Origin of the sequence: Sphingomonas sp. 4RDLI-65, from assembly GCF_049472435.1 — a bacterium.
In the GTDB taxonomy this organism is placed as follows: Bacteria; Pseudomonadota; Alphaproteobacteria; order Sphingomonadales; family Sphingomonadaceae; genus Sphingomonas.
The window spans coordinates 690,099-804,901 of record NZ_JBCEBT010000001.1; the positions used below are offsets into that span (position 1 = coordinate 690,099).

101 protein-coding genes, 2 tRNA genes and 1 pseudogene (1 of these 104 only partly in view) are annotated in these 114,803 nt (G+C 66.1%); 50 read left to right on the forward strand and 54 right to left on the reverse strand.

Annotation, left to right across the window (positions count from 1 at the left end; all coding sequences use genetic code 11):
• The 3 genes from VH567_RS02905 to VH567_RS02915 form a co-directional block, all read right to left on the reverse strand.
• Nucleotides 1-389, reverse strand: the 5' portion of a protein-coding gene (locus VH567_RS02905) for a ferritin-like domain-containing protein (RefSeq protein WP_423323015.1). It extends 127 nt beyond the left edge of the window; the window shows 389 of its 516 coding nt (coding positions 1-389); its start codon is at nt 387-389; its stop codon lies off the left edge, out of view.
• Nucleotides 390-479: 90 nt separating this feature from the next.
• Nucleotides 480-2,879, reverse strand: coding sequence for an ATP-binding protein (locus VH567_RS02910; RefSeq protein ID WP_423323017.1), 2,400 nt, complete (start codon nt 2,877-2,879; stop codon nt 480-482).
• Nucleotides 2,880-2,931: 52 nt separating this feature from the next.
• Nucleotides 2,932-4,443: an ATPase domain-containing protein gene (locus VH567_RS02915; protein WP_423323019.1), complete on the reverse strand. Its 1,512-nt coding sequence runs from the start codon at nt 4,441-4,443 to the stop codon at nt 2,932-2,934.
• Between the two features lie 265 nt (nt 4,444-4,708).
• Here VH567_RS02915 and VH567_RS02920 point away from each other — a divergent pair, with 265 nt between their 5' ends.
• Complete coding sequence (locus VH567_RS02920; protein WP_423323021.1) at nt 4,709-6,184, forward strand: sulfotransferase; 1,476 nt, start codon at nt 4,709-4,711, stop codon at nt 6,182-6,184.
• 3 nt (nt 6,185-6,187) lie between these two features.
• On the opposite strand, the gene VH567_RS02925 is transcribed toward VH567_RS02920, so the two are convergent.
• Nucleotides 6,188-7,396: an aspartyl/asparaginyl beta-hydroxylase domain-containing protein gene (locus VH567_RS02925; RefSeq protein WP_423323022.1), complete on the reverse strand. Its 1,209-nt coding sequence runs from the start codon at nt 7,394-7,396 to the stop codon at nt 6,188-6,190.
• Between the two features lie 493 nt (nt 7,397-7,889).
• A complete protein-coding gene (locus VH567_RS02930) occupies nt 7,890-10,880 on the reverse strand; it encodes a TonB-dependent receptor domain-containing protein (RefSeq protein WP_423323024.1) in 2,991 nt (996 codons plus the stop codon).
• 283 nt (nt 10,881-11,163) lie between these two features.
• On the opposite strand from VH567_RS02930, the gene VH567_RS02935 reads away from it, so the two are divergent.
• Nucleotides 11,164-11,694: a hypothetical protein gene (locus tag VH567_RS02935; RefSeq protein ID WP_423323026.1), complete on the forward strand. Its 531-nt coding sequence runs from the start codon at nt 11,164-11,166 to the stop codon at nt 11,692-11,694.
• A 67-nt stretch (nt 11,695-11,761) separates the two neighbouring features.
• Here the strand turns inward: VH567_RS02935 and VH567_RS02940 are convergent, their stop codons facing one another.
• Nucleotides 11,762-12,589 carry an alpha/beta fold hydrolase gene (locus VH567_RS02940; protein WP_423323700.1) on the reverse strand — a complete coding sequence of 276 codons (828 nt, stop codon included), beginning with the start codon at nt 12,587-12,589 and terminating at the stop codon, nt 11,762-11,764.
• Nucleotides 12,590-13,372: 783 nt separating this feature from the next.
• On the opposite strand from VH567_RS02940, the gene VH567_RS02945 reads away from it, so the two are divergent.
• Genes VH567_RS02945 through VH567_RS02955 form a run of 3 tightly spaced genes read left to right on the forward strand, consistent with a single transcriptional unit; the run spans nt 13,373 to nt 17,596 of the window.
• On the forward strand, nt 13,373-14,011 hold the full coding sequence (locus tag VH567_RS02945; protein ID WP_423323028.1) for an ABC transporter ATP-binding protein: 639 nt from the start codon (nt 13,373-13,375) through the stop codon (nt 14,009-14,011).
• On the forward strand, nt 14,001-16,529 hold the full coding sequence (locus VH567_RS02950; RefSeq protein ID WP_423323030.1) for an FtsX-like permease family protein: 2,529 nt from the start codon (nt 14,001-14,003) through the stop codon (nt 16,527-16,529). Before VH567_RS02945 ends, VH567_RS02950 begins: the two co-directional genes overlap by 11 nt.
• Nucleotides 16,529-17,596, forward strand: coding sequence for a lipocalin-like domain-containing protein (locus VH567_RS02955; RefSeq protein WP_423323032.1), 1,068 nt, complete (start codon nt 16,529-16,531; stop codon nt 17,594-17,596). Before VH567_RS02950 ends, VH567_RS02955 begins: the two co-directional genes overlap by 1 nt.
• A 15-nt stretch (nt 17,597-17,611) precedes the next feature.
• On the opposite strand, the gene VH567_RS02960 is transcribed toward VH567_RS02955, so the two are convergent.
• Nucleotides 17,612-18,928 (reverse strand): NAD(P)/FAD-dependent oxidoreductase, encoded by a 1,317-nt coding sequence (locus VH567_RS02960; RefSeq protein WP_423323034.1) that lies wholly within the window; start codon nt 18,926-18,928, stop codon nt 17,612-17,614.
• Nucleotides 18,929-19,060: 132 nt separating this feature from the next.
• Nucleotides 19,061-19,945 carry a 4-hydroxy-tetrahydrodipicolinate synthase gene (gene dapA, locus VH567_RS02965; RefSeq protein WP_423323702.1) on the reverse strand — a complete coding sequence of 295 codons (885 nt, stop codon included), beginning with the start codon at nt 19,943-19,945 and terminating at the stop codon, nt 19,061-19,063.
• Nucleotides 19,946-20,047: 102 nt separating this feature from the next.
• On the opposite strand from dapA, the gene VH567_RS02970 reads away from it, so the two are divergent.
• From VH567_RS02970 to VH567_RS02985, 4 genes are all read left to right on the forward strand, one after another.
• The gene (locus tag VH567_RS02970) at nt 20,048-22,045 is read left to right on the forward strand and encodes a lytic transglycosylase domain-containing protein (protein WP_423323036.1); all 1,998 of its coding nucleotides are present in this window, start codon (nt 20,048-20,050) and stop codon (nt 22,043-22,045) included.
• A 269-nt stretch (nt 22,046-22,314) separates the two neighbouring features.
• A complete protein-coding gene (greB, locus tag VH567_RS02975) occupies nt 22,315-22,791 on the forward strand; it encodes a transcription elongation factor GreB (protein ID WP_423323038.1) in 477 nt (158 codons plus the stop codon).
• Between the two features lie 233 nt (nt 22,792-23,024).
• The gene (locus VH567_RS02980; RefSeq protein ID WP_423323040.1) at nt 23,025-23,405 is read left to right on the forward strand and encodes a DoxX family protein; all 381 of its coding nucleotides are present in this window, start codon (nt 23,025-23,027) and stop codon (nt 23,403-23,405) included.
• A 10-nt stretch (nt 23,406-23,415) separates the two neighbouring features.
• Complete coding sequence (locus tag VH567_RS02985; RefSeq protein ID WP_423323042.1) at nt 23,416-24,180, forward strand: NYN domain-containing protein; 765 nt, start codon at nt 23,416-23,418, stop codon at nt 24,178-24,180.
• A 27-nt stretch (nt 24,181-24,207) separates the two neighbouring features.
• Here VH567_RS02985 and VH567_RS02990 read toward each other — a convergent pair whose 3' ends face one another.
• The 6 genes from VH567_RS02990 to VH567_RS03015 all read right to left on the reverse strand — a co-directional run bounded on the left by VH567_RS02990 (nt 24,208) and on the right by VH567_RS03015 (nt 33,462).
• Complete coding sequence (locus VH567_RS02990; RefSeq protein WP_423323044.1) at nt 24,208-25,722, reverse strand: MATE family efflux transporter; 1,515 nt, start codon at nt 25,720-25,722, stop codon at nt 24,208-24,210.
• 331 nt (nt 25,723-26,053) lie between these two features.
• On the reverse strand, nt 26,054-28,840 hold the full coding sequence (locus tag VH567_RS02995; protein ID WP_423323046.1) for a valine--tRNA ligase: 2,787 nt from the start codon (nt 28,838-28,840) through the stop codon (nt 26,054-26,056).
• 39 nt (nt 28,841-28,879) lie between these two features.
• The gene (locus VH567_RS03000) at nt 28,880-30,487 is read right to left on the reverse strand and encodes a histidine kinase famiy protein (protein ID WP_423323048.1); all 1,608 of its coding nucleotides are present in this window, start codon (nt 30,485-30,487) and stop codon (nt 28,880-28,882) included.
• Between the two features lie 159 nt (nt 30,488-30,646).
• Nucleotides 30,647-31,198: a DUF2497 domain-containing protein gene (locus tag VH567_RS03005; protein ID WP_423323705.1), complete on the reverse strand. Its 552-nt coding sequence runs from the start codon at nt 31,196-31,198 to the stop codon at nt 30,647-30,649.
• A 36-nt stretch (nt 31,199-31,234) separates the two neighbouring features.
• Nucleotides 31,235-32,764 (reverse strand): TolC family outer membrane protein, encoded by a 1,530-nt coding sequence (locus tag VH567_RS03010; RefSeq protein WP_423323050.1) that lies wholly within the window; start codon nt 32,762-32,764, stop codon nt 31,235-31,237.
• An 8-nt stretch (nt 32,765-32,772) separates the two neighbouring features.
• Complete coding sequence (locus VH567_RS03015) at nt 32,773-33,462, reverse strand: protein-L-isoaspartate O-methyltransferase family protein (protein ID WP_423323052.1); 690 nt, start codon at nt 33,460-33,462, stop codon at nt 32,773-32,775.
• A gap of 630 nt (nt 33,463-34,092) precedes the next feature.
• Here VH567_RS03015 and VH567_RS03020 point away from each other — a divergent pair.
• A tRNA-Cys gene (locus tag VH567_RS03020) sits at nt 34,093-34,166 on the forward strand.
• 243 nt (nt 34,167-34,409) lie between these two features.
• The gene (locus VH567_RS03025; protein ID WP_423323054.1) at nt 34,410-34,667 is read left to right on the forward strand and encodes a hypothetical protein; all 258 of its coding nucleotides are present in this window, start codon (nt 34,410-34,412) and stop codon (nt 34,665-34,667) included.
• 573 nt (nt 34,668-35,240) lie between these two features.
• Here the strand turns inward: VH567_RS03025 and VH567_RS03030 are convergent.
• Complete coding sequence (locus VH567_RS03030) at nt 35,241-35,669, reverse strand: (deoxy)nucleoside triphosphate pyrophosphohydrolase (RefSeq protein ID WP_423323055.1); 429 nt, start codon at nt 35,667-35,669, stop codon at nt 35,241-35,243.
• A gap of 30 nt (nt 35,670-35,699) precedes the next feature.
• On the opposite strand from VH567_RS03030, the gene VH567_RS03035 reads away from it, so the two are divergent.
• Together VH567_RS03035 and VH567_RS03040 are read left to right on the forward strand one after the other, a co-directional pair.
• The gene (locus VH567_RS03035) at nt 35,700-35,903 is read left to right on the forward strand and encodes a Flp family type IVb pilin (protein WP_423323057.1); all 204 of its coding nucleotides are present in this window, start codon (nt 35,700-35,702) and stop codon (nt 35,901-35,903) included.
• Between the two features lie 168 nt (nt 35,904-36,071).
• Entirely contained in the window at nt 36,072-36,236 is a 165-nt protein-coding gene (locus VH567_RS03040) for a Flp family type IVb pilin (RefSeq protein WP_423323059.1), read from the forward strand.
• A gap of 111 nt (nt 36,237-36,347) precedes the next feature.
• On the opposite strand, the gene VH567_RS03045 is transcribed toward VH567_RS03040, so the two are convergent.
• Genes VH567_RS03045 through VH567_RS03060 form a run of 4 tightly spaced genes read right to left on the reverse strand, consistent with a single transcriptional unit; the run spans nt 36,348 to nt 40,202 of the window.
• Entirely contained in the window at nt 36,348-37,295 is a 948-nt protein-coding gene (locus tag VH567_RS03045; protein WP_423323061.1) for an acetyl-CoA carboxylase carboxyltransferase subunit alpha, read from the reverse strand.
• 31 nt (nt 37,296-37,326) lie between these two features.
• The gene (locus tag VH567_RS03050) at nt 37,327-38,226 is read right to left on the reverse strand and encodes a tyrosine-type recombinase/integrase (protein ID WP_423323063.1); all 900 of its coding nucleotides are present in this window, start codon (nt 38,224-38,226) and stop codon (nt 37,327-37,329) included.
• 22 nt (nt 38,227-38,248) lie between these two features.
• The gene (locus tag VH567_RS03055; RefSeq protein ID WP_423323065.1) at nt 38,249-40,030 is read right to left on the reverse strand and encodes a hypothetical protein; all 1,782 of its coding nucleotides are present in this window, start codon (nt 40,028-40,030) and stop codon (nt 38,249-38,251) included.
• A 37-nt stretch (nt 40,031-40,067) separates the two neighbouring features.
• Nucleotides 40,068-40,202 carry a hypothetical protein gene (locus VH567_RS03060; protein WP_267904487.1) on the reverse strand — a complete coding sequence of 45 codons (135 nt, stop codon included), beginning with the start codon at nt 40,200-40,202 and terminating at the stop codon, nt 40,068-40,070.
• 93 nt (nt 40,203-40,295) lie between these two features.
• Here VH567_RS03060 and VH567_RS03065 point away from each other — a divergent pair, with 93 nt between their 5' ends.
• From VH567_RS03065 to VH567_RS03075, 3 genes are read left to right on the forward strand one after another with little or no spacing between them, the layout of a single operon-like run.
• Nucleotides 40,296-40,847 carry a shikimate kinase gene (locus tag VH567_RS03065; RefSeq protein ID WP_423323067.1) on the forward strand — a complete coding sequence of 184 codons (552 nt, stop codon included), beginning with the start codon at nt 40,296-40,298 and terminating at the stop codon, nt 40,845-40,847.
• Entirely contained in the window at nt 40,844-41,944 is a 1,101-nt protein-coding gene (aroB, locus tag VH567_RS03070; RefSeq protein WP_423323069.1) for a 3-dehydroquinate synthase, read from the forward strand. The genes VH567_RS03065 and aroB overlap by 4 nt, the downstream gene beginning before the upstream one ends.
• A complete protein-coding gene (locus tag VH567_RS03075; RefSeq protein WP_082444318.1) occupies nt 41,944-42,084 on the forward strand; it encodes a DUF2256 domain-containing protein in 141 nt (46 codons plus the stop codon). The genes aroB and VH567_RS03075 overlap by 1 nt, the downstream gene beginning before the upstream one ends.
• 84 nt (nt 42,085-42,168) lie before the next feature.
• On the opposite strand, the gene VH567_RS03080 is transcribed toward VH567_RS03075, so the two are convergent.
• The 7 genes from VH567_RS03080 to radA all read right to left on the reverse strand — a co-directional run bounded on the left by VH567_RS03080 (nt 42,169) and on the right by radA (nt 48,037).
• Nucleotides 42,169-42,498 (reverse strand): DUF423 domain-containing protein, encoded by a 330-nt coding sequence (locus VH567_RS03080; protein WP_423323071.1) that lies wholly within the window; start codon nt 42,496-42,498, stop codon nt 42,169-42,171.
• Nucleotides 42,495-44,258, reverse strand: a complete 1,764-nt coding sequence (locus VH567_RS03085; protein WP_423323073.1) for a cation:proton antiporter — start codon at nt 44,256-44,258, stop codon at nt 42,495-42,497. Before VH567_RS03085 ends, VH567_RS03080 begins: the two co-directional genes overlap by 4 nt.
• A complete protein-coding gene (locus VH567_RS03090; RefSeq protein ID WP_423323075.1) occupies nt 44,258-44,689 on the reverse strand; it encodes an iron-sulfur cluster assembly scaffold protein in 432 nt (143 codons plus the stop codon). Before VH567_RS03090 ends, VH567_RS03085 begins: the two co-directional genes overlap by 1 nt.
• Nucleotides 44,686-45,252, reverse strand: coding sequence for a CvpA family protein (locus tag VH567_RS03095; protein WP_423323077.1), 567 nt, complete (start codon nt 45,250-45,252; stop codon nt 44,686-44,688). The genes VH567_RS03090 and VH567_RS03095 overlap by 4 nt, the downstream gene beginning before the upstream one ends.
• A gap of 59 nt (nt 45,253-45,311) precedes the next feature.
• Entirely contained in the window at nt 45,312-45,869 is a 558-nt protein-coding gene (locus VH567_RS03100; protein ID WP_423323707.1) for a YkgJ family cysteine cluster protein, read from the reverse strand.
• Nucleotides 45,870-45,881: 12 nt separating this feature from the next.
• Nucleotides 45,882-46,214 (reverse strand): hypothetical protein, encoded by a 333-nt coding sequence (locus tag VH567_RS03105; RefSeq protein WP_423323079.1) that lies wholly within the window; start codon nt 46,212-46,214, stop codon nt 45,882-45,884.
• A 452-nt stretch (nt 46,215-46,666) separates the two neighbouring features.
• The gene (radA, locus tag VH567_RS03110) at nt 46,667-48,037 is read right to left on the reverse strand and encodes a DNA repair protein RadA (RefSeq protein ID WP_056420431.1); all 1,371 of its coding nucleotides are present in this window, start codon (nt 48,035-48,037) and stop codon (nt 46,667-46,669) included.
• A 103-nt stretch (nt 48,038-48,140) separates the two neighbouring features.
• Between radA and VH567_RS03115 the strand changes: the two genes are divergently transcribed.
• Nucleotides 48,141-49,292, forward strand: coding sequence for a glycosyltransferase family 4 protein (locus VH567_RS03115; protein ID WP_423323081.1), 1,152 nt, complete (start codon nt 48,141-48,143; stop codon nt 49,290-49,292).
• A gap of 133 nt (nt 49,293-49,425) precedes the next feature.
• Here the strand turns inward: VH567_RS03115 and VH567_RS03120 are convergent, their stop codons facing one another.
• Entirely contained in the window at nt 49,426-49,719 is a 294-nt protein-coding gene (locus VH567_RS03120) for a DUF2218 domain-containing protein (protein WP_277984333.1), read from the reverse strand.
• Nucleotides 49,716-50,306, reverse strand: coding sequence for a PadR family transcriptional regulator (locus VH567_RS03125; RefSeq protein ID WP_423323084.1), 591 nt, complete (start codon nt 50,304-50,306; stop codon nt 49,716-49,718). The genes VH567_RS03120 and VH567_RS03125 overlap by 4 nt, the downstream gene beginning before the upstream one ends.
• Before the next feature lie 273 nt (nt 50,307-50,579).
• Here VH567_RS03125 and VH567_RS03130 point away from each other — a divergent pair, with 273 nt between their 5' ends.
• From VH567_RS03130 to VH567_RS03140, 3 genes are all read left to right on the forward strand, one after another.
• Nucleotides 50,580-51,899, forward strand: coding sequence for a replication-associated recombination protein A (locus tag VH567_RS03130; protein WP_423323086.1), 1,320 nt, complete (start codon nt 50,580-50,582; stop codon nt 51,897-51,899).
• Entirely contained in the window at nt 51,892-52,764 is an 873-nt protein-coding gene (locus VH567_RS03135) for a hypothetical protein (protein ID WP_423323088.1), read from the forward strand. Before VH567_RS03130 ends, VH567_RS03135 begins: the two co-directional genes overlap by 8 nt.
• 30 nt (nt 52,765-52,794) lie before the next feature.
• Nucleotides 52,795-52,870 (forward strand) — tRNA-Thr (locus tag VH567_RS03140).
• Between the two features lie 35 nt (nt 52,871-52,905).
• Here VH567_RS03140 and VH567_RS03145 read toward each other — a convergent pair.
• Both VH567_RS03145 and VH567_RS03150 read right to left on the reverse strand, forming a co-directional pair.
• Nucleotides 52,906-53,532 (reverse strand): DUF4198 domain-containing protein, encoded by a 627-nt coding sequence (locus VH567_RS03145; RefSeq protein ID WP_423323090.1) that lies wholly within the window; start codon nt 53,530-53,532, stop codon nt 52,906-52,908.
• A 47-nt stretch (nt 53,533-53,579) separates the two neighbouring features.
• On the reverse strand, nt 53,580-55,877 hold the full coding sequence (locus VH567_RS03150; RefSeq protein ID WP_423323092.1) for a TonB-dependent siderophore receptor: 2,298 nt from the start codon (nt 55,875-55,877) through the stop codon (nt 53,580-53,582).
• 211 nt (nt 55,878-56,088) lie between these two features.
• Between VH567_RS03150 and VH567_RS03155 the strand changes: the two genes are divergently transcribed.
• From VH567_RS03155 to VH567_RS03205, 11 genes are all read left to right on the forward strand, one after another.
• Nucleotides 56,089-56,343 (forward strand): hypothetical protein, encoded by a 255-nt coding sequence (locus VH567_RS03155; RefSeq protein WP_423323094.1) that lies wholly within the window; start codon nt 56,089-56,091, stop codon nt 56,341-56,343.
• 99 nt (nt 56,344-56,442) lie between these two features.
• Nucleotides 56,443-57,138, forward strand: a complete 696-nt coding sequence (locus VH567_RS03160) for an endonuclease/exonuclease/phosphatase family protein (protein WP_423323096.1) — start codon at nt 56,443-56,445, stop codon at nt 57,136-57,138.
• 36 nt (nt 57,139-57,174) lie between these two features.
• Nucleotides 57,175-59,463 (forward strand): patatin-like protein, encoded by a 2,289-nt coding sequence (locus VH567_RS03165; RefSeq protein ID WP_423323097.1) that lies wholly within the window; start codon nt 57,175-57,177, stop codon nt 59,461-59,463.
• Nucleotides 59,464-59,543: 80 nt separating this feature from the next.
• Entirely contained in the window at nt 59,544-59,906 is a 363-nt protein-coding gene (locus VH567_RS03170) for a hypothetical protein (protein WP_423323099.1), read from the forward strand.
• Nucleotides 59,906-60,580 carry an orotidine-5'-phosphate decarboxylase gene (gene pyrF / locus VH567_RS03175; protein WP_423323101.1) on the forward strand — a complete coding sequence of 225 codons (675 nt, stop codon included), beginning with the start codon at nt 59,906-59,908 and terminating at the stop codon, nt 60,578-60,580. Before VH567_RS03170 ends, pyrF begins: the two co-directional genes overlap by 1 nt.
• A 57-nt stretch (nt 60,581-60,637) precedes the next feature.
• Nucleotides 60,638-61,270, forward strand: a complete 633-nt coding sequence (locus tag VH567_RS03180) for a phosphoribosylanthranilate isomerase (RefSeq protein ID WP_423323103.1) — start codon at nt 60,638-60,640, stop codon at nt 61,268-61,270.
• A 112-nt stretch (nt 61,271-61,382) separates the two neighbouring features.
• On the forward strand, nt 61,383-62,624 hold the full coding sequence (gene trpB / locus VH567_RS03185; protein ID WP_056486842.1) for a tryptophan synthase subunit beta: 1,242 nt from the start codon (nt 61,383-61,385) through the stop codon (nt 62,622-62,624).
• A gap of 160 nt (nt 62,625-62,784) precedes the next feature.
• Complete coding sequence (gene trpA / locus VH567_RS03190; protein ID WP_423323105.1) at nt 62,785-63,597, forward strand: tryptophan synthase subunit alpha; 813 nt, start codon at nt 62,785-62,787, stop codon at nt 63,595-63,597.
• A complete protein-coding gene (accD, locus tag VH567_RS03195) occupies nt 63,594-64,445 on the forward strand; it encodes an acetyl-CoA carboxylase, carboxyltransferase subunit beta (RefSeq protein ID WP_254686890.1) in 852 nt (283 codons plus the stop codon). The genes trpA and accD overlap by 4 nt, the downstream gene beginning before the upstream one ends.
• Nucleotides 64,446-64,564: 119 nt before the next feature.
• Complete coding sequence (locus tag VH567_RS03200) at nt 64,565-65,878, forward strand: bifunctional folylpolyglutamate synthase/dihydrofolate synthase (RefSeq protein WP_423323107.1); 1,314 nt, start codon at nt 64,565-64,567, stop codon at nt 65,876-65,878.
• A gap of 69 nt (nt 65,879-65,947) precedes the next feature.
• Nucleotides 65,948-66,376, forward strand: a complete 429-nt coding sequence (locus tag VH567_RS03205) for a DUF6628 family protein (protein WP_423323108.1) — start codon at nt 65,948-65,950, stop codon at nt 66,374-66,376.
• Nucleotides 66,377-66,472: 96 nt separating this feature from the next.
• Here the strand turns inward: VH567_RS03205 and VH567_RS03210 are convergent, their stop codons facing one another.
• Together VH567_RS03210 and VH567_RS03215 are read right to left on the reverse strand one after the other, a co-directional pair.
• On the reverse strand, nt 66,473-68,143 hold the full coding sequence (locus tag VH567_RS03210) for an inorganic phosphate transporter (protein ID WP_423323110.1): 1,671 nt from the start codon (nt 68,141-68,143) through the stop codon (nt 66,473-66,475).
• A gap of 260 nt (nt 68,144-68,403) precedes the next feature.
• Nucleotides 68,404-68,733, reverse strand: a complete 330-nt coding sequence (locus tag VH567_RS03215) for a UrcA family protein (protein WP_423323112.1) — start codon at nt 68,731-68,733, stop codon at nt 68,404-68,406.
• Between the two features lie 217 nt (nt 68,734-68,950).
• Between VH567_RS03215 and VH567_RS03220 the strand changes: the two genes are divergently transcribed.
• Nucleotides 68,951-71,230 carry an ATP-dependent helicase gene (locus VH567_RS03220; protein WP_423323709.1) on the forward strand — a complete coding sequence of 760 codons (2,280 nt, stop codon included), beginning with the start codon at nt 68,951-68,953 and terminating at the stop codon, nt 71,228-71,230.
• A 437-nt stretch (nt 71,231-71,667) separates the two neighbouring features.
• Here the strand turns inward: VH567_RS03220 and VH567_RS03225 are convergent, their stop codons facing one another.
• Together VH567_RS03225 and VH567_RS03230 are read right to left on the reverse strand one after the other, a co-directional pair.
• Nucleotides 71,668-71,964: a HigA family addiction module antitoxin gene (locus tag VH567_RS03225; RefSeq protein ID WP_423323114.1), complete on the reverse strand. Its 297-nt coding sequence runs from the start codon at nt 71,962-71,964 to the stop codon at nt 71,668-71,670.
• On the reverse strand, nt 71,964-72,251 hold the full coding sequence (locus VH567_RS03230) for a type II toxin-antitoxin system RelE/ParE family toxin (protein WP_423323116.1): 288 nt from the start codon (nt 72,249-72,251) through the stop codon (nt 71,964-71,966). The genes VH567_RS03225 and VH567_RS03230 overlap by 1 nt, the downstream gene beginning before the upstream one ends.
• A 173-nt stretch (nt 72,252-72,424) precedes the next feature.
• Between VH567_RS03230 and VH567_RS03235 the strand changes: the two genes are divergently transcribed.
• Both VH567_RS03235 and VH567_RS03240 read left to right on the forward strand, forming a co-directional pair.
• Nucleotides 72,425-72,718 (forward strand): hypothetical protein, encoded by a 294-nt coding sequence (locus tag VH567_RS03235; RefSeq protein ID WP_423323118.1) that lies wholly within the window; start codon nt 72,425-72,427, stop codon nt 72,716-72,718.
• 104 nt (nt 72,719-72,822) lie between these two features.
• Nucleotides 72,823-73,374 carry a glycine zipper 2TM domain-containing protein gene (locus tag VH567_RS03240; protein ID WP_132740412.1) on the forward strand — a complete coding sequence of 184 codons (552 nt, stop codon included), beginning with the start codon at nt 72,823-72,825 and terminating at the stop codon, nt 73,372-73,374.
• Nucleotides 73,375-73,519: 145 nt separating this feature from the next.
• On the opposite strand, the gene VH567_RS03245 is transcribed toward VH567_RS03240, so the two are convergent.
• Entirely contained in the window at nt 73,520-75,649 is a 2,130-nt protein-coding gene (locus tag VH567_RS03245; RefSeq protein WP_423323120.1) for a prolyl oligopeptidase family serine peptidase, read from the reverse strand.
• A 58-nt stretch (nt 75,650-75,707) separates the two neighbouring features.
• Here VH567_RS03245 and VH567_RS03250 point away from each other — a divergent pair, with 58 nt between their 5' ends.
• On the forward strand, nt 75,708-77,123 hold the full coding sequence (locus VH567_RS03250) for an MFS transporter (RefSeq protein WP_423323122.1): 1,416 nt from the start codon (nt 75,708-75,710) through the stop codon (nt 77,121-77,123).
• Here VH567_RS03250 and VH567_RS03255 read toward each other — a convergent pair.
• Together VH567_RS03255 and VH567_RS03260 are read right to left on the reverse strand one after the other, a co-directional pair.
• Entirely contained in the window at nt 77,120-77,617 is a 498-nt protein-coding gene (locus tag VH567_RS03255) for a DUF4760 domain-containing protein (protein WP_423323124.1), read from the reverse strand. The genes VH567_RS03250 and VH567_RS03255 overlap by 4 nt on opposite strands.
• Before the next feature lie 21 nt (nt 77,618-77,638).
• A complete protein-coding gene (locus VH567_RS03260; protein ID WP_423323126.1) occupies nt 77,639-79,378 on the reverse strand; it encodes a DUF885 domain-containing protein in 1,740 nt (579 codons plus the stop codon).
• 126 nt (nt 79,379-79,504) lie between these two features.
• Here VH567_RS03260 and VH567_RS03265 point away from each other — a divergent pair, with 126 nt between their 5' ends.
• Nucleotides 79,505-80,329: an alpha/beta fold hydrolase gene (locus VH567_RS03265; protein WP_423323128.1), complete on the forward strand. Its 825-nt coding sequence runs from the start codon at nt 79,505-79,507 to the stop codon at nt 80,327-80,329.
• A gap of 42 nt (nt 80,330-80,371) precedes the next feature.
• Here VH567_RS03265 and VH567_RS03270 read toward each other — a convergent pair whose 3' ends face one another.
• Nucleotides 80,372-80,698, reverse strand: a complete 327-nt coding sequence (locus VH567_RS03270) for an FtsB family cell division protein (protein WP_423323130.1) — start codon at nt 80,696-80,698, stop codon at nt 80,372-80,374.
• Nucleotides 80,699-80,723: 25 nt separating this feature from the next.
• Nucleotides 80,724-82,004 (reverse strand): phosphopyruvate hydratase, encoded by a 1,281-nt coding sequence (eno, locus tag VH567_RS03275; RefSeq protein WP_423323132.1) that lies wholly within the window; start codon nt 82,002-82,004, stop codon nt 80,724-80,726.
• A 175-nt stretch (nt 82,005-82,179) separates the two neighbouring features.
• Here eno and VH567_RS03280 point away from each other — a divergent pair, with 175 nt between their 5' ends.
• The 5 genes from VH567_RS03280 (at nt 82,180) to VH567_RS03300 (ending at nt 84,207) form a co-directional block, all read left to right on the forward strand.
• Nucleotides 82,180-82,689 carry a hypothetical protein gene (locus tag VH567_RS03280; protein WP_423323134.1) on the forward strand — a complete coding sequence of 170 codons (510 nt, stop codon included), beginning with the start codon at nt 82,180-82,182 and terminating at the stop codon, nt 82,687-82,689.
• A 4-nt stretch (nt 82,690-82,693) separates the two neighbouring features.
• Nucleotides 82,694-83,044 (forward strand): phage holin family protein, encoded by a 351-nt coding sequence (locus VH567_RS03285; RefSeq protein WP_248521721.1) that lies wholly within the window; start codon nt 82,694-82,696, stop codon nt 83,042-83,044.
• Nucleotides 83,041-83,313, forward strand: a complete 273-nt coding sequence (locus VH567_RS03290; protein ID WP_423323136.1) for a phosphatase — start codon at nt 83,041-83,043, stop codon at nt 83,311-83,313. Before VH567_RS03285 ends, VH567_RS03290 begins: the two co-directional genes overlap by 4 nt.
• A gap of 103 nt (nt 83,314-83,416) precedes the next feature.
• Nucleotides 83,417-83,896 carry a hypothetical protein gene (locus VH567_RS03295; protein WP_423323138.1) on the forward strand — a complete coding sequence of 160 codons (480 nt, stop codon included), beginning with the start codon at nt 83,417-83,419 and terminating at the stop codon, nt 83,894-83,896.
• A gap of 80 nt (nt 83,897-83,976) precedes the next feature.
• Nucleotides 83,977-84,207, forward strand: coding sequence for a DUF4170 domain-containing protein (locus VH567_RS03300; protein ID WP_423323140.1), 231 nt, complete (start codon nt 83,977-83,979; stop codon nt 84,205-84,207).
• 565 nt (nt 84,208-84,772) lie between these two features.
• Here VH567_RS03300 and VH567_RS03305 read toward each other — a convergent pair.
• From VH567_RS03305 to carA, 5 genes and pseudogenes are all read right to left on the reverse strand, one after another.
• On the reverse strand, nt 84,773-85,423 hold the full coding sequence (locus VH567_RS03305) for a rhomboid family intramembrane serine protease (protein WP_056486305.1): 651 nt from the start codon (nt 85,421-85,423) through the stop codon (nt 84,773-84,775).
• 4 nt (nt 85,424-85,427) lie between these two features.
• Complete coding sequence (greA, locus tag VH567_RS03310; protein ID WP_056052861.1) at nt 85,428-85,904, reverse strand: transcription elongation factor GreA; 477 nt, start codon at nt 85,902-85,904, stop codon at nt 85,428-85,430.
• Nucleotides 85,905-85,979: 75 nt separating this feature from the next.
• The gene (gene carB / locus VH567_RS03315; protein ID WP_423323143.1) at nt 85,980-89,312 is read right to left on the reverse strand and encodes a carbamoyl-phosphate synthase large subunit; all 3,333 of its coding nucleotides are present in this window, start codon (nt 89,310-89,312) and stop codon (nt 85,980-85,982) included.
• Nucleotides 89,312-89,920 carry a hypothetical protein gene (locus VH567_RS03320; protein ID WP_423323145.1) on the reverse strand — a complete coding sequence of 203 codons (609 nt, stop codon included), beginning with the start codon at nt 89,918-89,920 and terminating at the stop codon, nt 89,312-89,314. Before VH567_RS03320 ends, carB begins: the two co-directional genes overlap by 1 nt.
• Nucleotides 89,920-91,199: pseudogene (gene carA / locus VH567_RS03325) on the reverse strand (glutamine-hydrolyzing carbamoyl-phosphate synthase small subunit). The gene VH567_RS03320 and the pseudogene carA overlap by 1 nt, the downstream one beginning before the upstream one ends.
• Before the next feature lie 141 nt (nt 91,200-91,340).
• On the opposite strand from carA, the gene VH567_RS03330 reads away from it, so the two are divergent.
• The 6 genes from VH567_RS03330 (at nt 91,341) to VH567_RS03355 (ending at nt 98,279) form a co-directional block, all read left to right on the forward strand.
• Nucleotides 91,341-91,793: a GatB/YqeY domain-containing protein gene (locus VH567_RS03330; RefSeq protein ID WP_423323147.1), complete on the forward strand. Its 453-nt coding sequence runs from the start codon at nt 91,341-91,343 to the stop codon at nt 91,791-91,793.
• The gene (locus VH567_RS03335; RefSeq protein ID WP_423323149.1) at nt 91,794-92,276 is read left to right on the forward strand and encodes an endonuclease domain-containing protein; all 483 of its coding nucleotides are present in this window, start codon (nt 91,794-91,796) and stop codon (nt 92,274-92,276) included. It begins immediately after the preceding gene.
• Nucleotides 92,276-94,138, forward strand: coding sequence for a DNA primase (gene dnaG / locus VH567_RS03340; protein WP_423323151.1), 1,863 nt, complete (start codon nt 92,276-92,278; stop codon nt 94,136-94,138). Before VH567_RS03335 ends, dnaG begins: the two co-directional genes overlap by 1 nt.
• Nucleotides 94,138-96,165, forward strand: a complete 2,028-nt coding sequence (rpoD, locus tag VH567_RS03345) for an RNA polymerase sigma factor RpoD (protein ID WP_133030504.1) — start codon at nt 94,138-94,140, stop codon at nt 96,163-96,165. The genes dnaG and rpoD overlap by 1 nt, the downstream gene beginning before the upstream one ends.
• Nucleotides 96,166-96,513: 348 nt before the next feature.
• On the forward strand, nt 96,514-97,647 hold the full coding sequence (locus VH567_RS03350) for an FAD-dependent oxidoreductase (RefSeq protein WP_423323153.1): 1,134 nt from the start codon (nt 96,514-96,516) through the stop codon (nt 97,645-97,647).
• 92 nt (nt 97,648-97,739) lie between these two features.
• Nucleotides 97,740-98,279, forward strand: coding sequence for a pseudouridine synthase (locus VH567_RS03355; RefSeq protein ID WP_423323155.1), 540 nt, complete (start codon nt 97,740-97,742; stop codon nt 98,277-98,279).
• A 41-nt stretch (nt 98,280-98,320) separates the two neighbouring features.
• Here VH567_RS03355 and VH567_RS03360 read toward each other — a convergent pair whose 3' ends face one another.
• The 4 genes from VH567_RS03360 to VH567_RS03375 form a co-directional block, all read right to left on the reverse strand.
• The gene (locus tag VH567_RS03360) at nt 98,321-99,181 is read right to left on the reverse strand and encodes a response regulator (RefSeq protein ID WP_423323157.1); all 861 of its coding nucleotides are present in this window, start codon (nt 99,179-99,181) and stop codon (nt 98,321-98,323) included.
• Between the two features lie 387 nt (nt 99,182-99,568).
• A complete protein-coding gene (locus VH567_RS03365; protein ID WP_423323159.1) occupies nt 99,569-102,421 on the reverse strand; it encodes a TonB-dependent receptor in 2,853 nt (950 codons plus the stop codon).
• A gap of 201 nt (nt 102,422-102,622) precedes the next feature.
• Nucleotides 102,623-102,775 (reverse strand): hypothetical protein, encoded by a 153-nt coding sequence (locus tag VH567_RS03370; protein ID WP_423323161.1) that lies wholly within the window; start codon nt 102,773-102,775, stop codon nt 102,623-102,625.
• A complete protein-coding gene (locus tag VH567_RS03375) occupies nt 102,772-103,110 on the reverse strand; it encodes a hypothetical protein (protein ID WP_423323163.1) in 339 nt (112 codons plus the stop codon). The genes VH567_RS03370 and VH567_RS03375 overlap by 4 nt, the downstream gene beginning before the upstream one ends.
• A 259-nt stretch (nt 103,111-103,369) precedes the next feature.
• Here VH567_RS03375 and bamA point away from each other — a divergent pair, with 259 nt between their 5' ends.
• Nucleotides 103,370-105,973: an outer membrane protein assembly factor BamA gene (gene bamA / locus VH567_RS03380; RefSeq protein ID WP_423323165.1), complete on the forward strand. Its 2,604-nt coding sequence runs from the start codon at nt 103,370-103,372 to the stop codon at nt 105,971-105,973.
• Between the two features lie 84 nt (nt 105,974-106,057).
• Here bamA and VH567_RS03385 read toward each other — a convergent pair whose 3' ends face one another.
• Together VH567_RS03385 and VH567_RS03390 are read right to left on the reverse strand one after the other, a co-directional pair.
• On the reverse strand, nt 106,058-107,386 hold the full coding sequence (locus VH567_RS03385; protein ID WP_423323167.1) for an AmpG family muropeptide MFS transporter: 1,329 nt from the start codon (nt 107,384-107,386) through the stop codon (nt 106,058-106,060).
• Between the two features lie 85 nt (nt 107,387-107,471).
• The gene (locus tag VH567_RS03390) at nt 107,472-107,903 is read right to left on the reverse strand and encodes a response regulator (RefSeq protein WP_423323169.1); all 432 of its coding nucleotides are present in this window, start codon (nt 107,901-107,903) and stop codon (nt 107,472-107,474) included.
• 120 nt (nt 107,904-108,023) lie between these two features.
• On the opposite strand from VH567_RS03390, the gene VH567_RS03395 reads away from it, so the two are divergent.
• On the forward strand, nt 108,024-109,598 hold the full coding sequence (locus VH567_RS03395; protein ID WP_423323171.1) for a pseudouridine synthase: 1,575 nt from the start codon (nt 108,024-108,026) through the stop codon (nt 109,596-109,598).
• Nucleotides 109,598-110,134 carry a 16S rRNA (guanine(966)-N(2))-methyltransferase RsmD gene (gene rsmD, locus VH567_RS03400; RefSeq protein WP_423323173.1) on the forward strand — a complete coding sequence of 179 codons (537 nt, stop codon included), beginning with the start codon at nt 109,598-109,600 and terminating at the stop codon, nt 110,132-110,134. The genes VH567_RS03395 and rsmD overlap by 1 nt, the downstream gene beginning before the upstream one ends.
• 59 nt (nt 110,135-110,193) lie before the next feature.
• Here the strand turns inward: rsmD and VH567_RS03405 are convergent, their stop codons facing one another.
• From VH567_RS03405 to VH567_RS03420, 4 genes are all read right to left on the reverse strand, one after another.
• Nucleotides 110,194-111,453: an MFS transporter gene (locus VH567_RS03405; RefSeq protein WP_423323175.1), complete on the reverse strand. Its 1,260-nt coding sequence runs from the start codon at nt 111,451-111,453 to the stop codon at nt 110,194-110,196.
• Between the two features lie 78 nt (nt 111,454-111,531).
• Nucleotides 111,532-112,881, reverse strand: coding sequence for an ATP-binding protein (locus tag VH567_RS03410; protein ID WP_423323177.1), 1,350 nt, complete (start codon nt 112,879-112,881; stop codon nt 111,532-111,534).
• Nucleotides 112,882-112,887: 6 nt separating this feature from the next.
• Entirely contained in the window at nt 112,888-113,580 is a 693-nt protein-coding gene (locus VH567_RS03415) for a response regulator transcription factor (RefSeq protein WP_353468787.1), read from the reverse strand.
• A 574-nt stretch (nt 113,581-114,154) separates the two neighbouring features.
• Nucleotides 114,155-114,802, reverse strand: a complete 648-nt coding sequence (locus VH567_RS03420; RefSeq protein ID WP_423323179.1) for an adenylate kinase — start codon at nt 114,800-114,802, stop codon at nt 114,155-114,157.
• Between the last annotated feature and the right edge of the window lies 1 nt (nt 114,803).

Here is a 114,803-nt window from a genome sequence, read left to right on the forward strand (position 1 = left end):
TGGTTCGCCCATGCGATCAGCGTGCCGTAGCGCGTGATCTCGTAGTGCTCGACCGCCTGCGCCGACGCGATCAGCGCCGCATCGAGCACCGCCTTGTCCTCGATCTCGCCGGCGACCTCGTTGGCTTCCTTGATGATGCCGTCGATCGCCGGACAGGTGACCGCCTTCGCCTTTTCGCCGAGCAGGTCGAAGATCCGCTCGAGGCGGGCGATCTGGCGTTCGGTTTCCTCCAGATGCGTCTCGAAGCCCTGTTTCAGTGCCGGGGCGGTCGCCTTGCCGGCCATCTTCGGCAAGGCCTTGGTGATCTGGTTCTCGGCGTAATAGACGTCCTGCAACTGATGCAGGAACAGATCCTCGAAGGTTACGATATCCTTGGAAAACAGGCCCATGATAGTCTCCTTGCGCAGCCCAGGAGCGTTATGCTCCGACGAAGGGGCAACGCGCGGTCCCGGCGCAAGTTTCACCCGGCCGCAGCGCCATCATGCCAGTGCGTGCGGCGCCACGCCGCCAGTCAGATCGCGGATGCGCGTGGTGAGCGTGTCGAGCGAGAACGGCTTGGTGAGCACTTCCATGCCGGGTTCGAGTTGACCGTTGCCGACCGCCGCATTCTCGACATAGCCGGTGATGAACAGCACCTTCAGTCCAGGCCGCAGGACCCGCGCGGCATCCGCCACCTGGCGGCCGTTCATGCCGCCGGGCAGGCCGACATCGGTCACCAGCAGGTCGACATGCGTGCCCGCCTCGAGCACCTTCAACCCGGACGCGCCGTCGATCGCCGACAGGACGGTGTAGCCGAGCTCGTCGAGCACCTCGTCGATCAGTTCGCGGATCGCCGGCTCGTCGTCGACGACGAGGACGGTCCTGCCCGTCCCGTTGCCCTGCAGCCCCACGGCGTCGGTCGGCACGGCCTTCTCGGTCGCCGCACCATGATGGCGCGGCAGGTAGATCGAGATCGTGCTGCCCGTACCGACCTTCGAGCGGACCCGGACCTGTCCCCCCGACTGCCGGGCGAACCCGTAGATCATCGACAGGCCGAGCCCGGTGCCCTGCCCGAGCGGCTTGGTCGTGTAGAACGGGTCGAAGGCGCGGGCTATGACCTCCGGCGGCATGCCGGTGCCGGTGTCGGTGACGGCGAGCACGACATAGTCGCCGGGTGCCATGTCGTGCCGCCGTGCGCCGTCGCCGTCGATCCGGGCCGCGGCCGTCTCGATCGTCAGCACGCCGCCCTCCGGCATCGCATCGCGGCCGTTGATGCACAGGTTGAGCAACGCGTTCTCGAGCTGGCCGGAATCGATCAGCGACGTCGAGGCGTCGCGGGTCGGGGCGATCTCGATGCTCACCGCCGGCCCGACCGAACGCCGCAACAAATCCTCCATGCCGGCTACGAGCTGGTTGATATCGGTGGGCTTGGGATCCAGCGTCTGCCGCCGCGAAAATGCCAGCAGGCGCTGCGTCAACGCCGCGGCACGCTGTCCCGCCGCCTGCGCCGCGGTGACGAACCGGTCGACGCTGTCGAGTCGGCCCTGGCCGATCCGCAACTGGAGCAGTTCGAGATTGCCCATCATCCCGGCCAGCAGATTGTTGAAATCATGCGCGATCCCGCCCGTCAGCTGGCCGACGGCCTCCATCTTCTGCGCCTGGCGAAGCGATTCCTCGGCCTGGCGTCGCTGGGTCGTCTCGGCGCCCTCGGGGACGATGCCAATGACCTTGCCGGACGCATCGACGACCGGACGCATCGACAGGTCGAACGATCGCACCCCGGTCGGCAGATGCAGGACGACTTCCCGCTCGAACAGCGTCCCGGCGCGCGTCAGGTGCACGGCGTCCCTGATCCGGTCGGGCATGCCGGGCGTGCCGGTGAACCACGGCGTGTCCCAGAACGGGCGCCCGACGACATCGGCCAGCGGCAGTTCGATCGCGGCGAGCGAGGTCGCGTTCGAATCGAGCAGGATGCCGTCCGCGTCCATGAACCCCTGGAAGAGCATGGTCGTGTCGAACACCGCCTTGATCCGCAGCTCCGCCGCCAGCAGCGCCTCGGACACTTCGCGCTCCGCGGTCACGTCGCGGCCGCTGGCATAGACGTTGTCGCCGGCACTGTTGGCGACCCACGAGATCGTGCGATAACCGCCGCCCTTGATCGCCAGGCGATTGGTATAGCCGAACACCGGCTCCCGCCACGCGATCGCCAACGCGGCCTCGGTCGCCGCGCGGTCGTCGGGATGGTTGAAGTGGAGATGGCTCCGGCCGATCGCCTCGGACAATTCCCAGCCGAGCAGGCGCGTCCAGGCGGGATTGACCGCCTCGAAGCATCCGTCCCGGTCGATGACCACGAGCAGATCCTGCGCGTTGTTCCAGGTGCGATCGCGCTCCGCGGTGCGCTCGGCAAGATCGTGCGTCCGCTGTTCGACGCGCGCCTCCAGCGTGTCGGCCAGATCGCGCAGTTCGGCCTGCGCCCGCTCGCGATCGGCAAGATGCTGCGCGGCCAGCCGCTGGCGGAGGCGCGCACGCAATGCTGCCCGGGCCGCACTGATCAGCGACGCCGGATGCAGCGGCCGCTCCAGGATCGTGACGTTGAGCAGGTCGTCATACCCACGCGATCCCTGCCGGGTCTCGCCGCGACGGACCAGCAGGATGATCGGGAAATCCGACCAGGGCGGCTGCCGCTCCAGTGCATCGCGCAGCCGATCCGCGTTCAGGCTGGCAAGCACCTCGTCGGTGATGATCGCACCCGCGGCATCGCCCTCCGCGATCGCCGTGATCAGGCGATCGCCATCGATGTCGGCATCGTGCGCCAGCGATGCGGATCCGAGCAGCTGCGCGATGACGGTCGCATCGCGCCCCGCCGGTGCGACGATCAGGAACGGCGCGTCGGTCAGCATTGATGTGGCCGTCGCCGGCGAAACGGTCATCGCGCGCGGCGCGGCTGGCTCGTCAATCCGTTTCGGCAATACGACTTCGCAACAGATGATCCTCGCCGAGATAGGTGGGTGTACCGGTCAGAACGCCCCGGAAGCCGGCAAGTTTCGGACCGATCCGAATACCGCCGCTGTCGATCCGCAGTTCGCGGATCGTCGTTTCGTGCCCCCCGGTACGCCGCTTGACGACCGATATCGCCCGGCGGATTTCGCCATCGGCCTCGAAGAACCGCAGCATGATGACGCTGTCCGACAGATAGGTGAGATCGACCGGCGACTGCATCGCGCCGACCATGCCCGCCTGGGTCAGGATCAGGAACGTCAACACGCCCTGCTGGTTCAGGTAGGTGATGATCTCGTGCATCTGGAGCAGCATATACTGCTCCTCGGGCATCGCGTGCTGATAGCCGGTCAGCGAATCGAGCACGACCATCGTCGCACCCTGCTCGACATGATCGCGGATGATCCCGGTAAGCTCGCCCGGCGACAGTTCGGCAGGATCGACCTGGCGAAACGTGAACTGTTCCGACTTCTCGTATTGCCCGACGTCGAGGTTCAGTCCCGCGGCGCGGCGCAGGAAAACGCGCGATGTCTCGTCGAAGCTGACGAACAGCACCTGCTCGCCGCGTTCCAGCCCGGCATAGACATATTGCATCGTCAGCGTGGTCTTGCCCGCGCCCGACGGCCCGATCACCAGCGTCGATGTCCCGTAGTCGATCCCGCCGCCGACCAGCGCATCCAGTTCGGGTACGCCGCTGAGCGCCTGGTGATCGACGAAACCCTCGTCCGGGTGCGCCGCGGCCACCAGCCGCGGAAAGATCTGAAGGCCGCCGGTCCGGATCACGAAATCGTGGAACCCGCCGCGAAACGCGCGCGCGCGCATCTTGTAGACGCGCAGCCGGCGGCGTTCGGCGCCGTATGGCTTGGCCACCTGGTCGAGCCGGACGACACCATGCGCCAGGCTGTGCAGGCTCAGATCGTCGGTCGTCTGGGTAAGATCGTCGAGGAACAGGACGGTGCAGTTCCGCTGCGCGAAATAATGCTTCATCGCCATCACCTGGCGGCGGAAGCGGAGCGGCCCCTGGGCCAGCAGGCGGATCTCGGACAGGCTGTCGAACACCACCCGGTCGGGTGCGACGCGGTCGATCTCGGCCATCACCATCTGCACGGTCTCGCCGAGTTCGAGATCGGAGGTGTAGACGATCGACTGTTCGCGGTCGGGATCGAGGCTGAGCTCGGGCGGCACCAGTTCGAAGATCTCGATCGCGCTCACGTCCCAGCCATGCGTGTCGCAGACCTGGAGCAGCTCGTCGCGGCTCTCCGACAGCGTGATGTAGAGCGCGCGCTCGCCCTTCGCGACGCCGTCGAGCAGGAACTGGAGCCCCAGCGTGGTCTTGCCCGAGCCGGGTTCGCCTTCTAGCAGATGGACGCGGTTGAACGCGTAGCCGCCCTGGAGAATGTCATCGAGCGCCGGCGAGCCGGTCGATACAGCCCCTCCACCGCGGGTGCGGTCGTCAGACTGGCTCATAATTCTCTCCATGATTTCAACGCGCCCTGCCAAACATCCCGCGCGCCGGCAACCTGAATCGTGGCTCTGACGCACAGCGGTTCGCGGACCGGTAGTCGCGCACTGAACTTTGCCGTTACTCACCTGCGGCAAGGTCTGCGTCTTCACTTTTCGGTGTCCAGCGAGCAGAAGACCCTATGCCGATCCCGCCAGCATTTTCGTTTCCACCCCACGTCGCGGTCGCGGACCCAGCCGAATTGGCCGCTCCGTCCGGATGCGTCCTGCGATGAACGCGCCCTCCGCGCTCGCCCGACACGCGAGCCTGGCCCTCCGCGAAGGACGGATCGACGACGGCATCGCTGCGTATCGCGCGTTGCTCGCGGTCGAGCCGGACAGCGCGACGCACTGGTTCAACTTCGGCTATCTGCTGCGGTGTGCACGCCGGTTCGACGAGGCGGTGGCGGCGTATGCGACCGCGCTCGAACGGGGGATCGATCGCCCCGAAGAGGTCCATCTCAACCGTGCGGTGATCCTCTCCGACTTCCTGGACCGCGGTGACGAGGCCGAGCGCGACCTGCGCCGGGCGATCGCGATCGCGCCGGGCTTCCTTGCTGCGCACCTCAATCTCGGCAATCTGCTGGAGGATCGCGGCGATGCGGCGGCGGCGTACGCGGTGTATGCCGATGCATTGGCGATCGCGCCGAGGAACGGTCGTGCGCTCGCCCGGATGGCGGCGATCGATGTGTTCGCAGGCCGTTCCAAACCGGTTCCGGCGCGGTTGCGCACCGCGCTCGCGACCCCGAGGATGCCCGCGGATGCCATCGCCGAGATCGGTTTCGCACTCGGATCGGCACTCGATGCGGAGGGCGCGTACGCAGAGGCATTCGCCGCGTACGAGGCCGCCAATCGCGCCGCACAAGCCGCCGCTCATCCTGCGCTCCGCTACGACCGTGCCGCGCACGAGCGGCTGATCGACCGGTTGATCGCCCTCCCCCCCGCCCCGCTGCCATCCGCCCCGCTGCCGTCCAACCCGCACAACGACGCGCGCGCGCCGGTGTTCGTGTGCGGCATGTTCCGATCGGGATCGACGCTGGTCGAACAGATCCTGTCGCGCCACAGCCGGGTTACCGCGGGCGGCGAGCTCGAGACCATACCGGCGTTGGCCGGCGCGCTGCCATCCTATCCCGAGATACTCGCCGACGCGCCGCAAGCGCTGATCGACAGCCTGCGCGCGCAGTATCTCGCCGAAGCCAACGCACTGTATCCGGACGCAGACCTGCTGACCGACAAGCGGCCCGACAATTTCCTGCACATCGGGCTGATCAAGCGCCTGTTCCCGCATGCCCGCATCGTCCACACGACGCGCGCGCCGCTCGACAATATCCTGTCGATCTTCTTCCTCTATTTCGACGACAGCATCACCTATGGCCACCGGCTCGGCGATATCGCGCACTGGTACGGTCAGTATCGGCGACTGATGGCGCATTGGCGGGCGCTGTATCCGGACGACATCCACGACGTGGCCTATGACGCCGTCGTGCGAAATCCGGCGCCGACGATCGCCGCGCTGCTCGCATTCTGCGGGCTCGACTGGGAGGACGACGTGCTGGCGCATGGCAAGGGCCGCGGGCTGGTCCGCACCGCCAGCGTCTGGCAGGTCCGCCAGCCCTTGCACCAGCGATCATCGGGTCGCTGGCGCAATTATGCCGAACAGCTCGCGGCGGTCAGGGCCGAACTGGGCGCGTTCGGCGCGGACCTCTGAGCGTCAGGGGGCGACCGAACCCTGGCCGGTGATGCGGAACACCTCTTTCAGCATCGCCTGCTCGTCACCGGTAAGATGCGGATTCCACACGTCGAAGATCAGGACGATACGCGGCTGATCGCTGTCGTTCCACGCCTCGTGCTCGATCGTGTCGTCGAACCCGAACGCCTCGCCCTCCCGCCAGGCGCGCGTCTCGCCGCCGACGCGGAAGCGGCATTTGTCTGGCACGACCAGCGGCAGGTGGATGATCGTCCGCGTGTTGGTGACGCCGGTGTGCGCCGGAATATGTGCGTGCGGGCGCAGGATCGAGAAGAACGCGGTCGGTGCCTTGCCGGGGATATCGGTCTGCGGCACCGAGGCGAGCGCGGAGGCGGTCTCGGGGCAGCGCGCACAGACCTCGTCGTTGCGGACGCCATATTCCCAGAGGAAGCATGCGCTCCAGTCGAGATTGTCGTCGAGCGCCGACCAGCGGTTATGCGGCGTGCCGCTGTCGAGACGGACATAGGGGCGGATCGCGGGAATGCCCTCCGTGACGAGCGCGAGTGCCTCGGCGCGGATCGCCGGCACGCGCGCCTCGAGATCGGCGAACCACGGGAACAGCGCGGGGTCGAAGAACTCGTCGGCGGGCAGGAACGGGAAATGCAGCCCGGTGCACTGGTTCGTGTAGATCGCCCGCCGGCCCAGCATATGATCGACGCACGCCGCCATCCGCCGCGATGCGGTGCCCGACAGCGCGGTATCGATCTCGCGGCCCAGCGCCGCGGTGTGGTCGGCAAGGAACGCGCGGCCGCGGCGCAGCGCGTCCTCGATCGCGGGCGGGCGATCGGGCATCGCGGCGGCCATCTGGACGACCCCCGACCAGCCGGTCGCGGCGGCGATCGTATCGCCCCGCCGCTGGTGGAGCTCGGTCATGCGCAGGTGCGCGGTAAAATTGAGCCGGTCGATCGACAGCGCCCGCGCGAGGCTGTCATGCTCGGCGTCGTCGGCACCGCGCGCGCGGTGGACGGTCGCCTGGTTGATCCACAGCACGGGCTGGCCGGGATCGCCTGCCGCGGCGCCGGCGAAACAGCGCAAGGCGAGATCGAGATCCTCGTCCGCGAGCGCCCGCATGCCGCGGGCGTTGAGGACTTGCGGATGATCCGGCGCGGCCTGGAGCGCTTCGTCGAGCAGGCGGCGTTCGTCGGCGACCTGCCCCTGCTGCCGCGCGGTCATAGCCGCTCCGACCAGGGATTGTGCACGGGGGGATAAGGAAGCCATGGCCTGGGCTATCGCCAAGCTCGGGGCGGTGCAAGCGGGCGTCGTGCATGACGCGGCTGGTGCGGCGGGAAGCGGGCGATCCGCTCGCAGTCGAACGGAGGTCGGGCCGTTTTCGATGCGTCTGGCATGCTCACGGTGATCGGAATGATGGCGAGGTGAGGCCGCTCACTCGCGGTGCGCTATCCCCTTTGAACGCGCCCTTATGTTTCTCCCACGGAAGCGAGAGTCTTAGGTCATCGGCAACGGCGTACTTAACTCCTGGACCCCCGCATTCGCGGTGGAACGGGACAGGCGGCGTGCATCTAGAACTACGAGACCATGACGCCGTGAGATCGCGAGATCGCATGCCTCAGGTGGCCACGGCCAAGCGGCAGGGTCGGCGTGGCCGCAACGAAAAAGGGGGCGGCCGTCAGGCCACCCCCTTTCCGTCGTTCGGATCAAGCGGCGCTTAGAAGCGGAGCTTGCCCGAGACCGAGAACAGACGACCGATCGTGTCGTAGGTTGCCGGGTAGGTGTTGCCACCATTGTAGGCCGTCGAACCCGCCGACGAACCGACCAGCGGCGCTTCCTTGCCGGTGAGGTTGCGGACGCCCGTGGTCATCGTGAAGTTGTCGTTCACTTCGAACTGCACCGACAGATCGAGGTAGTTGTAGGCCTTGATCTTGTTGAAGTTGAACGACTGGCCTGCGAGCGGCGATGGTCCGGTGACCGTACCGTTGAACAGGTTGCGCGACGTTGCCGAGAAGCCACGTGCGGCGAAATCATTCGCCTGGCCCTCATACTGGACCCCACCGATGTGGCGCCAGAGCAACGACACCGTGCCAGGCCCGAACGACAGGCTGGTACGCTGGTTCCACTGATACTCGGGCTGGATCGACGCGCAGTTGGTGCTGAAATAACCGACGCAATCGCGGTTGTAGCCAGTCGACGACGCCTGGAACTTGCGATGCGCGGTCCAGGTACCCTGGAAGCCGATGTTGAAGCCGAAGTCGCCGAACTCATGCGCGTAGTTCGCGGTGAGATCGATGCCGTCCGTCGACAGGCGCCCACGGTTGGTGAGCGGCTGCGGCAGGCCGGGGATCGTTGCGCTGGAACCGCTGAGACGACCGTTGGCACCACGACGGATCGAGGTACATGCTGCCGACGCAGCCTGTGCCGCCGTGATCGCCGCCGCATTGGTCCCGAAGCACTCGCCCAGGATGTCGCTCGGCACCGCCGAGGTGATCGCGTTCTTCACCTTGATGTTGAAGTAGTCGACCCCGACGCTCAGGCCCGGAACCAGACCACGCGGCTGGATGACGACACCGAACGTGTAGGTGTCGGCCTTTTCCGGCAGGATGTTCGGGTTGCCACCACCGGTGACGTTGACCTGGCCCGACGAAGGCTCCTGGATCAGGCCGATCGAGCTGGCAGCCGCGCCCTGGCCGATGCACGCTGCTCGCAGGTTGGCGTTGCCGACCGGACGTGCGCCGACGCAAGGGTCGAGACCCGGCGCCAGGTTGTCGAGGCCGGTCGAGACGGGCGAGAACAGCTCCTCGATGTTCGGCGCACGCACCGCGCGCTGGTAGTTGCCGCGGAACTTGATCTCCTGGACCGGCTCGAAGCTGCCGCCGAACTTGTAGGTCGTGGCGTTGAAGCTCGGGTTGTTCGCAGCCTGGACCTTGTAGTCCGAGTAGCGGACGCCGGCTTCGAGCGTCAGCGAGTGGAAGAACGGACGATCGGCAACCAGCGGCGCGATGATTTCGCCGAACAGTTCGCGAACGTCATAGCTGCCCGAGAACGGCAGGACCGCACCACCGGCACCACCCAGTTCGCCCGGCGACAGCGCATAGGCATCGGGGATCCGGTTGTAGCTGTACTTGCGGTACTCGGCACCACCAGCGAACGCGATCGGCTCGTTGGCGAACGGCGAGGTCGTGCCGAAGTCGCCGTTCAGGACGGCCTTCGCCTGCGACAATGCCGTCTTGATCTGGATCGTGCTCTGACCGTTCAGGAACGCAGCCTGGGCGGACGTGATCGAACCGGCCTGACCGAACAGGTTCAACGGTACGCAGCCATTGGTGGTGACGTTGCAGGTCGTCGTGTTGGTCGCGTTCAGCGCCTGCTGGACGCGCGACCGCAGGACGTAGCCCGACTGGGTCTGGTTCAGATCGCTCTCGCCATACGCACCCGACACGTCGAGCTTGGCATGATCGGAGAAGCGAAGCCGCAGGCCAGCCTTATAATCGAAGATGGTCGTCGTGTATTCCGACACGCGCGGCCCGAGCTCGACCGAACGACGATAGACCGCAGGCAGCGGGATCGCGGCGTTGGTGTTGCACGCCGCGCCGAGCGCGATGCCGTTGTTGGTGCAGAGCTGATCGCGGATGCCCGCGGTCAGATACGGGTTGTTGCCCGGGATGGTCAGCGCTTCGCCGAAGATGCCCGACGGTGCGATGATCGTGCTGACCGAGTTCTTCGAGAACAGGCCGCGCGTGTACACCTCGAGGTTGTCGTTAACCTCGTAGTTCGCCTGCGCGAAGATGTTGTAGCGCTTAAACGGCGTCTGGAAGATGTTGTACGGGTTGAAGTTGAACCCCTGGTACTGCGGGACCAGCGCGGTGCCGCCCGGATTGATCTGCAGATCGGCAGTCGGGAACGAGATCGTCGTCGGCACCGAGGTGAACGACGAACCCGCGGCAACGCCGGTGGCCGAGTTGATGCCGAACACCGAGACGTCGCGTGCGCCCTGATACAAAGGATCGGCTTCCTGGTAGCCGAGGCTCAGCACGGCGTTACCGCGACCGTCGTCGAAGTTCGCACCGACGGTCAGATCCGCGCGGAAGTAGTTCGAGTCACCCTGCTCGCTGATCTGCTGGCTGGCCGAAGCCTCCATGCCCGCGAAGTTCTTCTTGGTGATGAAGTTGGCGACGCCCGAGACGGCATCGGCACCATAGGTGGTCGACGCGCCACCGGTCAGGATGTCGACGCGCTGGAGCAGCGCGACCGGGATGTTGTTGAGATCGACCGTGCCGCTCGCAGCAGCCGGCACGAGCCGGTCGCCATCGAGGAGGACCAGGTTACGCTGCGAACCGAGGTTGCGCAGGTTGATCGTGGCGAAACCGCCATTGCCGTTGTTGGTGGCGGCACCGATGCCGGCGACCGCACCCGGAAGCTCGCGGATGACCTGCTCGACATTGTTGATGTTGCGCAGCGTCAGCTCGTTCTCGGAGACCACGTTGACCGGGCTCGACGACACGAGGTTGGGATTGCTGATCAGCGTACCCGTGACGACGATGTCCTGGCCTTCTTCGGCCGGCGCGGGCGTATTGGCGTTGATCGCGGTCTGCTGGGTTTCCTGCGTGGCAGGCGTGACTTGCGCGAGCGCGGGCGTAGCGGCCATCGCGACACCGACGATCAACGTCGAGTTCAGCAGGTGGGAGCGGAAGCGTAGCGTCATGTATGGTGCCCTTTTTGTGCCGTCCCTATGGGATCGGCGACCCTGGCCGGGCTTGATGAAGCCCGGTCTCGCCGCAACGTTTAGATAGCGAATGGATGCGGCCGCAATGGACATTATTCACACTGCGACGGTTTACGATGCTTTGTTGCCAATTGGTCACACGGTGTGACGCGCGGCCGAACGCCGACGATCGGATCCGATCCGGCAGCGATTTCGCATCTTGCCTCGCCCGCCGAACCGGTCGATGCAGTCGTGATACATCGACACACTGGGATATAATTTGATGATCGGACCAATCCTGCTGCTGATCGCATCGACCGGCGCCGTCGGTGACGCCGTCGCAAATCGGGCCGATGCGGACGATCGGAGCGCGAAGTCGGGCACGCTGATCGGCCAGCTCGGCGATTGCCGCGCCATTCGCGCCGATGCCGAGCGGCTGGCCTGTTTCGACCGGACGGTCGGCGCGGTCGTCGATGCCCAGCGCAAGAGCGATATCGTGATCCTGGACCGCAGCGAGGTCCGCAAGGCGAAACGATCGCTGTTCGGCTTTTCCCTGCCCTCGATCGAACTGTTCGGCGGCGGCAAGGACGACGAGGCGATGAAGCAGCTGGTCGCCACGATGCGCAGCACGACGCCGCTGCCCGGCGGGCTGATCCGCTTCGAGCTGGACGACGGCGGATTATGGGAAACCACCGAGCAGGTCATGCTCGCGCCACGCCGCGGCGACGTGGTGACGATCAAGGCCGGCGCGCTCGGCAGCTACGTCGCGACCTCGCCCGGTCGTCGCTCGGCCCGCGTCCGCCGCCTGCGCTGACCGCTGCACCATTATCAATGCGCGAACGGCGGCGGACGGAGCGGATGCTCCGTCCGCCGCCAGACCGTCAGCTACGGATGAACGCCAGGATGTCGGGATTGATCACGTCGGCATGGATCGTCGCCATGCCGTGCGGATAGCCGGGATAGGTCTTGATCGAGCCGTGCTTCAGTAGCTTGACCGCCAGCCGCCCCGTCGTGTCGATCGGGCAGACCTGATCGTCCTCGCCGTGCAGGATCAGCACCGGCTGCTCGACCGACTTCAGATCGGCGGTGAAATCGGTGTCGGCAAACGCGCCGATACAATCATATTGCGCCTTGATGTCGCCGACCATCGCCTGCCGCATCCAATTGTCGGACACCGCGGGCAACACCTTGGCGCCGGTGCGATTGAAGCCGTAAAACGGTCCGGTCGCGAACCCGCTGTAGAAGTCGGCGCGGTTGGCGGCGGTGCCGGCGCGGATGCCGTCGATCGCCTCGGCCGGTACGCCATCGGGATTGGTCGGCGCGCGCGACAGGCGTGGCGGGATCGCACCGATCAGCACCGCCTTGGCGACGCGGCCGTTGGCGCCGTATTTCGCGACATAGCGGATCGCCTCGCCACCGCCGGTCGAATGGCCGATATGGATCGCATCGCGCAGCCCGAGATGCGAGGTGACCGCGAACACGTCGGCGGCATAGGTATCCATGTCGTTGCCGCTCGACGCCGGGCTCGATCGGCCGTGCCCGCGACGATCATGCGCGACGACGCGGTAGCCCTTCTGCGAGAAGAACATCATCTGCGCATCCCAGTCGTCGCCGCTCAGCGGCCAACCGTGATGGAAGACGATCGGCTGGCCCGTCCCCCATTCCTTGTAGAAGATCTGCGTGCCGTCCTTGACTGTGATCGTGCTCATCGTCTTGTCTCCGGAAATTGGTGGGCGGGTCTGTGCGACGGCCACGGCGGGATGCGCGAGCGCGGCGCCGGTCAGTGCCGCGGCACCGAGCAGGACGTCGCGGCGCGAACCGCCTGGTGGCTCGGCAGGCGCCGGATCCGGGGACGTCGAACGCGGCATGGGCTGTTCGTGCACGGTCATCGGCGATCCTTACGCAAAGGGTCTGGTCGAGAGCGGCACCCGGTCGGCTGATCGCGACCTAGGCGCCCGTCGAGGCGAACGGCCCCGCCCCCTTCGTTGCACCGAACGCGACTGCAGCAAATACCCTGGCGTGGTCACCCGCATCCGGCAGAAGACCCTGCACGCCGCATACCGCGGTGCGCACGAATCTCACGCCAACCAATTCCTCGCATCATCCCAAAGCCATAGTTAACCTACGTTTGTTTATTCGTGACGAAATCGACGCCTTACCGAGGAGCAGGACATCGCAAAATAAATATGCAGATAGCGCGAAACCGGACGCCGACTTCATCGATCACAGCGTCTGCATAGTCTTCGCGACACGTCCGGCGACCTCCCGAACGACTTACGCCTTCGCGAGTCGGAAGAATTTTGCGCCGAGGATAACTTCGAACGAACGAGCGCCGATGGCAGTCGCCCATGCTCATGTCGTGCGCCACCGAGCAGCCAACACGGATCGTATGGACGGCGCCGTAATGCCTTGCCCGGCGGCGTGTCCTCGGCCACCACCGGAGCATGCACCAGCGCGCTTCCCTCCTTTCCGTCCAAACACTTGGCAAGTCGGTGCCCGGTCCCCGGCGGCTGTTCCAGCACCTCGATCTCGCGGTCGGCAGCGGCGAGCTGGTCGCGATCATCGGCGAGTCCGGGGTCGGCAAATCGACGTTGCTGAACATCCTCGCGGGGCTCGACGAGGCGGATGAGGGCAGCGTCGCGATCGACGGCGTCGGACTCGGTCCGCTCGACGAGACTGCGCGTACGCGGTTGCGGCGCGAGCGGATCGGCTTCGTGTTCCAGGCCTTCCATATCCTGCCCTATCTGACGCTCCAGCAGAACGTCGCGCTGCCGCTCGCGCTGATCTCGCCCGACAAGGCGGCGGCGGGCGCGCGTGCCGCGGCGATGCTCGACGCCGTCGGCCTGGGCGGGCGCGGCGACGGCTATGCCCGCGACCTGTCGGGCGGCGAACTGCAGCGCGTCGCGATCGCCCGTGCGCTCGTCCACCGGCCCGCGCTGATCCTCGCGGACGAGCCGACCGGCAATCTCGACCCCGACACCGCCGCGCGCGTGCTCGCGCTGTTCGCCGACGCGGTCCGCGGCAATGGCGCCGCCGGGATCATGGTGACGCATTCCGCCGCCACCGCGGCGATCGCCGACCGCGTGCTGACGCTGGGTGCCGATGGACTGGTGGAGCATCATGGCGGCTGAGCCCGGCCTGCGCTCGGGCCGGCTCGCGCTCGGCTGGCTGATCGGCGGCGAATGGCGTTTCCACCCCGCGCGCTTCCTGACGACCGCGGTGGCGATCGCGGTCGGCGTCGCGCTTGGCTTCGCGGTCCACCTCGTCAACGGATCCGCGCTCGCGGCGTTCGACGGCGCGATGCGCGGCGTCAGCGGCGCGGCCGAACTGTCGGTCCGCGCGACCAGCCCGCTGGGGGTCGACGAACGGCTCTATCCCCGGGTCGCCCGCGTCGCCGGTGTCGCCGATTCCAGTCCCGTGGTCCGCCTCGATGCACGAATCGGCAAGACCAGGCTGACGCTGCTCGGCGTCGACGTTATCCGCGCCGCCGCGGTGACGCCGTCCTTGATCGGCGTCCGCCCGCGCGGCCCCGATAGCGGCGGCGATGCAGCCTTTGATGACGAAGCGCTGTTCGTGTCGCGCGCCGCGCTGGCGCAGACAGGGACGAAGGTCGGCGAGCGTGTGGTGGTGGTCGCCAACGGACGCTCCGTTCCACTTCGCATCGCCGGCACGCTGCCTGCGGCCGACGATGCGGCGGCGGTCGCGGTGATCGACATCGCCGCGGCGCAGTGGCGGTTCGGCCGGCTCGGACGGATCGACCGGCTCGACCTGGCGCTGTCGGATCGAGCGGTCGCGGAGGCGGCGTTGCGCGCGATCCTGCCCGCCGACGCGGTGCTGTCGACGGCAGAAACGCAGAACGCGCAGGGCGACGCGCTGTCGCGGGCCTATCGCGTCAACCTCGACATGCTCGCGCTGGTCGCGCTGCTGACCGGCGGCTTCCTCGTCTACTCCGCGCAATCGCTGTCCGTCGTGCGGCGCCAGCGCGCGTTCGCGTTGCTGCGCACGCTCGGCATGCCGCGCGGCGGGATCGTCGCGGCGGTGGTGGTCGAGGGGCTTGCGATCGGGCTGGTCGGCGCCTCGGTCGGGCTGCTCGCGGGCTATGGTCTCGCCTCGGCCGCGCTGCACTGGTTCGGCGGCGACCTCGGCGCAGGCTATTTCGGCGGCGGCGCGGCGCGCGTCGTATTCCAGCCGGCGGCGGCGTTCGGTTTCTTCGCGCTCGGCCTGCTGGCCGCCGTGCTCGGCAGTGCCCTGCCCGCCCGCGCCGCCGCCCGTGCAGCGCCCGCCGCGGCGCTCAAGAACGCCGGCGACGTGCTCGATCCGCGACGGCCGGTCGCCTGGTGGCCCGCCGCCGCGCTGTTGCTGGCGGGGATCGCGGTGTCGCTGTTGCCGGCGATCGACGGCCTGCCGCTGTTCGGCTTTGCCGGCATGGCGCTGATGCTGGCCGGCGGCGTCGCGGGCGTGCCGTGGTTCGCCCGCTTGCTGCTGACGCCACTGGCAAGACGCGGGCGTGGCGGCGTGCCAGGCCTGCTGGCGATCCGCCATCTCCACGGCGCGCCGGGCGAGGCCGCGACCGCACTCTGCGGGATCGTCGCGTCGACCGCGCTGATGATCGCGATGGCGACGATGGTGACCAGTTTCCGCGGCGCGGTCGACGAGTGGCTCGGGCAGGTGCTCGGCGCCGATCTCTATCTGCGCACGACCGCGGGCGCGAGCTTCGATCCTGCCACGCGCACCGCGCTGGCGACCACGCCGGGCATCGCCCGCCTCGCCTTCAGCCGCCAGATCCCGCTGACCATCGCCCCCGATCGCCCGCCCGTCAGCCTGATCGCGCGACCCGAGCGCGACGGCCGCGATCCGCTGCTGGTGCTGATCGCGCGCGGGCCGCCGGTGACCGCGGCGGCGTTGCCGGTATGGGTCTCCGAACCGGCGCAACGGCTGTACGGCTGGGATCCGGGCGAGACGATCGTGTTGCCGATCGCCGGGCGCACGCGGTTCGTGGTCGCGGGCGTCTGGCGCGATTACGGGCGGCAGGCGGGCGCGGTGCTGATCGACGAGGGCGACTATCAGCGACTGACCGGCGACGAGGGGCGCGACGAGATATCGGCGATGGTCGCGCCCGGCCGCGATCCGGACCGGGTGGCGCAGGCGATGACCGCGAAGCTGCCTGCGTCCTTGCGCGACCAGGTCGAGGTCGGCCGCCCCGCCACCTTGCGACAGCTCGCGCTGCGCCTGTTCGACCGGAGCTTCGCGGTGACCTATCTGCTGGAGGCGGTCGCGATCCTGGTCGGGCTGGCCGGTGTCGCCGCGACGATGTCGGCGCAGACGATCGCGCGCGAACGCGAGTTCGGCATGCTCCGGCATCTCGGGCTGACGCGCGGACAGCTTTCGCGGATGCTCGCGATCGAGGGCGCGATCGTCGGGCTGACCGGCGCGCTGGCGGGGATCGGGCTTGGGCTGATCCTGTCGCAAGTGCTGATCCACGTCATCAATCCGCAGTCGTTCAACTGGACGATGACCACGCGGGTGCCGCTCGGGACGCTGCTCGGCGTCGCGGCGGCGTTGACCGGTGCCGCCGCGCTGACCGCGGTGCTGGCAGGGCGGCGGGCGACCGCGAGAAGCGCGGTGCAATCGGTACGGGAGGATTGGTGATGCGCCGTTCGGGAGCCCTGATCGGGCTGATCGCCACCGTCGCAGTCGCCGCGCCCGCCGCCACGCCTTACCCGGTCGTGCGGCCGGGGATCGTCCTCAGCTTTCCGGCGGATCACGGCGCGCATCCGGCGTTCCGTACCGAATGGTGGTACGTCACTGGCTGGCTGAAGACCGATGCGGGCGAGGATCTCGGCTTCCAGGTGACGTTCTTCCGGACGCGCCCGCAGGTCGACGGGCGCAATCCGAGCCGCTTCACGCCGGGCCAGATCCTGTTCGCGCATGCCGCCTTGTCCGATCCCGCGACCGGAAAGCTGCTCCACGGCGAGCGCGCCGCGCGCCAAGGCTTCGGCCTGGCGCAGGCGCGGACGGGCGATGCCGACGTGGCGATCCGCGACTGGCGCATCCGGCGCGCGCGAGACGGCCGCTGGTCGACGCAGGTCACCGCGGACGGCTTCGCGCTGGCGCTCGACCTCCAGCCGACGCAGCCGCCGCTACCGCAGGGGTCAGGGGGTTACAGCCGCAAGGGTCCACGGCCCGAGGAGGCGAGCTATTATTACTCGATCCCGCACCTCCAGGTGAGCGGCCGGGTGACGCGCGGCGGCAGATCGGTTGCCGTGCGCGGCGAGGCATGGCTCGATCGCGAATGGTCGTCCAACTACCTCGCACCGACTGCGCAGGGCTGGGACTGGACCGGGCTCAATTTCGACGACGGTTCCGCGCTGATGGCGTTCCGCATTCGGCGCAAGGGTGGCGGGACCTTGTGGTCGGGCGGGTCGCTGCGCCGCGCGGATGGCACGACCGTGGTACTGGGGCCGCAGGACGTGACGTTCCGCCCGCTCGCGACCTGGCGCAGCCCTGCGACCGGCGCGACCTACCCCGTGTCGCAGGAGGTCGGCGTCCGCATCGCCGGCCGCGTGGTACGCTGGCGCCTGACACCGATGTTCGCCGCCCAGGAACTCGACGCGCGACGCAGCGGCCTGCCGGTCTATTGGGAGGGCGCCGTACGCACGCGCGGTGGCCGCGGCTATCTCGAACTCACCGGCTATGATCGCCCGCTCGCGATGTGACACCCCTGCGTAAACTCAATGCAGCTTCAGGCTCGGCCGGACGATCTTGTTGACGTGCCCCACGACGATCAGCGCGCTGCCCTTCAGCCAGCCATGGATCGCGATCAGGTGCATCCGGTACAGCGACAGATACACGAACCGCGCCAGCCGCCCCTCGATCGCGAGCTTGCCGCCGACCAGATTGCCCATCAGCGTGCCGACCGTCGAGAACCGGCTGAGCGACACCAGCGACCCGTGATCCTTGTAGACGAAAGCGCGCGCGGGCTTGCCCGCCATCAGCCGCTTGAGATTGTCGAACACCGTCGATGCCATCTGGTGCGCGGCCTGCGCGCGTGGCGGCACGGGACGATCGCGGCCGGGGAGCAGGCACGACGCGCAGTCGCCCATCGCAAAGACCCGGTCGTCGATCGCGGTCTGGAGCGTCGGCGTCACGACGATCTGGCCCCCGCGCGACAAGTCGAGACCGTCGAGCCCGCCCGGGATCGCCGCCGCCTTCACGCCCGCCGCCCAGACCTGGAGATCGGCGTCGATCCGGTCGCCCGAGCCGGTGGTCATGCCCTCGCGGTCGGACGCGGTGACCGGGGTGTTGACGAGCACGCGGACGCCGAGCGCCTCGAGCTCGCGCTGCGCCGCCGCCGCCAGCCGTTCGGGCAGCGCCGGCAGGATACGCGGCCCCGCCTCGATCAACGTCACGTCGAGCCGTCCGCCATCGAACACCTCCAGCCCGTAATAGCCGAGCGCCGCCGCCGCGTTGAACAGTTCGGCGGACAGCTCGACCCCGGTCGCGCCGCCGCCGACGATTGCCACCCGGACACGCGCGTCGCTCGCGGGATCGGTGGTCATGGTGCGCGACACGCGCAGGCACTGGTCGAGCAGGCGATCGCGGAACCGGTCGGCCTGCGCGCGGCTGTCGAGGAAGGTGCAGTTCTCGGCGACGCCGGGCGTACCGAAATCGTTGGTCACCGAGCCATAAGCGAGCACCAGGTAATCGTAGCGGATGCTATGCGCGGCGATTACCTCGCGACCATCCTCGTCGTTGACCGGCGCGAGGTGGACCTGCCGCGCGGTGCGATCGATCCCGGCCAGCGCGCCATAGAAGAACCGGTAGCCCCAGCGGTGGCAATGGCTGCGATAGCCGACCTCGTCCATGTTGGCGTCGAGCGAACCGGTCGCGACCTCGTGCAGCAGCGGCTTCCAGATATGCGTGCGGTTGCGGTCGACGACGATGATGTCGTGCCGCTTGCGTCCATAGCGCGCACCCAGCCGGGTCGCGAGCTCGAGCCCGGCGGCGCCGCCACCGACGATGACGATCTGGGTCTTGCTGGCGGTCATGGTGGTAGTCCTCGTCGAATGGGGGGGCACGATCATGTGCTTGGGGCCCTCTCCCTATGACGACGACGCGCCCTGCTTCCCGGTCTTTGCCGGGATGACATTGGGTCGGGAGCGTCAGCCCCCTCCCCGATCTCAGACGAGCCTGGCGTGCTCCAGCGCGGCGTCGACCGCCGTCCGCGATGCCGCGCCCGCAAGCGTCATCGGCAGGCGAAGCGTCTCGGGAAACCCGGCGCGTATCTGGGTCATAGCGTATTTTACCGGCCCCGGCGATGCGTCGGTGAACAGCGCCTCGTGCAGGGGGTAAAGCTGGTCCTGGTACGCCAGTGCCTTGACGAAGTCGCCCGCCTGGCAGGCCGCCTGGAACTCCGCGCAAAGCCGGGGCGCGACGTTGGCCGTGACCGAGATGCAGCCCGTGCCGCCCATCACGTTGAACGCCAGCGCCATGTCGTCGTTACCCGACAATTGGCAGAAGTCGGGCCCGCACGACGCGCGGTGCTGCGAGACGCGGGCGAGCACGCCGCTGGCATCCTTCACGCCGACGAACACGTCCGGGAACGCCGTCACGATCCGCGCGAGCGTTGCCGGCTGGATGTCCGTCACCGTGCGCGCGGGGACGTTGTAGAGGATGATCGGCAGCGGCGTCGTCGCGGCGAGCGCTTCGAAATGGCGGAAGATGCCCTCCTGCCCCGGTCGATTGTAATAGGGCGGCACCATCAGCGCGGCGTCGGCACCGGCCTCCTTGGCGGCGCGCAGGTTTGCCGAGGCGACGCGCGTGTCGTTCGAGCCGGCGCCGGCGATCACGGGCACGCGCCCCTTCGCCTGGTCGACGCAGACGCGGACGACGTGGAAATGCTCGTCGTACGACAAGGTCGCCGCTTCGCCGGTGGTGCCGCACGCGACCAGCCCGGACGAGCCCTCGACGATCTGCCACTCGATGAAGTCGCGATAGGCGGGTTCGTCGAAGCTGCCATCGGCGGCGAACGGCGTGACGAGCGCCGGAATCGATCCTGAAAACATGCGGTAGCCTGCGTCCCAATTGCGCCGGATGTCGGGGAAAATCCGGATTTCGTTCAGGACAGATACGGGTTCGAGGCGTATGCTGTCCACATGGTAGCATCGATGTTTAAAACGAGCCTTCTCCTCGCAGCCGTGGCGGGGACGGTCGCCGCGTCCGGCGCCGGTCAGCAGACGCTCGATCGCTACAGCACGCAACTCGCCAATATGGGACCGCAGGCGCAGCCGATGACGCCCCCCATGAACAGCGACGGCGCGATCGCCTCGACCATCGCGCAGTGGCGGGCGTTGCAACAGACCGACGCGCTGCCGTTCGACAGCTATGCAGGCTTCCTGATGGCACATCCGGGCTGGCCCAACGAGACCGCGAACCGGCGTGCGGCCGAGCGCAAGGCGGTGACCGGTTCGCCCAACAGCGTGATCGCCTTCTTCCGCCGGTATCCGCCGCAGTCCGCATCCGGCGGCGTCGCCTACGCTCGGGCTTTGCAGGCGACGGGCGCGCGGGATCAGGCCTATGCGGCGGTGCGGACGGCGTGGCGCAGCAGCGGGTTGACGCCGACCGACGAGGCGATGGTCGTATCGGGCTTTCCGGGTGCGCTGACGCCGGACGATCAGGATGCGCGGATGGATGCGCTGCTGTGGGCGGGCCAGACCGGCGCGGCGCAGCGGCAGATCGTCTGGACGAGTGCCGCGCGACGGCCGATATTCCAGGCGCGGCTGGCCTTCCGGACGAATGCGCCGAACGCCTCGGATATCTCGGCGTCGACGCAGACCTTGTATGCGAACGACGCGGGTTATGTCGCGGACCGGGCGCAGTGGTTGCGCAATTCGGGCGCCAGCCCTTCGGCGCGGGCGTGGCTGGCGCGACCGCGGTCGTTGGTCACGCGGCCGGGCAATGCGGCGGAATGGTACGAGGTGCTCGTCACCAATGCGAACGGCGCGGCGAACGACGGGCAATATCAGGTCGCCTACGACATCGCGCGGCAGATCGACGACGCGTATCCGTACGGGGCCGACGTCTCGACGAAATCCTATGCCGAGCGCGACGAATATACCAATCTCGCCTGGCTCGGCGGACGCGTCGCGATGAAACAGCTCGGTCGGCCGGCGGATGCGATGACGCTGTTCGACCGGTATGCGCGGGGCTCGCGCTCGCCCCAGGTCCGGTCGAAGGGCTATTACTGGGCAGGACGCGCGGCGGAAGCGGCCGGGTTGGCCCCTCAGGCGGCGGCGTTCTACGGCCAGGCGGCGGGCTACCGCGATCAATATTACGGGCAGCTGGCGAACGAGCGGACCGGCCGCGCGCTGGTCGCGCCGCCTTCGGTCGCGTCGGTGGCGGTCGATCCGGCAGCACGGGCCGCGTTCGACCGGCGCGAGACGGTGCGCGCGGTCAAGTTCCTGGGGCAGATTAACGACTGGCAGGACCAGACCGCGTTCGTCCGCCAGATCGCCGCGGACGCGACGACCGATACCGATCACCTGCTCGCCGCCGAACTGTCGAAAAGCATCAACCGCCCCGATCTCGGCGTGATGGTCGGGCGCAGCGCGCTTGCGAACGGCTTGAGCGACTATTCCGCGGTCGGCTTCCCGATGGTGTCGGTGCCGTCGGGGTATGAGGACAACTGGACGATCATCCACGCGATCTCGCGGCAGGAAAGCCAGTTCGATCGCGCTGCCGTGTCGCATGCAGGGGCTCGTGGCCTGATGCAGCTGATGCCGGCTACCGCGCGAGAGCAGTCGGGCAAGATTGGCCTCGCGTATAATCAGGCGGCGCTGACGACCGATCCGAACATGTCGATCATGCTCGGCTCGAGCTATTTCCAGCGGGTCTACGCCAATTACGGCAGCTATCCGCTGGCGGTGGCGGCATATAATGCGGGCGGCGGCAACGTGAACAAATGGCTCCGCGCGAACGGCGACCCGCGGACCGGGGCTGTCGATATCATCGATTGGGTCGAGGCGATCCCATACCAGGAGACACGCAACTACGTGCAGCGCGTGCTGGAGAATGCGGTGGTATACGACCTGATGAACCCCGCGCGGGCGAAGAGCCGGGGGGCAGCACGGCTGTCGTGGTATCTAGGAAAAAACCGACCGGGCTGAAGCCTGGCTACTTGAGAAGATTGTTCTCCCGCGAAGGCGGGAGCCCAGACTGGGCTCCCGCCTTCGCGGGAGAACAAGAGCGCGGTACCGGTCATCGTCATCCCCCCCCCCCTAAAGTCCGTCACCCCAGCGAAAGCTGGGGTATCCCGGTTGTCGGTCGGGCTGGAGCCGCGGGAGACCCCAGCTTTCGCTGGGATGACGCGGGAGGCTGCTAAGGTGACAGTTGTTCCGGCTAGGGTGACCGATCTCGAGGCGGTATAGCATCCCGCATGGACCGCCCGAACTACATCACCCCCTCCGGCTACACCGTACTCCGCACCGAATACGAGCAACTCCTGTCGACCGAGCGCCCCGCCTTGGTCGAAGTCATCTCATGGGCCGCCGGCAACGGCGACCGCTCCGAGAACGGCGACTATATCTACGGCCGCAAACGCCTGCGCGAAATCGATCGCCGGCTCGGCTGGCTGTCGAAGCGGATGAAGGCGGCCAAGGTCGTCGACCCCGCCGCCCAGGAAGATCGCACGCGCGTCTGGTTCGGCGCCTGCGTGACGGTCGCCGACGAAGACGACGTCGAGCGCGTGCTGACCCTGGTAGGCGACGACGAGACCGACGCGAGCAACGGACGGATCGGCTGGAACTCGCCCTTCGCGCGCGCCTTGCGCGGCGCCGCGATCGGCGACGTGCGCCGGGTGGACCTCCCCGCCGGCGAACGCGAATACGAGGTGATCGCGATCGCCTATCCCTAACGGTGCGATCCTCCCCCGCCAGGGGGAGGTGGCACCGCAGGTGACGGAGGGGGAGGATACGGAACAGCGGTTGGCGCTTACCTCCCCCTCCGTCTGGCAATCGCCAGCCACCTCCCCCTTACGGGGGATGATCGCTAAGCGGCCGCAAACGATCCGTTTCGATTTACGCGAATTGACCCACATCCCGCCCCGTGTGACGTTTCGCCAACGCAACGACACCCGAGGACTTCCCCATGCCGATACCCGCCAACTGGTCCGCCCGCCTGCTCAGCGTCATGCGCGTCGTCGTCGCGCTCGTCTTCTTCAGCCACGGCATCTCGAAGTTCTTCGGCCTGCCGCCCTTCGCGATGCCGATGAACCCGCTGCTGTACGCCGCGGGCGGCCTTGAGGTCGTCGGCGGAGGCTTGCTCATCATCGGCCTGTTCACGCGCCCGGTGGCATTCGTGCTCTCGGGCATGTCCGCAGTCGCGTATTTCCTCGCACATTTCCCGCAAGGGCCTTTCCCGATCGCCAATGGCGGCGAGCCGGCGGTGCTGTACTGCTTCGTCTTCCTGTACCTTGCCGCGGCCGGTGGCGGCGTCTGGAGCGTGGACGCGCAGCGTCGGCGCGTCTAACCTCGCGCGCATGATCGATACCACAACGCGCAACGTCGCCCTCCTGATCGACGCGGACAACGCGTCCGCCGCAACGCTCGACCCGGTGCTGACCGTCCTTGCCGAACTCGGCACGGTCAACGTCCGCCGGGTCTATGGCAACTGGTCGAAGCCCGCGCTCAAGGCGTGGAGCGACATGTCGATCAAGCACGGCATCGAGCCGCAGCAGCAGTTCGACCTGACCAAGGGCAAGAACGCGACCGACATGAAGATGACGATCGACGCGATGGACCTGCTGTTTCGCGGGCGCATCGACGGCTTCGGCATCATGTCGTCGGACAGCGATTTCATGCCGCTCGCGACGCGTATCCGCCAAGACGGCATACCGGTCTACGGCTTCGGCACCAGCCGCACGCCCGAGGGTTTCCGCCAGGCCTGCACGCGGTTCATCGACGTGGGCGCGCTGAACGAAACGTCGCAGCCTATGCCCGCGCCAACCCCCGCCCCGGTGGCGGGCGAGAAGCCCGCTACGCCGACACCGGTCGCTCGCCCCAAGACGGCGCAGCCGATCGACGAGCAGGTCATCAAGCTCCTGATCGACGCGTACAACGCCGTGAAGCGCGACGAGAAGGGCTACGCCAGCGTCGCCGAACTTGGCCAGCTTGCGGGCAACCGGTCGAGCTTCGATGCGCGCAACTACGGGTTCAACCGGCTGTCCGACCTGATCGAGACGATCCCCAATTTTCAGCATGAGCGCCGCGAGGGTGGCCGGTCGTTCGTGAAGCGTCTGCGGTAGAACTCTCGGACTTCGACAGCATCTGCACTACCCCGTAGGCTGCAGCCGCCCACCCGGTTCGCTCATCCCGTGCGCCTGTTCCTCGCTGTCGTCGGGCACCACCAGCGCGCCCTTCCGCCAATTCCCATAGCGATAATACCAGACCGCGATCGCCAGCGTCGCGAGCGACCCCAGCGGGAAGCTCCACCACAACGCATCCGCCCCGAGCCACGGCTTCGCCAGCAACGCAAAGCCGATCCGCACCGGGTACAGCGCGACGATCAACGCGATCAGCGGCGCGATCACCGCGCCGTTCGCGCGGACGGTCGAGAACAGCACCATCGTCATGCCGAACAGGATGAAGTTCCAGCTCGCGATCAGCTGGATATGCCGCGCGATCGGCAACGCCGGGCTGGTCGCGCCGATGAACAACGCCATCACCGGCCGATCGAACAGAATGACCACGCCAACCATCGCCCCGGTCAACGCGACGTTGAACAGCACACCATACCTAGAAATATCCCCCACCCGGTCCCAGCGGCCCGCGCCGATATTCTGCGCCGCCATCGAACTGACAGCCGCGCCGATCGCCAGCGCGGGCATCTGGATATACGTCCAGAGCTGCTGCGACACGGCATAGGCCGCCGCGGTATCGACGCCGAGCCGATTGACCAGCCCGACCATCGCGAGCCCGGCGGTCGACATGACGAGCATCTGCGCGCCCATCGGCAGGCCTTTCCGCACGATCGTGCCGGTCAGCGCGCGCTCGGGGATGAGATAGCGGAGTTCGTTGCCGCGGAGCCTCAGCGGCAGATCACGCCTGTAGATATAGGCAACCAGCCCGAGCAACGAGACGTGGCTGGCAACCAGCGTCGCGGTCGCCGAACCGGCGATTCCCATGCGCGGGAATGGCACGATGCCTGCGATCAACAGCGGGTTGAGCGCACTGTCGAGGATAGCGCTGAGCAGCATGAACCAAAGCGGCGTCATCGAATCGCCGGTCCCGCGCAGCCCCATCATCAGCAGCACCATCATCATCGACGCGGGCAACCCGAGGAAGATCACGCGCAGATACGCGAGCGCCAGCGGCATCGCATCGCCGGGCGTCGCGAGCAGGTGGAGGATCTCCGGCGCAAACACCCAGCCCAGCGCAGCGATCACCACCGCACCGCCAAGCACGAGACCAACCGCCGAACCAAACGCCCGACGCGCACCCTCCAGATCATGCCGACCAAAGCTCTGCCCGACCAGGATCGTCGCCGCCATGCCGAACCCGAACACTGCGCCGAACGTGAGGAACATGATGATGTTGGCGTTCGACGTCGCCGCCAATGCGCCCTCGCCAAGATAGCGCCCGACCCAGATCGCGTTGATCGAGCCGTTGAGCGACTGGAGGATGTTCGAGCCGAGCGTCGGGAGCGCAAACGCGAGCAGGGTTCTGCCGATATGCCCGGTGGTCAGGTCGCGCTGGCCGGGCTTGCCGCGGGGGCGGGTGTCGGGCTTGGCGTTAGCGAGTTCGCGAGGGCCTGCGCGATCGTCGACGTTGGATGGAAGGTCGCTCACACAGTCTCTCCGTCAGGCCGGTTTTTCCGGTATCTACCGGCGGACGGTCGGGCGCCCTCTCAGACTTTATGCCTAGCCGCGGAGCGGGCCCCGGAACAAGTCCAGGTTGACGGAGGGCCGACTGGCGAGAGATTGCAGCTTGGCCAGCCTTGCCGCGCACGAGCCCCCCCAAACCCGTCACCCCAGCGAAAGCTGGGGTATCTTAGTGGGTAAGAGAAACGGCCGCCCGATAACGGGGATACCCCAGCTTCCGCTGGGGTGACGGGTGGTTGGTTAGAGCGTGGAGATCTTCAGTCACGCATTCCCCTCCCGCTTGCGGGAGGGGAGCAGGTTAGCCCAGCCGGCCTAGCGCCGCCTGCAACCGCGCGGCCTCCTCGGCCTTGTCGGCGTGATCCGCCTTCGCCTTCTCCACCGCTTCCGGCTTGGCGCGCTCGACGAAGCTGGCATTGCCGAGACGGCCCGACAACGCGTCGCGCTCCTTCTCTGCCGCCGCGATCGCCTTGGTCAGGCGGGCGCGTTCGGAGTCGAGGTCGATCACGCCTTCGAGCGGCAGGACGAACGTCGCTTCGTCCACGACGACCTGCGCCGCGCCGCCGGTGGCTTCGCCCTGGGCATGCGTGACACGGGCGAGACGCGCGAGCGCCGGCGCCTGTCGCTCCAACCGCGCCAACGTCGCCGCATTCGCATCGCGAACGTGCAGCGGCAGGCGCGCGCCCGGCGGGACGTTCAGCTCATTCCGCGCGGTACGGATTTCCTGAACCAGGCGGATCAACCAGTCGACCTCCTTGCTCGCTTCGGGATCGAGCGACCGCGCATCCGCCATCGGCCACTGCGCCACGATCAGGTCGTGCTCGCGAGCACCCATCGCGTGCCACAGCTCTTCGGTGATGAACGGCATGAACGGGTGGAGCAGAACCAGAATCTGGTCGAGAACCCAACCGGCGACTGCCTTCGATTCGTCGTCGATGACGCCGCGCTCATCGCCCACCATCTGCGGCTTGATCAGTTCGAGATACCAGTCGCAGAAGCGGCTCCACGCGAACTGGTAGATCGCGTTGGCGGCGCCGTCGAAGCGGTAGTCGGCGAGCGCGATGTCGACCTGCTGGACGGTCGCGATCGTCTCGGCGATGATCCACTTGTTGACGGCCAGTTCCGCCCGCGGTGCCTCCAGCGTCGTGCTGGCGACGATGCCGTTGGCCTGCGCGAACCGCGCCGCGTTCCACAGCTTGGTGGCGAAGTTGCGATAGCCCTCGACGCGCTTCTCATCCATCTTGATGTCGCGGCCCTGGCTCTCCATCGCCGCCATGAAGAAGCGCAGCGCGTCGGCGCCGTACTGGTCGATCAGCCCCAGCGGATTGACGACGTTGCCCTTAGACTTCGACATCTTGGCGCCGTCCGCCGCGCGGACCAAGCCGTGCAGGTAGAGCGTGCGGAACGGCACCTCCTTCATGAAGTGCAGCCCCTGCATCATCATCCGCGCGTTCCAGAAGAACAGGATGTCGAAGCCGGAAATGAGGACGTCGTTCGGGTAGCGGCCATTAAGTTGGCCGTGGCGGTGTGCCCCCTCCCCGTTCGTGCTGAGCGAAGTCGAAGCACCGGTTGCGGAGGCAGCGCTTGTGGCTTGCCCTTCGACTTCGCTCAGGGCGAACGGGGGTTGGGTGCCGTCCCATCCGAGCGTCGCGAAAGGCCAGAGGGCGGACGAGAACCACGTGTCGAGCACGTCGGGATCGCGCGTGAGGCTCACGCCCTCGCCGGCCAAAGCCTGCGCTTCAGCCTCGGTCTCTGCCACGTATGGTGTACCGTCAGGTGCAAACCAGGCCGGGATCTGGTGGCCCCACCACAATTGCCGCGACACGCACCAAGGCTGGATGTTGTCCATCCAATTGAAGAACGTCTTCTCCCACGTCTTCGGGACGATATCGATCGCGCCGGTGCGCACCGCCTCGATCGCCGGCTGGGCTAGCGTCTTAGCATCCACATACCATTGGTCGGTCAGCCAAGGCTCGATCACCACGCCCGAGCGGTCGCCATACGGGGTCTGGATCGTGCGCGGCTCGGCGTCGTGCTCGACGCCCTCCTTGTCGACGTGCGGGATCAGGACACCGTCGGCTTTCAAGCGCTCGACCACCGCCTTGCGCGCCTCGGCGGTCGTCAGCCCGAGCAGTTCCTCCGGGATCAGACCGTCCGCGACCTGCACGACGCGAGCCTTCGCATCGAGCATGTTGAGCATTGCGCCCGCGGCCATGCCCGCCCGCTTGCCGACCTCGAAATCGTTGAAATCATGCCCCGGCGTGATCTTCACCGCGCCCGATCCGAGCTCGGGATCGGCATGGTCGTCGGCGATGATCGGGATCAGCCGACCGGTGATCGGCAGCTTCACCTGCTTGCCGATCAGATGCCTATAGCGTTCGTCCGACGCGTTCACCGCCACGGCCATGTCGGCGAGCATCGTCTCGGGCCGCGTCGTCGCCACCTCGATAAAGCCCGCCCCGTCCGCCAGCGGATAGCGCAGGTGCCAGAAGCTGCCTTTGATCTCGCGCGTCTCGACCTCGAGGTCGCTGATCGCGGTGCCGAGGCCCGGGTCCCAGTTCACCAGGCGCTTGTCGCGGTACAACAGCCCCTGCTTGTGGAGGTCGACGAACACCTTCAGGACGGCCTTCGAAAAGCCCTCGTCCATCGTGAAGCGCTCGTTCGCCCAGTCCATCGAGCAGCCCAGCCGGCGGAGCTGCTGCGTGATCTCGCCGCCGCTCTCTTCCTTCCACGCCCAGACCTTGGCCACGAACTCTTCGCGCGTCAGGTCGGTGCGCTTCTGGGGAGGGACGGCCGCGCCCATCTGGCGCTCGACCACCATCTGCGTCGCGATGCCGGCGTGATCGGTGCCGACCACCCACAACGCATCCTTGCCCTTCAGCCGCGCGTGGCGCGTCAGGATGTCCTGCAGCGTGTTGTCGAGCGCGTGGCCGATGTGCAGCGAGCCCGTGACGTTGGGCGGCGGGTTGACGATCGTCCACGGCTCGGCGTTCGGACGGTCGGGGCGGAACTGGCCGCTCGCCTCCCAATGCGCATACCAGCGCGATTCGATGGAGGCCGGGTCGAAGGTTTTGGGAAGCTCGCTCATGCGCCGAGCCTTAGCGAGCGTCTCCCGGCTAGGCCAGTGTCAGGTGCGCGCACCAGGTTTGTCTAGCACCTGCCGAATCCGCTCGTTCAGCTCGTTGCGCCGATACGGCTTGCGGATCAGCTCGAACGACCGACTGCCCTCGTCGATCGCCTCGTCGGCGAACCCGGTGGTCAGCAGCACCGCGGTATGCGGATAATCGCGCCGCACTGACTGCGCGAGCGCGACGCCGTTCATCCCGCCGGGCATGAGGATGTCGGTGAACAGCAGCTTGAAGTCCGAATCGCGCGCCAGCGTGTCGAGCGCACCGCGCGCGCTGTTGACCAGCACGACCTCGTAACCGAGATCCTCCAGGATCGTGCGCCCGAGTTCGCCAACTTCCGCCTGATCCTCGACCATCAACACCCGCTCGGCCCCACCGGAGCGCGGCGCGACCGGTGCCGAAGGCTTGCGTTCGACCGCGCCACTCGCGCGCGGAAAATACAGTGAAAATTCCGCGCCACCGGTTTCGCCGTTGCGGACGGTGGCGAGGCCACCCGATTGACGCATGAAGCCGTAGACCATTGCCAGCCCGAGCCCGGCGCCCTTGCCCATTTCCTTGGTGGTGTAAAACGGCTCGAACAGCTTGTCGGCGGTTGCGAGGTCGATGCCGGGACCGTCGTCGCAGATGCTGACGACGACATATTCGCCGGGTTCGAGCTTTGCGACGCTGGCATCCTCGGGCAGCACGGCGTTGCGCGTGGCGATCGTGACCTTGCCCGTGCCGCCGGTGGCATCGCGGGCGTTCGAAATGATGTTGAGCAACGCCATCTCGGCCTGGACCGGATCGACGCGGCAGTTCCACAGGTCGGCGGCGAGATTGCGCTTCAGCGTGATGCCGCTGCCGATGGTCCGCTCAAGGATTGCGCGGAAATCGCCGATCAGCTGGTTGAGATTCATCAACCGATCGCGCAGTTCCTGTTTCCGCGCGAAGGCGAGCAATTGCTGCGTCAGCGTCGCAGCGCGCGAGGCGGACGTCGAGATCGCGTCGACCGCGCGTCGGGCGGAGCGATCGTTCGCGTCGATCCGCGCGTCGAGGATATCGGCATAGCCCTGGATGACCTGCAGCAGGTTGTTGAAATCATGCGCGATGCCGCCGGTGAGCTTGCCGACCGCCTCCATCTTCTGGGCTTCGTGCAAGGCCTCCTCGGCCTCGCGACGGCGCGAGATATCGAGCTGGCTGGCGAAGAAATATTTGAGGACACCGTCGTCGCCGAACACGGGCGAGACGAACAGCGCGTTCCAGAAGGTCGAGCCGTTCTTGCGGTAATTAAGGATTTCGACCGCGACTTCCTCGCGCTTCTCGATCGCCGCGCGGACTTCGGCGACGGCGGTGCGATCCGTCTCGGGACCCTGGAGGAAGCGGCAGTTGCGACCGAGAATCTCGTCCTGCGAATAGCCACTCATGAACGAGAACGCCTCGTTGCAGAAGATAATCGGATTGTCTTCGCGGTGTGGGTCGGTGACGACCATCGGCATACGCGTGGTCTTCACCGCGGCAAAGAAGATATCGCTGCCGGTTTCTGCGGGCGAGATGTCGTTTCGGCCGTCGCGGCGCGGCGCGGGACGATCCGGTTTCTCGGCGGGCGTGATGGTCTCGGTATCGGACATGGGTAGCCAAACCCTGCATCGGGCGGCGTTGTTCCGTACCGGGTCGGTCGTCGGCGGATTCAAAACTTAACCAACCTCCCCCGTTAACGAAGGAGATCGTGGAATCGGTGGAATACCGGTCGGTTTGCGTCAACGAGGTCTATGGAGCGCCCGTCGCCGTTACGGCTGCTGGTTCATGATCTTGGCGATCTCGCGCGAGACCATGTCCTCGACCATGCCGGGCAGGTTCGCGTCGATCCATTCGCGCAGCATCGGCCGCAACATCTCACGGACCAGACCTTCGAGCGTTCCATCGCTGCTTGCATCGGGTTTTACCATCATACGCGTCAACGCTTCGAGTGGCGCGCGCGTTGCAGCGGCGGTCTCCCGCGACACAATCGGTGCCTCGGCCTGCTGTGTCGGCGCAGCAACGGGCGGCGCCTGCGGCTTCGGCGCTAGCTGGCGGGGCTCGGGTGCGGCATCAACGGAGGTCAGCACCGGCGATTTCGGCGTGCGGGGCGTACGGTCGGCCATCGGCATCGGGTCGCTCAGTTCGAGGATCTCGTCATCGTCCATGTCGTCATCGAGATACGGCGGGGCGAGATCGACGGGCGCCGACATCGTCCGCGACGGACGTCGAGCGCGACCGGGCGTATCCCCCTCTTCGGCGATGATGCGTTTGATCGACGAGAGGATTTCCTCCATCGACGGCTCGCCGTTCACGTCCCCCATCCGGACCATCCCAAACCCCGTAGCCGCGCAACGCCCCTATTGGCGGCTCGGCGCATCACTACCTGTGGTTAAGGCAGGGTTCCTGTCAACTGGCGTATCGAGCAAAGGATCGCGTTGCGGCTGAACGTGCGCGTCCTGAGCGGGGGATTGCGCGGTACGCGTAGCGATCGGTACCGGCTCGCCATCTCCACCGAAATCCCATATCTTGTGATGCACGCGCTGATAATTGGCGACTGGATCGTATAGCACGCCGCCGTCGAGCCCAAGATCGCGCGCCTCCGCCTGCCCCATCGCCGCCAGCAACGCGAAGCCTGCGACATACGCATCGCGGCGTGCAGTGACGAGCGTCACCTGGCTGTTGAGCAATTCCTGCTCGGCGTTGAGGATGTCGAGGATCGTTCGCGTACCGACGCTGTTTTCGGCACGGACGCCTTCCAGACTGAGCTTGTTCGCATTGACCGCGGTCTCGGACGACTGGATCACCTGCTCCGACGAGCGCCAGACGGCAAAGGCGGAGCGGGCCTGCGCGATCACGTTACGCTCGGTTGCGGTGACGTTTTCGATCGCGCGCGACTGGAACGCTTCGGCCTGGCGGACCTGCGCGGCAGGACGGCCACCCTGGAACAGTGGCAAGGTGAGCGACAAGCCTGCCTGCACCGCCTTGTTTACATTGGGAACCGTGCTGGCGCTGCCATCCGCAGTCGAGATCGATCCAAGATAATTGGTGTAGCTTGCACCACCTACCGCGCTGATCTGCGGCAAACGGCTCGCGCGCGCGACGCCGACATCGTAGCGGGTCGCGTCGCGTTCCTTGGCGGCGGCGATCAGCACCGGATTATTGTCGATCGCGACGGTCACCGCCGATGCCGGGCTGTCGGGCAGATGCGGCAGCGTCGGCGGGGTATCGAGCGTGCCGGCGGGCGTGCCGACGAACCGGATATAATTTTCCCGGCTCGAAATCAGCTGCGCCTCCGCCGACTGGAGCTGGGCGCGGGCAAGCGCAAGCCGCGCCTCGGACTGCGCGACGTCGGTGCGGGTGAGGTCGCCGACCTGGAAGCGATCGCGGCTGGCCTGCAGATTGACGTCGAGCACGCGGACGTTCTGCGTGTTGAGCCCGACGATCGCCTCGTCCCGGATCACGTCCATATACGCGGCGACGACATTGGTGAACAGGTCGGCCTCGGTGCCGCGCAGCGTCGCCCGCCCGGCCTCGACCCGAGTCTTGGCGGCGGCAACCGAATTGCGGACCTGCCCACCCTGGTAGAGCGGCACCGTCACATTGGCACGCGCGACGGCTTGGCGTGGCAGCGCGATGAAGCTGTTCGCCGCCGTAACGACGAACTCGGTATAGTCGCCGGTTGCACTGGCCGAGGGCAGTCCGGCAGCGCGCGCGATCGGGACATTTTCGTCGGTGGCGCGCAACGTCGCGCGCTGCCCCGTCAAGGTCGGGTTGGTGGTGTACGCCTTGACCAGTGCCTCACGCAGCGTCTCCGCACTTACTGGTGCAGTGATGCATACCAGCGCAACACCCAGGAGCAGGGGATGGAAACGAGCGGTGCGCGGCATGGCTCGGCTCAGAACTTGAAGGGTTTGGGCGCGTCGAAGCCTGGCAGCGCCACGCATTCAACGTCGACGAACGCCGCCAGCGCGAACCCGCCATCGGTTTTCCGTCCCGAGGCAAGCCGGGTCAGCCCGCGCTCGGCGATTCCGGCGACGACACGGCCTCCAGGGCTGATTTGCGCGACGAGCGCATCCGGTATCGATTCGATCGCGCCATCGACGATCAGTACGTCGTACGGCGCACTCGCCGCATGACCGTCCTGCATCGGCCCCTCGACCAGGGCGACATTGGCGACACCGGCCAGCGCGGTGCGCGCTGTCGCCAGCAGCGCCGGATCGCTTTCGACCGCGACCACCGAGCCGACGATCTCCGCGAGCACCGCCGCAGTGTATCCGGTCGCCGCGCCGATCAGCAGAACGCGGTCAGTGGCGGTCAGATAGGCCTCGGTGAGCAGCCGCCCAGTCGCCATCGGCAGATTTGCATAGCGGCCGCCACCCAGTGGTATCGCGGTATCGCGATAGGCGATCGAGCGGACCTCGACGGGAAGAAACTCTTCGCGGGGCACGCAAGCCATCGCCGCGACGACACGCTGGTCGTTGACCGCATTGGTGCGAAGCTGGCTGGCGACCATCGCGTGGCGCATGGTGGCGAATGCCGAGGCGGGGGTGCCGGTGGTGGCGGTATCGAGGGTGATCGTCGTCATGGCCCATCCTGTCGCACAGCTGTTTTACTTGTGCAATACACTAGTTGTCGTGTCGCCGTGATATCGTGCCGCCCGCCCGACGCCAAGCGCGCGTTTGATCCAAATCCGGCCAGCAGCGGAACGAACGCGAGGATGTCGAAGTGCGAGAGGGTGAAACAGGGGCGGGTCCCGAAGGGTGTCAGTAGCCTCCTATACCCCCGACGCGAAGAGGCGGCATGGAGGGTAACGAATGAGAAGGGCGTGTCGCGGTCGTCGTCGCCTGACCCACGATGTGACTGCCAGTGCTAGTCGGTCTCAGGAGGACGAGGCCCTCTGCCGGGATACCGCACGAAAGACTGTAGACGCCCCGCCCGCCCGTGTGACACCGAAGATGTCGCGGGCGGGACGTCGAGGGCGCATGCGGAAGTCCACGGCAACACCTCTGGGGCTTGTATAGCGAGCAAAGTGGCCGCCGTCCCGTAAAATGCCGTATCGCCTCGTATACCCCTGCTCCGGGGCGGCATTTCTCGGCATTGGTTGGGGTTAGGACCGGCTCAGAGGCATCGATCCAGAATATTTGCCCCGGCCGGGCAAACTCCCGGTTGACCCGACCGCGAAAACGAAGCATTTGCGCCGCCTTCACGCAATCGGGGCCCGATGGCGGAGTGGTGACGTAGAGGACTGCAAATCCTCGCACCCGGGTTCGATTCCCGGTCGGGCCTCCACCTTCGACGCTATGTCGAAGGATAGCAGATATTTGTGTGAAGCCACCCCGATCGACTAATACCGGCCGGCAAACGAGGCGGCTCCGGCGCTTGCGGACTTGCAGGCCGACCAGCGTGAGCTTGGAACGCAAATCTCGTCGGCGCACTATCCTAAGTTAAATTCCGCGCCTTCAGGAACACCCGTTTGCCGGACGCGTTTGCATTAGACGGCCGAACTGGCTGAATTTTTTGAAAGAGTGACCTATGATTAAGACCTGGATTCTTGGCGCGTCCGCGCTTGCGATGACCGCTCTGCCAGTTGCAGCAAGCGCAGCCCCCGCCACGCCGAACGCCGCGCAGTCGCTTTCGGTAGCGTCGTCGGTTCGCGCCGGTACGGCGACCAAGAAGTCGAGCAAGTTGGCCGGCGTGAGCATCGCCCCGCTTCTTATCGGTGTAGGTATCCTGGCAGGCGTGACGTATCTCATCGTCGATCACGAAGACGACAACTCCGACAGCAACTAATCGCGAAATGGGCCGGTAGATCCGGCCCATTTTTCGGCTGGCTGACGAATTGCCACGATATCGGTGTCACCGCTTCGATCGGGACTATCGATTTTCCATTCCGACAACCACCTGCGCGGACCGCTCCTTCCCTTCGACGATCGGGCAGGCGCCAGTTCCCGGGTAGCATCCCGTCTTTATGGCGGATGCCGCGCTGACTGAGCGCCATCGCTCAACGCACGGTGCCCGACGCGACAGGCCTCCTCCGGAGGATACGCCGCGGGCCAACTCGCTAAGATTCGGGGAAACGGCTCGCTCGAGAAAAGGGAATAACGCGCGCGAGCCGCAGTCCTGACACCTCCGCGCGGTCTTGGGGGCGCGCGGTAGGCCCGCAAACACTGCGCTAGCGCTCCAGCAGTATCAAGTGAAATTTTGAACATGAAGTATGCCGACCCGCCGTGGTGACGAGCCAGATTTGGTGGCGAGCCGACATACCGCGTATCAACCCGCCAGACGGCGAACGGATGCATGCCCAGATCTCTTGGATCATATTCCCGCGCTGGCGATAGCGGCCAGCGGCGTGCATTGGGGTCGTCAGATCAAGGCATCGAGCAGGCCGATCAGCGGTCGATCGGCGGGCGGCATGGGGAGCGCATGCATGTCGACAGGGCGGACCCAGCGCAGTGCGGTCGCCTCGATCGCGCGAGGCACACCGCTCCACTTGCGCGTCACGTACAGCAGCAGCAGCAGGTGACGGTCGCCCAGCGGCGCGCTCGCAAACGCGGCGGGCGCAAGGCAGGCATACGGCACCGCGATCGCCAGTTCCTCCTCCAGTTCGCGGATCAATGCCGTCTCGGGTGTCTCGCCCACCTCGACCTTGCCGCCGGGAAACTCCCACAAGCCGGCGAGCGACTTTCCCTCCGGCCGCTGTTGGAGCAGCACACGCCCCTCCACGTCGACCAGCGCGGCCGCCACGACCGGCAGCAACAGCGATGGGGCCGGAACGAGTCGATCGTTGGTCATTCTTTAATGCCCCGTAGGTAAGGTTGGCCCATGCGGCCTAAACTTCCCTTAAAGACCATCGTCCTGCGCACGCTAGCGAAAGCATGGCGGGAACCGCGCGGCGCGACGGCGATAGAATACGGCCTGATCCTCGCGCTCGTCGTTATCACGCTGGTCGTCGGGCTCGTCGCGCTTGCCGATTCGACGACTGCGATGTGGGGCCACGTCGAGACCAAGGTCGCCGAGGCTCGCTAAGGCTGCGTCTCCGAGTCCGCGCACGATCGCTGCCGGTCGGATTAGGGCCGAACAATCGACGCCCGCCTTAAGCCTTTCTCAACTCACCTCTCGTATCGCTCGGACTGCTGATCCGGTCCGTCCGGTCCAGCCGGGTGACACTGAAGCAATCGAACCATGGAGACCGGAATGAAGACGATTCGCAAGTTTCTCAAGAACAACAAGGGCGCGACCGCAATCGAGTACGGCCTGATCGCCGCGCTGATCGCCGTTGCCGCCATCGCTGCGATGCAGGGCCTGGGCAACAGCCTGAACAAGACGTTCAACAACGTTGCGACCCAGCTCAACAAGTAAGCGTACCGCGACTAACATCGCGGCAGATCAGGGCGGCTGGACTTCGGTTCAGCCGCCCTTTTTATTGGCCATCTTTTCCCATCGCCACTTTTTGTCGCACCGCCACAACGCTCAGAGGCGGCCCATCTTCAAGAACTTGGCCTGGCGATCCTTGCGCAGGTCGGCGGGTGCGAGCGACACGAGGTCGGCGAGCGCGGACGACAGCGCATTACCCAGCGACTCGATCGCGGTCGCGCGGTCGCGGTGCGCCCCGCCTAGCGGCTCGGTGACGATGTCGTCGATGACGCCGAACGCCTTCAGGTCCTGTGCGGTGATGCGCATCGCCTCGGCGGCCTCGGGCGCCTTGTCGGCGGTGCGCCACAGGATCGAGGCGCAGCCTTCGGGGCTGATCACCGAATAGACCGCGTGTTCGAACATCAGCACGCGGTTGCCGGCCGCAAGCGCGACCGCGCCGCCCGAACCGCCCTCACCTACGATCGCCGCGACGATCGGAACGCCGGCGTTGAGGCAGGCTTCGGTCGAGCGGGCGATCGCCTCGGCCTGGCCGCGCTCTTCGGCTTGGATGCCGGGGAATGCGCCGGATGTATCGACCAACGTGAGGATAGGCAGGCCGAATCGGTTGGCCAGTTCGACCAGGCGGATGGCCTTGCGATAGCCCTCGGGCTTGCCCATGCCGAAATTGTGGCGGAGACGGCTGGCGGTGTCGTCGCCCTTCTCGTGGCCGAGCACCATGATTTTCCGCCCACGGAAAGTCGCGAAGCCGCCGATGATCGCCTGATCGTCGCCGAATGCGCGGTCGCCCGCCAGCGGCACGAACTCGTCGAACAGCGCGGCGACGTAATCCTTGAAGTGCGGGCGCTCCGGATGGCGCGCGACCTGCGTCTTCTGCCACGGGGTCAGCCGGGCGAAGGTGTCCTTCAGCAGCTTGTCGGACTTCGCCTGCAGGCGGGCGATGTCGGCGGCGAGGTCGACGCCACCTTCGGCGGCGGTGTCGCGGAGTTCGTCGATCCGGCCCTGGAGTTCGGCGATCGGTTTCTCTAAGTCGAGGAAGCTTGGCATAGGCGGCGGTTACGGTGCGGGCGCGTCCGCGTCAACGAGGTGGCAGGTCTGCCAGCGGGTGACGCGTGTTGACCAGTTCGACCAGCCGGCTCGAATCGACGTGCGTGTAGATCTCCGTGGTGGCGATATCGGCGTGGCCGAGCATCGATTGCAGCGCGCGCAGATCGGCGCCCCCCGCCAACAGGTGCGTCGCAAAGGCATGACGCAGGACGTGGGGACTGACGCGATCGGGCGGGATGCCAGCCTCGGCGGCGAGCGTCTTGACGAGCTGGTACAGGCGGATGCGCGAGAGATGGCCCTTGCCCGAGGGGAACAGCCACAAGCGGTCGGTCGCGACATAAGTGCGCCAGAGCGCCACCGCGGCGCGCGCACGGTCAGAAATGGGCACGAGCCGCTCACGCCCGCCCTTGCCGCGCACGATCAGGAACGGGCGATCGGGATGGACGGCGCCCCGCGGCAGGCTGACGAGTTCGGTCGCGCGCAGGCCCGAGCCGTAGAGAAGCTCGAACAGCGCGGACAGGCGCAGGTCGTTGGGATCGAGCGGATCGCGCGCGGCGCGTTCGGCGATTGCGGCGAAGAGCCGATCGATGTCGGCATGGCTCAGTATTTTCGGCAACGGACGGGTCGTTCCGGGGCGGGGCAGCGCCTTGCCCGGATCGTCGGCACGGTGGCCTTCGTCGGCGAGAAACGCATAAAAACGCCGGAGCGACGCCGACTTTCGCCCGACCGTCGAGCGGGACAGCGTCGACCAGCCGCCCGCAAGGATCGCAAGCGCGTCCGCATTCGCGTCCACTAGGCGACCCTCGAGCGCCTGCGAGGCAAGCGTCAGGTCGCTGCGATAGGCGGCAACGGTGTTCGGCGCGGCCCCGGCCTCCGCCGTCATCATCTCGAGGAAACGGTCGATCAGCGCGCGGTCCTCGGCGTGGCTCACACCCGTGCCTTCCGCGGCGTGTTCACGCTCTCGCGATCGCCTCGGCCGCGATCATCCGCGCCTCGCCATCGAGCCCTACGGCGCGCAGCGCGCCGACGATCCGGTACAGCGCTTCGGGTGGAATGCCCTTCCAGCCGGGCGCTTGCATGCCGATCGCGGCGAGCACCACGACCGTGCCCGACTGCCCCGCCCGCGCCGCCCGATCGAGCGCGCGGGTCCAGGCGTTCTCCGCACCGATCCGCACGTTGAGCGTCTCCGCCGCGCGCTCGATATCGCCCTGGTTGAGGCGCCCCAGCCCGGCGAGCCCGGCGAACAGCATGCGCTGCTTCAACGCCGAATCGCCCTCGCCCCCCGAATAGGATGCGAGATCGGCGTAGGTCAGCCGGCGATAGGCATCGGGATCGCTCAGCACGATCATCGCCCACGCGTCGCTGCCGGCCGGCACGGCGCCCAGCCAGCGCGCCGCGGTCCGGTCCATGCCCGCGGACAGCATCGCGGCGACCAGCCGGTCGGCATCGTCCTTGCCCAGCGCAGGGTTCATCCGCGCCGCAGCCCGCGCGGTCAGCACCAGCCGTGCGTAGGCGGGCTGCCCCTCCGTGCCGCCCCATAGCTGGCGCAGCGCGGTGAGCCGGTTGCCGACATTGGGATCGGCATAGGCGGTCTGAAGATCGTTGGCGGTCGCGCTTGCCGCGCTCTGCGTGTCGTCGTCGTTCGCGGCGGCGGCGTACAGATCGACCAGCGCTGCGCTGGAGAGCACGCCCTGCCCCGCCGCGGATTCCGCAGGCGCCAGCCGGGCCCCGAGCGGGACCGACGGCGACAAGGCCTGCCAATAGCGGACCTGGGGGCCCGCGGTCGCATAGAGTTCGTCGGGGATTGCGACGCCGGTCGCCATCGCCAGCCCGAACCGCCACGCGGTCAACTGGTCGACGCCGTCCCATTCGATGGTCACGGCCTGACGCCCCTGCGCCCCTGCGCCGACCACCTTCTGCGCAAGCAGCATGTCGACGCCGCTGGCAAGATTGCGGCGCTTGGCGGTCGCGATCAGCGGGGTCGCCTGCGCCGGATTGCCCGACAGGCCGGCGCACATCGCCTGCGCCATCGTCCAGCCGCGCGCCGGCGCATAACGCATCGCGCCGGGAACGACCGGGCAGAACCCTGCCGGATCGCCCGTCGCCAGCGAGGCGTTCATCGCGACCTGATACAGCTTCGGCGTGTAATTATCGGTATCGACGCCCTGCGTCACCGCCCGCGCCGCGAACGATTCCCCCATTCGCAGCAACAGCCACGCACGCTCGGCCGCGAAGTCCGCGCCGTTGGTGCGGCTCGGCGTATCGACGCGCGATACCAGCGCCCGCCGCAACAGGATCGACATCCAGCGCGACGGCAGCGGCGCAGTCAGCCGCCGCATCAACGTCTCGACATATTGGCCATCGACATCGCCGAACGCATCCGTCTCCAGCCCGCCCTGGCTCGCCGTCACGGGACCGACCGTCGCGAGCGACCGACGCGCGGATTCGGGCATCTCGTAGCGGGCGAGCACCGTCGGATCGACCGGCGCGGGCGTCACGGCGGGCACCGGCAACGCGGTTTCGGGCGTGGTCGCCGGCAGCGGCTGGATCATCGCACTCGGCGGCAGCGGTTGTCCCGGCGTCGGCGGCTGCGGTTGCGACGTGCCTGGCGTTGCCGGACGCGCGGGTTGCGTGCCCGCCGGAGGAGCCGGACGTGGCGCGGGCGTCGGCTCGCCGAACCCCGGCGGCAGGATCGATTCGGGACGGTCCTGCCCGATCGCCGGGGCAAGCGCCACCAAGGCTCCGACGGCGACGGCCGCCGTCAACGTGGCCTTAAGAGAGGTTCGCAAGCGTCACGGCCTTTTCGACGCGGCTCTGCGGACGCTCGGTCGCGCGCCCTGCCAGCAGGAACAGGCCGCCGACCACCACGACAAGAACGACGACGACCGAGACGATGAAACGGGACATGGCGGCGTAACCTTGAAGTGGACGGGGAAGCGGACAAAACAGGCGGCAAGAGCTTTTGCCCTCGCGCGGTGCCGCTGTATAGCGCCCCTCACGATGTTGCAAAGCCACAACCCTTCAGGCGGCCCCGCCCCTGCCCCGATCGATCGGCCGATCGTGCTCGTCGGGCTGATGGGTGTCGGCAAGACCACGGTCGGCCGCCGGCTTGCGCTGCGCATGAACCTGCCGTTCGTCGATGCCGATCACGAGATCGAGGCGGCGTCGGGCATGACCGTCACCGAAATCTTCGCCAAATACGGCGAGGCGTATTTTCGTGATGGCGAACGCCGCGTGATCGCGCGGCTCATCGACGGCACGCCGAAAGTGATCGCGACCGGCGGCGGCGCGTTCATCAACGACGACACGCGGGCGCTGATCCTGCGCGATGCGGTGTCCGTGTGGCTCAGCGCGCATCCCGACATTCTGGTCGAGCGTGTAGGGCGCCGCGACAGCCGTCCGCTGCTGCGCAACCGCGATGCGGGCAAAGTGCTCGCCGAACTGGCGCGCGTGCGTAACCCGATCTACGCGCAGGCGCACATCCATATTGTCAGCAACAAGACGCCGCACGAAGCGACCGTCGCCGCAATCCTGAGGGCGCTTGGCCGATGAAGACCGTTACCGTCGAACTGGGTGCGCGGACCTATCCGATCCATATCGAGGCGGGGATTCTTGCGCGGGCGGGCGAGTATCTTGCACCGCTTGCCGGCAAACGCCGCGTGGCGATCGTCACCGATGACAATCTGGCGGTACACCTTGCGACGCTGCAGGCATCGCTGACCGCGGCGGGGATTGCGTCCGAGGCGATCGTCCTCGCGCCCGGCGAAGGCAGCAAGAGTTGGGCGACGCTGGAGATGCTCTGCGACCGGCTGCTCGAACTCGGCGTCGAGCGCGGCGATCATGTCGTGGCGCTGGGTGGCGGCGTGATCGGCGACTTGGTCGGGTTCGCCTGCTCGATCCTGAAGCGCGGGTGCAACTTCGTCCAGATCCCGACGAGTTTGCTCGCGCAGGTCGACAGTTCGGTCGGCGGGAAGACGGCGATCAACACCAAGGCCGGCAAGAATTTGATCGGTGCGTTTCATCAGCCGGCGATGGTGCTGATCGATCCGCAGGTGCTCGACACGCTGCCGATCCGCGAACTGCGCGCGGGCTATGCCGAGGTGGTGAAATACGGGCTGATCGACGACTTCGCGTTCTTCGAATGGTGCGAGGCGCAGGGTGCCGCGTTGCTCGCGGGCGATCTGGCATTGCGGGAGTATGCCATCGCGCACAGCGTTTCGGCGAAGGCCCGGATCGTCGCGGCGGACGAGCATGAGACCAATGGAACGCGCGCTCTGCTCAACCTTGGCCATACGTTCGGTCATGCGCTGGAGGCGGAAACCGGCTTTTCGCAGGCGTTGATTCACGGCGAAGGTGTCGCCGCGGGATGTTCGCTGGCGTTTGGGTTCTCGGCGTCGCAAGGAATATGTTCGGGTCAGGACGCGCAGCGGGTTGCGTCGCATTGGCGTGACGCGGGGCTACCAGACGGTCTGGCCGCTGCAGGTGTAAGCGCAAGCGGCGCGCGGCTCGTGGATCATATGCGGCACGACAAGAAGATGGCGGCGGGGACGCTGCCGTTCCTGCTCGCGCGTGGGATCGGGCAGACGTATCTCGACAAGACCGTCGATCTGGCGGACGTCGAGGCGTTCCTCGACGCGCAGCCCCGCTGATGCCCAACGGTGTCGCCAAGCAGAACCTGCCGACGAAGGTGTGTCCCGCGTGCGAGCGGCCGTTCACGTGGCGGAAGAAGTGGGCGCGGGATTGGGACAGCGTAATCTACTGCTCCGACGCGTGCCGGAAGAAGCGGTAGCGCTCTAGAACCAGCAGGAAGATTGTTCACCCGCGAAGGCGGGTGCCCAGACTGGGCACCCGCCTTCGCGGGTGAACAAGGAGGTCAGGCCCGCGCTGCACTCCAGGCCAGCCACAGCCACCCACCGATCAGCAAAGCGCCACCGATCGGCGTGATCGGGCCGAGCCATCGGCCTCCGCCGGCCGCCAGCCCGTACAGCGATCCGGCGAAGAGCAGGCCACCGATAACAAACAGCTTGGCCGGGCCCCGCGCCTCCATTTTAAGGGCGACCAACGCGGCGACCGCGTGGACCAGTTGATAATGGCTGCCGGTCTTCAACAACTCACGCGCGGTATCGCCCGCCCAATGCGAACCCATCGCCCCCGCCGCGACCGCGATCGCGCCCGACAAGGCTGCAAGAATGGCGATGATCATTGCGTATCATTCCCCCAGGGAAAGCGCTTGGCGGTCTCGGCCCGCGCCGCGCGCATGTCGCCCGAATCGATCTGGAGCTGCAACCGCTCCTTGTCGCGCGACCGGTACACCTCCTCCGCGCGGTCGATATCGGTCGGCGACACGTCGAGCCCGCGTAGCGCCAGCCGCGCCATCTTCACCGCCGATTCGAGCACTTCGCGCACCACCGCCGTCGCCGACGTATTCTTCAACTTCACCAGCGCACGGCGGTCGAACGCGCGGACGTAGATCGCCGCTTTCGGAAACGCCTCGTGGACACCCTCGATCGTGTCCGGATCGAGCTGGTCGCCGTCCATGCAGAAGCAGATGATCTCCGCCTCCGCCGCGCCCGCCTGCCGCAGCAGGTCGAGTCGCGTGCCGTCGCCGTAATAGACCTTCGCGCCAAACTCGCCGGCGATGTCGATCATCTCGATATCGGTGTCGATCAGCGTCACCGGGATGTCCTGCGCGAGGAGCATCTGGCCGACCGTCTGGCCGAACCGCCCGTAACCGACGATGATCGCATTGGCGCCGTCGACCTTGGGCCCGTCGCGCTCCTGGTCCTTGGCGATCGGCTCGGTGCGGAAGCGCTTGGTGATCCCCATCAGGAACGGCGTGGTCGCCATCGACAACGTGATGATCGCGCCGAACAGGCTGGCCGCCTGCGGTTCGATCAGCAGCCCCGCCTGCGCCTGCGCGAACAGGACGAAGCCGAACTCGCCGCCCTGGCTCAGCAGCAGGCCGAGCGCGAACGCCTGCCGCCAGGTCATCTTGAACGCCATGCCGATCAGCATGATAACGCTGGTCTTGGTCAGGATCAGCGCGGCCGCCATCGCCACGACGAACACGGGCCGCTCGGCGATGGCGTTCAGATCGAGCACCATGCCTACCGCGAGGAAGAAAAGCCCGAGCAGGATCGAGCGGAACGGCTCGACATCGGCCTCGAGCTCATGCCGATACGGGCTGTCCGCCAGCATCACGCCGGCGATGAACGCCCCGAGCGCGGTCGACAGCCCGAGCCATTCCATGATCGCCGCGCTGGCTATGACCGTGAAGAGCCCCGCGAAGACGAACATCTCACGCTCGCCGAGATTGCCGATCAGCCGGAAGAACGGGCGTAGGAGGAAGCGTCCGGCGATGACGAGGCCGACGACCGCGAGCACGGTGTAGACCGCGAGCAGCCAACCCGGAGGGGCGTTGGCATCGGCGGGGTTGCGGCTCATCGCGGCTACGATCGTGATCAAGGGCACGATCGAGAGGTCCTGGAACAGCAGGATCGAGAAGGCACGTTCCCCGAACGGCGTCCGCATCCGCCCCGACGAGCGCAGCATCGGCAGCACCTGCGCGGTCGACGACAGCGCGAGCGGGAGCCCGAGCGCGAGTGCGGCGGGGAGCGAGAACTTCGCCCCGACCCAGACGATCGCGGTAATCGCCAGCCCGCAGATCGCGACCTGCAAGAGGCCGAGCCCGAAGATTTCGTGCTTCATCCGCCACAACCGCGACGGATTGAGTTCGAGCCCGACGATGAACAGCAGCAGCGTGATCCCGAGTTCGGCGAACCCGAGCTTCGACTCCGCATCGCCGACGAGGCCCAGCACATGCGGCCCGACGACCGCGCCTGCGACCAGATAGCCCAGCGTCGCACCAAGCCCGAGTCGGCGGAACAGCAGCACGAACATGAGCCCGAACCCGAGCAATACGACGCCGTCGCGGAGCAGCGACGGGGCCGTCCCCTCCGCCATCAGACCTTCGCCTTTGCAGCGGTGTCGGCAGCCTCGGCCGCGGCTTCGAACGCGAGCCGGATCGAGGGGTGACGCGCGGTGTAGTCGAGCGCAGGGGTAAAGATGTCCATACCCGGCCAATCGGGCGCATCGCCCTCGCGCGCAAGCCATGCCGTCAGTGCATCGCGCGTCGCAGCGAGTTCGGCGGGCGTGCGGCCAAGGATATTGGCGGCGAGCAACGACGAGGACGCCTGCCCCAATGCGCAGGCACGGACCAGCAGCCCGACCTCGCTGACTTTGCCTTCACCGTCGACCGCGACGTCGATCGTCACCCGGCTGCCGCAGATCTGCGAACGTTTCTCCGCAGTGGCCATCGGCTCAGGAAGGCGTTCGTGGTGCGGGATCGTCGCCGCGAGGCGCAGGATCTCGGCATTGTAGAGGGGCGCGCTCATGGCTTCGGCTCGCTTGCGTTATCGGATCGGGGAGGCGGGGTGGTGGCACCGAAGACGGGTTTGCCGCGCCGGCGGCGGTCGACGAAATCGGCGATGCTGGCGCTGGTGGCGTTGAGCAGCGGGTAGGTGCGCGAGGTCGTCATCCAGCCGGGCCGGCGCGAGGGGCCGCCGCCCATCGTGTCGATGACGAGCGTCGCGAGCAGGAACACGAGGCTGGCGAGAATCAGGCCCTTCAGCGCGCCGAACCCGAACCCGAGCGCGCGGTCGACCGGGCCGAGGATCGACGTCCGCGTGCGTGCGCCGATCGCGTTGGCGACCAGCCGCCCGCCGATATAGGTGACGCCTGTGATGATCGCGAACGCGAGCACCGCCGCGCCGCCGACGGTGCCGACCACCGGTGACAGCGCGGCAGCGAGCGGGATGTGGAACAGCTTTAGCATCGCCACCATCGCGACCCAGGCGAACATCGACAGCACTTCGGTCACGAACCCGCGGACCAGCCCCAGCACCGCGGACCCGGCGACGGCGATCAGGACGACGATGTCTAGGGCAGTGAGGTTCATGCGCTCTGGAATAGGGACGCGGGCGGCGAACCGCTAGTGCACGCTGCGACCAACACGTCCTAGCGGCTCAGCCCGAAAACACCGTAGCGTTCGCGCCAGGCGGCGACTTCGTCCTGCAGATTGGCAGGCGCGGGGCTTCCTGTGAGAACGAAGCGAGCGACGTCGTTATCAGGATGCATCAGCATTTTCTTGGACCCGTCGCTGAACCAGACGGGGACCAATTGGTCGCACACGCTGTCCAAGACGGTCGCCGCCATGCCATTCGCGATCGCGTCGCCAGCGAGCACCCGGACATTGATCGAGACGCCTTCCAGGCAGTTCTGCGGTTCGGTGACGAAATTGAGCGAGACGAGCAGCCCGGACCGGTCGGGCCGCGCATCGTCGGGAAGGCTGGCGACCCTTCGCCATACGCAGAACCATGTCCGGCAGATGCGCGGGCGGACGGCATGGATACCGCATCCCTGTTCGCAAAGGTGGATGCACGGCGTGCCCGCGGGCTTGGCGAACTCGGGCGTATTGACCGTCAGTTCTGTGCAGCACGCGGTGCAATCACCGCACTCTCGACCGGGCAGGAGCGGTCCTAGCAGCGCGGTTTCCAGATCGGCCTGGGGCTGCACCTGATCCACGGCTTAGTTTCCTTCGGAATCCACCGTGAAGACCATCGGCTTGCCCCGCGACATCGGCTCCCATCCTGCCTGCAAGGCCGCCCGCACGCCGCGCGCGATCGTCGCGTCGTCGATCTGGAGCCGCCCGCGTGGCAAGCCCTTCAACAGACGCTTGGGCGCGGGGAATTCCAGCAAGGCCTCGCGTTGGGCGTCGTCCTGCAACAGGGAAATCGTCATGCCCTTCCAGCCATCGACATCCGTATGCTGCGGCTCGCGCTCGAGGTTCCAATCGTATCGGGTGCCATCGACCTCGACGGTGCCGGTATTGCTTCGCGTGTTCGCCATGCCGGCGGCCATAGCATAGCTGGCGTGAGAGGCCATGCGTTGGGGGCTATTGCGGATTTGCGAGCGGGGATGCCGTCACGCGCTATCGATCGGTGCCTGACGAACGCAGTCAGTGCACCACCCCGGCGGAGGCCGGGGCCCAATTGGAGAGGTCGTAGTAACCAAGCGCAGCGGTCGCCAGCAGCGTTTCCCAATTGGGCCCCGGCCTCCGCCGGGGTGGTGCTTCTCTTTTCTGTATCTGTGCCGAACACGTTCGCGATGACGCGGTACGCTGGTTTGGAAGGGCATCTATTCGGATCGGAAATGTACGCGCGGCCCCGTACAGTTACGACCCTCGCCCTTGTTCTCCCGCGAAGGCGGGAGCCCAGTCTGGATCCCCGCCTTCGCGGGGAAACACGCTTTGCCCATTGGAGAGGGTGCCCGCTCCAAGAATACCGATGCCGCGCCGCCGCATACGCCCGCGCCTAGCCCCGGCCCATCATGTGATCGACGAACGACGCCAGCGTCTTGAACCCCGAGAGTTTCATCCCGCTCTTCTCTCCCGTCATCGACGCGGGCACGAGCGCGCGTTCGAAGCCCAGCTTGCTCGCTTCCTTCAGCCGCAACGGCCCATGCGCGACCGGACGGATCTCCCCCGACAGCGCGACCTCGCCGAACGCCACCGCATCGACCGGCACCGGCCGCTCCGACATCGCCGAGATCAGCGCCGCCGCCACCGCCAGATCGGCCGCGGGATCCTGCACCCGGTAGCCGCCGGCAATGTTGAGATACACTTCGGCGTTGGAGAAGCTCAGCCCGCACCGCGCCTCCAGCACCGCGAGGATCATCGCGAGTCGGCCCGAATCCCAGCCGACAACCGCACGACGCGGAGTCGCGCCCGACGCCAGCCGGACCGTCAGCGCCTGGATCTCGACCAGCACCGGCCGCGTCCCCTCCAGCGCCGGGAACACCGTTGCCCCCGTCATCGCGTCATCACGGTGCGTCAGGAACAGCGACGACGGATTGCCGACCTCCGCTAACCCTTCGGTCTGCATCGAGAACACGCCGATCTCGTCGGTTCCGCCGAAGCGGTTCTTGATCGCGCGGAGGATGCGGTACTGGTGGCTGCGCTCGCCCTCGAACGACAGCACCGTGTCGACCATATGCTCCAGCACACGCGGGCCGGCGATCGAGCCGTCCTTCGTCACATGCCCGACCAGCACCACCGCGGTCCCGCGCTCCTTGGCGAACCGGATCAATTCCTGCGCCGAGGCACGGACCTGGCTGACCGTCCCCGGAGCGCCCTCGATCAGGTCGGAGTGCATCGTCTGGATCGAATCGATCACCAGCATCGCGGGTGGCCGCGTCTGCAACGTCGTCAGGATGTCGCGCGTCGAGGTCGCCGCCGCCAGCTGCACCGGCGCGTTGCCCAGGCCCAGCCGCCGCGCGCGCAGACGCACCTGATCCGCCGCTTCCTCGCCCGAAACGTAGGCGACCGACTGCCCCGCCAGCGCCATCTTCGCCGCCGCCTGCAACAGCAACGTCGACTTGCCGATCCCCGGATCGCCACCGATCAGCGTCGCCGAGCCCTCGACGAACCCGCCGCCCAGCGCACGGTCGAGCTCGGCGATCCCGGTCGCCATCCGGTCGGGCAGCTTGATCTCCGCGTCGAGCCCAACGAGCTGGATCGCGCGCCCGCCGGTCTGGAGATTATGCTTCGAATGGAACGGCGTCGCAGCGGTGTTCGCCTCCTCGACCAGCGTGTTCCACTCGTTGCAATCGGCGCATTGCCCCGCCCAGCGGTGCGACACCGATCCGCAGGACTGACACACGTAACGCTTCTGGGGTTTCGCCATGTGGCCGATGTACGAGAACGATACGGGAACATCAATGGCCGGCATACGGCCTAGGTTGCGGATTTAGTGGCGCTTGACGGCACACGGCGTTATCCGCGCGACGATGCACGCCACCGACCTGCGCATCGCCCTGTTCAGCGGCAACTATAATTACGTTCGCGATGGCGCGAACCAGGCGTTGAATCTGCTCGTCGGCCATCTGTTGGCGCAGGGCGCGACGGTGCGTGTCTATTCGCCGACCAACGCCAAGCCCGCCTTCCCGCCAACCGGCGATCTGGTCGCGGTGCCGTCGCTGCCGCTGCCGGCGGGGCGTGGCGAATACAAGATGGCGCGCGGGCTGCCGGCGGCGATCCGGCGCGATCTCGACGCGTTCGCGCCGAACGTCGTCCACGTGTCTGCGCCCGATTTTCTCGGTCACCGCGCGATCAGTTACGGGCGCCGCAACGGCATCGTGACGATCGCCTCGCTGCACACGCGGTTCGAGACGTATTTCCGCTATTACAAGATGGCGTTCTTCGAGCCCGTCATGGTGAAGATCTTGACGCGTTTCTACAACCGCGTCGACGAGGTGCTGGTGCCGGGGCGCGGCATGGCGGAGATCGTCCGGGACTGGGGCGTGACGACGCCGACCGCGATCTGGTCGCGCGGCGTTAACCACGACCGCTTTACGCCAACGCGCCGCGACCTGGAGTGGCGGCGCGCGCGCGGGATCGCAGACGGCGAGGTCGCGGTCGGGTTTCTCGGGCGGCTGGTGAAGGAAAAGGGTCTCGACGTCTTTGCGGACGTGATCCGAACGCTGGAACAGCGCGGGGTGCGTCACAAGGTGCTGGTGATCGGCGAGGGTCCGGCACGCGACTGGTTCGCCGAGCGCGTGCCCGGCGCGGTCTTCGCCGGGTTCCAGTCGGGTGACGATCTCGGCCGCGCGGTCGCGTCGATGGATGTGTTCTTCAATCCGAGCGTGACCGAGACGTTCGGCAACGTGACGCTGGAGGCTATGGCGGCAGGTGTTCCCGTCGTCGCAGCGCGCGCATCGGGCGCGGTCGGATTAGTCGACGACGGCGTGACCGGGTTCCTCGTGCCGCCGACCGACATCGCGCGATACGCCGACGCGATCGGGCGGATCGTTTCGGAGCCGGGCTTGCGCGAGACGATGGGCTGGGCCGGACACGACAAGGCCGCCGGGTATCTGTGGGATACGATCAACCAGACGGTCCTGGATACGTATCTCGAGGTGATGGCGCGGCGGGGAGCGTAGGCTCACATCGGATTTATCCTCGCCTGCAAGGGGAGGTGGCGGCGCTGAGCGCCGACGGAGGGGTGATCCGCTCCTGATAGGGCGCTACCCATCCGTTGCTCCGCGCCACCTCCCCTCAAAGGGGAGGATTAATTCAGGGTGCCGTCGCCCAGTCGAACGTCAGCGGCGCCTCGCGGAACGCGAAGCGGTCGAGGTGGCTCGACACAACCCCGCGCATCCGTTCGACGTCCTCGCCCTCCGGCACCGTCAGCGCAACGTCGAGCGTCTCGCTGTCCGCGCGCATCTCCAGCACCGCGCCGTTCGGGAAGGCGATCCGGCCCTCTTCCTCCGAGAAGGTGACCTCCATCTTGTGGCTCCAATGCTTGGCCAGTTGCTGAAGATACTTGCTGGCCGAATGCGTCGGCACGCGTGCGACCGAGACGCTCACTTCAGGCGCTCGATCTTCTGCGCGGCCTCATCGAGCAACGCGGCCACTTCGTGCAGCGTGTCCTCATTAACGTCTTCGCGCATCAGCCGGTGCTGGAGCACCTGCCGCAGATTGCCCATCGCCCGCCGGATCGGCGCGCCATCGGTCCGCTCGGACTCCGCCCCGACCGCCGCGAGCCGCGCGAACAGACCGTCCACCACGGCCGCATTCTCGGCCAGATGCGCACGCCCCTCGTCGCTCGCAGCAAAGCGCTTCTTCGCGCCTTCCGACTGCTGCTCCTCGATCAGACCCATTTCGTCGAGCATGCTGAGCGTCGGATAGACGACGCCCGGGCTCGGCGCATAGCCACCTCCGGTCAGCCCCTCGATCTCGCGGATCAGGTCGTAGCCGTGGCGTGGCGCGTCCGCGATCAGCTTCAGCATGACGAGCTTGAGTTCGCCACCGTCGAACAGCCGCCGGCCACGCCCACGTGGGCCACCACCCTGCTTCCACGCAGCATGCTCAGGTCCGTGGTCGCGACCACCATGCCGGTGACTGTCGCCACGGGGGCCGCCGGTCCAAGCTCCATATCCAATACCAAAACGCATTTGAGTGTTCTCCGATATATCTTCGTCCATGTTCTGAGATATATCGCAGACTGTTTCGGACTCAAGAGGCGCGTCAAAAAATTCGCTTTTTCATTTGTCTGTCATCCCCGCGGAGGCGGGTATCCGGACACTCGGACAGTGCGGTCAAGTAATGACGTCAGCCAGTATGGATCCCCGCCTGCGCGGGGATGACGATGCGTGTTAGGATGACCAGCGCGCATGGGTGGTCCCCAACGGATGGGCAAACCTCTCCCCCGCCCCTATCTTCCGCGCATGGCCGATCTCTTCGCGGGCTTCGAACCCGCCGCCCCCACCGAAACGCATCCCGAAAACGCGCCGCTCGCCGACCGCCTGCGCCCGCGCACGCTGAGCGAGGTGGTCGGGCAGGATCACATTACAGGCCCAGAGGGCGCGATCGGCAGGATGGTGTCGGCCGGACGACTGTCCTCGATCATCCTCTGGGGCCCCCCCGGCACCGGCAAGACGACGATCGCGCGGTTGCTCGCCGACGCGGTCGACCTGCGATTCGTCGCGATCTCCGCGGTGTTCTCCGGAGTCGCCGACCTCAAGAAATCCTTCGCCGAGGCGCGCGAGCACGCCAAGATCGGCAAGCGCACCTTGTTGTTTGTGGACGAGATCCACCGCTTCAACCGCGCGCAGCAGGACGGCTTCCTGCCCTATGTCGAGGACGGCACGGTAACGCTGGTCGGCGCGACCACCGAGAACCCCTCGTTCGAACTCAACGCCGCCTTGCTCAGCCGCGCGCAGGTGCTGATCCTCGAACGCCTCGGTCGCGGTGCGCTCGAACAGCTGCTCGACCGCGCGGAGACGGAGATGGAGCGCCCCCTCCCCCTCACCCCGCCCGCCAAGGACGCGCTGATCGCCAGCGCCGATGGCGACGGCCGCTTCCTGCTCAACCAGGCTGAGACTTTGTTCTCGGTCAACCTGCCCGAACCGCTCGACCCGGCGGGGCTGTCGAACTTCCTGCAACGCCGTGTCGCGGTGTACGACAAGGATCGCGAGGGGCATTACAACCTCATCTCCGCGCTTCACAAATCGATCCGCGGGTCGGATCCGCAGGCCGCACTCTATTACCTCGCCCGGATGTTGACGGCGGGCGAGGAACCGCTGTTCCTGCTCCGTCGCCTGACACGTGCCGCGGTCGAGGATATCGGCCTCGCCGACCCGCAAGCGCTGGTCCAGTGCATCGCCGCCAAGGACACCTACGACTTCCTCGGCAGCCCCGAAGGCGAGCTCGCGATCGCGCAGGCCTGCGTCTATCTCGCCACCGCGCCCAAATCGAACGCGGTCTACAAGGCGCAAAAGGCGGCGTGGAAATCGGCGCGCGAGACGGGCTCGCTGATGCCCCCCGCCTCGATCCGCAACGCGCCGACCAAGCTCATGCGCGATATCGGTTACGGCAAAGGGTATGCGTACGACCACGATGCCGAGGATGCGTTCTCCGGATCGGACTATTGGCCCGACGAGATGAGCCCGCAGACCTTCTACACGCCGACCGAACGCGGCTTCGAGAAGCGGCTGTCGGAACGGCTCGCCTATTGGGATGGCTTGCGCGCCGAGAAGAATGGCTGAGCCACGGTTTACGCGGTTTGCGGCGATCGACTGGTCCGGCGCGCAGGGGCACCGCCACAAGGGCATAGCGGTAGCGATCTGCGAAGTGGGCGACGTCGCCCCGACGCTGGTCGCGCCGCCGGCCGCCTCGGCATGGTCGCGCGACGATGTGCTCGACTGGTTGCTCGACCAGGACACGCCGACGCTGATCGGCCTCGACCTCTCCCCCGCTTTTCCGTTCGTCGATCAGGGCGGCTATTTCCCCGGCGCACCCGACAGCCCCCCAGACGCCCGCGCGCTCTGGGCGATGGTCGACGACGCCTCCGCCGCCGATCCGCACCTAGCAGTATCGAGCCTGCTCACCGATCCAGACATCCGCCGTCATTTCCGCCAACACCGCGATTGCGGCGACCTGTTCCCCGGTGGCGCAGGCCGGATGCGCGTCTGCGAACATGGCCAGCGGGCGATGGGCCTGTCACCGACGAGCTGTTTCAACCTCGTCGGCGCAGCGCAGGTCGGCAAGTCGAGCCTGACGGGCATGCGCGTACTGCACCGGCTTGCCGGCCGCGTCCCCATATGGCCGTTCGATCCGCTTCCGCCGCGCGGCTCGGCGATCGTCGAGATCTATACCACGATCGCCGCGCGCGCCGCCGGTATCCGCAAGGGCCTCAGCAAGATCCGCGATGCTGCGGCCCTGGACGACGCGCTGGCCGCGATCGGCAGCGCGCCGCACATACCGCTGGCGTGCTACGACGATCACGCCACCGATGCGATCCTCACCGCCGCCTGGCTCCGCGCCAACGCCGATCGCCCCGAACTCTGGACGCCTTCCGCGATGACTCCGCATATCGCGCGCACCGAGGGCTGGACCTTCGGCGTTTCTTGAAGCATTGGGCGTTCATGGCATGGCCCATGCGCCGGTTTAGCTCAGTTGGTAGAGCGCCAGTTTTGTAAACTGGATGTCGCGGGTTCGATTCCTGCAACCGGCACCATTCCCGCAACCTCTCCCGTCATGCAGTTCTTCCCCTTATGGCGCGACGAACGACGTCGTCGTGATCCGGTACACGGCCTGCGCGGACCCACCCGGCAGCGTGATCGGACCGTCCTCCTTCTTGCTCGCGACCAGCAGGTATCGGCCGGGCTTGGCCGGGTTCGTATCGATCATGCCCGCCGCGTCGGTCGTCAGTTCGGTCTTCGAACGATCGGGCGCGATCACGGTGACGGGCAAGCCGACCACGGGCGTGCCGTCGCGGGTCAGGACGAAGCGCGTGCCGCCCGCCGCCACCGGGGCCAGTTCGAACGGCAGTTTCGCCACCGCCTCGGCGCGCCCAGCGCGCGCGTAATAGACCACGCCCTCCTTCTTGCCGTCCGCACCCCAGGGGGTGAAGACCGCGTCGTCCCAGGCACGCACGTCGCCGGCCGGCACCTTCGCCTCGAGGAAACCGGCACGACGGGCGAGCGCAACCTTCGGCTGTGCCAAGATGTGCGGCGCCTTCAGCTTGGCGAACTCCGGATCGCCACCGGGCGGCGGCGTTTCGGCCGGTTCGCCGAGATAGATGCGCGCCGGCCCCGTGCCGTCGCGCTCGATCCAGATTTCGTGCGCCTGCGCGGTGGTCGACAGCAGGAGCATCGCAGCGAGAATAGGCAAACGCATGGCAGGAGTCCTTTGCAGAAACTGGCTTCGAAATGTGGGATCGCGCATCATTCGAACGTGTAGCGAAGCGTCGCGAACGCGGTGCGCGGGCTGCCGTAGTAATTGCCGCGCCCGGTGGCCGCGATCCGCGCGTAATAGGAGCGATCGAGCACGTTGGCGACGTTGACCGAGACGCCGAGCCGCTCGCTCAGCTTATACCCGGCGCGCAGGTCGAGCACCGCATAACTGCCCTGGCGGACGATCGTCGACGGCCGGAGCGAGCCGTTGGTGTTCACCCCCGCCGCGACGCCACCATAGGTTCCGCTAAACCACGTCACGCTGCCGCCCAGACTTGCGCCGGCCAGCACGCCCTCGGTCGGCGCATAGTTGGTGAAGGCCTTTATCATGTGCTTGGGCACGATCGGCACCAGCGGCAAACCCTCGTTCGAGACGGTCTGGTCCTCCAGATACTTGGTCTTGGTATAGGTGTAGCCGCCATTGATCCGCCACCCAGGCAGGATCTCGCCCGATGCCTCCGCCTCGATCCCCCGTGCGCGCACCTTGCCGGTCTGGAGCACGACCGTGGCGATGTCGGGATCGTTGAACAGCCGGTTGGTCTGCGTGATCTGATACGCCGCGGCGGATAGCAGCAGCCGGTCGTTCATCAGCGAGAGCTTGGTACCCGCCTCATATTGCGCGCCGATCAGCGGCTCGATCTGTTCGCCATCGGGGCGCGACCGGCCGACCGGCGCGGCCTGCGGCGTGAAGCTGTCGGCATAGCTGGCATAGACGTTCAGCGCGGGCGTCACGTCCCAGACGATCCCGGCGTACGGCGTAAAACGATTGTCGATGCCATAGCGCGTCGCCGCGGGCAGCACGCCGCTGGGGCTCAGCAGCGTCGTCGTCGTGGTATCCCACCACGTCATGCGGCCGCCACCGATCAGCGTCAGCCCCGCGACCGGGCTCAGCCGCATCTGCCCGTAAAGGCCGTATTGCTCGACGTCGGTGGACGACCCGCCATAGACCTGCAGCACGCAATTGGCAGGCGCGGGCGTGATCGCTGTGGTGGAACTAGGGCATGTCGCGCCCGTCCCCTGCACCGGATAATAGGGCGACGCGGCGTAGGGGTTCAGCGACGGCTCCAGCGGCGACACCGGATTGTAGACGTCGATCCGTGCATAATTGGATAGCCGCGTGAAATAGGACGTGCCCGAACTCGCCTGGTAATCGGTGCCCAGGATCAGCGTCTGGTCGCGGCCGAACAGCGGGAAGCTGCCGATGCCGTTGAAGTCGAACGAGCGCGTCTGCTGCTTGCTGTCGCCACGATAGGCGATGTGGCTGGTCGAGCCGTTGGTCGCGGTGACCGGCTGGTTGCCGATATAGCTGTAGATGTCGACACGATCGACATCGGTGAACAGCCCGGTCGCGCGCAGCGTCCAGCGATCGCTGACCTTGTGCGCCAGTTCGACGAAGCCGGTCATGGTCTCGGATTCGAACCGGTTCCAGTCGGCGCCGATATAGGTCGATCGCTTGACGTCGAGCAACTGCCCGTCGCTGCCGTCCGCACCGCCGATGATTCCCGGCAGGCCCGATTGGACCGCCGGGCGGAAACGATCGTAATTGCCGCCGACCGTCAGCGTGGTGCGATCGCCGATCTCCAGCGCGCCGACCGCGAAGGCGCCGATCCGGTTGCGATGCGCGGTGTCGAAGAACTGGTCCTGGTCCTGCGCCATCGCACCGACCCGCAAGCCCGCCTCGGGGCCGATCGGGGTCGAGACGTCGACTTCGAACCGGGCATTGTCGTAGCTGCCATAGCCGGCGCTCGCCTGCATCCTGAACGCGTCGAGCGGTCGCTTGCGCACCATGTTGATGCTGCCCGCCGGATTGCCCGATCCGCTGAACAGGCCGGCGGGGCCACGCAGCACCTCGAGCCGGTCGTAGAAGAACAGGTCTGGCACCGCGGACGGGAAATTGAACGCGAGCGTCGGCACGCCGTCGATCAGGTAATTGGTGATCGCGAACCCGCGCGAGAAGAACGAGGGATCCTCGCTGCCGATGCCGTTGACGGTGATGCCGTTGGTCGCGGTCAAAGCGTCCTCCAGCGTAAACAGGTTCTGCGCCTCGATCTGCTCGCGGTCGATCACCGTGATGGTGTTCGGCGTATCCTTGAGCGGCGTCACCGTCTTGCCGACCGCCCGGCCATAGCTCTTGCCGACCACCAGGATCTCGTCGGATCTCTGCGGCTCGTCGGTATCGGTTGCGGCACCCCCCGCATGAGTCTCGACCCGCTCCGTTGTCGGCGCAACCGCGCCGGCTGGCTCCACGACAAGTGCTGCGCTCGACAGCAAGACACTCAAAATACTCATATCGATCCCCCGTGATGGGGGCCCGTTAGCTCGACTGCTTTTGCAAGTCACTAGCAATCTAACATTTCTGTCATGTTCGCGATGGGAGCGGTGAACCACTTGTCCGACAGGTGAGGACCGGGCGAGGCGCGTGAGCCTTCCAAAAATTGCAAATCTGCGCTAACCTATGTCAACGTCGCGGCGCGTTTTGCCGGGCGTCCGGGAGATTTATATGACGACCAAGATCATGATGGGCTTCGCTGCGGCGGCTGCACTCGTTTCGACACAGGCCGTTGCGGCACCCGTCGCACCGACCAATTCCGCCCTGTCGCTGTCGACCGCCAAGAGCGTCCGCTCGGGCACCTCGGCACAGCGCAAGAACAAGCTCGCCGGCACCGGCGCGATCGTCGTCGGCGTGTTGGCAGCAGGCGCCGTCGTCGGCGCGATCATCGCCATCTCGAACGACGACGATTCCGACAGCAACTAAGCAACTGGACGCGAGGGCCGGCTACAACTCGTCGGCTTTTTCGTCTCGCAGGCATAACGCGGCAACCCGGATCGGGCATGCCGCGTTATGCTCGCACGCATGATCAAGGTTGCCAGCTACAATATCCACAAGGGCATCGGGCTCGACCGTCGCCGCAACCCCGAGCGTGTGGTCGAGGTTCTGCGCGAGATCGATGCGGATGTGATCGCGCTGCAGGAGGCGGATCGCCGCTTCGGCGCCAAGGCGTGCGTCTTGCCGCACCACCTGCTCGACGAGCATAGCGACTGGGTCCCGGTCGACTTCGGCCTGCGATCGCTCAGCATGGGCTGGCACGGCAACGTCATCCTCGTCCGCAAATCCGCAACGATCGTCGATTGCGAGGCGATCCACCTCCCCTCGCTGGAGCCACGCGGCGCCGTGATGGCCGACGTGCGATTGCCCGGCGGCACGATCCGTGTGCTCGGCATGCATCTCGACCTGTCGGGGCTGTGGCGGCGCAAGCAGGCGGCGGCGATCATGAACCATGTCGATACCTGTGCGCATCGCCACCCCACGGTCCTGATGGGCGATCTCAACGAATGGAGCGCGGGCGCCGGATGCCTGCGCGATTTCGGTCGTGATTATGCGTTCGCCGAAACCGGCGCGAGTTTCCATTCGCGCCGTGCGGTCGCTCGGCTGGACCGGATCATGGTGTCGCGCGAACTGAAGGTGGTCGAATGCGGCGTGCACGGCAGCCCCGCCGCCCGGAAGGCATCGGATCATTTGCCGATCTGGGCTATGCTGGAGCCCGTATAATCGAACACCGACAGGCAGACGGGACGAGGATCTAGAATGCGCGAGAAGGAACTGCGGCTGGCGCTCGTCTGCTATGGCGGGATCAGCCTGGCGGTCTACATGCACGGGATCACCAAGGAGATCTGGCGGCTGGTCTGTGCGAGCCGGGCGTTCCACGATGGCGAGGCCCCCAAGAGCGGCAGCCAGGGCGTGTATCACGCGCTGCTCCAGGAGATCGAGGATCATGCCGCGATCCGGGTGCGCGTGCTCGCCGACATCATCGCCGGCGCGAGCGCGGGCGGGATCAACGGCATCTTCCTCGCGCAGGCGATCGCGACCGGGCAAAGCCTCGATCCGCTGACCGACCTGTGGATGACGTCAGCCGATGTCGAGGCGCTGATTGATACCGAGGCGGCGCCGAAATCGCGCTTCTCGAAGGCGTGGGCGATGCCGCTCGCATGGATGGCGGCGGGGCGGAGCACGGACAAGGTCGAGGCGCTCGACGAACCGACCCGCGAGGAGGTGCGGACCAAGCTGTCGCATTTCATCCGGTCGCGCTGGTTCGAGCCGCCGTTCGGGGGAAAGACCTTCACCAATCTGCTGCTCGACGCGTTCGACGCGATGAACGCGAGCGAGCGCGGGCCGCGGCTGTTGCCGCCGGGCCAGCCGCTCGACCTGTTCGTGACGGTGACCGATTTCTCGGGGCATCCCGAGCGGTTGCAGCTCAATTCGCCGGCCGAAGTGGTCGAGACCGAGCACCGGCTGGTGGTCGACTTCACCGACAATGGCGGCGCGTGCCATACGCTGGCACCGCCAGCGGAACTGGCGTTCGCGGCACGGGCGACGTCGAGTTTCCCCGGCGCATTCCCGCCGTTCACGGTCGCCGAACTCGATGGGGTGCTGAAGGATCGCAAGATCGCCTGGCCGGAACGCGGCGGGTTCCTCGCGCGTGTGCTGCCGCGTCACACCGCGGCGAACGCAGCCGAGAGCGCGGTGCTGATCGACGGGTCGGTGCTCGCCAACGCGCCGTTCCGTCCGGCGCTCGATGCGTTGAAGGAACGGCCGGCGCGGCGCCAGATCGACCGCCGCTTCATCTACATAGACCCCTCGCCCGGCATCAAGCTGCGGCTCAATCGCGGCGAGGGCACGCCCGGCTTCTTCCAGACCATCATCGGCGCGATCAGCGATATTCCCCGCCAGCAACCGATCCGCGACAATCTGGAGGCGATCGCCGAGCGGTCCGCGCGGATCGACCGGATGCGCGGCATCGTCACCGCGATCCGCCCCGAGGTGGAGGCGGACGTCGAATCGCTGTTCGGCCACACGCTGTTCCTCGACCGACCCACCGCGCCCCGCCTGATCGCGTGGCGGCGGCGCGCACAGAAGGCGGCGGCGGCAAGTTCGGGATACGGTTTCGTCGCCTATGGCCACCTGAAGCGCAGCGCGGTGATCGAGACGATCGCCACGCTGCTCTACGACGCCGGGCGCCACCACAGCCCCCGGCGACTGACCCAGATCCGCGCCGCGATCGTCGCGCATGTCGTCGCGGCGGGCGCGGATCAGCTCGGATCGGGGTTTGCGAACGGGGCAAGTCCTGCCTCGATCGCGTTCCTGCGGACCTTCGACATCGGCTTTCGCATCCGTCGACTGCGCCTGATGGCGCGGCGCCTGTCGGAGGTCGAAACCGCGGCGGACGAGCCCGAGCTCGGGCCGATGCGCGATGCAATCTACGAATCGTTGTCACCCTATCTCGATCGGCTGCGGGCCGAGATGCATGTCGGGATGCATGATGCGGTCCGCGCGATGAAGGGCGATGCGACCGCGGTGCTCGACACGCTCGGCCGGACATTCGATCTGGAGCGGCTCGATGCGGAAACCGATCGGCGGCTGGCGGAGGCGTTCGCCGCGCTCGCCAAGCCCGCGCGCCGGACGCTGTTGCTCGCCTATCTGGGCTTTCCGTATTTCGACACCGCGACCTTGCCGCTGTTGCAGGGCGAAGGGCTGGACGAGTTCGACCCGATCAAGGTCGACCGGATCGCGCCCGACGATGCCACCGCGATCCGATCGGGGGGCGCGGAGGCGACGTTGAAGGGCATCCAGTTCGGCACGTTCGGCGCGTTCTTCAGCCGTGCCTACCGCGAGAACGACTATCTCTGGGGCCGCTTGCACGGGTCCGAGCGGATGATCGACATCACCGTTTCCACCCTGCCACAAACCGTGCGGATGAAGCCGGGGCGCGTCGCCGCGGTCAAGCGCGCCGCCTTCCTCGCGATCCTCGACGAGGAGGAACCGAGACTGACCGCGATCCTGCCGCTGATCGCGCAGTTGCGGACGGAGATCGGCTAAAGCTGGCCAAACGGCCTCCGTGGCGGTAGCTCTGCGTCACTCGCAGCTTCGGCTGCGGGCGAAGATATAGAGGTGGCCGCATGCAGTTCCTGAAAATCCTGTTCTGGTGCCTGCTGGCGTTCGTCGCCGCAGTGTTCACGATATCGAACTGGAATGCGGTCCAGATCCAGCTCTGGGGCGGGCTGATCGCCGACGTGAACCTGCCTCTGCTGCTGTTCGTGACGTTCCTGGTCGGGTTCGTTCCGACCATGCTCTATAACCACGCGATCCGATGGCGACTGCGCCAGCGCCTGTCGACCTGCGAGCGCGAACTGATGGAACTGCGCACGCCGCGGCCCGAGCCGGTGGCGCTGGTGCCCGCCGATGCGCCCGCGGTGCCCGTGACTCCGGTGACGATCGCCCCGCTCGGCGCGCCGACCGCCGTCCCGCCGGGCGTGGCGTAATGAGCAACCGCATCTACGTCGCGCTCGACACACCCGATCTGGCGCGCGCCAAGGCGATGGCGACACGCGTCCGCCACCATGTCGGCGGGATCAAGCTCGGCCTCGAATTCTTCTCCGCGCACGGCCAAGCCGGCGTGCATGCGATGGCGGAATTCGGGCTGCCAATCTTCCTCGATCTCAAGCTGCACGATATTCCGAACACCGTCGCCAAGGCGGTGCAGGCGCTCGGCCCGCTCGAACCCGCGATCCTGACGGTGCATGCGAGCGGCGGCCGGGCGATGCTCGAGGACGCGAAGGCGGCGGCACCGATCGGCACCAAGGTGATCGCGGTGACGATGCTGACCAGCCTCGACGCCGCCGATCTCGCCGCGACCGGCGTCGTCGGCAGCGCGCACGACCAAGTCTCGCGGCTGACCGAACTCGCGTGCGAGGCCGGCGTCGACGGCATCGTCTGCTCGGGTGCGGAGGTCGCGGCGGCCAAGGCGATCTGGCCGAAGGGGTTCTTCGTGGTGCCCGGCGTCCGTCTGCCGGACGGCCACATCGGCGACCAGAAGCGCGTCGTGACACCGCGGCAGGCGCTCGATGCGGGCGCGTCGATCCTGGTGGTCGGCCGTCCGATCACGCAGGCCGAGGATCCCGATACAGCCGCAAGGGCGATGGCCGCCACGCTCTGAGCGGACGCTACGAAGTCGGTTCACGCTCCGTTGGCCAAGGGGCACTGAAGGAAATCCATGACCACCGCCAAGATCTGCGGCCTCTCGACTCCTGCGACGCTCGACGCCGCGATCCGGCACGGCGCGAGTCATGTCGGGTTCGTGTTCTTCCCCGCGTCGCCGCGCCACGTGACGTTCGCCAAGGCCGCCGAACTCGCGGCGCGTGTACCGGGTCATGTCGCCAAGGTCGGCGTGTTCGTCGATCCCGAGGACGAGATGCTCGAACAGGCAGTCGCCTCCGCCGCGCTCGACGTGCTGCAACTTCATAAAGTGACGCCCGCACGGACCGCCGCGATCCGCGCGAAGTTTGGGATCGAGACGTGGGTAGCCGTTGCGGTGCGCACGCGGGGCGATCTGGATGCGGCGCATGGCTTTACCGGAGTCGCCGACCGGATACTATATGACGCCAAGACCCCGGACTCGGCCGCATTGCCGGGCGGAATGGGCTTGCGGTTCGACTGGGACCTGCTCGACGGGTTCAAACATCCCCTGCCCTGGGCGCTATCGGGAGGACTCGATCCGGGCAACGTCGCCGAAGCAATCCGCCGCACCGGCGCCGAACTCGTCGACGTGTCGTCGGGGGTCGAAAGCGAGCCCGGTATCAAGGACGAAACCAGGATCGCGTCGTTTCTTACGGCTACCCGCACCTGAATTGTTCCCCCGCGAAGGCGGGTGCCCAGACTGTATCCCCGCCTTCGCGGGGATACACTTTGCGAGGATAGAGGGGCTTGGCGCGACACTTCGAAGTGCTAAAGCGCTCCACATGAACGCTCCAACCCTCGCCCCCAACTCCTATCGCGCCCAGCCCGACGAGCGCGGCCATTTCGGTGATTTCGGCGGCCGCTATGTCGCCGAGACGCTGATGCCGCTCGTCCTCGAACTCGACGAGGCGTATCGCGCCGCCAAGGCCGACCCCGCCTTCAAGGCGCAGTTCGACGACCTGCTCGAACATTATGTCGGCCGCCCGAGCCCGCTCTACTATGCCGAGCGCCTGACCGAAGCGCTCCGCGAGTCCGCCCCCGAGGGCATGGGTGCGCAGGTCTGGTTCAAGCGCGACGAGCTCAACCACACCGGCGCGCACAAGATCAACAACTGCATCGGCCAGATCCTGCTCGCGATGCGGATGGGCAAGACGCGGATCATCGCCGAGACTGGTGCTGGCCAACACGGCGTCGCCACCGCGACGGTCTGCGCGCGCTTCGGCCTGCCGTGCGTGATCTACATGGGCGCGAAGGACGTCGAGCGTCAGGCGCCCAACGTGTTCCGCATGAAGCTGCTCGGCGCCGAAGTCCGCCCGGTCACCAGCGGTGCGCACACGCTGAAGGACGCGATGAACGAGGGCATGCGCGACTGGGTCGCGAACGTCCACGACACCTTCTACATCATCGGCACCGCCGCCGGCCCGCACCCGTATCCCGAGATGGTACGCGATTTCCAGAGCGTGATCGGCACCGAGGCGCGCGCGCAGATGCTCGAGCGCGTCGGTCGCCTGCCCGACATGCTGGTCGCGGCGATCGGCGGCGGCTCGAACGCGATCGGGCTGTTCCATCCGTTCCTCGACGATGCCGACGTGCAGATGCTCGGCGTCGAGGCGGCGGGCCATGGTCTGGACAAGCAGCATGCGGCGAGCCTCGCGGGTGGATTCCCCGGCGTTCTCCACGGCAACAAGACGTACCTGTTGCAGGACGAGGATGGCCAGATCACCGAGGCGCACTCGATCTCGGCCGGGCTCGACTATCCGGGCATCGGTCCCGAGCACGCTTGGCTCCGCGACATCGGCCGCGTGCAATATGACAGCGCGACCGACACCGAAGCGCTCGACGCATTCCAGCTGCTGTGCCGGACCGAGGGCATCATCCCCGCGCTGGAGCCATCGCACGCGATCGCTACGGTGACCAAGAAGGCGCGCGAGATGCGGCAGGACCAGATCATCCTGGCCAACCTGTGCGGCCGCGGCGACAAGGACATCTTCACCGTGGCGGAAGCGCTCGGGGTGGCGATATGATCGCCGCATCCTTCCCCCCTCCCGCAAGCGGGAGGGGCCGGGGGTGGGCTCGCGCTCACACCGGCGGCACCGCGGGTTCGGGCCCCATTCTCGCAAATGACATCACTAGCGGAAGCCGGGCGCCCACCCCCAGCCCCTCCCGCTTGCGGGAGGGGGGCAAGTGAGCCGCCTCGCCGCCACCTTCGCCCGCACCGCCGCCGCCGGCCGTGCCGCGCTTGTCGCGTTCGTCACAGCGGGTGATCCGACCACCGAGGCCACCGGCCCGATCCTCGATGCGCTCGTCGCCGGCGGCGCGGATGCAATCGAACTCGGCATGCCGTTCACCGATCCGATGGCCGACGGCCCCGCGATCCAGGCCGCGAACATCCGCAGCCTCGCGCAAGGCACCCGCACTGCGGACATCCTGGCCACCGCCACCGCATTCCGCGCGCGCCACCCGGACGTGCCGCTGGTGCTGATGGGCTACGGCAACCCGATGCTCCGGCGCGGTGCGGACTGGTTCGCCGAAGCCGCCGCGAAGGCCGGCGTCGACGGCGTGATCTGCGTCGACGTACCGCCCGAGGAAGACGACGCGCTCGGCCCGCAGTTGCGCGCGGCCGGGATCGACCTGATCCGCCTCGCAACGCCCACCACCGACGCCGCCCGCCTGCCGACCGTGCTCGATGGCGCCAGCGGGTTCCTCTATTACGTCTCGGTCGCCGGCATCACCGGGCTCCAGCAGGCCCAGCAATCCTCGATCGAGGACGCCGTCGCTCGCCTCAAGGCACAGACCGACATCCCGATCGCGGTCGGCTTCGGCATCCGCACCCCCGAACAGGCGGCCAACGTCGCCCGCGTCGCGGATGGCGTCGTGGTAGGCTCGGCGATCGTCGAACTGGTCGCACAACACGGGGCCGCTGCGGCCGAGCCGGTCCGCGCCTATATCAAGTCTCTCGCCGACGCCGTCGCGTCCGCACGGAAGGTTCCCGCATGAGCTGGCTCAACAGCGTCCGCAACGTCCTGCCCTTCGTCGCGAAGCGCGAGACGCCCGAAAATCTCTGGCACAAGTGCAAGGGCTGCGGGCAGATGGTCTTCACCAAGGAGCTCGAGGACAATCTGTACGTCTGCCCGAAATGCGATCACCACGACCGCATCGGGCCGAAGATCCGCTTCGCGCAACTGTTCGACGAGGGCAGCTGCAGCGAACTTCCGGCGCCGAAGGTGCCCGAGGATCCGCTCAAGTTCCGTGACCAGAAGCGGTACACCGATCGCCTCAAGGCGGCGCGGACGGATAACAGCGAGCAGGACGCACTGATCAACGCGCGCGGGAGCATCGACGGCCACCGGGTCGTGGTCGGCGTGCAGGATTTCGGCTTCATGGGCGGCTCGATGGGTCTGGCCGTCGGTGAAGCGTTCGTCCGCGGCGTCGAGGCGGCGATCGAGGACCGCGTGCCGTACGTGATCTTCACCGCATCGGGCGGCGCGCGCATGCAGGAGGGCATCCTCAGCCTGATGCAGATGCCGCGCAGCACCGTCGCGATCCAGATGCTCCATGACGCCGGGCTCCCCTACATCGTCGTGCTGACTGATCCCACCTCGGGCGGCGTGATGGCGGCGTATGCGATGCTCGGCGACGTCCAGATCGCCGAGCCCAAGGCGACGCTCGCCTTCACCGGCCGCCGCGTGATCGAGAGCACGATCCGCGAGAAGCTGCCCGAGGATTTCCAGACGTCGGAATATTATCTCGAGCACGGGATGATCGACATGGTCGTCCACCGGAAGGACCTGCGAGAGCAGCTCGGCACGGTGATCGGCTATCTCAGCGCGCGCGAAGCGGCTTGATCGCTACTCCCTCTCCCCTCCGGGGAGAGAGCCGGGGTGAGGGGCTGCCAAGCAGTGCGCCGCCCGGAACTGCCCCTCACCCCAGCCCTCTCCCCGGAGGGGAGAGGGAGCCTAGAAGAATGCCCGACCACGCCGTTTCCTCGTCCCCCGCAGTGCAAGCCCAGCTCGATCGGCTGACCGCGCTCTCCCCCGGCGCCGACATCCTCGGCCTCGAGCGCATCACCGCGCTCCTGACCCGCCTCGGCGACCCGCATCTATCGCTCCCCCCCGTGTTCCACGTCGCCGGCACCAACGGCAAGGGCTCGACCTGCGCCTTCCTCCGCGCCGCGATCGAAGCCGCGGGACACAGCGTCCACGTCTATTCCTCCCCGCACCTCGTCCGCTTCAACGAACGCATCCGCCTCGCCGGATCGCTGATCGACGACGACCTGCTCGCGGCCCTGCTGTCGGAAGTCCTCGACCAAGCCGCCGACCTGCAAGCCAGCTTCTTCGAGGTCACCACCGCCGCCGCCTTCCTCGCCTTCGCGCGCACGCCAGCGGCAGCGACCATCGTCGAAGTCGGCCTCGGCGGCAGGCTCGATGCGACCAACGTCATCCCGAACCCGGTCGTCACCGGTATCGCCGCACTCGGCATCGATCACCAGTCGTTCCTCGGCGACACGCTGCTGGAGATCGCCGGCGAAAAGGCGGGCATCGCCAAGTCCGGCGTGCCGCTCGTCACGATGGACTATCCCAAGGCCCTCCGCGCGAAAATCGCGTCAGTCGCCGAAGCGGCCGGCGCCCCCGTCCACGCGCGCGGCACCGCCTGGACCAGCGAGACCGCGCGGTCGACCGTCCGCTACGAGGACACCGGCTTCTCGCTCGTCACCAACCGCCCCCGCCTCGTCGGTGCGCACCAGTCGCGCAACCTCGCGCTCGCGATCGCGATGCTGCGCCATCAGGGCGCGCTCCACATCCCCGAAGCCGCGATGCGCGCCGCCGCCGACTGGGCGCAGTGGCCAGCCCGGATGCAGCGCCTGTCCGATGGCCCCCTGCTCGCACGACTGCCCGCGGGCAGCGAACTCTGGCTCGACGGCGCGCACAATCCCAATGCCGCCCAGCCGGTCGCACAGGCGCTGCGCCGGATCGCGCAAGGCCGGCCGGTGACGCTGGTCATGGGCATGCTCGCCAACAAGGATGCAAACGCGGTGCTAAGGATCCTGTCGCCATCGCTGGCCCGGGTGATCGCGATCCCCGTCGAGGGCCATGCGCATTATGCGCCAGACGCGCTGGTCGGGATCGCAGCGCGGTACGACATTGCGGGGCGGACCGCGGCGAGCATCCCGCAAGCGCTTGATCTGGCAGCCGACCATGGTCCGGGCGTCGTCCTGATCGCGGGCTCGCTCTACATTGCGGGTGAAGCGCTCGTCGGGAACGACCAACTGCCCGACTGATCTCTTATTGCTATTGACTATCAATAACTAACCGGCGACGTTGTGGGCGACCACCACGGAGTCGTGTGAATGACCGATGTTCGAACCGCTACCGCCGTCCTCCCGCATGCGCTGCCCGAGTGCGAGAATGCGCGGATCGTATTGTTTGCGATGCGGCGAATGGGCGCGAACGGCCTCGCCGACGCACGCGCCGCGCATACGCTGCTGACCGCATTCGGCCAGGGCTTCCGGCGGCCGCTGGTGCTCCTGCGCGCGCTGATGGCCGACCTTGCGGGCACATCGTCGGGGACGATCGCGATCGCGCCATGCTGTTGCGCGCGGATGACGCCGGCCGAGGCGGCGATGCTGACGATCATCGCGCGGGTCGAGATCGCGCCCGATGCGGCGCGGTTGCTGATGGCCGACCTGCTCGGGGTGCGCCGCGTCGATGGCGTGCTGGCAAGCGCCGCCGCGGTGGCCGCCGCGTTCGCCGACGAAGGACGTCCCGTTACCGCCTGATCCGCCCAGTCATCGGATCGGACCGGCAGCAGCCTCCAGGCCAACCGCGATCGCGGAGGGCCGGGGCTGGCATCCTCGGCGACAGACAGCCCTCGCTCAATACCCCAGCGAATGCGCCGCCGTCAGCAACAGCCAATACAGCCCGCCGGACAACAGCATCGCCACCGGCAGCGTCATCACCCACGCCAGCGCCATGTTCATCACCGTACGCCGCTGCAACCCCGCCCCGTTGGCGACGCTCGCGCCAGCGACACCCGACGACAGGATATGCGTGGTCGACACCGGCATGCCGAAATTCACCGCCAGCAGGATCGTCGACGCCGCGACGAGTTCCGCGGACGCGCCCATGCCATAGGTCAGGTGCGTCTTGCCGATCCGCTCGCCGACCGTGACGACGATCCGCTTCCATCCGACCATCGTGCCCAAACCCAGCGCAAGCGCGACGGTCACCTTAACCCAGGTCGGGATGTACCGCGTGCCCTGTTCGAGCTTGCCGCCATAGTCCTTCAGCGTCGTGATTTCCTGCGCGGTAAACCGGCCCTGCGCGGCCTTGTCGGCGGCGATCAGCTTGGTCGTATCGAGCACGAGGTACATGTCGTTGCGCAGGTTCGGCGTCGCTGCCGCCGGCACCTTGCCGAGCGAGCCATAGCCCGCGATCCGGCTCGACACGTCGTCCGACAGCGTCGCCAGCGCACCGTATACGACCGGATCCGCGACCCGCTTCGATTTCAGCGCCTGCGTCACCGTCGTGCGCGCCGCGCCGACCGTGGCGGGCGCGCCGTTGGCATGCGCGAGATAGGCCGCCGACGCCGCCTGCGCCGCCTGGACGAAGGCAGGCGTCGCGCTCTCGGGCATCGTCCGGTTGAGCGCATAGGCGGTTGGCGCGCAGCCGATCAGGATGAGCATGATCAGCCCCATGCCCTTCTGCCCGTCGTTGCTGCCATGCGCGAAGCTGACCGCGGTGCAGGTGCCGATCAGCAGCGCCCGGATCCCGCGTGGTGGCGGCGTCTGGCCCTCGGGCGCCTCGTACAGCGCCTTGTCGCGGAGGAAGCGCTTCATCACCAGCAGGAGTAACAGCGCGCCGACGAAGCCGACGACCGGACTGAACGCGAGCGCGGAGAGGACTTTCCAGACCTGCGCCATGTCGACGCCCGAGGTCCCGTCCGCCCCGCCGCCGCTGATGAGCTGGTTGGCGAGGCCGACGCCGAGGATCGAGCCGATCAGCGCATGGCTCGACGAATTGGGCAGCCCGACCGCCCACGTCGCGAGGTTCCACACGATCGCCGCGAGCAGCAGCGCGAAGATCATCGCGAACCCGCCGACGCTGCCGACGTTGAGGATCAGGTCGACCGGCAGCAGCGTGACGATCGAATACGCCACCGCGCCCGATGACAGCATCACGCCGAGAAAGTTGAAGAACCCCGACCAGACGACCGCGAGCGGCGCGGGCATCGAGTGCGTGTAGATGACCGTGGCGACTGCGTTGGCGGTATCGTGGAACCCGTTCACGAACTCGAACCCGAGCGCGATCAACAGCGCGAGCGCGAGGAACGCGAACGCCCCGCCCGCCAGGCTCTCGCCGACCTGCGCGGTGTCGAACGCGATGCTGAACCCGGCATAGGCAAGCCCGCCGATCAGTACCGCGAGGAAGATCCACCGCCCCGCCGGATGGAGCGCATGGTCGAGCTTGGGACCGGTGCGCGGCACCGACGCCGAGGGAGCCGAATCAGCCGGCGTCGCGTCGAGAGCAAAGGTGGAAGTAGCCATGGAGGTGCAGTCGGCCCTTACGATGACAATCTTATGACAGATGCAGATCAAGCGCTGGTCGGGCCTGATTTGAGACGTAGGGTACCTTGTATCCTCCCCCGCCAGGGGGAGGTGGCGCCAAAGGCGACGGAGGGGGAGGACACGTCACAGAGGTTACCCCTTCCTCCCCCTCCGTCTGGCAAACGCCAGCCACCTCCCCCTTGCGGGGGAGGATCGTTCGGCCGGCATCCTTGGATTTCAGTCAGCCCGCGCGCGGCAATTCAACGCGCCACATCGATGCTGGCGAGCTCAGTCCCGCTACGCCCGAGCAACGCCGCCATCTTCACGCCAGCATCCGCCGTCATTTCCATACGGCACCGATGCGCATCGGCGAACGCATCGAGACCGGACGAGTGCGGCTGGCACGCGTCGGCGATCGCCGATCGCAGCCGGCGCTGGAACGCAGTCCGCCCCGTGTCGCTGGTCAGGTCGAGCCCGGCGCGCGATACGCGCATCGATACCGGCTCGCGAACGGAACTGGCCGATGCGCCCGTCGAAAACAGACACGCGCCGACGATCGCCGCCGAAGCGACGCTGATGAAAAGCTTCATGATGATGGTCCTCGTTGGTCCTGCGGTCCGCAGGCGATGGCCCGCGGGCGACGGCGCCTGCGCGACGGGATACCGTTCTGGGTGCGGTATCTCCGACGACGAACCTCGTCGCTGCGCATCCCCTAGACGCGCTTCATGACGCCCACGCGACGGTTCGGCGACGTTTCAAAGGTTGCCCCACCGGCCACCGTTCCCTACCTGTTCACCGGTGAACCAGATCGCCCAAACGTCCGCGCCGCAAGCCGAGCCCCCCTATCTCCGCGGCCTTAATCCGCCGCAGCGTGAGGCCGTGCTGACCACCGACGGCCCGGTCCTGATCATCGCCGGCGCGGGCACCGGCAAAACCGCGGCGTTGACCGCGCGGCTCGCGCACCTGATCTTCACGAAGAAGGCGTGGCCGTCGGAGATCCTGAGCGTCACCTTCACCAACAAGGCCGCGCGCGAGATGCGCGAGCGCGTCGGTCGTCTGGTCGGCGATGCGGTCGAGGGCATGCCGTGGCTCGGCACCTTCCACGCGATCGCCGCCAAGATGCTGCGACGTCACGCCGAACTGGTCGGGCTGCAATCGAATTTCACGATCCTCGATACCGACGATCAGTTGCGGTTGCTGAAACAGCTGATCCTCGCCGCCGACATCGACGAGAAGCGCTTCCCGACGCGCAGCCTCGCCGGGCTGATCGACCAGTGGAAGAACAAGGGCCTAGTCCCCGCCGACATCGATGCGGGCGAGTCCGAACGCTACGCCAACGGCCGCGGCGGCGAACTGTACCAGCAGTACCAGACGCGGCTGATCGCGCTCAACGCCTGCGATTTCGGCGACCTGCTGCTGCACATGCTCGTGATCCTGAAGACGCACCGCGACGTGCTCGCGCAGTATCAGCAGCGCTTCAAATATATCATGGTCGATGAGTATCAGGACACCAACTCGTCGCAATATCTCTGGCTGCGGCTGCTCGCGCAGGAGCGCAAGAACATCGCCTGCGTCGGTGACGACGACCAGTCGATCTATTCGTGGCGCGGCGCGCAGGTCGAGAACATCCTGAAGTTCGAGCGCGACTTTCCGGGGGCGAAGGTCATCCGGCTGGAGCAGAATTACCGCAGCACGCCGCACATCCTCGGCGCGGCGTCGGGCGTGATCGCCAACAATGGCGGGCGGCTCGGCAAGCAGTTGTGGACCGAGCGCGATGTCGGCGAGAAGGTGAAAGTCATCGGCGTCTGGGACGGCCCCGAGGAAGCGCGCCGCGTCGGCGAGGAGATCGACATCGTCCGCCGCTCGGGCAAGTCCTTGGACGAGGTCGCGATCCTGGTCCGCGCGCAGCACCAGACGCGCGAGTTCGAGGACCGCTTCATCGCGATCGGCATGCCGTACAAGATCGTCGGCGGCTTCCGCTTCTACGAACGCGCCGAAATCCGCGACGCGCTGGCGTACCTCCGCGTGGTCAACCAGCCCGCGGACGACCTCGCCTTCGAACGCATCGTCAACGTCCCCAAGCGCGGCCTGGGGGACAAGGCGGTCGCACGCATCCACCAGCTCGCACGCGCCACCGGCACACCGCTGACCACCGCCGCCGCACGCATCCTCGACACCGACGAACTGACCGGGGCTGCGAAGAAGTCGCTCGGTCGGCTGGTCGGCGACATCGCCCGCTGGCGCGACATGGCGACTAGCCTGCCGCACGCCGAACTCGCCCGCCAATTGCTCGACGAGAGTGGCTACACCGCGATGTACCAGGCCGAGAAGTCGGTCGAGGCGACCGGCCGGCTCGAAAATCTCAGCGAACTCGTCCGCGCGATGGAGGAATATGATTCGCTCGGCGCGTTCCTCGAACACGTCTCGCTGGTGATGGACAACGAGGGCGGCGCGCAGGATCCGCAGGTCACGATCATGACCATCCACGCGGCGAAGGGCCTCGAATACGACACGGTGTTCCTAGTCGGCTGGGAGGAAGGCCTGTTCCCGTCGCAGCGCTCGCTCGACGAAGGTGGCGTGAAGAGCCTCGAGGAAGAACGCCGCCTCGCCTATGTCGCGATCACGCGCGCACGGCGTCTCGCGGTCATCATCCACGCCGCCAACCGCCGCATTTACGGCCAGTGGAACTCGTCGATCCCCTCACGCTTCGTTGCCGAACTCCCCGCCGAACACATCGACACGGAAACCACGATGTCCGGCGGTGCGAGCCTGTGGCAAGCCAACTGGTCCGACCGCGCCGATCCGTTCGCCGACGTCGCCCGCGGCACCGGCCGCGGTCCCGGCTGGCAGCGTGCGTCAGGCACCGGCAGCACCTTCTCCACAAAACCCGCCCGCGTCGTAGAAAGCCGGTCCAGCGCGATCAGCCTCGGCAACAAAGGCCGCGACGACCTCTCGCTCGGCATGCGCGTATTTCATCAAAAATTCGGCTACGGCGCGATCGCCGAGATCGAAGGCAACAAGCTGGAGATCGACTTCGAACAGTCTGGGCGGAAACGGGTGATGGATAGCTTCGTCACCATAGGCTGAAGTAAAGCGTCGACATTCGTTCGATGCAGAACCGGACGGATCTTTTTTCCGCACATTCCCGTAAACTTGCAAATCTACGGTAATTTTGAGATTATCCCCCCAAGACTTCGAGTCGAGGACGGATACATGTCGGGTAACAAGCGAACGATTCCTGAGATACGCTCTCGACTTCGTGAGATTGCAGACGAGCACGGCATCGAAGAACTTCACGATCTAGCCGACGAAACGTATCGCAATTCGCCCGTCACGCGTGCCTCGGTGCGAAGCGCGCATTTTACGTCAGAACTCGCGGAAGATATTAGAGTATACGCTGCGAGGTATCCGAAGCTACATCAACGTGACGTAGCCCAGAAATTCAACGTAAATCCCGGGCGCGTTTCCGAGGCGTTGACCCACCAAATGTAGACCAATCATGAGATGATCGATTTGGGAGGCGATCAAGCCGCCACTCGTTCAACCTCGATTTCGCCTTCACGCGCCCGCGCCTGCGCCAGATCATACGCCGCCTGCATCCGCATCAGCGTATCCGCCTGCAACCCGAACGCCTTCTCGAACCGGATCGCCATTTCGGCCGACAATCCTGCGCGACTTCCCAGCAGGTTGCTCATCGCCTGTCGCGTCACGCGCAGCTTGGCGGCTGCGTCCGTCACGCTCAACCCATGCGGCGTAACGATTTCGGCGCGCAGCCATGCGCCGGGGTGGACCGCGAAGCTTGCATGCAGCTTGATTGCCATCAGTGATAATCCTCCAGATCGATATCCTCGACGCCACCGGCATCGTTGATCCGAAACGTCATCCGCCAGTTCTTCGTCACCGTCAGCGACCATAGACCGGCGCGATCGCCGGTCAGTCGATGCGCGTCGAAATTGGGCGGTACGGCCAGTTCGTCGACGCTCTCCATCACTGCGATATACGCCAGCATATGACGCAATCGATCGACAAGGTTGCCCGGCAACCCCTTGGCCCGACCGTTTTCGGCAAACGACCGCAAGGCCTTATGCCGAATGGAGTCGATGACCATCCCCGATGCTGCGCCGGACTCGCCTTGACGTCAACCGACAAGTGACGCTTTACGCGCCTCCGTGGGTTGCGTCCCCAAACCTGTACCGCAGCCGACAATCCCGTTCAGGAACGATGTCTCTCGACAGCCGTATCAACGGCGCATCCCGATCGTCGGGTTCGAGAGGACATCTCATGAAGTTTACGCATCTCATCGCGGCCGGGTTGGCCTTTGCAACGCTCGGCCTCGGCGCCGCCGCTCCTGCCGAGGCGCAGCGCGATCGCGGGCACAGCCAGCAGTACCGCGACAATGACCACCGCGGCGACCATCGTGGCGATCGCCGCGATTTCCGCCGTAACGATCATCGTGGCGATCGCCATGACGACCGGCGCTATCGCGGCCGTGGCAACGATCGTCGCAACTGGAACAACAATCGCCGTTGCCGCACCGAATGGCGCAACCATCGTCGCGTGCAGATCTGCCGCTGACGTAAGCCGAGCCGGCGCGTAGTATGGTGCGTCGGCACCAGGCGGGCGGTGGCATGACGCCACCGTCCGTCCCTGCATGTGCCCCTTTGACGAGGATTTGGATCATGAAGCGTTTCTTCGGTACGGCTGCGGTGATTGCGGCGACGTGCCTTTCCGTTGCCACGCCGGCGCTCGCTCAGTCGCAGGCCGACGACGCTCGCTTTGCCGCCGCCCAGGCGCGGCTCGACAGCGAGTTGCAGATATTCCGCACGGAATTCGATCGCTACCAGTCGGTCCGCGGCAATCGCGGCGGTTATGCGCCGCAGACCGGCTATCGCACCGCACCCGATCGCAGTGGCGGCTACCAGGAGGCGTATCCGGACGAGCGCGACGAGGGCAATTACGATCCCTCGCGCTATTATCGTGCGGGTCCGAACTACCAGGAGCGCACGCTGGCGACCAACGACCGCGTCTATGCGGGGCAGGATGGGCGTTATTACTGCAAGCGCAACGACGGCACGACCGGGTTGATCATCGGTGCGGCTGGTGGTGGCATCCTCGGCAACGTCATCGATGGCGGCCGTTCGCGGATCGTCGGCTCGTTGCTGGGCGCCGCGGCGGGTGGCCTTGCGGGGCGTGCGGTGGAGCAGAGCAACAACCAGGTTCGCTGCCGCTGAGCCACCGTCCGCGCTGATCCTCCCCCGCCAGGGGGAGGTGTCGCCGAAGGTGACGGAGGGGGAGGACACGGAACGCAGGTTGTCGCGCCCTCCCCCTCCGTCAGGCTAACGCCTGCCACCTCCCCCTGGCGGGGGAGGATTGCATTTACTTCGCCGGACCGACCAGTTTCTGCGTGAAGTACGTCATCTGCAGCGCCTGCAACCGGGCCCCCTGCTCGATATCCGCATCGCCCGAATGGCCGCCCGCGGTATCCTCGTAGTAGAGATACGGCAGGCCATATTCCTTCAACCGCGCCGCGAACTTGCGCGCATGCTGCGGCCCGACGCGGTCGTCCTTGGTGGTCGTCCAGATATACGGCTCCGGATACGCGACGCCCTTCTTGATGTTCTGATACGGCGAGATCTTTTCGAGAAACGCCTTTTCCTCCGGCACGCTCACCGAGCCGTATTCGTCGACCCATGACGCGCCAGCCGCGATCCCCTCGTACCGGATCATGTCGAGCAACGGCACCTGGATCGTCACCGCCTTCCAGAGATCAGGATGCTGGTTGAACTCGACTCCCATCAGCAGGCCCCCGTTCGACCCGCCATAGATGCCGAGCTTGGCCGGGCTCGTCAGCTTCCGCGCGAACAGGTCCTTCGCCACCGCGGCGAAGTCGTCATAGATCACCTGTCGCTTCGTTTTCCGCCCAGCGTCATGCCACTTGGGCCCGAACTCGCCGCCGCCGCGGATGTTGGCGAGCACGTAGGACCCGCCGCGCTCCAGCCACAGCTTGCCGGTGCTCCCCGAATAGCTCGGCGTCATCGACACTTCGAACCCGCCATAGGCGGTCATGATCGTCGGCGTGGTCCCGTCGAGTGCGATGCCCTTCTTGTGCACCACGAAATACGGCACCTTCGTCCCGTCGGTCGAGGTCGCCTCGAACTGCTCGACGATATCGTTCGACGCGTCGAACTTCGCCGGCAGAGTCTTGATCGGCTTTGGTGCAGCGGAAGAGGCCGCATCCAGCGCATACAGCGAGGTCGGCGTCAGGAACCCGGTCACCGTCAGATAGGCGTCGTCGCTGCGATCGGTCGTGCTCGCCACGTCGATCGAGGCATTGTCGGGCAGCGCGATCGGCTTGGCGGTCCAGCCCCCTGCCCCATGCGTGTAGACCGACGCGCGGCCGCGGACGTTGTCCGAGACGACGAGCAACAGCTTGGATTTCGTCAGCCCCATCCCGTCGACCGACTGGCGCGGGCCCGGCGCGAAGACGATCGTCGGATTGATCGCCCCCTTCTCGACTTCGGCCAGCGGTGCCGACGCGATCGCGCCTTCGGGAATCTGGCCCCACGGATCGCTGGTCGAGAAGATCACCTGCCCGTCGATCATGCCTGCCGGGAAGGTCCGGTCGGGCAATGCGAGCGGCCGCGCACCCGCCGGAGTCCACACCAGCTTGTCCGCGCCGAAGAACGTCTTGCGGCGCTGGATCACGATCAGGCGATTGCCCTTCTCGTCGGTCAGCACGTTCGCCGCGGTGCCGCCCTGATCGGTCGCGGCGCCACGATAGACCTCGGTCGCAGCCTCGAGCGGCTGGCCGCGCTTCAACTGCTTCATCACGAATGCATAGCCCGACTGCGTCGTCGTGCCCGCGCCCCAGTCGCGCGCGACCAGCAGCGTATCCTTGTCGACCCAGGTCGCATCCTGCTTCGACTTGGGCAGCGTGAAGCCGTTCGCGACGAACGCACCGGTTTGCAGATCGAACTCGCGATACGTCACCGCATCCTCGCCACCCTCGGACAGCGCGACCAGGCACAGCCGCTGCTCCGGCTCGAGGCAGGTCGAGCCCTTCCAGACCCACTGCTTGCCCTCGGCCTTGCCCAGCGCATCGAGATCGAGCGCGGTCGTCCATTTCGGCGTTGCCGACGCGTAGTCCGCTGCGCTGGTCCAGCGCCACAGCCCGTGCGGATGATCCGCATCGCGCCAGAAATTATAAATCCGCCCGAACATCTGGTTCGGCATCGGGATGCGATCCTTCGCCGACGCGATCGCCAGCGCCTCGGCGTAAAAGGTCTTGTAGCGCGGATCGTTCTGGAGCCGTGGGAGCGTCTTGGCGTTCTCCGCCTCGACCCAGACGAGCGGCTTGGCGCCGTCCTTGTCTTCGAGCCAGATATAGGGGTCCGCGGCGGTCTCTGTCTTTGTCATCGGTGCGACTTGGGCAAGCGCGGGGCCGCTCGCAAGGCCAGTCGTCCCGCTCAATATCGTCGCCGCAAGCATCGAAGCCAGAACCCGCATCACCGTATCTCCCTGATTTGCTTGGCGGGATACATGCCGGGGTCTATCGCGGTCCGCAATGCAACCGGACCAGATATCGGCCGCCGACGGCCTGCCCAAGCCCCGCCGCTTCATGGCGATCGCCGCGATTTCGGCGGGGACGGCGCTGACGATCATCGATGGCGGCATCGCCACCGTCGCGCTGCCAACGATCGCGCGCGACCTGAACGTCGGCAGCAGCGCGGTGGTGACCGTCGTCACGGTGTACCAGCTGATCCTGGCGATGGCGCTGCTCCCGTTCTCCGGGCTCGGCGACCGGATCGGGCTGAAGCGGATGTACCAGTACGGCCAGCTGCTCTTCACGGTCGCAACGTTGCTGTGTTTCTTCGCGAAGAGCCTGCCGTTCCTGCTGGTCGTGCGCGCGGCGCAAGCCTTGGGCGCAGCGGCGGCGCTGAGCGTCTCGTCGGCGCTGATCCGCTCGATCTATCCCGCCAAGCAGCTTGGCCGCGGGCTGGGCATCAACTCGGTTGTGGTGTCGAGTTCGGCGGCGCTGGCCCCCACGATCGGCGGGCTGGTGCTGGCGATCGCACCGTGGCCGTGGGTGTTCGCCAGCGCGGTGCCGTTCGCGATCGCATCGCTGCTGCTCGGCCGCGCGCTGCCCGAACCGCACCGCCGTGACGAGCCGTTCGACGTGCTCGGCGCGGTCATGTGCGCGGCGATGATCGGGCTCGTCATCGGTGGCGCGGAGAGCGCGGTGCACGGCGACAGCCCGATCGTCTCGGCGGCGATCGTGCTGACCGGCGTGGTGATCGGCTGGTTCTTCGTGAAGCGCGAACAGGGCGAGACCAAGCCGATCCTGCCGATCGACCTGCTCGCGCGGCCGGTGCTCGCGCTGTCGGCGATCGGTGCGTACACCGCGTTCATCGCGCAGATGACGTTGTTGCTCTCGACGCCGTTCCGGTTGACGCACGCCTATGGGTTCTCGGCCGCCGAAGTCGGCGCGGCGATCGCGCCGTGGCCGCTGGCGAACATGGTCGTCGCGCCGCTGTCGGGGTGGTTGTCGGATCGGTATCCGGCGGGGCTGCTCGGCGGGATCGGCATGAGCGTCTCGACCTGCGCGCTGCTGCTGCTCGCCTACATGCCGGCGGACCCGGGGTATTTCGACATCGCCTGGCGGATGGCGCTGTGCGGATCGGGGTTCGGGATGTTCATGGCGCCGAATGCGCGGTTGATTATCGGGAGTGCGCCACGGGAGCGGGCGGCAGCGGCTGGGGGTCTTGTGTCGACGGTAAGGCTGGTGGGCCAGACGACGGGCGCGACCTTGGTCGCGGCGTTGCTGGCGATGGGCGTAGGTGCCGGCATGACCCCGCCTTTGGTCGCCGCAGGTCTCGCGCTGGTGGCGGGCCTATGCAGCCTGAGCCGACTCCGCCCCTCGATCCGCAACCCGCCGAGCGAGGAAACCAATAGCGCTCAGCCAGCGCCGACCGTAAGTTAGACCGTAGAAATCGTCAACGTACGTGCTTGGCTAGCGCTAGTGTAGCCGCGCTCGCGAGCCTTCTTTGCAGCCATCTCGAAATGACGCCATAGCGAATCCGAGCCGGGATGGCGAGAGTCCCTCCAAAGCTTATAATCCTTAAGCCTTTCAAAGTTCGTTACGATACTATCACCAAATGACGATAATATTATATCTAGCTCAATTTCATTCTTATCATCCAATAAACTTACGAGACCGAACAATGAAGATATACTTGCCAATGCAGCTCGATCATCCTCATCGATCATTGAGTAATCTTGACCACCCGGTGGAACTTTTTGCAAAATACTTCGAACTCTGAATCTCGCGATTCTAGCCTCAGGTTCCATAAATTTTGTTATCAAAGTTACCGAATTTGAAACGCGCTTTGACTGACGTGTTAGCACGTCCTGACGCACAGCAATGCCGAAGGCTATGGCCACACCCGCCATCGCTATCCAATTTTCAACGTCCATCAACTTGTCCCCAAAACAATGTCAGAAAGCAGCCGTAGCCTTGGCCTCTCCCATCATCGCAGCCCGCACCAAGGGAATTGGCGGCCCGCCATAACTCAAGAACTGGTCATGGAACGCCTTCCAAGCCTTCCGCCCACCCCGCGTCGCCGTCCAATCCGCTCGCAGTTTCCGGATCATCAGCTTACCCATCGTATAGTTCAGGTACGCCGGATCATACGTCCCGCGCGCCGCCTGCTGCTTGGCGTTCCCCTCGTCCTGGTAACATTCGTCGACGAACATCCGGAACGACTGCTCCTGCGTCATCCCCTTCGCATGCATCCGGATCGCGGAAAGATACCGGCAGTCGCGCAACAGAGCGTTCGAGATCTGCCCAACATGCGTCTCGGCGTCGCCGTTGTTGAGCCCCGCCTCCCACATCATTTCCTCGGCATAATGCGCCCACCCCTCGGCGAACGCATACCCCACGAACAACCGCCCGAAGAGCGACGGCGACCGGTTCGCATGGAGGAACTGGACGAAGTGCCCCGGCATCACCTCGTGCACCGAGGTGAACAGCAGGTCGTTCTTGCCCGGCACGAACGCGTCCTGCACCGCCTTGGTCCAGGCGGGGTCGGGCGGCGAGATATAGTAGACCGACGGTACGCCCTTCTCGAACGGCCCAGGCGGGTCGATATACGCCGAGTTCTGTCGGTTATATGGCGGCGACTCCTCCACCAGCGCCTGCTCCGTCCCGGGAATCGTCAGCAGGTCGTGATCCACGACGAACTTCCGCAACGTCGGGATCTGCCGCCGCGCCTCCGCAACCGGGCCGCCAACCGGCTTGTTCGCGTTCATCTTGTCCATGCAAGCGAGGATCGTCTGTACCTTGGCGAACACCCCGCACGCCTGCGCCAGCGCCGCCTGGTTACGCTTCAGATCGGCGACACCCGCCGCCTCGAGCTGGTCGAGCGGCGTATCGACGCCCTCGGTCATCGCCACCATCCGCGAGAACTTGTCCGCCCCCAGCGCGAAATCCTGCGTCGCGGTCGCGCGCTGGCCCTCGGTCCACGTCCCCAGATCGCGCATCGCCGCCGCCGCCGCCTTCGCCGCATCGGTCAGCTGCTTCTGCGCCGCCGCATCCTTGACGCTCGCGAACGCCCTCACCGCGTCGCCCGCATAATAGTCGGCAAAACCGTTGAACGCCGCCGTCCCGTAATTGACATAGCTCAGCGGCATCGGGGCCTTGAGGTTCGCCTTGATGTTGCCCGCCGCCGCCGGGATCTTCTGGAAGAACGCAGTCAGCGCCTTCATCCGCGTCGGCGCATCTGCGTAATTGCGCGCGATATAGACGTTCGGATCGAGCCCCGCGCTCACATACCAGGCGGGGTTATGATGCGGCTGGTCGGCATCCTCCAGCCAGAACAGCTTGCCCTTAACAACCTGCACCAGATAGTCGCGCTCGAACGCCTCGGCGGGCTTCAAATCCTTGAACGCCCCCGCCTTGTCGATCGCGCCATGCAGGAAGTCCGCCTGTCGCTTCAGCCCCGCGGCACTCCAGTCGCCGAGCCCGCCGTCATACTCGTGCTTGCCCTGATAGACCGCGTTGGCGGGATCGATCTTGAACCAGCCGTCGATGAAGCCATCGCGGAACCCCGCCCAGTCGCTCTTCGCAGCGGTCGTAGGCGCAGCCGGAGCCTGGGTGTTCGACGAAGTTTGCGCCGGGCCGCACGCGCTGAGCGCGAGGACCGCGCCAAGCGCCGTCGTCAAAAGTCCGATCCGCATCCTGTCTCCAATTCCGATTCGTCCTGTTCCCCATGCTGCCAGCCGAAGCCTCGCCGCGCCAGTGTGCGGAACGGCGTCCGCGCTGGGCCGTTGACCGCACACCTGTTCGAACGACTGGAGAGCTTCATGCCCTACGTAAAAACCCGTGACGGTACCGATATTTACGTCAAGGACTGGGGCACCGGACGCCCGGTGATCCTTACGCATGGCTGGCCGCTCAACGCCGACAGTTGGGACGCGCAGGCGATGGCATTGGCCCATGCAGGCTTTCGCGTGATCGCCTATGACCGCCGCGGGTTCGGCCGCTCGGGCCAGCCCTGGACCGGCTATGATTACGACACGCTCACCGACGATCTCGCCGACGTGATGGAAGCGACCGGCGCTAACACCGACGCGACGATCGTCGGCTTCTCGATGGGGGGCGGAGAGATCGCGCGCTACATGAGCCGCTACGACGGCAAGGGCGTGGTCGCCGCCGGGCTGATCGCGTCGGTGGTACCGTACATGCTCAAGACCGACGACAATCCCCACGGCGTCGACGAGGAAACGCTTGCCGGAATCGGCGCGGGCATCGAGGACGACCGCCCGGCGTTCTTCAAGACCTTCCTCCAGCAGTTCCTCGGCGTCGGGTTCATCACTTCGCCGGTCAGCGACGAGGTCGTCGACTGGGCCTGGGCTCTGGCGATGCAGGCAGGTCTGCATCCGACGCTGGAATGCGCCAAGTCGTTCGGCCACACCGACTTCCGCCACGATCTGGCGGCGTTCCGCGTCCCCACGTTGGTCGTCCACGGAACGAGCGACAAGACGGTGCCGATCGACGCCACCGGACGTGCCGCGGCAAAGGGCATCGCCGGTTCGCAGCTGGTGGAATATGACGGCGCGCCGCACGGTCTGACGATCACGGAGAGCGACCGTTTCACCAACGATCTGCTGACGTTCCTGGGCAAGTGACCCGTCCCTTAATCCTCCCCCGCCAGGGGGAGGATTAGAAACTCAATTCCCCAGCGGCACGATCACTTCGTCTGGATGTGCGACGTTGAGCTCTTTCCGGACCATCTCGTCGACCATATCCGGGTTCGCATGGTCCGGATTCAGCAACGCCACGCGATTTTTCAGCACTTCGCGCTTGCGATCGAGAACCGCGTAATCCTGCTCGCGCTTAGCAAGCTGGCGCTTGTAGTCGCCATACGCGAACATCCCGTTCGGCCCGAGCACGGCGTACGCGCCGAAGAACGCCATCAACGTCAGCCCGAGCGCCGGCCACGCGGCCTTGCGCATCGTCTTCCGCAGCTTGCTGGTCTTCGTCGTCACGCGTGCCATGCTCGTTCTCCCGGACTCCAGCTTATCAGCCGCCGATCAGGATGTCGCGACCCGCATAGCGCGCCGCGTCGCCCAGTTCTTCCTCGATGCGGATCAGCTGGTTGTACTTCGCCAACCGGTCCGACCGCGCCAGGCTGCCGGTCTTGATCTGACCGCAGTTGGTCGCCACCGCCAGATCGGCGATCGTCGAATCCTCGGTCTCGCCCGAGCGATGCGACATCACCGCCGTATACTTCGCCCGCTGCGCCATCGAAACAGCCTCGAGCGTCTCGGTCAGCGTGCCGATCTGGTTGACCTTCACCAACAGCGAGTTCGCGTACCCGCCGTCGATCCCGCGCTTCAGGCGCTTCGGGTTGGTCACGAACAGATCGTCGCCGACCAGCTGGACCTTGTCGCCGATCAGGTCGGTGAGCGTCTTCCAGCCCTCCCAATCGTCCTCGCCCATGCCGTCCTCGATCGAGAAGATCGGATAGCGCCGCGTCAGGTCCGCGAGATACTCCGCCATCTCGCCGCTTTCGAGGATCCGGCCCTCGCCCGAGATGTCGTACTTGCCGTTCTTGTAGAATTCGGTCGCCGCGCAATCGAGCGCGAGCATCACGTCCTCGCCGGGCTTGTACCCAGCCTTCTCGATGCTCGACATGATGAAGTCGAGCGCCTCGGTCGTGCTGCCGATGTTCGGCGCGAAGCCGCCCTCGTCGCCGACGCTGGTCGACAGGCCCTTCTCGCTCAGGCCCTTCTTCAGCGTGTGGAAGATCTCCGAACCGCAGCGGACCGCTTCGAGGATGTTCGACGCGCCGACCGGCACGATCATGAATTCCTGGAAATCGATCGGGTTGTCGGCATGCTCGCCGCCATTGATGATGTTCATCATCGGCACCGGCAGCAGATGCGCCTGCACGCCGCCGACATAGCGGTACAGCGGCAGGCCCCGCGCTTCGGCCGCGGCCTTGGCGACCGCGAGGCTGACGCCGAGGATCGCGTTCGCGCCCAGCCGGCCCTTGTTCTCGGTGCCGTCGAGCTCGATCATCGCGCGGTCGAGGTCCGACTGGTCCTCCGCGTCCATGCCGAGCACGGTGTCCGTGATCTCGTCGTTGACCGCGTCGACCGCGCCGTCGACGCCCTTGCCGCCCCAGCGGGTCTTGTCGCCATCACGACGCTCGACCGCCTCGTGTGCGCCGGTCGAGGCGCCCGACGGGACAGCCGCGCGGCCGAAGCTGCCGTCTTCGAGCAGCACGTCGACCTCGACGGTCGGATTGCCGCGGCTGTCGAGGATCTGGCGTGCATGAAGGTCGATGATTGCGGTCACGTAACGATGCTCCTACAAATCCCGGTGCCGGGTCGTTCGCGCCGCCTCTACCGTCTCGCGCCATTGCGGGCAATCGCGCGGACAGCCGAGAATAGTGTCGTGCAATCGCGCGACGGTTCGGGAACCGTGCTCCGGCGGCGGTGTTGAGAGCGTAACAATTCTGAAAGGGACCGTCATGGCCGACTCCAGCGTAAACGACACCGTCAACGACCTGAAAACGACCGCGAACGAGGTCGGTACCGAGGTGAGCAAGACGATCGATAACAAGATGGGCGACAACGGCACCAGCGATCTCTCCGGCAAGACCGCCGACGCCAAGCAGGCGATCAAGGAAGGCGCGAGCAAGTACAGCGCGCAGGCAGCCGACAAGGCGCGCACCTTCGCCGAGGACGGCAAGGCCCGTGCAAGCGGCGCGCTGGAGCAGATTGCGCAGTTGCTCAACGATGCGGCCGGTCAGGTCGACGACAAGCTCGGCTCGCAGTACGGCGGCTATGCCCGCAGCGCCGCCGACAGCGTCTCGGGTTTCGCCGACCAGGTGAAGGCGAAGGACATCGACGAACTGGTCGACGACGCCCGCGAACTGGTGCGCAAGTCGCCCGCGATCGCGGCCGGCGCAGCAGCAGCCATCGGCTTCGTCATCGCGCGACTGGTGCAGTCGGGCGTCGACGCCAACCCGAAGGCCTGACGCCTTGTCCGATCCCGTGATGCTGACCGGCGAAGACGAAAGCCTTTCGTCGATCGTCGGCCGGCTGGCGACCGAGACGAAGAGTCTCGCGACCGCGGAAGTCGCTGTCTACAAGGCGAAGTTCGGCGAGACGGCCAGCGCATACAAGTCGGCGGCGATGTTCTTCGCGGTCGCCGGTGTGCTGGCGCTGGCCGCGCTGATCGCACTGCTGGTCGGTGCGATCTTGACGCTGGCAACGCTGGTAGGGCCTGGATGGTCGACCGTGATCGTCGTCGTTGCGGTGCTGGCGCTGGCCGGCATCCTGGCGATGATCGGCAAGTCGAAGCTTCAGACCAAAAGCGAGCCCGTATCATGACATCCGCCAAAGTCGCCGCCGCAGAGATCGAAGCCGCCCTCGCCCGCCAGCGCGTCCTGATGACGGTCGGGCAGTTGCAGGACCGGCTCAACCCGCGTCGGCTCGCGCTTAATGCCAGCCGCGACGTCGCCGATGCCGGCACCGCCGCGCTGACCGCCAGCGTGGAGACGGTAAAGCGCAATCCGGGGCCGACCGCAGGGTTCGCCGCGGTCGCCGGGCTGTTTCTCGCGCGGCACCGGATCGTCGGACTCTTCCGCCGCGGGCGCTGACTGCGCTGACTGCGGTCACCGCATTGAAACCTTGAAGTCCCGGCTCGCGTTGAACCCCCATTGAATTGAACGGCGAGCAGCTTGCCATCAGAAGGACATTTCCATGACCGACGCAAAGACCACCGTAAACGACGCCGCCCACGAGACCGAAAGCCGTCTGCGCGAAGGCCTCGACACCGTTCGCGAGACCGCGTCAAAGGTTTATCACGAGGCCGGCGACAAGGCCTCCGAGGTTCTCGAAGTCTCGCGCGAAAAGACCAAGCGCGTCGTCAACAACCTCGAATCCAACCCGCTCGGCATCCTCGTCGGCGGTCTCGCCGTCGGTGCGCTCGCTGGCGCGCTGATCCCGCGTTCGGCGCGCGAGAAGGAATTGCTCGCGCCGGTCGGCAAGCGTCTCAGCGAGACCGTCGTCGCCGCCACCGCCGCCGCCAAGGCCGCGGGCCAGTCGGAACTCGGCGAACTCGGCCTCACCAAGGACAATGCACGCGGTCAGGCCAAGGGTTTGCTCGAAGGCGTCGTCAAAGCGCTGACCACCGCGGGTACCGCAGGTGCGAAGGCCGTTTCGCAAAAGCCAGCTGTCTAAATAGCGATCGACTAAGGGTTCAAAGCGCGGGTCGAACACGCTAGGGCACCTGCAACCTCCCTCCCAAGGACAAGCAGCGCATGAGCAAGCTCCACCTCGTATTCGGCGGCCGCGTCAGCGACCCGCGCACCCTGGATTTCAACGATCTGAGCAAGATCGAGTTCGTCGGTGTTTTCCCCGATTATGCCAGTGCCGAGAAGGCTTGGCGTGCTGCGGCGCAGCGGACCGTCGACGATGCCGAGATGAAGTTCGTTGTCGTGCATCTGCACCGTATTCTCGAGCCGAACCTGTCGGGTTCGACTGCGGCCTGAACTACCCCTAGCCGTCATTCCCGCGGAGGCGGGAACCCATATTGGCTAACCTCGCGACTTGATCGCAGCGACATAGGCTATGGATCCCCGCCTGCGCGGGGATGACGACATTGAGCGACGGTATTTCTGCCTTCGACTTAAGCTTGTGCTCAAGGCCTTGCAAAACTAGCACAGCGCAAAATAACTTGCCCTCACCCTTCCCACGGCCAAGCAGCCGCGGGCCCCTTCCCTCTCCCGTCGGGAGAGGGAGAGACGCCAAAGGCGGCGATGGGTGAGGGCACGCCGAGCGGTGCTCCCGGCACCCGTCCCGCTGGCTCATTGAGCGACGCATTCCGCTCACGCGCTGCCCCGCCTAGATAGGGTAGAGAAGAGATACACCGGTACAACCGACGAAGCCCACAGGCGCGCCATTCCTCCCACGCGTTCGTGCTGAGTAGAGACCGAGTAGCTCCGTCAGGAGCGTATCGAGGGCTCGTATCGAAGCACAGGTCCCGAGTGCCAACCTATCCTTCGATACGCCGCTTCGACAAGCTCAGCAGCTACTCAGGACGAACGGTGTGGTGGCTCAAGCCGCCCGGTAATGCCAGAGCAACAACGGCCGAGCCAGCACCAGCCCCGCCAAAAACCCACCGATATGCGCGCCAATCGCGATCGGCCCACTAGCGCCAACCGAAGCGCCAAACCCGGCCAACCCCATCAGCAACTGGATCCCGATCCACGCCGCCGCAAGCCAGACGACATGCACGACCCCAGCCGGCACCGGCCCGATCGCCTGCGCCCGCCGCTCGCCATACAACAGCGCATAAGCCCCGACGACCGCCGAAATCGCGCCCGAAGCGCCGATCATCGGCGCCGTGGACTCAGGCCCGAAAGCCCAATGTCCAGCCGCCGCCGCATACGCGCCCAGCACGTACAGAACGACCAACCCGACCGTCCCCAGCGCCTTCTCGACGAACTGCCCGCAATACACCAGCATCACGAGGTTCAGCGCGATATGCGCCCACCCGCCATGGATCAGAGTCGCAGTCAGCGGCGTCGCCCAGGACGGCACGACGAACATATGCTCGCTCGGAATACCAAGGTCGGTCATCCGCAACGGGATGAACCCGGCGTTCACCGCCCAGTAGCCAAGCGATCCGCTCAGCACCAGAAATCCCGAGACGATGACCGTCACGATCGTGATGATCGCCGTCGCCCGCGTCTCGAAAAAATTCATGAAATCAAATGAACTCGATCTTGGAGACGACGTAGTACCGCTCGCCGGCCGGCACAGTGACCTCGACCTCTTCGTCGAGCTTGCGCCCGATCAGCCCGCGACCCAGCGGCGAATTGTACGAGATCCGCCCCGTCTTCGCGTTCGCCTCGGTCTGGCCGACGATCTGATACTTCACCGGCTTGTCGTTCTCGTCGAGCAACGTCACCGTCGCGCCGAACACGACCTTGTCGCCCGACAAATCCTTCGGATCGATGATCTGCGCGCGCGACAGCTTGTCCTCGATGTCGGAGATCGATGCCTCGACCTGGCCCTGACGCTCCTTCGCGGCATGATATTCCGCGTTCTCGCTCAGATCGCCGTGCGCGCGCGCCTCTTCGATCGCGTCGACGATCGTCGGACGTTCGGCCTTCAGGCGCTTGAGATCCGCGCTAAGCGTCTCATAGCCTTCCTGCAGCATCGGCATCTTTTCGACGGTCGCCATCATCTCGTCCCCAAATTCATTTCCCCGCGCGGGGCGCCATAACGGCCCCGCCCACACATCACGCTTATGTCGGGATCAGTTGTGCGACTGCGAATAATAGGATTGCAGCGGCCGTACTTCAAGGCTGTGCGTCGAAAGCTTGGCAATCGCCTTTGCCGCTTCGAGCGAAGCGGGCGCCGTCGTGAAGTACGGAATGCGTTGTCCCAGCGCAGAAGCCCGGATCGGCTGCGAGTCCTTCAGGCTCTGCCACCCCTCGGTGGTGTTGAAGATCAGCGCGATATCGCCGTCCTTGATCCGGTCGACGATATGCGGCCGGCCTTGGGCCACCTTGTTGACCTTCTCGACCGGTAAGTCGGCGCGAGCCAAGTGATCCGCGGTGCCGCCGGTCGCGACGATCGAGAAGCCGGTATCGACCAATGCCTTCACCGCCTCGACGATCATTGCCTTGTCACCGTCCTTCACGCTGACGAAGACATTGCCCTTGGTCGGCAGGATCGTTCCCGCGCCAAGCTGCGCTTTCGCAAACGCGATCGTGAAATCGGGATCGATTCCCATGACTTCGCCGGTCGACTTCATTTCCGGTGACAGCACCGGATCGACGCCGGGGAACTTGTTGAAGGGGAACACCGCCTCCTTCACCGCATAATAGTCGATATGCCGGTCGATCTTCGGCAGGTCGACCAGCTTCTCGCCCGCCATCACCCGCGCGGCGATCTTGGCGATAGGCGCGCCGATCGCCTTGGCGACGAACGGCACGGTGCGCGACGCGCGCGGGTTGACCTCGATGAGGTAGACCAAGTCGTCCTTCACCGCGAACTGGATGTTCATCAGCCCGACCACCGACAAGGCATGCGCGAGTGCCACCGTCTGCCGCTCGATCTCGGCGATGATCTCAGCCGACAACGAATATGGCGGGATCGAGCACGCAGAGTCACCCGAATGGACGCCCGCTTCCTCGATATGCTGCAACACGCCCGCGACCACGACATCGGTGCCGTCGCAGATCGCATCGACATCGACCTCGATCGCATCGCGCAGATACTGGTCGATCAGCACCGGCGAGTCGCCCGACACCTGCACCGCGGTCGCGATGTAATGCTCGAGCTGCCCGATCGTATCGACGATCTCCATCGCCCGGCCACCGAGCACATACGAAGGCCGCATCAGCACCGGATAGCCGATCCGCTCCGCCGCCGCGACTGCTTCGTCCCGGCTCCGCGCGAGGCCATTGGCCGGCTGAAGCAACCCGAGCTTGGTGATCAGCGCCGCGAACCGCTCGCGGTCCTCCGCCAGATCGATCGCGTCCGGCGTCGTCCCGAGGATAGGAATCCCTGCAGCCTCGAGCGAGCGCGCAAGGTTCAGCGGCGTCTGCCCACCGAACTGCACGATCACGCCCACAAGCGTGCCGTTCTGCTGCTCGACGTGCAGGATCTCCAGCACGTCCTCGGCGGTCAGCGGCTCGAAATACAGCCGGTCCGACGTGTCGTAATCGGTCGACACCGTCTCCGGGTTGCAGTTGACCATGATCGTCTCATAGCCCGCATCCGCCAGCGCGAAGCACGCATGGCAGCAGCAATAATCGAACTCGATCCCCTGCCCGATCCGGTTCGGCCCGCCGCCCAGGATCACGATCTTCTTGCGATCGGTAGGCTCGGACTCGTTCTCGGGCTCGCCGAAGCTCGGCGCCTCGTAGGTCGAGTACATATACGGCGTCTTCGCATCGAATTCGGCCGCGCACGTATCGATCCGCTTGAATACCGGCCGCACGCCCAGCTTCAGGCGATGCTGGCGCACCTCCTCCTCGGTCACGCCGCCGGTCATCGCCTTGACGACCTCGTGGATCAGCCCCGAGCCGCGCGCGATCCCGCGGTTCATGCCGCGCAGATTGGCGGATTGCAGCGCCAGCCACGCGAGCCGCTTGTCGCTGAACCCCATGCTCTTCAGCCGCCGCATGCCGGGCGCGTCGATCGGCAAGCCGTCCTTCATCACCTCGGCCTCGGCCGCGATGATCTCGGCGATCCGCTCCAGGAACCACGGATCATATTTGGCGATCGCGTGCACCTCGGCGACCGTGAAGCCCTCGCGCAAAGCCTGCGCCGCTACCAGCAGCCGGTCCGGCGTCGCGACGGCCAGCGCCGCCTCGATCTCCGCCCGCGGCGCACCGACCAGATGATCGACCTGGTTGAACCCCGACAAGCCCGTCTCGAGCCCGCGCAAAGCCTTCTGCATCGATTCGTGGATGTTGCGACCGATCGCCATCACTTCGCCGACCGATTTCATCGCGGTGCCGAGCGTGTTCGACGCGCCCTTGAACTTCTCGAAAGCGAACCGCGGGATCTTCGTCACGACGTAATCGATCGTCGGCTCGAACGCGGCAGGCGTTGCGCCGGTAATGTCGTTCTCGATCTCGTCGAGCGTGTAGCCGACCGCCAGCTTCGCCGCGACCTTAGCGATCGGGAAGCCCGTCGCCTTCGACGCCAGCGCGGACGAGCGCGACACGCGTGGGTTCATCTCGATCACGACCAGCCGGCCGTCCTTCGGATTGACTGCGAACTGGACGTTCGAACCGCCTGTTTCGACACCGATTTCGCGCAACACCGCGATCGATGCGTTGCGCATGATCTGGTATTCCTTGTCGGTCAGCGTCAGCGCCGGTGCGACCGTGATCGAGTCGCCGGTGTGGACGCCCATCGGGTCGACGTTCTCGATCGAGCAGATGATGATCGCGTTGTCGTTGCGATCGCGCACCACCTCCATCTCGTATTCTTTCCAGCCGAGCAGCGATTCCTCGATCAGCACCTCGGTGGTCGGCGACAGATCGAGCCCGTTGCGGACGATCGCGATGAACTCCTCGCGATTATACGCGATGCCGCCGCCCGAGCCGCCCATCGTAAAGCTCGGCCGGATGATCGACGGAAGTCCCGTCTTCTCAAGGCCTTCCAAGGCTTCCTCAACAGTATGGGCTATTGCCGAGCGCGCGCTTTCCAGCCCGATCCGGTCCATCGCATCGCGGAACTTCAGCCGGTCCTCCGCCATGTCGATCGCATCGGCATCCGCACCGATCATCGTCACGCCATACTTTTCGAGCGTACCGTCATGGAACAGCGCCAGCGCGGTATTCAGCGCGGTCTGCCCGCCCATCGTCGGCAGGATCGCGTCCGGGCGCTCCTTCTCGATGATCTTGGCAACGATCGCGGGCGTGATCGGCTCGACATAAGTCGCGTCGGCCAGCTCGGGATCGGTCATGATCGTGGCGGGGTTCGAATTGACGAGGACGATACGATAGCCCTCCTCCTTCAGCGCCTTGATCGCCTGCGTGCCCGAATAATCGAACTCGCACGCTTGGCCGATGACGATGGGCCCTGCGCCGATGACGAGGATCGAGGAGATGTCGGTGCGTTTTGGCATTAGCTGTTGATCATCTTCCAGAGTAAATCCAAGAGCTTCTTCGCAAGCTCGCCCACTGCAGCACCGCTAAACTTCTCCATGAGATAACGGAGAGGAGTCGCTAGAACCGCTACAATTGCGTCTATCCTTACGAATTTCGGTAAAATTAGACGACGTCCAGCTTCCAGTTCGGCCTCAATTCTAGGTCGACTGTCTCCCAGCGCGGCGCCAATCTCGTTCGAAGTTTGAATTTCCGCAGCGAGCTTCTCGATCGTTCCATCTATATCTGACCGCTGATTGTCATCTATTGAAACTACTCGATCAGACGCTGGGACACCTTCGACAGGTTCCCCGTCTTTCAGCCCAGAAAGAGCCAGCTTTTCCGCTGCAGCCCATCCCGCATTAGTCAGCAAATAATGATATTCATCATTTTCAAAATCACTATTTTCGACCAGATCTTCACCAACAAGGCCGCGCAACGCCCTGGAAAGAAAGACGGATCCAACCGACAAGCTTATCTTATCGGCTATTTCTTCTTTGCTAAAATACTCCTGCTTGTCACTATAGTACGTTAGACGATAGAGCGACAAAAGCACCTCACGCCTAACGGTATCAAAAGTGACGAACATTAGCCCTTAATTCCAGCAACAAACTTCTCGAACAGATACAAACTATCCTGCGGACCTGGGCTCGCCTCCGGGTGATACTGCACCGAGAACGCCGGCTTGTCGGTCAGCTCCAGCCCCGCATTCGATCCATCGAACAGCGACACATGCGTCTCGCGGACGTTCGCCGGCAGGCTGTCGCGCTCGACTGCGAAGCCGTGGTTCATGCTGGTAATCTCGACCGCGCCGTCGGACAGGCGCTTGACCGGATGGTTGGCGCCGCGGTGGCCCTGGAACATCTTGTTCGTGGTCGCGCCGACCGCGAGGCCGAGCAACTGGTGGCCGAGGCAGATGCCGAACAGCGGCTTGCCCGTCTCCAGCAGCTGCCGGATCACCGGGACGGCGTAGTCGGCGGTCGCGGCGGGATCGCCGGGGCCGTTCGACAGGAAGATGCCGTCGGGGTTCAGGGCCATTACGTCGTCGAAGCTGGCGGTGGCGGGGACGACGGACACCTTCGCCCCGGCCTCGACGAGGTTGCGGAAGATGTTGCGCTTCGAACCGTAATCGATCGCGACGACGTGGGGGYGGGCYCGCGCTCACCTGTTGGGGGGACGGTCGAAGAAGGCTCAACCGCACCGTTGTCTGTCGAGGACGCCGGGAGCCCACCCCCGGCCCCTCCCGCTTGCGGGAGGGGGGAAGAATAGCCGAAGCCTAGCCGCCACGTCCCGCCGGGCGCTTCCTCACCCCAGCCATAATGCATCTCGGTCGACACGTCCTTGGCGAGGTCCATGCCCTCCAGCCCCGGCCACGCGCGCGCCATCGCCAGCAGCGCGGGCACATCGAACTCGCCACTAGCCGAATGCGCGATCACGCCGTTAGGCGCGCCCGCCACCCGGATCCGCCGCGTCAGCGCACGCGTGTCGACCCCCGAAAGGCCGATCCGCGCATGCCGCTTCATCCAGCCGTCCAGCCCCTCGACCGCGCGGAAGCTCGACGGCTGCGTCACGTCCTCGCGGACGATGATGCCAAGCGCGTGCGGGTCGTCCGCCTCGACGTCGTCGGGGTTCGCGCCGACGTTGCCGATATGCGGAAACGTGAAGCAGATCATCTGCCCGGCGAAGGACGGGTCGGTCAGCACCTCCTGATAGCCGGTCATCGCGGTGTGGAAGCACACTTCGCCGACCGCACTGCCCTCTGCGCCGAACCCGCGACCCCAGATCACGTCGCCATTGGCGAGGACCAGCACGCCGGTGGCTCCAGCGGGCATTGCCAAAGACATGGGTGTGGGATTGGTGTCGGCCATCAGGCTGGGCACTCTCTTTACGTTGACGATGTCGCTAAGTGGTGTCCGCTAAGGCCGGCGTGCCGCAGCGTCAATCTGTTAAACGGACGGCGGACGCGCTATCCCACCTGGCTACGCACGAACCACCTGAAAGACCAGTACATGATTCGCGACGACATCAAGGCCGCGCAGCTGACCGCCATGAAGGCCGGCGACAAGCAGAGCCGCAACGCTATCTCGTTGATCCAGGCCGCGATCAAGAACCGCGACATCGAGGCGCGGACGGGGAAAGCGCCCGAGAGCGACGACGCGCTGGTGATCGAAGTGCTCCAGAAGATGGTCAAGCAGCGCCGCGAGTCTATCGAGATGTTCTCGAAGGGTGGCCGTCAGGAACTCGCCGATGCGGAGACCGCGGAGGTCGCAGTGATCGAACGCTTCCTGCCGCAGCAGATGAGCGAGGCGGAGACGAGCGCTGCGATCGAGGCGATCAAGACGGAACTCGGCGCGACCGGCATGAAGGACATGGGCCGCGTGATGGCGGAGCTGAAAGCACGCCACGCGAGCGAGCTGGACATGAGCAAGGCGAGCGGCCTGGTAAAGGCGGCGCTGTCGTAAATGGATAAGGGCGGCCCCCTTCTTCCTCCCCTCCCGCAAGCGGGAGGGGACCGAGGGGTGGGCCCGCGCCATCGACTGGACCGACCAACCGAAAGAGCGCGAGACCTCCGCAACGAAGCGACGAATGCCGAGCAGACGTTATGGCGGCAACTCAAAGGCTCAAGGTTGCAGGACCTGAAGTTCAGCCGCCAGATGCCGATCGCCGGATATTTCGCCGACTTCGTATGCCGCTCGCACAAGCTGATCGTCGAGCTGGACGGTAGCCAGCATGTCGAAGGCCAACCTCATGATGACGCAGGAACGAGACACCTCGAAGCCGCCGGCTACCGCGTCGTCCGCTTCTGGAACAACGATCTGACCTCGAACATGGCCGGCGTATTGGAGACCATTCTGAACGCTGCGATCGGAACCGAGCGTGTGCCCACCCCCCAGCCCCCTCCCGCAAGCGGGCGGGGGGGCTCTGTCGTGCGTGGGGCGATCTAGTGGCGCTAACCCCACAATTCCTCGACGAACTCCGCGCGCGCACGTCGCTCTCGGCCCTCGTCGGAAAAACCACCAAGCTCACCAAGGCCGGCCGCGAGCACAAAGGCTGCTGCCCGTTTCACAACGAGAAGACCCCAAGCTTCTACGTCAACGACGACAAGGGCTTCTACCACTGCTTCGGCTGCTCCGCCCACGGCGACGCGATCAAATGGATGACCGACCAGCGCGGCCTGCCGTTCATGGACGCGGTCAAGGAGCTCGCGCAGGCCGCCGGGATGGACATGCCCGCGATGGACCGCCAGTCCGCCGCCAAGGCCGAGCGCGCCAAGGGCCTGCACGAGGTCATGTCCGACGCCGCCGACTGGTTCACCGAACAACTCAACGGCCTCCCCGGCACCGACGCGCGCGCGCTCCTCGACCGCCGTGGCATCAAGCCCGAGACCGCACGCGCATTTGGGATGGGCTTCGCGCCCGACAGCCGCGGCAAGCTCAAGGCCGCACTCAAGACGTACGGCGATCCGATGCTGGTCGAGTCCGGCATGCTCATCAATGTCGAGGGCAAGGACCCCTACGACCGGTTCCGAGGCCGGCTGATGATTCCGATCCGCGACCCCCGCGGCCGGACGATCGCGTTCGGCGGGCGCGTCCTCGACGGTGGCGAGCCGAAGTACCTGAACTCCCCGGACACGCCGCTCTTCGACAAGGGCCGCACGCTCTACAATCTCGACAAGGCCGCCCCCGCCTCGCGCAAGTCCGGCCGCGTGCTCGTGGTCGAGGGCTATATGGACGTTATCGCGCTCGCCCAGGCAGGCTTCGGCGAAGCGGTCGCGCCCCTCGGCACCGCGCTCACCGAAGCGCAACTCGAAAGATTGTGGCGGATGGTCGACGTCCCCCTGCTCTGCTTCGACGGCGACGGTGCCGGCCAGAAGGCATCCCTCCGCGCTGCCCACCGCGCGCTCCCGCTGCTCGCGCCCGGCCGCAGCCTGGCCTTCGTCACGCTCCCGCAAGGCCAGGACCCCGATGACCTCGTCCGCGCCGGCGGCCCCGGCGCGTTCGAGGCGTTGCTCAAGACCCCCGAACAGCTCGTCGACCGGCTCTGGGCGTCCGAAGTCGCCGCCGAGGCGCTCGACACCCCCGAACAGCGCGCCGGTCTCAAGCGCCGCCTCCACGAACTCGCGGAAGGCATCGCCGACCCGTCGGTGAAGCAGCAATATCATTCCGAGTTCAAGAACCGCTTCTACGAACATTTCAAACCCGTCCGCGCCCCCTTCGTCCCCCGTGGCGAGCGACCCAAGGGCGGCTGGAAGCCCCCCGCCGCACCCGTCACCGAAGACGCGAAGGCCTTCCTCGCCACCGGCATCGACCGCGTCCTGGCCAAGGCGGTCCTCGCCGGCCTGATCCGCCACCCGGTCGAGATCGCGCGTCACATGGAGGTGCTCGGCTCCCTCCAAATGATCGACGGCGCGCTCGGTCGGTTGTTCGAAGCGGTCGTGGATGTTGCACTTGAGGACCAGAAGCTTGATAGCGGGCGCTTGCTCACCATATTGGCGAGGTCCGGTTTCAATTCAGTCGCGAGTGATCTGTTGAGAGCCGATACGATGCCCTATTCGTTCACGCAGACCACGGCCGATCCAGCCCGCGTCCGTGCCGACCTCGACGAGGCGATCGCGATCATGGTCGCACGCCCTGAGGTCGACGCGGCACTCAAGCAGGCGACCGCGGCGATGCAGACGCACTTCACCGAAGAGGCGTTCGAACGACAAGTGGCTATGGTAAGAGAGAAACAGGCGTTGGAAGTCCGACTTGCAAATCTTGTACAGTCGAACGAAGACGCCCGAGCGTTGGGTACCGAGGGCGATTGATGGCTAAGGCGAACATGGCGGAACCCGCCGAGACGAACGAAACCGGCGATGCGCCGCTGATCGACATGAACGATGCGTCGATCAAGAAGGTCATCGCGCGCGCCAAGAAGCGCGGCTACATCACCTATGAGCAGCTCAACGAAGCGCTGCCGCAGGGCGAGATGTCGTCCGACCAGATCGAGGACATCAGCGCCGCGCTGAGCGAGATGGGCATCAACATCGTCGAGAACGACGAAGCCGGCGAGGACGGCGAGACCGAGCCCGCCAAGGACGACGAGGACGAGCCGGAGGCCGCCGACGCGGATGCCGACACAGGCCCCGCGATCGAGAAAAAGAAAGAGACCATCGATCGCACCGACGATCCGGTCCGCATGTACCTGCGCGAGATGGGCGCGGTCGAGCTGCTCAGCCGGGAGGGCGAGATCGCGATCGCCAAGCGCATCGAGGCGGGTCGCGACACGATGATCCTGGGTCTCTGCGAATCGCCGATCACCTTCAACGCGATCATCGACTGGTCGACCGCGCTGAACGAGGGCACGATGCAGCTGCGCGAGATCATGGATCTCGACGCGATGCTGTCGAAGGACCCCGCCCCCGAAGCGATGGCCGAGGACGGCGAAGCCGACGACGGCGAGATCAGCGAGAAGAACGCCGGCCCTTCGTTCAAGGAAGAGGCCGAGCCCGAAGAGCCGTCCGCCGACGAGGACGAGGACGGCGAGCGCCGTGCCCCGCGCGCATCGGACGACGAGGAGGAGGACAACACCCTCAGCCTCGCGCAGATGGAAGAGCAGCTCAAGCCGATCGCGCTCGAGCGGTTCGCCAGCATCACCGCGCTCTACAAGAAGTTCAGCAAGATCCAGCAGAGCCGTGTCGACGCGATGGGCATCGGCGGCGATTTCTCGGCTGCCGACGAGCGCAAATACCAGAAGCTGCGCGAGGAACTCACGGCGGAAGTCGAAAGCGTCCAGTTCCACAACGCCAAGATCGAATATCTGGTCGATCAGCTTTATGCCTATAACCGTCGCCTGACCGCGCTGGGCGGCCAGATGCTGCGCCTCGCCGAGCGCCACAAGGTGCCGCGCAAGGACTTCCTCGATCGCTATATCGGTCACGAGATCGACGAGAACTGGCTGACGACGGTCAACAAGGTCGACAAGAAGTGGACCGCGTTCGTCCTCAACGAGGGTGAGGCCGTCGAGCGCATCCGCGCCGAGATCGCCGACATCACGCAGCAGACCGGCATGGCGCTCACCGAGTTCCGCCGGATCGTCAACATGGTCCAGAAGGGCGAGCGCGAGGCGCGTATCGCCAAGAAGGAGATGGTCGAGGCGAACCTGCGGCTGGTGATCTCGATCGCCAAGAAATACACGAACCGCGGCCTTCAGTTCCTGGATCTCATCCAGGAGGGCAATATCGGCCTGATGAAGGCAGTCGACAAGTTCGAGTATCGCCGCGGCTACAAGTTCAGCACCTACGCGACGTGGTGGATCCGCCAGGCGATCACCCGCTCGATTGCGGATCAGGCGCGGACCATCCGTATCCCGGTCCACATGATCGAGACGATCAACAAGCTGGTCCGCACCAGCCGCCAGTTCCTCCACGAGCAGGGCCGCGAGCCGACCCCGGAGGAGATGGCCGAGCGCCTCTCCATGCCGCTGGAGAAGGTGCGCAAGGTGATGAAGATCGCCAAGGAGCCGATCAGCCTCGAAACGCCGATCGGCGACGAGGAGGATTCGCATCTCGGCGACTTCATCGAGGACAAGAACGCGATCATCCCGGTGGACGCCGCGATCCAGGCGAACCTCAAGGAGACGGTCACGCGGGTGCTGGCCTCGCTCACCCCGCGCGAAGAACGCGTGCTGCGCATGCGCTTCGGTATCGGCATGAACACCGATCACACGCTGGAGGAAGTCGGCCAGCAGTTCTCGGTGACGCGCGAGCGCATTCGCCAGATCGAGGCGAAGGCGCTGCGCAAGCTGAAGCATCCGAGCCGATCACGGAAGATGCGGAGCTTCCTCGACCAGTAAGGGTTGGGATATCAGACGAATATACGGGCCGCGGTGACAACACCGCGGCCCGTTTCGTTTCTCCAGCCGGTCGGAATGCCGCCAGCACATAGTCCGTCACGCGGCCTAGACCCGCGTGCCCGAAATCGCGGTTCTTCCCCCAAGCCGCGAAATAGCGTATTTCCGGCCGGTCGCGAAAAACGACGGTTTGGCGCCGCATGAGTCGCTTTGCAGACCGTCGCATATACGTCCAACCCCGCCCAGGCATGGTTCGACCAGCGTATCCGGAAAGTAATCGCCTGACGCTCTGACGGGTCGAAGGCGGCCGTCAGCGTTGATGAACGCTGGCGCGATATTTGGAGCGCAACAATGCCGAAAGTAATATCGATCATCGGTGCAGGGCTTGGCGGCTTGACACTCGCACGCATCCTCCATCTGCACGGCATCCGCGCCACCATCTACGAAGCCGAAGCTTCAGCTGATGCCCGGACGCAGGGCGGCATGCTTTATATCCACGATTATAACGGTCAACGTGCGCTCAAGGCCGCAGGCCTGTTCGATGCGTTTCTGACGCTCGCCCGCCCCGGCGAAGATGCAAAGCGGGTCGTCGACAGGGACGGGACGGTTCTGTTCGACATGCCCGGCTCTGCGAATACCCGCCGTCCGGAAATCGATCGGGGAGATCTTCGAACCCTGCTCACCGAGTCTTTGCCCGCCGGGACGACCCAATGGGGTCATAAGATCGAGTCGCTTGAGACGCTCGATGGCGGCCGCCATGCGCTGCATTTCGCACATGGTGTTACGGTCAAGACCGACGTCCTGATCGGTGCCGATGGTGCCTGGTCCAAGGTCCGTCCTTTCCTGTCGAATGCCGCACCTGTCTATTCAGGCACATGCTTCATCGAGATCGGGTTGGCGAATGACGATCGGCACAACGCCAGCGCGGCCGCGATCGGTAGCGGAACGCTGATGGCGATTGCCCCCGGCAAAGGCATCATCGCGCATCGCAATGCCGACCGAACCATACGCGGCTATGCGGCCCTCAACATGTCGGAGGACAGCATGGGCGCGATAGTCGTCGATGAAGCGGGCGCTCGCCTGGCGCAGATTGCGGCGCAGTTCGCCGGATGGGCGCCGCAGTTGACCGCGCTTATAACGGACAGCGATATCGAGCCTGTACTACGCCCGATCCATGCGCTGCCGGTCGGCCATCGATGGGATCGGGTCGCGGGAATAACGCTGATCGGGGATGCGGCACATCTTATGTCGCCGTTTGCCGGTGAAGGTGCCAATCTGGCTCTGTATGACGGCGCTAAGCTTGCCGAGGCGATCATCGCCTATCCCGACGATATCGAGGCGGCGTTTGCCGGTTACGAGCAGGACATGTTTCAACGGAGCGCCGAGGTCGCCCTGCTATCCGCACAGAACCTGACGCGGTTTTTCGGCGATCATGCGCCCCAGAGCGTGGTCGACATCTTTACCCGCTTCGCCCAGCTCGACTAGGCGGTCGCACCGCGTTTTATCGTGTATACCTACCTGCCGGTGATCGGTTGGCCTACTCGACCCGCCCATCCACATCGCGTTAAAGGCTACTCATGGCCCGCGTAATCCTGTTCAACAAACCGTACGACGTCCTCAGCCAGTTCACCGACGTAAACAGTCCGACCCCGCGCGCGACGCTGTCGCAGTTCGTCGACGTGCCGGGCGTTTATCCGGCGGGGCGGCTCGACCGGGACAGCGAAGGGTTGTTGCTGCTGACGGACGACGGTCGCCTTCAGGCGCGGATCGCGGACCCGAAGTTCAAGTTGCCGAAAACCTATCTCGTGCAGGTCGAGGGCGATGCCGATCCTGCCGCGCTCGATCGGTTGCGACAGGGCGTCGTGCTGAAGGATGGCCCTGCCCGCGCCGAGGTCGAGCGGATCGATACGCCCGAGCTCTGGCCGCGCGTGCCGCCGATCCGGGTCCGCGCGAGCATCCCCGATTGCTGGCTGAAGATAACCATCCGCGAAGGCCGCAACCGGCAAGTCCGCCGCATGACCGCGGCGATCGACCACCCGACGCTGCGGCTGGTCCGGTGGAGCATCGGCGACTGGACGCTGGCCGATCTCGCGCCCGGCGCATGGCGCGACGCCTGAGAGCCACCTGACGGGATGCTCTGCCTCAGGCGGGCCCCGCCTCAGGCGGCGATGACCTCGGGCATGAAGATATAGCCGTTGCCGCGGACGGTGCGGATGATCTCGGCGGGGTCGAACTCCTGCAATTTGCGGCGCAGGCGGCTGATGTTGACGTCGATCGTCCGGCCGCCCGCCATCGCCTCGGTACGGCCCGACTGCGCGATCATGTCGTCGCGCGAATGGACCTTTTGCGGCTGCGTGACGAAGGCGTTGAGCAGCTGGAACTCGCCGTCGGTCAGCCGCACCGGCGCGCCGTCGGGGGCATGCAGCGTGCGCATCCGGCAATTGAGCGTCCAGCCGGCGAACGCATAGGTCTCGACACGCGCCGGCCGCGGCGCCTCGCCGGTCGCGACCGACGTATTGGCCGAGACGGGCGCCCCTGCCCCGCGGCGGCGCAATACCGAGCGGATGCGAGCGAGGATCTCGCGCGGGCTGGACGGCTTGGTCACATAGTCGTCGGCGCCGAGCTCGAGCGCGACGACGCGGTCGACCTCGCCTGCGAGCGCGGAGAACATGATCACCGCGGGGGCATCGTCGCTCTGTGTCAGCGTCCGCAACACGGACAGGCCGTCCTCGCCGGGCATCATCATGTCGAGCACGATCAGGTCGCAGGGGTGGCGGCCGAGCCGGGCGCGCAACGCGGCACCGCTCTCGACCGCTTCGGCGCGCAGGCCGTGATCGACGAGGAATTCGGTGAGCAGTTCGCGCAGGCCGGGGTCGTCGTCGACGATGACGACCCGCGCGCCCTGCGCCCCTGCACTGTCGGCGGCGAACGGGTCGGCGGCGAACGGGTCGGCGGCGAACGGATCGGCGCCAAAGGCGGCGGGGGATGGTTCGGGGAAGCCCTGGTGGTTTGCGATCATGACCGCGTTCCTGCATCGCGTGTTTGTCCGGGATATGTCCGGGTAAGACACGCATGTTGCAGTGCGGCAGGGTGGATGCACGTCGTGTTCGGGTTCGTGAGCCGGCGGGGGGCGGCTGGGCAGACGGCGACCGTTTCGGCTGTTGCCTGCGACGCGACGGTAGCGTGTTTCCCCGCGAAGGCGGGGATCCAGACTGGGCTCCGGCCTTCGCGGGAGAACAGGGAAGAGCGGACTGTCGTTCGATTGTGGCCGCGGTCCGGTATTTATTACAGCTGACGGGAGAGGACGAAACAGTCGTTTCGCGTTCCACCCCCTCCGTCAGGCTGAAGCCTGCCACCTCCCCCTTGCGGGGGAGGATAGGTCAGGCCCGCCCTAGAACTTCATGCCCTAGAACTTCACGTTCGTGCTGACGAAGAACGCACGGCCGTACGGGTCGTAGGTCGAAGGGTAGGTGTTCGCCTGTTCCTGGTTGTCGCCCAGGATCGGCGGCTGCTTGTTGAAGATGTTGTTGACGCCGACCGACCAGGTGAAGCCCGGCTTGATGTCGAACGCCGCGGTCAGGTCGAAATAATTGTACGCCTTGATCTTCTCGACCGCATAGACGGTGCCGTTGTCGTCGTCCTTCACCGGCGACAGATAGCGATACAGCACAGACACGGTCACCGGACCGGTCGAATAGGTCGTCCGTGCCGACAGGCGCCATTTCGCATAGGGGTTGCCGCAGGTCTGGCCGAACTTGCCGGCGCAATCGATCGTGAGATCGGGGATCGCCGCAAGCGGGTTATACTCGAAGGCGATCAAGCGCGTGCCGCTGATCCGGAAATCGACCTTGCTGGTGGCGCTGCCGAACGCACCGAAATTGAGCGGCAATGCGTAGCGTGCCTCGAAATCGACGCCGCGGGTGACGACGCCACCGGTGTTCGCCAGCGTGTTGGCGGCATCGGTGATCGCATAGCTGTTGGCGTCGCGCGGCAACGAGGCGCAATAGCTCGAATCATACGGCGTGTAGCCATTGTCCGCATCGCCGTAGCAGGCGCGGATCAGGTTCGTCGTGCCGACCGTCGAGATGTAGTTGGCGATCTTGATCTTGTAATAATCGGCAGTGAACGAGAAGCCGGGCAGGAAGCGCGGCTGGAGGACGATGCCCGCCGTGTACGTGTCGGAGGTTTCCTCGCGCAGCGTGGGGTTGCCGCCGTTGACCGTCTGGATCTGCGTGCTGCCGCCGTCATAGGCGGTGCCGATCAACGCGGCCGGGACGCCGGTCGCAACGCAGCTTGCGTTCAGGTTGGTGTTGGTGAGCGCGACCGCGGTGGTGCAAGGGTCGGTCGCGGACGGGAAGTCCTGCGACGAGCCGCTGTAGAGATCGGAGACGGTCGGTGCGCGGACGGCACGCGAATATTGGCCGCGCAGCGAGATGTCGTTGATCAGCGACCAGACGACGCCGCCCGAATAGGTGTTCACCGATTTCGCCGCGGTCGAATAATAGGAATAGCGGTACGCGCCGTTCACTTCGAGCTTCTTGATGAGCGGGATATCCGCCAGCAACGGCACCGCGACCTCGGTATAGGCTTCCTTGACGTCGTAGCCGCCGCTCAGCCCCTCGCCCGCGTTGAAGCCGACCACGTCGCCCGACGACAGCGAGAAGTCGGGACTGTAGCTGCCATGTTCGCGGCGATATTCGGTACCGAAGACGATGCCGACCGGGCCTGCGCCGAGATCGAACAGGTTGCGGTTCGAGATCGAGGCGCTGGCGACCTGCTCGCTGATCGTGCTGCTGTTCTGCACCGGTATGGTGATGAACGCCGCCGCCGCCGCGCTGATGTTGCCCGCGCCGTAGATGTTGAGCGGGACGCAGCCGTTGCTGGTATCCGAGCAGACCAGGTTGCCGCTGGCGTCGTAGCTGGTGCGGAGTGCCTGCAACACGCGGCTGCGCGAGACGTTGCCGGACTGCGTCTCGATCGATTTGGTGCGCGAATAGCTGTAATAGGCGTCGTAGTTCCAGCCGCCGCCGATATCGCCGTTCGCGCCGAGCACGGTGCGATAGGCAGTGTTGTCGAGGCTCGAGACGCGGTCGCCGACTTCGGTCAGGCGGCGATAGATGGTCGACGTGACATAGCCGTCGCCATCGGTGTCGAGACCCTTGAGCAGCGACTGCGAGCCGGACGAGAGGAACGACGAATCGACGTCGATCGCGACCGAGCCGGTGAACGGCGTCGGCGCCAGCTTGTTCTTGACGCGGTTGTTGATGAACTGGCCCTCGGCATAGATGTTCAGCGCGGGGCTGACCTCGTAATGCGTCTGTGCGCTCATCAGGAACCGCTCCTGCGGGACCTGGAGATAGTTCGACGGCGCATAGTTATAGGCGTCGGTCGCCGAATTATACGCGCTGTAGCTGCCGTCGGTCTCGAACTTGCGGTTGACGCCGCCGATCGCGAATCGCGTGCCCTCGATCGAGCCCGAACCGCCGGCGATCAGATTGCCGTCGCCGTCGTCGACCTGCGCCTGCTTCGAATAATCACGCGCCGACTGGAGGATGCCGTTGCGCTTGGTGTAATCGAAATAGATCGTCGCATTGCCGCGGCCGTCTTCGAAATTGCCGCCGAGCAGCAGGTTGCCGTTGAAGTTGCCGCCATCGCCGGCTTCGTTGATGCGGTAGTTGGCGTTTGCCTGGACGCCGCTGAAGTCCTTCTTCATCACGAAGTTGACCACGCCCGAGATCGCATCCGACCCGTACACCGCCGAACGGCCGCCGGTAACGATGTCGACGCGCTCGATCAGGCCGGCGGGGATCGTGTTGAGATCGACCACCTGGCTCGCGTCATAGGCGACATAGCGACGGTTGTTGACGAGCACGAGCGTACGCGTCGAGCCGAGCCCGCGCAGATCCGCGGTGGCGACGCCGCCGCCGGGATTGTTCGATGCGCCGGTGCTGCTGGGGATCAACTGCGGCAGGTCCTTGAGGACGCTCTCGACGTTGATCTGGCCCGAGAGCGCGATCTCCTTGGCGCTGACCACCGAGATCGGCGATGCCTGCCGCAGGCTCTCGCCGCCGAGGCGCGATCCGGTCACGACGATCGTGTCGCCATCCTCGGGTGCTGCCGGATCGGTCGCTGGATCGGCCTGGGTGGCCAACGGTGCGGCTGCCGGCGCAGCTTGGTCGGCGGACTGTGCCAAGGCTGGCGTGGCGACCCCAAGCAGAAGCGTGGACGCCAGAAGGCGCTTGCGAAAATCCAGACGCATTTCGATACTCCCTGAGCCGCATTCCAGGCACTAGACCCATGTATTGCGGTAATTATTTGCGATTACGGATCGGTTCCGCCTCCTTGGTCTGCGGCCGCCGCCGGGGTTCGACAATGCCTAAATGGTCACCGAAACGTCATCATCTTGAGGTGTTGTAGCGCCGGCACGGTTTGATACGTCGTGTTGCTGGACGGTTACTGTCTAGGACGTGTGGATGACGACCGAGACACATACGCCCCTGGTCTGCACGAACAGGATTTGGGGCACGATATCCGGCGACGGCCCCGCTTCGCCGCCGAACGCGATCCTGCACGTTTGCCGGACGATCCCGTAGCTGGCCGAAAATCCCGTCATTGGAAGGTCGCTCCGCTCGCCATCGCCTTGCTCGGGCTCAGACCCTGCTGTTCGAGGAACTGGTTGAGACCGGCGACGAGATCCTGCGCGGCACCGATGGTCAGCGCGACCCGGCCGACGACGACGCGCTCGACCGACGGCGGCTGGCGCGCATGGTCGCAGCGCGCGCTCTCCAGCGTCAGCACGATGACGCCGTTGAGGTTGGCGAACCCGGCGAGACCGGTCGCGAACACTTCCGGCGCGAAGGGATTGTCGATCAACGCGGGCAGTGTTGGCGACTGGGCTGGCGACGGAATCGAGTCTGACGCCGGAACGCCCTTGATGGCGACGCGCATGTTGATGCTCCTTGCACTTGAACGGTTGAACCCGGGCGGGCTGTTGGCCTTGCGGCGAGCCGGGGCCTAAGGCGCTCGAATGTCCCGGGCATTTCCCCGCGCGACATGCCGGAGACACATCCCGTCGTGGCGTGGGCCGCGTGTTTCACGCCTGTCTTCGAACCGAAACGTCGGAACATTTCGAGGAAACATCCCCCGTCGAAGCGCGCAATTCCACCCCGGAGACGCACGCATGATTTTCGATTTGGGCGCTGGTTCCATGGCCTTGGCCATCGCAGGAACATTCGCCACGGCTCCAAACACCGTACCGCCGCAGGCACCTGTCCCAGCGAGCGAGGTCGCCGCCGGCAAGGTCGCAGCCGACAAAAGCGTGCCGGCGGACACCGCCGCCCGCACCATCAGGACCCTGCGCGTCGAGGGTTCGCAGCGGATCGAGCCGGAAACGGTGCTGAGCTACACCAAGCTGCGGATCGGTGCGCCCTATACCACCGAGACTCTCGACCAGGCGCTGAAGGACCTGCAGGCGAGCGACCTGTTCGCGGACTATTCGATCGCCGGCGTCGCCGACGGCAACATCGTGCTGCGCGTGCGCGAGAACCCAATCGTCAACCGCATCCTGATCGAGGGCAGCAAGGCGCTGAAGAGCGAGAAGATCACCAAGGAGATCAAGCTCGCCCCGCGGCAAATCTTCACCCGCACCGCGGTCCGCCAGGATATCGCACGGATCATCGAACTCTATCGTCGCCAGGGCCGGTTCGCCGCGGTGATCGATCCGAAGATGGTCACGCTCGACCAGAACCGCGTCGACGTCGTGTTCGTGGTCAGCGAGGGGCCGAAGTCGAAGGTCCGCCAGATCAACATCCTCGGCAACGCGATGTTCTCCGACGATCAGGTCCGCGCGCAGATGGCGACCAAGCAGGCGCGGTTCAAACGGCTGCTGTCGTCGGCCACCACCTACGATCAGGATCGCCTCGCCTACGACCAGCAGAAGCTCCGGCAATTCTACCTGACGCAGGGCTATGCCGATTTCCGCGTGACATCCGCGGTGGCGGAACTGACGCCCGACAAGAAGGACTTCATTATCACCTATGTGGTGGAGGAGGGAAAACGCTATAAATTCGGCGACGTGTCGGTCGACAGCCAGATCCGCGAATTCGACGGCAAGAAGCTCGCCGCCACGCTGCCGGTCAAGAAGGGCGACTGGTACAATGCCAAGCTGGTCGAGGATTCGGTCGACTCGATCAGCCAGACCGCCGGCCTGTTCGGCTACGCGTTCAGCGAGGTGAATCCGGAGTTCCAGAAGGATTCCGACACGCTGACGATGGGGATCAACTTCAACATCGCCGAAGCCAAGCGCACCTACGTCGAACGCGTCGAGATCAACGGCAACACGCAGACCAAGGACAAGGTGGTCCGCCGCGAAATCCGCCTCGCCGAGGGCGACGCGTTCAACAGCTTCCAGGTCAAGCGGTCGGAGGACCGGATCAATTCGCTGGGCTATTTCCAGGACAAGATGACGATCAAGCAGTTGCCAGGCTCCGCCCCCGACCGCGTGATCCTCGAAACCAATCTCGAGGAGAAATCGAGCGGCGAGCTGCAATTGTCGGCAGGCTATTCGAGCCTCGAGAGCGTCATCGCCTCGGCCAGCATCACGCAGCGCAATTTTCGCGGCATGGGGCAGGAACTGCGCGCCAGCGCGAGCCTGTCGAGCTATTCGAAGTCGATCAACCTGGGCTTTACCGAGCCGTATCTTTTCGACACCAACGTGGCGTTCGGCGGCGACGTGTTCCGTCGTGATTACAGCTCGTACAACACGACCGGCGACAGCGACAGCTCGACCTACGAACAGGTCTCGACCGGCTTCCAGATCCGCGCCGCGGTGCCGCTGACCGAATATTGGTCCGCCACCGCACGTTACGGGCTGTCCTACGATCAGGTGACGCTCGACGAGGACACCTATTACACCAACGGCGTCTGCGATTCCGCGATCGCCGGCCAGTATCTGTGCGACGCGGTCGGCAACCGCTGGACCTCGTCGATCGGCTATTCGCTGGTGTTCGACAACACCAACAGTCGCGTCCGGCCGACCAAGGGCAGCAAGTTCAGCGTCAGCCAGGATTTCGCCGGGCTCGGCGGCGACACCAAATACATCCGCAGCACCGCCAACTACACCAAGTACATGGATCTCGGATCGAGCTTCATCCTGTCGGCGCATGCCGAGGGCGGCTATATCAAGGGCCTTGGCCAGGACGTGCGGCTGACCGATCGCTTCTATCTCGGCGATCCGCAGATGCGCGGCTTCGACATCCGCGGCGTCGGCCCGCGCGTGACCCGCACCACGTACGACACGACGACGATCCCGGCGACCGTGTCGAGCTCCAGCACGACCAGCCAGACCGCGCTTGGCGGCACCACCTATTACCAGGCGCGGCTCGAACTCGAACTGCCGATGGGCTCCGGCGCGCGCGAGATGGGCCTGCGCCCGTCGATCTACATGGACGTCGGGGCGGTCTTCGGCGGCAAGACGCCGACGCTGACGGATACCTGCGCCACCGCCAACGCCACCTCGGTCGCGTGCGTCGCCGGCACGCGGCAATACACCAATACCGCGGGCGACCTGCTGTATCTCGATTCGAGCGGAGCCAGCACCACCACCAACACCGGCACGCCGTACACCTATTCGCTGGGCAGCTATACGGAGACCTATTCGGGCAACACCGCCAGCCCGCGCCTGTCGGTCGGCATCGGCGTCAACTGGACCTCGCCGTTCGGCCCGCTGCGGATCGATCTGGCCAAGGCGCTGTTGAAGGCGTCGGGCGACGACAGCAAGCTGATCACGTTCAACGTCGGCGGGCAGTTCTAGGCAGGGTTCCACATCCGCGATCCTCCCCCCGCCAGGGGGGAGGATTGTGGTGTGAGCCTGAGGAACGACGGCCTGCTGCGACCTTCAGCCCCGCTCCGCCCGCGCGTCACCCTCTCCCTCGACGCCCGCGCTGCCGATCGACCGGTCGATCATGCCCGACCGGCTCATCCACCAGAACAGCACGACGCCCGGGACCGCGAGCACGGTGGTCAGCAGGTAGAAGTCGACATAGCCGAATGCCTCGATCAAGGCGCCGGCGGTGGTGCCGGTGACGATCCGCCCGACGATGCTCGCCGCTGCCGAGATCAGCGCGAACTGTGCCGCGGTGAAGCGGAGGTCGCACAACGCGGAGAAATACGCGATCACGACGACGCCGCCAAACCCGCTCGATGCATTCTCGAAGCCGATCGCGGCCGCCATGCCGAAGTTCGAATGCCCTGCCGCCGCCAGTGCCGCGAACGACAGGTTCGACACGCCCATCAGCACAAGCGACAACAGCACCGATCGCTTCATCCCCATGCGCGCATACAGGATGCCGCCGATGAAGATGCCGACCAGATACGCGATGAAGCCGATCCCGACGTCGTAGAATGCGATCTCGTCACCGGTGAAGCCGAGGTCGTCGAACAGCAACCGCAGCGTCAAATTGGCCAGCGTATCGCCGACCTTGAAGATCAGGATGAACGCGAGGACGACGAACGCCCCCTCGCGCGAGAAGAACTGGACGAACGGCCCCCAGATCGCGCGGAACCCCTCGGCGAGACCACGCCGTTCAATCGGCGGACGGCGGCGTTCGGGCTCGCCCAGCGCCAAGCCCGCCAATACCGCCGGCAACGCGAATACCACGCACGCCAGATAGGCTGCGTTCCAGCCAGCCCGTTCGGCGACCACCAACGCCAGCGCGCCCGATCCCGCCGAACCGATCCGCCAGCCATATTGGCTCATGCCCGATCCGACGCCCAATTGGCGCGGCTCGAGCGTCTCGATCCGGAATGCATCGATCACGACGTCGAAGGTCGCGCCCGCCGCGCCGACCAAAATCGCCGCGGTTGCGGTCGAGGCGATGCTGGCCGCCGGGTCGATCAGGGCCAGATTGACCACCGCGGCGACGACCAGCGCGGCGGTGACGATCAGCCACGAGACGCGCTGGCCCAGCCGTCCGATGATCGGAAGCCGAACGCCATCGACCACCCAGGCCCACAGGAATTTCAGATTATAGACGAGGAAGGCGAGGCTGAACGCGGTGACCGTCTTCTTGTCGATCCCGCTCGCCGCCAGCCGCGTGGTCAGCGTCGCCCCGATCATCGCGTAGGGAAAACCCGACGAAATACCGAGCGCGAGCGCAGCCAGCGGCGCCTTTTCGACATACGGCCGAAACCCGTCGCTCCAGCGTTTGCCTTCGGTTCCGTCCATCGCACTTACGCTCCCACTCGCTTGCGCGGACCCTAACGGGAAATCGCGACCGCGCTACCCGTCAGGCGATGGAAGGCGGCAAACGTCAGGCTTTTGCCTCGAACAACGTGAACCCCGACGGCACGCGCTTGGGCTTCTTGCCGCCGATCATCGCCTCGATCGCCTCGATCGCAGCGATCAGGTCGCGGGGGGCATAGGGCTTGGCCATGCAACCGGCGGCGAGCGTGGTCGCCTCGACCGGGCAGCTTCCGGTCACGAACATCACCGGTACGCCCTTGGCATGCGCCGCGCGCGCGACGTCGATGCCGGAGCCGTCCGCGAGGTTCACGTCGACCAGCACCAGGTCGATCACCACGTCGCTCGCCAGGATCGGCAGCGCTTCGGCGACCCGGTCGATCGTCGCGACGATCGTAAAATCCGCCTCGGCCAGGAAATATTCGGTATCGAATGCCACCAGCGGCTCGTCCTCGACGACGAGGAGCCGGACGATCTGCCGCTTCTTCTTCCCGAACAACATTGCAGAAAGGCCCCCGGACGCGCGCGAAAGGTCGTTACGCTTGCGGGTGTTAACGCACCGCAGCACGAACGGACGCAAATATTTTCGCGCTGGCGGCCGATCCATAGTATCAGCCGCGCCATGACGACTTCAAAAGACGATAACCCGACTGCCAGCCCGTCGCCCGACGCGCCTGCAACTCCTGCAACACCGGTAAAAGGCGACCGTATCGCCAAGCTGCTCGCCCGCGCCGGGATCGCCTCGCGCCGCGATATCGAGCGGATGATCGCCGAGGGGCGAGTCGCGCTCAACGGCTCCACGCTCGACACGCCCGCGACCATCCTGCGCAATCTCAACGGCGTGACGGTCGACGGCGATCCGGTCGAGGCGCCGAGCGCGGCGCGGCTGTTCCTGTATCACAAGCCGACCGGCTTGCTCGTCACCGAGCGCGACCCCGCGGGACGCACGACGATCTACGATCGCCTGCCGCAGGACCTGCCACGGCTGGTGCCGGTCGGTCGGCTCGATCTCAACACCGAGGGGCTGTTGCTGATGACCACCGACGGTGGGCTCAAGCGTCAGCTCGAACTGCCCGCGACGGGTGTCGAGCGTGCCTATCGCGCGCGCGCTTATGGTAACATCACGCAGCCGCAGCTCGAGGAACTGATCGAGGGGATCGAGATCGAGGGCGTGCGCTACGGCTCGATCAACGCGAATATCGAGCGTCGCACCGGTGCGAACGTGTGGATCGAGATGATCCTGACCGAGGGCAAGAACCGCGAAGTCCGCCGCGTTCTGGAGCATCTCGGGCTACAGGTCTCGCGCCTGATCCGGACGCGCTACGGCCCGTTCGTGCTCGGCGACCTGCCGCCCGGGCAGATCGGCGAAGTGCTGCAGCACGACGTCGTCGCGTTCCAGAAGGAACTGGCGAAGGGACGACCCGAGGGTCCGGGCGCGCGCGCCAACATCGGGATCAGCGCGAGTGCCGGCGCGGGAGCCGGGATCGGTGCGCGGTCCAGCCAGCGGGGCAGCAATGCACCGCGACCTGCCGCAACGGCACGACCTGCTACGGGTGCGCGGCCTGCCGCTGGCGGTGCACGGGCGCCCGTCCGGAGCCCGTACACGGCGCCGGCAAGCTCGGGGTTCTCCAGCGGCACCGTGCCGACCGATCGTCCGTCACGGCCTGCACGGCCCGAGCGGATCCGTCCGACTGCGGCGATGCAGCGCGGCGACGTCAACGATCCTTGGGCGCGGCCGGATGCGCGCAATGCCGCTCGGCCGTCGGGCACGCATCACGCCCGGCCGACGAGTGGCGAAATGTCCAAGCCCTATGTCCGCCAGGAACGGGCGGATCGCGGCGAGGAACTGAGCACCAGCCCGAAGATCAAGCATTTCCGCGCCGCCAAGCCGCCACGGGATCGCGCAGCCCCGTCGCGAGTCGGCGCCGGTGGCACCGTGACGCCACGTCGCGCGGAAACCCCACAGCGTCAGGAGCCGCAACGTGGCTTCCGTCCGCAGGCCGATGATTCGCGCGGCCGCAGTTCGCTCGACAAACGCGCCGCGCGCAGTGCTTCCGGGCGTCCGGGTGCAGAGCCACGGCCGGTGCGCGATGCGCCGGCACGGCCTGAGCGGGGGACTCGTCCTGCGGCGCCCGGCAAGGGTCCGTCGGGAGGGCGCGGTCATCCGCCCCGTGCACCACGTGGAGGGAAGCGCTGATGCGTATCATCGCAGGGCAGTATCGCGGCCGTCAGATCGCCGCACCCAAGGGTGACACCACCCGCCCGACCGCAGACCGGATGCGCGAGACGTTGTTCTCGATGCTGACGAGCCGCGTTGGCAGCTTCGACGGGTTGGCGGTCGCCGACCTGTTCGCCGGCTCGGGCGCGCTCGGGATCGAGGCACTCTCGCGCGGCGCGGCGACGTGCATGTTCGTCGAATCGGACAAGCTGGCGGTCGATGCGCTGAAGGCCAACCTCGCCAAGCTGGAGATCCGCGGCGATGTCCGCGCCACCTCGGTAATGGCGCTCGGGCCGGCACCAGCGCCGCTCGACGTGATCCTGATGGACCCGCCCTACGCCACCGGTGCCGGACTGGTCGCGCTCGACAAGCTGTCGCGGCTGGGTTGGGTCGGGCCGGCGACGTGGATCAGCCTCGAAACGGCCAAGGCCGAAGTCGTCGAACTGGCCGGCTTCGAGGTCGACGCCACGCGCGTGCACGGCAAGGCGCGGCTGACGCTGCTCCGTCCCGCCTGAAGTGTTCTCCCGCGAAGGCGGGAGCCCAGACTGGGCTCCCGCCTTCGCGGGAGAACATACTAGTTCTGCGGGGTGCGGCCCAGAATCAGTAGCCCGCCGAGACTCAACACCCCCGCCGCCATCAGATATCCGCCGACCAGCCATAGGCCATGTGGCGCCAGCGCCTCCGCCACGATCGGCGCGAGCGCACCGCCGAGCACGCCGCCAAGATTGAACGTCATCGACACGCCGGTGTAGCGCACCCCCGCCGGGAACAGGCTCGGCAGCCATCCGCCGAGCGGCCCATAGGCAAACCCCATCACGAACAGCGCGCCCGACAGCCACAGCCACACCGTGAAGAGTGATCCCGAGCCCAGCATCGGCCCCATCAGCGCGCCGACCCCAATGCACCCGGCAAACCCGATCGCCAGCATTCGCGCGGCGGAATGCCGGTCGGCCAGCACGCTCGCCACGATCACGCCCCCTGCGAGAAACCAGATCGCGACCAGTTCGACCGCGAGGAACGCCTCGCGCGAATAGCCGAGCGTCTTGGTGCCGTAGCCAAGCGCGAATGCGGTCGCGAGGTAGAACAGCGCAAAGCATGCGATGACGCCGAACGTGCCGGCTAGCGTCGCGCGGAGGTGCTTCGTCAGCAACGTCGCGATCGGCACCTTGGGCAGCGCCTCCGTCGCCTCGGCTTCGAGGAACGCCGGCGTTTCGGTCAGCTTCAACCGCACCCACAGCCCGAGCCCGACAAGGATAGCGCTCAGCAGGAACGGGATCCGCCAGCCCCACGCGACGAACTGCGCGTCGTCCAGCACCAGGCCGATCAGCAGGAACAGCCCGTTCGCGGCGAGGAAGCCGACCGGAGCGCCGAGCGGCGGGAACATGCCCCAGGTGTTCTTGCGATGCGGCGGCGCATTCTCGACCGCGAGCAACGCCGCCCCGCCCCATTCGCCACCCAGCCCGAGCCCCTGCCCCAGCCGCATCAGGCAAAGCAACGCGGGCGCGATCCAGCCGACCTGCGCATAGGTCGGCAGGAACGCAATCCCGACGGTCGATCCACCCATCAGCAACAGCGACGCGACCAGCGTCGACTTGCGCCCGACCCGGTCGCCGAAATGTCCGAACACGATCGCCCCGACCGGCCGCGCGACGAACGCGAGGCCGAACGTCGCATAGCTCAGCAGCAACTGCGCCGAGTCCGACTGCCCGGCGAAGAACAACGGTCCGAACACGAGCGCCGCGGCGGTCGCATAGATGTAGAAGTCGTAGAACTCGACCGCGGTGCCGACCAGGCTGGCGGCGAGGATGCGGCGGTTGGAGGCTAAAGTCGTCATGGTCACGGCATCGCCGCGGAGGCCGTTCCGGTCAACCGATTGCCGCAACCGGTCCTCCCCTGGCGGGGGAAGATTAACCTACGCTGGAAGGACAATCCGGGCGACAAGCCCCGGCGCATTGTCGGCGAGTTCGAAATGGCCGTCATGCAGCCGCGCGACTGCTTCGATCAGCGCCATGCCGAGGCCGGCGCCCGGCGTGGAGCGTGCGCTGTCGAGGCGGCCGAAACGTTTCAGCGCCTGCGCGCGGTCGGCGGCGGCGATGCCCGGGCCACGGTCCTCGACCTGGATCGCGACGCCGTCGGTGCGGTGGACGATCCGCAGCGTGACCTCGCCGCCCCCCGCACCGTGCCGGAGCGCGTTGTCGATCAGATTGGTGATCGCTTGGCTGATGAGCTCGCGGTGGAGCTTCATCGGCGGTGGACGGTCGTCGATCGCGATTGTGAACACGAGCCCGGCATCCTCTGCGACCGGCGCATAGAGCTCGCCGATTTCCTCCAGAAGATCGGCGGGCGACACCTCGATGAAACGGTCGCGCGAGACCGAGCCCGAGCGGCTGATCTCGATCACCATCGTCAGCATCCGCATGACCAGGTCGGTCTCGACCAGCAGACCGCCGAGCGCCGCCTCGCGCGCGTCCGGATCGGCAATCAACACCGCCTGCTCGGTCTTGGTGCGCAGCCGAGCCAGCGGAGAGCGAAGATCGTGCGCCAGGCTGTCGGTGACGATCCGCAGCTCGGCCATCACGCCTTCGAGCTTGCCAAGCATGACATTGAGCCGCGCGGCTAGGCGGTCGAACGCGTCTCCGCCGCCCGCGATCATATCGACGCGCCGAGAAAGGTCGCCCTCGCCCGCCGCCTCGATCGCCTTGGCGATACCATCGAGCCGGCGACTGACGTAGCGCGTGAGCACCAGCCCGCCGATCACGCCGAGCGCCAGCGACAGGAAAACCGCCACCGCAAGCGCACGTTCAATCGCACGCTCCTCCGCCGCAATCAAATCCAGGTTACGACCGGTGAGCAGCCAGTAATCGCCCAGCGGGTGAAGCGCGTAACCGGTCTCTCGCGCGGACCAGAGTTCATCGGAGCCGAGCCGCGCGATCCGGAACTGCGTGATGCGGAGCGGCACGGCGAGACGCGCGGGCGAGATGCCGACGACCGCGCGGCCCTTGGGATCGATCACCGCCAGCACCAACGAGACGTCGCCGGGAACGACCGCGCTATCGATCGCCTGACGAACCGCGGTCAGTCCACCGCTTCGCCACACCGCGCGCAAGGCCTCGGATTGTTCGGTAGTCTCTCGGCGTATCGCATCGATCGCGTCGGCACTGGTAGTCTTCCAGACGAAGCCGACCAGCGCGAGGTTGGACACCAGCGCCAGCGCGATCGACAGGAGGGCGATCCGCGCCGTTACCGAAAGGCGGATCACCATCCCGAATCAGCCTTCGACGGCGAGCCGGTATCCTGCCCCGCGCACCGTGTGCAGGATCGGCGTCGGGAAGCCATCCTCGAGCTTGCGACGGAGACGACCGATATGGACGTCGACTACGTTCGAGCCCGGGTCGAAATGATAATTCCAAATCTTCTCGAGCATCATCGTCCGCGTGACGACCTGTCCGGCGTGGCGTGCCAAGAATTCGAGCAGGTTGAATTCGCGGGCGCCGAGTGGGATCGAGCGGCCGGCGCGCGACACGGCGCGGGCGAGCAGGTCGATCTCGAGGTCACCGACAGAGAGCTTGGTCTTCTGCGGCTCGGTCGCGGCGCGGTCGGAGCGGCGGAGCATCGCCTCGATCCGGGCGGAGAGTTCGGCGAACGAGAACGGCTTGCAGAGGTAATCGTCGGCACCGGCCTTCAGGCCATCGACGCGGTCGTCGACGGCGGCGAGTGCGGACAGGATCAGGACGGGGGTGGCGATGCCCGCGGCGCGAATCGCGCTGACCATCGACAGGCCATCGAGGCCGGGCAGCATGCGGTCTGCGATGATGAGGTCAAAGATGCCTTCGCTGGCGAGGAACAGGCCGTCGCGACCGTCTGCACAAGCCTCGATCGCGTGGCCGGCCTCGGCCAGACCTTTGGCAAGATAGGCGGATGTCGAGGCGTCATCCTCGACGATCAGAATCTTGCGGCTCAACGCGCTATCACCTTCCCTGCCTCTGAAATCAGTCACTATCTCCTGCCCTCATAAACGGAAAGGCCGGCGGAAAGAAGTCTTCCCACCGGCCCCCACGGTACCCCCGGGAGTGACGGGCACCGATCTCTGGAAACGCGTACGGCCGTTGCTGGCCACGGGTTGGTTCTAGGATCGGGCGGGGGTCAGGGCGATGACCGAGGGGTGACAATTTCGTCATGTTGGTGGGTGTTTTTATGCGGGTCGCGGCGAGAGCAACGCGAAGGCGAGGCGAAGGCGGTATTGCCCCGCGTTGTGGGATCAGGCCAGCAAAGCGCTCCGGCGATACGTCCCGGCCCCTTCTCGTTATCCCGGCGAACGCCGGGACCCACGGATACGGCGGACCATGCGTTAGCTTGCAACCACCACCAACTCCGCAACCATGGGTCCCGGCGTTCGCCGGGATGACGGAGTGGGGGGAGAAAAGCGTAAGAGAGGGAGACGTAAGATCGTGACGCCCGGTGCCGTGTTCCCCCGCGAAGGCGAAGGCCCAGCCTGGGCCCCCGCCTTCGCGGGGGAACACGCCTACTTACGCCTATTACTTGTCGAGGATCGCGGCGATCGCCGCGCCGACATGCGCAATGTCCGCCATGCCGTCGACGCGGTGGACCAGCCCCTGGGAGTCGTAGATCGGAAGGATCGGGGCGGTCTTCGCGCGGTATTCGGCCATGCGGTTGTGGACCGTCTCGGCGTTGTCGTCGGGCCGGCGCTTGAACTCGGTCGAGCCGCAGACGTCGCAGACGCCTGCCACGACCGGCTTCTTGTAGCGATCGTGATACCCCGTGCCGCACTTGGCGCAGGTGTAGCGGCCGACGACGCGGTCGATCAGCGCGGCTTCGTCGACGCCCAACTCGATCACGTAATCGAGCGTACGACCGCGATCGGCAAGCAGACCGTCGAGCGCTTCCGCCTGCGCGGCCGTGCGCGGATAGCCGTCGAAGATGACGCCATTCGCGGTGTCCGGCTGGTCGAGACGTTCGCCGATGATGCCCGACACGATCTCGTCCGAGACGAGACCGCCCGATTCCATCACCGACTTCGCCTGAAGGCCGACCGGCGTTCCGGCGGCGACCGCTGCGCGCAGCATGTCGCCGGTCGAAAGCTGCACCATGCCGCGCTCGCTGACGAGCGTGGCGGCTTGCGTGCCCTTGCCCGCGCCGGGCGGACCAAGAAGGATGATATTCACG

Excerpts from the sequence above, each read along its gene's own strand:
- VH567_RS02910 (WP_423323017.1), bottom strand. The coding sequence starts at position 2,879 with ATGCTGACCGACGCGCCGTTCCTGATCGTCGCACCGGCGGGGCGCGAT.
- VH567_RS02915 (WP_423323019.1), bottom strand. The coding sequence starts at position 4,443 with ATGAGCCAGTCTGACGACCGCACCCGCGGTGGAGGGGCTGTATCGACC.
- VH567_RS02920 (WP_423323021.1), top strand. The coding sequence starts at position 4,709 with ATGAACGCGCCCTCCGCGCTCGCCCGACACGCGAGCCTGGCCCTCCGC.
- VH567_RS02925 (WP_423323022.1), bottom strand. The coding sequence starts at position 7,396 with ATGACCGCGCGGCAGCAGGGGCAGGTCGCCGACGAACGCCGCCTGCTC.
- VH567_RS02930 (WP_423323024.1), bottom strand. The coding sequence starts at position 10,880 with ATGACGCTACGCTTCCGCTCCCACCTGCTGAACTCGACGTTGATCGTC.
- VH567_RS02935 (WP_423323026.1), top strand. The coding sequence starts at position 11,164 with ATGATCGGACCAATCCTGCTGCTGATCGCATCGACCGGCGCCGTCGGT.
- VH567_RS02940 (WP_423323700.1), bottom strand. The coding sequence starts at position 12,589 with ATGAGCACGATCACAGTCAAGGACGGCACGCAGATCTTCTACAAGGAA.
- VH567_RS02950 (WP_423323030.1), top strand. The coding sequence starts at position 14,001 with ATGGCGGCTGAGCCCGGCCTGCGCTCGGGCCGGCTCGCGCTCGGCTGG.
- VH567_RS02955 (WP_423323032.1), top strand. The coding sequence starts at position 16,529 with ATGCGCCGTTCGGGAGCCCTGATCGGGCTGATCGCCACCGTCGCAGTC.
- VH567_RS02960 (WP_423323034.1), bottom strand. The coding sequence starts at position 18,928 with ATGACCGCCAGCAAGACCCAGATCGTCATCGTCGGTGGCGGCGCCGCC.
- dapA (WP_423323702.1), bottom strand. The coding sequence starts at position 19,945 with ATGTTTTCAGGATCGATTCCGGCGCTCGTCACGCCGTTCGCCGCCGAT.
- VH567_RS02970 (WP_423323036.1), top strand. The coding sequence starts at position 20,048 with ATGTTTAAAACGAGCCTTCTCCTCGCAGCCGTGGCGGGGACGGTCGCC.
- greB (WP_423323038.1), top strand. The coding sequence starts at position 22,315 with ATGGACCGCCCGAACTACATCACCCCCTCCGGCTACACCGTACTCCGC.
- VH567_RS02980 (WP_423323040.1), top strand. The coding sequence starts at position 23,025 with ATGCCGATACCCGCCAACTGGTCCGCCCGCCTGCTCAGCGTCATGCGC.
- VH567_RS02985 (WP_423323042.1), top strand. The coding sequence starts at position 23,416 with ATGATCGATACCACAACGCGCAACGTCGCCCTCCTGATCGACGCGGAC.
- VH567_RS02995 (WP_423323046.1), bottom strand. The coding sequence starts at position 28,840 with ATGAGCGAGCTTCCCAAAACCTTCGACCCGGCCTCCATCGAATCGCGC.
- VH567_RS03000 (WP_423323048.1), bottom strand. The coding sequence starts at position 30,487 with ATGTCCGATACCGAGACCATCACGCCCGCCGAGAAACCGGATCGTCCC.
- VH567_RS03005 (WP_423323705.1), bottom strand. The coding sequence starts at position 31,198 with ATGGGGGACGTGAACGGCGAGCCGTCGATGGAGGAAATCCTCTCGTCG.
- VH567_RS03010 (WP_423323050.1), bottom strand. The coding sequence starts at position 32,764 with ATGCCGCGCACCGCTCGTTTCCATCCCCTGCTCCTGGGTGTTGCGCTG.
- VH567_RS03015 (WP_423323052.1), bottom strand. The coding sequence starts at position 33,462 with ATGACGACGATCACCCTCGATACCGCCACCACCGGCACCCCCGCCTCG.
- VH567_RS03025 (WP_423323054.1), top strand. The coding sequence starts at position 34,410 with ATGATTAAGACCTGGATTCTTGGCGCGTCCGCGCTTGCGATGACCGCT.
- VH567_RS03030 (WP_423323055.1), bottom strand. The coding sequence starts at position 35,669 with ATGACCAACGATCGACTCGTTCCGGCCCCATCGCTGTTGCTGCCGGTC.
- VH567_RS03035 (WP_423323057.1), top strand. The coding sequence starts at position 35,700 with ATGCGGCCTAAACTTCCCTTAAAGACCATCGTCCTGCGCACGCTAGCG.
- VH567_RS03040 (WP_423323059.1), top strand. The coding sequence starts at position 36,072 with ATGAAGACGATTCGCAAGTTTCTCAAGAACAACAAGGGCGCGACCGCA.
- VH567_RS03045 (WP_423323061.1), bottom strand. The coding sequence starts at position 37,295 with ATGCCAAGCTTCCTCGACTTAGAGAAACCGATCGCCGAACTCCAGGGC.
- VH567_RS03060 (WP_267904487.1), bottom strand. The coding sequence starts at position 40,202 with ATGTCCCGTTTCATCGTCTCGGTCGTCGTCGTTCTTGTCGTGGTGGTC.
- VH567_RS03065 (WP_423323067.1), top strand. The coding sequence starts at position 40,296 with ATGTTGCAAAGCCACAACCCTTCAGGCGGCCCCGCCCCTGCCCCGATC.
- aroB (WP_423323069.1), top strand. The coding sequence starts at position 40,844 with ATGAAGACCGTTACCGTCGAACTGGGTGCGCGGACCTATCCGATCCAT.
- VH567_RS03075 (WP_082444318.1), top strand. The coding sequence starts at position 41,944 with ATGCCCAACGGTGTCGCCAAGCAGAACCTGCCGACGAAGGTGTGTCCC.
- VH567_RS03080 (WP_423323071.1), bottom strand. The coding sequence starts at position 42,498 with ATGATCATCGCCATTCTTGCAGCCTTGTCGGGCGCGATCGCGGTCGCG.
- VH567_RS03085 (WP_423323073.1), bottom strand. The coding sequence starts at position 44,258 with ATGGCGGAGGGGACGGCCCCGTCGCTGCTCCGCGACGGCGTCGTATTG.
- VH567_RS03090 (WP_423323075.1), bottom strand. The coding sequence starts at position 44,689 with ATGAGCGCGCCCCTCTACAATGCCGAGATCCTGCGCCTCGCGGCGACG.
- VH567_RS03095 (WP_423323077.1), bottom strand. The coding sequence starts at position 45,252 with ATGAACCTCACTGCCCTAGACATCGTCGTCCTGATCGCCGTCGCCGGG.
- VH567_RS03105 (WP_423323079.1), bottom strand. The coding sequence starts at position 46,214 with ATGGCCGCCGGCATGGCGAACACGCGAAGCAATACCGGCACCGTCGAG.
- radA (WP_056420431.1), bottom strand. The coding sequence starts at position 48,037 with ATGGCGAAACCCCAGAAGCGTTACGTGTGTCAGTCCTGCGGATCGGTG.
- VH567_RS03115 (WP_423323081.1), top strand. The coding sequence starts at position 48,141 with ATGCACGCCACCGACCTGCGCATCGCCCTGTTCAGCGGCAACTATAAT.
- VH567_RS03125 (WP_423323084.1), bottom strand. The coding sequence starts at position 50,306 with ATGCGTTTTGGTATTGGATATGGAGCTTGGACCGGCGGCCCCCGTGGC.
- VH567_RS03130 (WP_423323086.1), top strand. The coding sequence starts at position 50,580 with ATGGCCGATCTCTTCGCGGGCTTCGAACCCGCCGCCCCCACCGAAACG.
- VH567_RS03135 (WP_423323088.1), top strand. The coding sequence starts at position 51,892 with ATGGCTGAGCCACGGTTTACGCGGTTTGCGGCGATCGACTGGTCCGGC.
- VH567_RS03145 (WP_423323090.1), bottom strand. The coding sequence starts at position 53,532 with ATGCGTTTGCCTATTCTCGCTGCGATGCTCCTGCTGTCGACCACCGCG.
- VH567_RS03150 (WP_423323092.1), bottom strand. The coding sequence starts at position 55,877 with ATGAGTATTTTGAGTGTCTTGCTGTCGAGCGCAGCACTTGTCGTGGAG.
- VH567_RS03155 (WP_423323094.1), top strand. The coding sequence starts at position 56,089 with ATGACGACCAAGATCATGATGGGCTTCGCTGCGGCGGCTGCACTCGTT.
- VH567_RS03160 (WP_423323096.1), top strand. The coding sequence starts at position 56,443 with ATGATCAAGGTTGCCAGCTACAATATCCACAAGGGCATCGGGCTCGAC.
- VH567_RS03165 (WP_423323097.1), top strand. The coding sequence starts at position 57,175 with ATGCGCGAGAAGGAACTGCGGCTGGCGCTCGTCTGCTATGGCGGGATC.
- VH567_RS03170 (WP_423323099.1), top strand. The coding sequence starts at position 59,544 with ATGCAGTTCCTGAAAATCCTGTTCTGGTGCCTGCTGGCGTTCGTCGCC.
- pyrF (WP_423323101.1), top strand. The coding sequence starts at position 59,906 with ATGAGCAACCGCATCTACGTCGCGCTCGACACACCCGATCTGGCGCGC.
- VH567_RS03180 (WP_423323103.1), top strand. The coding sequence starts at position 60,638 with ATGACCACCGCCAAGATCTGCGGCCTCTCGACTCCTGCGACGCTCGAC.
- trpB (WP_056486842.1), top strand. The coding sequence starts at position 61,383 with ATGAACGCTCCAACCCTCGCCCCCAACTCCTATCGCGCCCAGCCCGAC.
- accD (WP_254686890.1), top strand. The coding sequence starts at position 63,594 with ATGAGCTGGCTCAACAGCGTCCGCAACGTCCTGCCCTTCGTCGCGAAG.
- VH567_RS03200 (WP_423323107.1), top strand. The coding sequence starts at position 64,565 with ATGCCCGACCACGCCGTTTCCTCGTCCCCCGCAGTGCAAGCCCAGCTC.
- VH567_RS03205 (WP_423323108.1), top strand. The coding sequence starts at position 65,948 with ATGACCGATGTTCGAACCGCTACCGCCGTCCTCCCGCATGCGCTGCCC.
- VH567_RS03210 (WP_423323110.1), bottom strand. The coding sequence starts at position 68,143 with ATGGCTACTTCCACCTTTGCTCTCGACGCGACGCCGGCTGATTCGGCT.
- VH567_RS03215 (WP_423323112.1), bottom strand. The coding sequence starts at position 68,733 with ATGAAGCTTTTCATCAGCGTCGCTTCGGCGGCGATCGTCGGCGCGTGT.
- VH567_RS03225 (WP_423323114.1), bottom strand. The coding sequence starts at position 71,964 with ATGGCAATCAAGCTGCATGCAAGCTTCGCGGTCCACCCCGGCGCATGG.
- VH567_RS03230 (WP_423323116.1), bottom strand. The coding sequence starts at position 72,251 with ATGGTCATCGACTCCATTCGGCATAAGGCCTTGCGGTCGTTTGCCGAA.
- VH567_RS03235 (WP_423323118.1), top strand. The coding sequence starts at position 72,425 with ATGAAGTTTACGCATCTCATCGCGGCCGGGTTGGCCTTTGCAACGCTC.
- VH567_RS03240 (WP_132740412.1), top strand. The coding sequence starts at position 72,823 with ATGAAGCGTTTCTTCGGTACGGCTGCGGTGATTGCGGCGACGTGCCTT.
- VH567_RS03245 (WP_423323120.1), bottom strand. The coding sequence starts at position 75,649 with ATGCGGGTTCTGGCTTCGATGCTTGCGGCGACGATATTGAGCGGGACG.
- VH567_RS03250 (WP_423323122.1), top strand. The coding sequence starts at position 75,708 with ATGCAACCGGACCAGATATCGGCCGCCGACGGCCTGCCCAAGCCCCGC.
- VH567_RS03255 (WP_423323124.1), bottom strand. The coding sequence starts at position 77,617 with ATGGACGTTGAAAATTGGATAGCGATGGCGGGTGTGGCCATAGCCTTC.
- VH567_RS03260 (WP_423323126.1), bottom strand. The coding sequence starts at position 79,378 with ATGCGGATCGGACTTTTGACGACGGCGCTTGGCGCGGTCCTCGCGCTC.
- VH567_RS03265 (WP_423323128.1), top strand. The coding sequence starts at position 79,505 with ATGCCCTACGTAAAAACCCGTGACGGTACCGATATTTACGTCAAGGAC.
- VH567_RS03270 (WP_423323130.1), bottom strand. The coding sequence starts at position 80,698 with ATGGCACGCGTGACGACGAAGACCAGCAAGCTGCGGAAGACGATGCGC.
- VH567_RS03280 (WP_423323134.1), top strand. The coding sequence starts at position 82,180 with ATGGCCGACTCCAGCGTAAACGACACCGTCAACGACCTGAAAACGACC.
- VH567_RS03290 (WP_423323136.1), top strand. The coding sequence starts at position 83,041 with ATGACATCCGCCAAAGTCGCCGCCGCAGAGATCGAAGCCGCCCTCGCC.
- VH567_RS03295 (WP_423323138.1), top strand. The coding sequence starts at position 83,417 with ATGACCGACGCAAAGACCACCGTAAACGACGCCGCCCACGAGACCGAA.
- VH567_RS03300 (WP_423323140.1), top strand. The coding sequence starts at position 83,977 with ATGAGCAAGCTCCACCTCGTATTCGGCGGCCGCGTCAGCGACCCGCGC.
- VH567_RS03305 (WP_056486305.1), bottom strand. The coding sequence starts at position 85,423 with ATGAATTTTTTCGAGACGCGGGCGACGGCGATCATCACGATCGTGACG.
- greA (WP_056052861.1), bottom strand. The coding sequence starts at position 85,904 with ATGGCGACCGTCGAAAAGATGCCGATGCTGCAGGAAGGCTATGAGACG.
- carB (WP_423323143.1), bottom strand. The coding sequence starts at position 89,312 with ATGCCAAAACGCACCGACATCTCCTCGATCCTCGTCATCGGCGCAGGG.
- VH567_RS03320 (WP_423323145.1), bottom strand. The coding sequence starts at position 89,920 with ATGTTCGTCACTTTTGATACCGTTAGGCGTGAGGTGCTTTTGTCGCTC.
- VH567_RS03330 (WP_423323147.1), top strand. The coding sequence starts at position 91,341 with ATGATTCGCGACGACATCAAGGCCGCGCAGCTGACCGCCATGAAGGCC.
- VH567_RS03335 (WP_423323149.1), top strand. The coding sequence starts at position 91,794 with ATGGATAAGGGCGGCCCCCTTCTTCCTCCCCTCCCGCAAGCGGGAGGG.
- rpoD (WP_133030504.1), top strand. The coding sequence starts at position 94,138 with ATGGCTAAGGCGAACATGGCGGAACCCGCCGAGACGAACGAAACCGGC.
- VH567_RS03350 (WP_423323153.1), top strand. The coding sequence starts at position 96,514 with ATGCCGAAAGTAATATCGATCATCGGTGCAGGGCTTGGCGGCTTGACA.
- VH567_RS03355 (WP_423323155.1), top strand. The coding sequence starts at position 97,740 with ATGGCCCGCGTAATCCTGTTCAACAAACCGTACGACGTCCTCAGCCAG.
- VH567_RS03360 (WP_423323157.1), bottom strand. The coding sequence starts at position 99,181 with ATGATCGCAAACCACCAGGGCTTCCCCGAACCATCCCCCGCCGCCTTT.
- VH567_RS03365 (WP_423323159.1), bottom strand. The coding sequence starts at position 102,421 with ATGCGTCTGGATTTTCGCAAGCGCCTTCTGGCGTCCACGCTTCTGCTT.
- VH567_RS03370 (WP_423323161.1), bottom strand. The coding sequence starts at position 102,775 with ATGACGGGATTTTCGGCCAGCTACGGGATCGTCCGGCAAACGTGCAGG.
- VH567_RS03375 (WP_423323163.1), bottom strand. The coding sequence starts at position 103,110 with ATGCGCGTCGCCATCAAGGGCGTTCCGGCGTCAGACTCGATTCCGTCG.
- bamA (WP_423323165.1), top strand. The coding sequence starts at position 103,370 with ATGGCCTTGGCCATCGCAGGAACATTCGCCACGGCTCCAAACACCGTA.
- VH567_RS03385 (WP_423323167.1), bottom strand. The coding sequence starts at position 107,386 with ATGGACGGAACCGAAGGCAAACGCTGGAGCGACGGGTTTCGGCCGTAT.
- VH567_RS03390 (WP_423323169.1), bottom strand. The coding sequence starts at position 107,903 with ATGTTGTTCGGGAAGAAGAAGCGGCAGATCGTCCGGCTCCTCGTCGTC.
- VH567_RS03395 (WP_423323171.1), top strand. The coding sequence starts at position 108,024 with ATGACGACTTCAAAAGACGATAACCCGACTGCCAGCCCGTCGCCCGAC.
- rsmD (WP_423323173.1), top strand. The coding sequence starts at position 109,598 with ATGCGTATCATCGCAGGGCAGTATCGCGGCCGTCAGATCGCCGCACCC.
- VH567_RS03405 (WP_423323175.1), bottom strand. The coding sequence starts at position 111,453 with ATGACGACTTTAGCCTCCAACCGCCGCATCCTCGCCGCCAGCCTGGTC.
- VH567_RS03410 (WP_423323177.1), bottom strand. The coding sequence starts at position 112,881 with ATGGTGATCCGCCTTTCGGTAACGGCGCGGATCGCCCTCCTGTCGATC.